This is a genomic window from Ruegeria sp. AD11(2025) (genome assembly GCF_056542405.1).
Genome location: NZ_JBQFZU010000016.1, coordinates 1 through 101,693, shown reverse-complemented (window position 1 = coordinate 101,693; position 101,693 = coordinate 1). Strand labels below are relative to the sequence as shown.

General features: G+C 59.1%; 123 protein-coding genes and 1 pseudogene. 62 read left to right on the top strand and 62 right to left on the bottom strand.

Going from position 1 to position 101,693, the window contains the following annotated elements; all coding sequences use genetic code 11:
* The 3 genes from ACR1XY_RS15925 to parC all read right to left on the bottom strand — a co-directional run.
* Positions 1 to 91: GTP-binding protein (locus ACR1XY_RS15925; protein ID WP_036223564.1), on the bottom strand; the 91-nt coding region annotated here is incomplete at its 3' end.
* Between the two features lie 113 nt (positions 92 to 204).
* Entirely contained in the window at positions 205 to 798 is a 594-nt protein-coding gene (locus ACR1XY_RS15920) for a hypothetical protein (protein WP_480594591.1), read from the bottom strand.
* Between the two features lie 96 nt (positions 799 to 894).
* Positions 895 to 3,243 carry a DNA topoisomerase IV subunit A gene (gene parC / locus ACR1XY_RS15915; RefSeq protein ID WP_480594590.1) on the bottom strand — a complete coding sequence of 783 codons (2,349 nt, stop codon included), beginning with the start codon at positions 3,241 to 3,243 and terminating at the stop codon, positions 895 to 897.
* Between the two features lie 200 nt (positions 3,244 to 3,443).
* Here parC and ACR1XY_RS15910 point away from each other — a divergent pair, with 200 nt between their 5' ends.
* The 6 genes from ACR1XY_RS15910 to ACR1XY_RS15885 all read left to right on the top strand — a co-directional run bounded on the left by ACR1XY_RS15910 (position 3,444) and on the right by ACR1XY_RS15885 (position 7,656).
* On the top strand, positions 3,444 to 4,052 hold the full coding sequence (locus ACR1XY_RS15910; RefSeq protein WP_480594589.1) for an SH3 domain-containing protein: 609 nt from the start codon (positions 3,444 to 3,446) through the stop codon (positions 4,050 to 4,052).
* A gap of 69 nt (positions 4,053 to 4,121) precedes the next feature.
* The gene (locus ACR1XY_RS15905; protein WP_480594588.1) at positions 4,122 to 4,949 is read left to right on the top strand and encodes an SDR family NAD(P)-dependent oxidoreductase; all 828 of its coding nucleotides are present in this window, start codon (positions 4,122 to 4,124) and stop codon (positions 4,947 to 4,949) included.
* Positions 4,950 to 5,029: 80 nt separating this feature from the next.
* On the top strand, positions 5,030 to 5,233 hold the full coding sequence (locus tag ACR1XY_RS15900; protein WP_170333664.1) for a twin transmembrane helix small protein: 204 nt from the start codon (positions 5,030 to 5,032) through the stop codon (positions 5,231 to 5,233).
* Positions 5,234 to 5,806, top strand: a complete 573-nt coding sequence (locus ACR1XY_RS15895; RefSeq protein WP_480594587.1) for a cob(I)yrinic acid a,c-diamide adenosyltransferase — start codon at positions 5,234 to 5,236, stop codon at positions 5,804 to 5,806.
* A 162-nt stretch (positions 5,807 to 5,968) separates the two neighbouring features.
* The gene (locus tag ACR1XY_RS15890; protein ID WP_480594586.1) at positions 5,969 to 6,727 is read left to right on the top strand and encodes an electron transfer flavoprotein subunit beta/FixA family protein; all 759 of its coding nucleotides are present in this window, start codon (positions 5,969 to 5,971) and stop codon (positions 6,725 to 6,727) included.
* The gene (locus ACR1XY_RS15885) at positions 6,727 to 7,656 is read left to right on the top strand and encodes an electron transfer flavoprotein subunit alpha/FixB family protein (protein WP_480594585.1); all 930 of its coding nucleotides are present in this window, start codon (positions 6,727 to 6,729) and stop codon (positions 7,654 to 7,656) included. The genes ACR1XY_RS15890 and ACR1XY_RS15885 overlap by 1 nt, the downstream gene beginning before the upstream one ends.
* 59 nt (positions 7,657 to 7,715) lie before the next feature.
* On the opposite strand, the gene ACR1XY_RS15880 is transcribed toward ACR1XY_RS15885, so the two are convergent.
* Positions 7,716 to 8,525 (bottom strand): DUF6473 family protein, encoded by an 810-nt coding sequence (locus ACR1XY_RS15880; protein WP_480594584.1) that lies wholly within the window; start codon positions 8,523 to 8,525, stop codon positions 7,716 to 7,718.
* 164 nt (positions 8,526 to 8,689) lie between these two features.
* On the opposite strand from ACR1XY_RS15880, the gene ACR1XY_RS15875 reads away from it, so the two are divergent.
* Positions 8,690 to 9,565, top strand: a complete 876-nt coding sequence (locus ACR1XY_RS15875) for a 3-hydroxybutyryl-CoA dehydrogenase (protein WP_170328295.1) — start codon at positions 8,690 to 8,692, stop codon at positions 9,563 to 9,565.
* Positions 9,566 to 9,640: 75 nt separating this feature from the next.
* Here the strand turns inward: ACR1XY_RS15875 and ACR1XY_RS15870 are convergent, their stop codons facing one another.
* The 7 genes from ACR1XY_RS15870 to ACR1XY_RS15840 are packed head-to-tail and all read right to left on the bottom strand — an operon-like array spanning position 9,641 to position 15,064.
* Positions 9,641 to 10,540 carry a lysophospholipid acyltransferase family protein gene (locus ACR1XY_RS15870; protein WP_480594583.1) on the bottom strand — a complete coding sequence of 300 codons (900 nt, stop codon included), beginning with the start codon at positions 10,538 to 10,540 and terminating at the stop codon, positions 9,641 to 9,643.
* A 39-nt stretch (positions 10,541 to 10,579) separates the two neighbouring features.
* On the bottom strand, positions 10,580 to 10,849 hold the full coding sequence (locus ACR1XY_RS15865; RefSeq protein ID WP_170328297.1) for an HPr family phosphocarrier protein: 270 nt from the start codon (positions 10,847 to 10,849) through the stop codon (positions 10,580 to 10,582).
* Positions 10,850 to 10,851: 2 nt separating this feature from the next.
* Entirely contained in the window at positions 10,852 to 11,259 is a 408-nt protein-coding gene (locus tag ACR1XY_RS15860; protein ID WP_480594582.1) for a PTS sugar transporter subunit IIA, read from the bottom strand.
* Positions 11,256 to 12,137, bottom strand: a complete 882-nt coding sequence (gene rapZ / locus ACR1XY_RS15855) for an RNase adapter RapZ (protein WP_480594581.1) — start codon at positions 12,135 to 12,137, stop codon at positions 11,256 to 11,258. Before rapZ ends, ACR1XY_RS15860 begins: the two co-directional genes overlap by 4 nt.
* Positions 12,134 to 12,604, bottom strand: a complete 471-nt coding sequence (locus ACR1XY_RS15850) for an HPr kinase/phosphorylase (RefSeq protein WP_480594580.1) — start codon at positions 12,602 to 12,604, stop codon at positions 12,134 to 12,136. The genes rapZ and ACR1XY_RS15850 overlap by 4 nt, the downstream gene beginning before the upstream one ends.
* 4 nt (positions 12,605 to 12,608) lie before the next feature.
* Entirely contained in the window at positions 12,609 to 14,327 is a 1,719-nt protein-coding gene (locus ACR1XY_RS15845; protein ID WP_480594579.1) for an ATP-binding protein, read from the bottom strand.
* A 32-nt stretch (positions 14,328 to 14,359) separates the two neighbouring features.
* Positions 14,360 to 15,064 carry a response regulator transcription factor gene (locus ACR1XY_RS15840; protein WP_480594578.1) on the bottom strand — a complete coding sequence of 235 codons (705 nt, stop codon included), beginning with the start codon at positions 15,062 to 15,064 and terminating at the stop codon, positions 14,360 to 14,362.
* 347 nt (positions 15,065 to 15,411) lie between these two features.
* Here ACR1XY_RS15840 and ACR1XY_RS15835 point away from each other — a divergent pair, with 347 nt between their 5' ends.
* The 3 genes from ACR1XY_RS15835 (at position 15,412) to ACR1XY_RS15825 (ending at position 18,242) form a co-directional block, all read left to right on the top strand.
* Positions 15,412 to 17,010, top strand: coding sequence for a phosphoenolpyruvate carboxykinase (locus tag ACR1XY_RS15835; RefSeq protein ID WP_480594577.1), 1,599 nt, complete (start codon positions 15,412 to 15,414; stop codon positions 17,008 to 17,010).
* A gap of 362 nt (positions 17,011 to 17,372) precedes the next feature.
* Positions 17,373 to 17,663, top strand: a complete 291-nt coding sequence (locus ACR1XY_RS15830; protein WP_170328304.1) for a hypothetical protein — start codon at positions 17,373 to 17,375, stop codon at positions 17,661 to 17,663.
* 27 nt (positions 17,664 to 17,690) lie between these two features.
* The gene (locus ACR1XY_RS15825) at positions 17,691 to 18,242 is read left to right on the top strand and encodes a hypothetical protein (protein ID WP_480594575.1); all 552 of its coding nucleotides are present in this window, start codon (positions 17,691 to 17,693) and stop codon (positions 18,240 to 18,242) included.
* On the opposite strand, the gene ACR1XY_RS15820 is transcribed toward ACR1XY_RS15825, so the two are convergent.
* Positions 18,239 to 19,003, bottom strand: coding sequence for a sulfite exporter TauE/SafE family protein (locus ACR1XY_RS15820; RefSeq protein WP_480594574.1), 765 nt, complete (start codon positions 19,001 to 19,003; stop codon positions 18,239 to 18,241). The two genes, ACR1XY_RS15825 and ACR1XY_RS15820, sit on opposite strands and share 4 nt — an antisense overlap.
* A gap of 145 nt (positions 19,004 to 19,148) precedes the next feature.
* Here ACR1XY_RS15820 and ACR1XY_RS15815 point away from each other — a divergent pair, with 145 nt between their 5' ends.
* From ACR1XY_RS15815 to ACR1XY_RS15805, 3 genes are all read left to right on the top strand, one after another.
* Positions 19,149 to 20,840, top strand: coding sequence for an acyl-CoA dehydrogenase family protein (locus ACR1XY_RS15815; protein WP_480594573.1), 1,692 nt, complete (start codon positions 19,149 to 19,151; stop codon positions 20,838 to 20,840).
* A 159-nt stretch (positions 20,841 to 20,999) separates the two neighbouring features.
* Positions 21,000 to 21,554 (top strand): hypothetical protein, encoded by a 555-nt coding sequence (locus ACR1XY_RS15810; RefSeq protein WP_480594571.1) that lies wholly within the window; start codon positions 21,000 to 21,002, stop codon positions 21,552 to 21,554.
* Positions 21,555 to 21,592: 38 nt separating this feature from the next.
* On the top strand, positions 21,593 to 21,985 hold the full coding sequence (locus ACR1XY_RS15805) for an META domain-containing protein (RefSeq protein WP_480594570.1): 393 nt from the start codon (positions 21,593 to 21,595) through the stop codon (positions 21,983 to 21,985).
* Here the strand turns inward: ACR1XY_RS15805 and recO are convergent.
* Positions 21,969 to 22,694, bottom strand: coding sequence for a DNA repair protein RecO (gene recO, locus ACR1XY_RS15800; protein ID WP_480594569.1), 726 nt, complete (start codon positions 22,692 to 22,694; stop codon positions 21,969 to 21,971). The two genes, ACR1XY_RS15805 and recO, sit on opposite strands and share 17 nt — an antisense overlap.
* A gap of 223 nt (positions 22,695 to 22,917) precedes the next feature.
* On the opposite strand from recO, the gene ACR1XY_RS15795 reads away from it, so the two are divergent.
* Positions 22,918 to 23,307, top strand: coding sequence for a VOC family protein (locus ACR1XY_RS15795; protein ID WP_480594568.1), 390 nt, complete (start codon positions 22,918 to 22,920; stop codon positions 23,305 to 23,307).
* Positions 23,308 to 23,356: 49 nt separating this feature from the next.
* On the opposite strand, the gene ACR1XY_RS15790 is transcribed toward ACR1XY_RS15795, so the two are convergent.
* Both ACR1XY_RS15790 and era read right to left on the bottom strand, forming a co-directional pair.
* Positions 23,357 to 23,686 carry a DUF1491 family protein gene (locus ACR1XY_RS15790; RefSeq protein WP_480594567.1) on the bottom strand — a complete coding sequence of 110 codons (330 nt, stop codon included), beginning with the start codon at positions 23,684 to 23,686 and terminating at the stop codon, positions 23,357 to 23,359.
* Entirely contained in the window at positions 23,683 to 24,591 is a 909-nt protein-coding gene (gene era / locus ACR1XY_RS15785; protein ID WP_480594566.1) for a GTPase Era, read from the bottom strand. The genes ACR1XY_RS15790 and era overlap by 4 nt, the downstream gene beginning before the upstream one ends.
* Positions 24,592 to 24,747: 156 nt before the next feature.
* On the opposite strand from era, the gene ACR1XY_RS15780 reads away from it, so the two are divergent.
* On the top strand, positions 24,748 to 26,124 hold the full coding sequence (locus tag ACR1XY_RS15780; protein WP_480594565.1) for a multicopper oxidase family protein: 1,377 nt from the start codon (positions 24,748 to 24,750) through the stop codon (positions 26,122 to 26,124).
* A 124-nt stretch (positions 26,125 to 26,248) separates the two neighbouring features.
* Here the strand turns inward: ACR1XY_RS15780 and rnc are convergent, their stop codons facing one another.
* From rnc to folK, 9 genes are all read right to left on the bottom strand, one after another.
* Positions 26,249 to 26,929 (bottom strand): ribonuclease III, encoded by a 681-nt coding sequence (gene rnc, locus ACR1XY_RS15775; protein ID WP_480594564.1) that lies wholly within the window; start codon positions 26,927 to 26,929, stop codon positions 26,249 to 26,251.
* Positions 26,926 to 27,765, bottom strand: coding sequence for a signal peptidase I (gene lepB, locus ACR1XY_RS15770; protein ID WP_480594563.1), 840 nt, complete (start codon positions 27,763 to 27,765; stop codon positions 26,926 to 26,928). The genes rnc and lepB overlap by 4 nt, the downstream gene beginning before the upstream one ends.
* Positions 27,766 to 27,821: 56 nt before the next feature.
* Complete coding sequence (acpS, locus tag ACR1XY_RS15765) at positions 27,822 to 28,241, bottom strand: holo-ACP synthase (RefSeq protein WP_480594562.1); 420 nt, start codon at positions 28,239 to 28,241, stop codon at positions 27,822 to 27,824.
* Positions 28,238 to 28,708: a hypothetical protein gene (locus ACR1XY_RS15760; RefSeq protein ID WP_480594561.1), complete on the bottom strand. Its 471-nt coding sequence runs from the start codon at positions 28,706 to 28,708 to the stop codon at positions 28,238 to 28,240. The genes acpS and ACR1XY_RS15760 overlap by 4 nt, the downstream gene beginning before the upstream one ends.
* Positions 28,708 to 29,454 carry a pyridoxine 5'-phosphate synthase gene (locus tag ACR1XY_RS15755; RefSeq protein ID WP_480594560.1) on the bottom strand — a complete coding sequence of 249 codons (747 nt, stop codon included), beginning with the start codon at positions 29,452 to 29,454 and terminating at the stop codon, positions 28,708 to 28,710. The genes ACR1XY_RS15760 and ACR1XY_RS15755 overlap by 1 nt, the downstream gene beginning before the upstream one ends.
* Positions 29,447 to 30,145, bottom strand: coding sequence for a DUF2062 domain-containing protein (locus tag ACR1XY_RS15750; RefSeq protein ID WP_480594559.1), 699 nt, complete (start codon positions 30,143 to 30,145; stop codon positions 29,447 to 29,449). Before ACR1XY_RS15750 ends, ACR1XY_RS15755 begins: the two co-directional genes overlap by 8 nt.
* A gap of 16 nt (positions 30,146 to 30,161) precedes the next feature.
* Positions 30,162 to 32,294, bottom strand: a complete 2,133-nt coding sequence (locus ACR1XY_RS15745) for a RelA/SpoT family protein (protein ID WP_480594558.1) — start codon at positions 32,292 to 32,294, stop codon at positions 30,162 to 30,164.
* A gap of 26 nt (positions 32,295 to 32,320) precedes the next feature.
* On the bottom strand, positions 32,321 to 32,674 hold the full coding sequence (gene rpoZ / locus ACR1XY_RS15740) for a DNA-directed RNA polymerase subunit omega (RefSeq protein WP_480594557.1): 354 nt from the start codon (positions 32,672 to 32,674) through the stop codon (positions 32,321 to 32,323).
* 94 nt (positions 32,675 to 32,768) lie between these two features.
* A complete protein-coding gene (gene folK, locus ACR1XY_RS15735) occupies positions 32,769 to 33,338 on the bottom strand; it encodes a 2-amino-4-hydroxy-6-hydroxymethyldihydropteridine diphosphokinase (protein ID WP_480594556.1) in 570 nt (189 codons plus the stop codon).
* Positions 33,339 to 33,478: 140 nt separating this feature from the next.
* Here folK and ACR1XY_RS15730 point away from each other — a divergent pair, with 140 nt between their 5' ends.
* The 7 genes from ACR1XY_RS15730 (at position 33,479) to ACR1XY_RS15700 (ending at position 37,933) form a co-directional block, all read left to right on the top strand.
* Entirely contained in the window at positions 33,479 to 34,054 is a 576-nt protein-coding gene (locus tag ACR1XY_RS15730) for a LabA-like NYN domain-containing protein (RefSeq protein ID WP_058283597.1), read from the top strand.
* 197 nt (positions 34,055 to 34,251) lie between these two features.
* Entirely contained in the window at positions 34,252 to 35,202 is a 951-nt protein-coding gene (gene ispH / locus ACR1XY_RS15725; protein WP_480594554.1) for a 4-hydroxy-3-methylbut-2-enyl diphosphate reductase, read from the top strand.
* Positions 35,199 to 35,651 (top strand): DUF3429 domain-containing protein, encoded by a 453-nt coding sequence (locus tag ACR1XY_RS15720; protein ID WP_480594553.1) that lies wholly within the window; start codon positions 35,199 to 35,201, stop codon positions 35,649 to 35,651. Before ispH ends, ACR1XY_RS15720 begins: the two co-directional genes overlap by 4 nt.
* Entirely contained in the window at positions 35,648 to 36,232 is a 585-nt protein-coding gene (locus tag ACR1XY_RS15715) for a class I SAM-dependent DNA methyltransferase (RefSeq protein ID WP_480594552.1), read from the top strand. The genes ACR1XY_RS15720 and ACR1XY_RS15715 overlap by 4 nt, the downstream gene beginning before the upstream one ends.
* The gene (gene rnhA, locus ACR1XY_RS15710) at positions 36,225 to 36,692 is read left to right on the top strand and encodes a ribonuclease HI (protein ID WP_480594551.1); all 468 of its coding nucleotides are present in this window, start codon (positions 36,225 to 36,227) and stop codon (positions 36,690 to 36,692) included. Before ACR1XY_RS15715 ends, rnhA begins: the two co-directional genes overlap by 8 nt.
* Positions 36,689 to 37,312, top strand: a complete 624-nt coding sequence (locus tag ACR1XY_RS15705) for a trimeric intracellular cation channel family protein (RefSeq protein WP_480594550.1) — start codon at positions 36,689 to 36,691, stop codon at positions 37,310 to 37,312. Before rnhA ends, ACR1XY_RS15705 begins: the two co-directional genes overlap by 4 nt.
* Positions 37,313 to 37,330: 18 nt before the next feature.
* On the top strand, positions 37,331 to 37,933 hold the full coding sequence (locus ACR1XY_RS15700) for a COG3904 family protein (RefSeq protein WP_480594549.1): 603 nt from the start codon (positions 37,331 to 37,333) through the stop codon (positions 37,931 to 37,933).
* Between the two features lie 2 nt (positions 37,934 to 37,935).
* Here ACR1XY_RS15700 and speB read toward each other — a convergent pair whose 3' ends face one another.
* The 6 genes from speB to def (ACR1XY_RS15670) form a co-directional block, all read right to left on the bottom strand.
* Entirely contained in the window at positions 37,936 to 38,757 is an 822-nt protein-coding gene (gene speB / locus ACR1XY_RS15695; RefSeq protein WP_480594548.1) for an agmatinase, read from the bottom strand.
* Between the two features lie 63 nt (positions 38,758 to 38,820).
* Positions 38,821 to 39,006 carry a hypothetical protein gene (locus ACR1XY_RS15690; protein WP_480594547.1) on the bottom strand — a complete coding sequence of 62 codons (186 nt, stop codon included), beginning with the start codon at positions 39,004 to 39,006 and terminating at the stop codon, positions 38,821 to 38,823.
* Positions 39,007 to 39,040: 34 nt separating this feature from the next.
* Positions 39,041 to 39,277, bottom strand: a complete 237-nt coding sequence (locus ACR1XY_RS15685) for a hypothetical protein (protein ID WP_170328331.1) — start codon at positions 39,275 to 39,277, stop codon at positions 39,041 to 39,043.
* 5 nt (positions 39,278 to 39,282) lie between these two features.
* On the bottom strand, positions 39,283 to 40,197 hold the full coding sequence (gene fmt / locus ACR1XY_RS15680; RefSeq protein WP_480594594.1) for a methionyl-tRNA formyltransferase: 915 nt from the start codon (positions 40,195 to 40,197) through the stop codon (positions 39,283 to 39,285).
* A gap of 2 nt (positions 40,198 to 40,199) precedes the next feature.
* Entirely contained in the window at positions 40,200 to 40,694 is a 495-nt protein-coding gene (gene def, locus ACR1XY_RS15675) for a peptide deformylase (protein WP_480594546.1), read from the bottom strand.
* Positions 40,691 to 41,209, bottom strand: a complete 519-nt coding sequence (def, locus tag ACR1XY_RS15670) for a peptide deformylase (RefSeq protein WP_480594593.1) — start codon at positions 41,207 to 41,209, stop codon at positions 40,691 to 40,693. Before def (ACR1XY_RS15670) ends, def (ACR1XY_RS15675) begins: the two co-directional genes overlap by 4 nt.
* Before the next feature lie 94 nt (positions 41,210 to 41,303).
* Here def (ACR1XY_RS15670) and ACR1XY_RS15665 point away from each other — a divergent pair, with 94 nt between their 5' ends.
* On the top strand, positions 41,304 to 42,476 hold the full coding sequence (locus ACR1XY_RS15665) for a MalY/PatB family protein (protein ID WP_480594545.1): 1,173 nt from the start codon (positions 41,304 to 41,306) through the stop codon (positions 42,474 to 42,476).
* 4 nt (positions 42,477 to 42,480) lie between these two features.
* Complete coding sequence (locus tag ACR1XY_RS15660; RefSeq protein ID WP_480594544.1) at positions 42,481 to 43,008, top strand: L,D-transpeptidase family protein; 528 nt, start codon at positions 42,481 to 42,483, stop codon at positions 43,006 to 43,008.
* Here ACR1XY_RS15660 and ACR1XY_RS15655 read toward each other — a convergent pair.
* Entirely contained in the window at positions 43,005 to 43,358 is a 354-nt protein-coding gene (locus tag ACR1XY_RS15655) for a hypothetical protein (RefSeq protein ID WP_480594543.1), read from the bottom strand. The genes ACR1XY_RS15660 and ACR1XY_RS15655 overlap by 4 nt on opposite strands.
* Before the next feature lie 213 nt (positions 43,359 to 43,571).
* Here ACR1XY_RS15655 and ACR1XY_RS15650 point away from each other — a divergent pair, with 213 nt between their 5' ends.
* On the top strand, positions 43,572 to 44,561 hold the full coding sequence (locus ACR1XY_RS15650) for a glutathione S-transferase family protein (RefSeq protein WP_480594542.1): 990 nt from the start codon (positions 43,572 to 43,574) through the stop codon (positions 44,559 to 44,561).
* Here the strand turns inward: ACR1XY_RS15650 and ACR1XY_RS15645 are convergent.
* Positions 44,543 to 44,905 carry a response regulator transcription factor gene (locus ACR1XY_RS15645; protein WP_480594541.1) on the bottom strand — a complete coding sequence of 121 codons (363 nt, stop codon included), beginning with the start codon at positions 44,903 to 44,905 and terminating at the stop codon, positions 44,543 to 44,545. The two genes, ACR1XY_RS15650 and ACR1XY_RS15645, sit on opposite strands and share 19 nt — an antisense overlap.
* Before the next feature lie 182 nt (positions 44,906 to 45,087).
* On the opposite strand from ACR1XY_RS15645, the gene ACR1XY_RS15640 reads away from it, so the two are divergent.
* From ACR1XY_RS15640 to ACR1XY_RS15625, 4 genes are all read left to right on the top strand, one after another.
* On the top strand, positions 45,088 to 46,053 hold the full coding sequence (locus tag ACR1XY_RS15640) for a threonine-phosphate decarboxylase (protein WP_480594592.1): 966 nt from the start codon (positions 45,088 to 45,090) through the stop codon (positions 46,051 to 46,053).
* Positions 46,050 to 46,970, top strand: a complete 921-nt coding sequence (gene cbiB, locus ACR1XY_RS15635) for an adenosylcobinamide-phosphate synthase CbiB (RefSeq protein WP_480594540.1) — start codon at positions 46,050 to 46,052, stop codon at positions 46,968 to 46,970. Before ACR1XY_RS15640 ends, cbiB begins: the two co-directional genes overlap by 4 nt.
* Before the next feature lie 10 nt (positions 46,971 to 46,980).
* The gene (locus ACR1XY_RS15630) at positions 46,981 to 48,144 is read left to right on the top strand and encodes a lytic murein transglycosylase (RefSeq protein WP_480594539.1); all 1,164 of its coding nucleotides are present in this window, start codon (positions 46,981 to 46,983) and stop codon (positions 48,142 to 48,144) included.
* A 145-nt stretch (positions 48,145 to 48,289) separates the two neighbouring features.
* Positions 48,290 to 49,021, top strand: a complete 732-nt coding sequence (locus ACR1XY_RS15625; RefSeq protein WP_480594538.1) for a hypothetical protein — start codon at positions 48,290 to 48,292, stop codon at positions 49,019 to 49,021.
* Between the two features lie 43 nt (positions 49,022 to 49,064).
* Here the strand turns inward: ACR1XY_RS15625 and ACR1XY_RS15620 are convergent, their stop codons facing one another.
* The 4 genes from ACR1XY_RS15620 to ACR1XY_RS15605 all read right to left on the bottom strand — a co-directional run bounded on the left by ACR1XY_RS15620 (position 49,065) and on the right by ACR1XY_RS15605 (position 54,716).
* The gene (locus ACR1XY_RS15620; protein ID WP_480594537.1) at positions 49,065 to 49,415 is read right to left on the bottom strand and encodes a hypothetical protein; all 351 of its coding nucleotides are present in this window, start codon (positions 49,413 to 49,415) and stop codon (positions 49,065 to 49,067) included.
* 54 nt (positions 49,416 to 49,469) lie between these two features.
* Positions 49,470 to 52,925: a chromosome segregation SMC family protein gene (locus ACR1XY_RS15615; protein ID WP_480594536.1), complete on the bottom strand. Its 3,456-nt coding sequence runs from the start codon at positions 52,923 to 52,925 to the stop codon at positions 49,470 to 49,472.
* Positions 52,926 to 53,064: 139 nt separating this feature from the next.
* Positions 53,065 to 53,472, bottom strand: coding sequence for a hypothetical protein (locus ACR1XY_RS15610; protein ID WP_480594535.1), 408 nt, complete (start codon positions 53,470 to 53,472; stop codon positions 53,065 to 53,067).
* A 44-nt stretch (positions 53,473 to 53,516) separates the two neighbouring features.
* Positions 53,517 to 54,716: an aminotransferase-like domain-containing protein gene (locus tag ACR1XY_RS15605; RefSeq protein ID WP_480594534.1), complete on the bottom strand. Its 1,200-nt coding sequence runs from the start codon at positions 54,714 to 54,716 to the stop codon at positions 53,517 to 53,519.
* A 139-nt stretch (positions 54,717 to 54,855) separates the two neighbouring features.
* Between ACR1XY_RS15605 and ACR1XY_RS15600 the strand changes: the two genes are divergently transcribed.
* Positions 54,856 to 55,626 carry an FCD domain-containing protein gene (locus ACR1XY_RS15600; RefSeq protein ID WP_480594533.1) on the top strand — a complete coding sequence of 257 codons (771 nt, stop codon included), beginning with the start codon at positions 54,856 to 54,858 and terminating at the stop codon, positions 55,624 to 55,626.
* Positions 55,626 to 56,114, top strand: coding sequence for a metal-dependent hydrolase (locus ACR1XY_RS15595; protein ID WP_480594532.1), 489 nt, complete (start codon positions 55,626 to 55,628; stop codon positions 56,112 to 56,114). The genes ACR1XY_RS15600 and ACR1XY_RS15595 overlap by 1 nt, the downstream gene beginning before the upstream one ends.
* Before the next feature lie 117 nt (positions 56,115 to 56,231).
* On the opposite strand, the gene ACR1XY_RS15590 is transcribed toward ACR1XY_RS15595, so the two are convergent.
* The 5 genes from ACR1XY_RS15590 to ACR1XY_RS15570 all read right to left on the bottom strand — a co-directional run bounded on the left by ACR1XY_RS15590 (position 56,232) and on the right by ACR1XY_RS15570 (position 58,802).
* Positions 56,232 to 56,792: a F0F1 ATP synthase subunit B gene (locus ACR1XY_RS15590; protein WP_480594531.1), complete on the bottom strand. Its 561-nt coding sequence runs from the start codon at positions 56,790 to 56,792 to the stop codon at positions 56,232 to 56,234.
* Between the two features lie 5 nt (positions 56,793 to 56,797).
* Entirely contained in the window at positions 56,798 to 57,349 is a 552-nt protein-coding gene (locus tag ACR1XY_RS15585; RefSeq protein ID WP_170694642.1) for a F0F1 ATP synthase subunit B', read from the bottom strand.
* An 86-nt stretch (positions 57,350 to 57,435) separates the two neighbouring features.
* Positions 57,436 to 57,660: a F0F1 ATP synthase subunit C gene (locus ACR1XY_RS15580; RefSeq protein ID WP_005981269.1), complete on the bottom strand. Its 225-nt coding sequence runs from the start codon at positions 57,658 to 57,660 to the stop codon at positions 57,436 to 57,438.
* Between the two features lie 48 nt (positions 57,661 to 57,708).
* A complete protein-coding gene (locus tag ACR1XY_RS15575) occupies positions 57,709 to 58,467 on the bottom strand; it encodes a F0F1 ATP synthase subunit A (protein WP_480594530.1) in 759 nt (252 codons plus the stop codon).
* A 2-nt stretch (positions 58,468 to 58,469) separates the two neighbouring features.
* Positions 58,470 to 58,802, bottom strand: a complete 333-nt coding sequence (locus ACR1XY_RS15570) for an AtpZ/AtpI family protein (protein WP_480594529.1) — start codon at positions 58,800 to 58,802, stop codon at positions 58,470 to 58,472.
* 231 nt (positions 58,803 to 59,033) lie between these two features.
* On the opposite strand from ACR1XY_RS15570, the gene ACR1XY_RS15565 reads away from it, so the two are divergent.
* Positions 59,034 to 59,369 (top strand): ArsR/SmtB family transcription factor, encoded by a 336-nt coding sequence (locus ACR1XY_RS15565; RefSeq protein WP_480594528.1) that lies wholly within the window; start codon positions 59,034 to 59,036, stop codon positions 59,367 to 59,369.
* A 6-nt stretch (positions 59,370 to 59,375) separates the two neighbouring features.
* Here ACR1XY_RS15565 and ACR1XY_RS15560 read toward each other — a convergent pair whose 3' ends face one another.
* The 4 genes from ACR1XY_RS15560 to ACR1XY_RS15545 form a co-directional block, all read right to left on the bottom strand.
* Positions 59,376 to 59,789, bottom strand: a complete 414-nt coding sequence (locus tag ACR1XY_RS15560; RefSeq protein ID WP_480594527.1) for a universal stress protein — start codon at positions 59,787 to 59,789, stop codon at positions 59,376 to 59,378.
* 90 nt (positions 59,790 to 59,879) lie between these two features.
* On the bottom strand, positions 59,880 to 60,164 hold the full coding sequence (locus tag ACR1XY_RS15555; protein WP_480594526.1) for a hypothetical protein: 285 nt from the start codon (positions 60,162 to 60,164) through the stop codon (positions 59,880 to 59,882).
* A 58-nt stretch (positions 60,165 to 60,222) separates the two neighbouring features.
* The gene (locus tag ACR1XY_RS15550) at positions 60,223 to 61,134 is read right to left on the bottom strand and encodes a DMT family transporter (RefSeq protein WP_480594525.1); all 912 of its coding nucleotides are present in this window, start codon (positions 61,132 to 61,134) and stop codon (positions 60,223 to 60,225) included.
* A complete protein-coding gene (locus tag ACR1XY_RS15545; protein ID WP_480594524.1) occupies positions 61,131 to 62,009 on the bottom strand; it encodes a LysR family transcriptional regulator in 879 nt (292 codons plus the stop codon). Before ACR1XY_RS15545 ends, ACR1XY_RS15550 begins: the two co-directional genes overlap by 4 nt.
* A gap of 120 nt (positions 62,010 to 62,129) precedes the next feature.
* On the opposite strand from ACR1XY_RS15545, the gene ACR1XY_RS15540 reads away from it, so the two are divergent.
* Entirely contained in the window at positions 62,130 to 62,711 is a 582-nt protein-coding gene (locus tag ACR1XY_RS15540) for an FMN-dependent NADH-azoreductase (protein ID WP_480594523.1), read from the top strand.
* Positions 62,712 to 62,782: 71 nt separating this feature from the next.
* A complete protein-coding gene (locus ACR1XY_RS15535; RefSeq protein WP_480594522.1) occupies positions 62,783 to 63,523 on the top strand; it encodes an aspartate/glutamate racemase family protein in 741 nt (246 codons plus the stop codon).
* On the opposite strand, the gene ACR1XY_RS15530 is transcribed toward ACR1XY_RS15535, so the two are convergent.
* Positions 63,524 to 64,054: a prolyl-tRNA synthetase associated domain-containing protein gene (locus ACR1XY_RS15530; protein ID WP_480594521.1), complete on the bottom strand. Its 531-nt coding sequence runs from the start codon at positions 64,052 to 64,054 to the stop codon at positions 63,524 to 63,526.
* An 88-nt stretch (positions 64,055 to 64,142) separates the two neighbouring features.
* Here ACR1XY_RS15530 and ACR1XY_RS15525 point away from each other — a divergent pair, with 88 nt between their 5' ends.
* The 9 genes from ACR1XY_RS15525 (at position 64,143) to trmD (ending at position 70,549) form a co-directional block, all read left to right on the top strand.
* Positions 64,143 to 64,661 carry a hypothetical protein gene (locus ACR1XY_RS15525; RefSeq protein ID WP_480594520.1) on the top strand — a complete coding sequence of 173 codons (519 nt, stop codon included), beginning with the start codon at positions 64,143 to 64,145 and terminating at the stop codon, positions 64,659 to 64,661.
* A 161-nt stretch (positions 64,662 to 64,822) separates the two neighbouring features.
* Positions 64,823 to 66,331, top strand: a complete 1,509-nt coding sequence (gene ffh, locus ACR1XY_RS15520) for a signal recognition particle protein (RefSeq protein WP_480594519.1) — start codon at positions 64,823 to 64,825, stop codon at positions 66,329 to 66,331.
* 2 nt (positions 66,332 to 66,333) lie between these two features.
* Positions 66,334 to 66,888 carry a GNAT family N-acetyltransferase gene (locus ACR1XY_RS15515; RefSeq protein ID WP_480594518.1) on the top strand — a complete coding sequence of 185 codons (555 nt, stop codon included), beginning with the start codon at positions 66,334 to 66,336 and terminating at the stop codon, positions 66,886 to 66,888.
* Between the two features lie 34 nt (positions 66,889 to 66,922).
* Positions 66,923 to 67,219, top strand: a complete 297-nt coding sequence (locus ACR1XY_RS15510) for a chorismate mutase (protein WP_480594517.1) — start codon at positions 66,923 to 66,925, stop codon at positions 67,217 to 67,219.
* A gap of 42 nt (positions 67,220 to 67,261) precedes the next feature.
* Positions 67,262 to 67,642, top strand: a complete 381-nt coding sequence (gene rpsP, locus ACR1XY_RS15505) for a 30S ribosomal protein S16 (protein ID WP_480594516.1) — start codon at positions 67,262 to 67,264, stop codon at positions 67,640 to 67,642.
* Between the two features lie 12 nt (positions 67,643 to 67,654).
* On the top strand, positions 67,655 to 68,290 hold the full coding sequence (bluB, locus tag ACR1XY_RS15500) for a 5,6-dimethylbenzimidazole synthase (protein ID WP_480594515.1): 636 nt from the start codon (positions 67,655 to 67,657) through the stop codon (positions 68,288 to 68,290).
* A 146-nt stretch (positions 68,291 to 68,436) separates the two neighbouring features.
* The gene (gene rimM / locus ACR1XY_RS15495) at positions 68,437 to 68,940 is read left to right on the top strand and encodes a ribosome maturation factor RimM (RefSeq protein ID WP_480594514.1); all 504 of its coding nucleotides are present in this window, start codon (positions 68,437 to 68,439) and stop codon (positions 68,938 to 68,940) included.
* A complete protein-coding gene (locus ACR1XY_RS15490) occupies positions 68,940 to 69,755 on the top strand; it encodes a hypothetical protein (protein ID WP_480594513.1) in 816 nt (271 codons plus the stop codon). The genes rimM and ACR1XY_RS15490 overlap by 1 nt, the downstream gene beginning before the upstream one ends.
* The gene (trmD, locus tag ACR1XY_RS15485) at positions 69,752 to 70,549 is read left to right on the top strand and encodes a tRNA (guanosine(37)-N1)-methyltransferase TrmD (protein ID WP_480594512.1); all 798 of its coding nucleotides are present in this window, start codon (positions 69,752 to 69,754) and stop codon (positions 70,547 to 70,549) included. Before ACR1XY_RS15490 ends, trmD begins: the two co-directional genes overlap by 4 nt.
* On the opposite strand, the gene ACR1XY_RS15480 is transcribed toward trmD, so the two are convergent.
* Positions 70,546 to 71,346, bottom strand: a complete 801-nt coding sequence (locus tag ACR1XY_RS15480; RefSeq protein ID WP_480594511.1) for a glycoside hydrolase family 25 protein — start codon at positions 71,344 to 71,346, stop codon at positions 70,546 to 70,548. The genes trmD and ACR1XY_RS15480 overlap by 4 nt on opposite strands.
* Before the next feature lie 380 nt (positions 71,347 to 71,726).
* Between ACR1XY_RS15480 and rplS the strand changes: the two genes are divergently transcribed.
* The 4 genes from rplS to ACR1XY_RS15460 all read left to right on the top strand — a co-directional run bounded on the left by rplS (position 71,727) and on the right by ACR1XY_RS15460 (position 73,530).
* The gene (rplS, locus tag ACR1XY_RS15475; protein WP_170328369.1) at positions 71,727 to 72,110 is read left to right on the top strand and encodes a 50S ribosomal protein L19; all 384 of its coding nucleotides are present in this window, start codon (positions 71,727 to 71,729) and stop codon (positions 72,108 to 72,110) included.
* Positions 72,111 to 72,121: 11 nt separating this feature from the next.
* Entirely contained in the window at positions 72,122 to 72,343 is a 222-nt protein-coding gene (rpmE, locus tag ACR1XY_RS15470) for a 50S ribosomal protein L31 (RefSeq protein WP_170428949.1), read from the top strand.
* A 122-nt stretch (positions 72,344 to 72,465) separates the two neighbouring features.
* Positions 72,466 to 73,209 (top strand): hypothetical protein, encoded by a 744-nt coding sequence (locus ACR1XY_RS15465; protein ID WP_480594510.1) that lies wholly within the window; start codon positions 72,466 to 72,468, stop codon positions 73,207 to 73,209.
* A gap of 93 nt (positions 73,210 to 73,302) precedes the next feature.
* Entirely contained in the window at positions 73,303 to 73,530 is a 228-nt protein-coding gene (locus tag ACR1XY_RS15460) for a hypothetical protein (RefSeq protein ID WP_480594509.1), read from the top strand.
* A gap of 10 nt (positions 73,531 to 73,540) precedes the next feature.
* Here ACR1XY_RS15460 and ACR1XY_RS15455 read toward each other — a convergent pair whose 3' ends face one another.
* Positions 73,541 to 75,136, bottom strand: coding sequence for an MFS transporter (locus ACR1XY_RS15455; RefSeq protein ID WP_480594508.1), 1,596 nt, complete (start codon positions 75,134 to 75,136; stop codon positions 73,541 to 73,543).
* A gap of 80 nt (positions 75,137 to 75,216) precedes the next feature.
* Positions 75,217 to 76,104: an AEC family transporter gene (locus tag ACR1XY_RS15450; RefSeq protein ID WP_480594507.1), complete on the bottom strand. Its 888-nt coding sequence runs from the start codon at positions 76,102 to 76,104 to the stop codon at positions 75,217 to 75,219.
* A gap of 207 nt (positions 76,105 to 76,311) precedes the next feature.
* Here ACR1XY_RS15450 and ACR1XY_RS15445 point away from each other — a divergent pair, with 207 nt between their 5' ends.
* Together ACR1XY_RS15445 and ACR1XY_RS15440 are read left to right on the top strand one after the other, a co-directional pair.
* The gene (locus ACR1XY_RS15445; protein ID WP_480594506.1) at positions 76,312 to 77,121 is read left to right on the top strand and encodes a division plane positioning ATPase MipZ; all 810 of its coding nucleotides are present in this window, start codon (positions 76,312 to 76,314) and stop codon (positions 77,119 to 77,121) included.
* Positions 77,122 to 77,287: 166 nt separating this feature from the next.
* Positions 77,288 to 78,106, top strand: a complete 819-nt coding sequence (locus tag ACR1XY_RS15440; RefSeq protein WP_480594505.1) for a DUF2189 domain-containing protein — start codon at positions 77,288 to 77,290, stop codon at positions 78,104 to 78,106.
* A gap of 275 nt (positions 78,107 to 78,381) precedes the next feature.
* Here the strand turns inward: ACR1XY_RS15440 and ACR1XY_RS15435 are convergent, their stop codons facing one another.
* The 3 genes from ACR1XY_RS15435 to ACR1XY_RS15425 form a co-directional block, all read right to left on the bottom strand.
* Positions 78,382 to 78,585, bottom strand: a complete 204-nt coding sequence (locus tag ACR1XY_RS15435; protein WP_480594504.1) for a hypothetical protein — start codon at positions 78,583 to 78,585, stop codon at positions 78,382 to 78,384.
* 57 nt (positions 78,586 to 78,642) lie between these two features.
* Positions 78,643 to 79,881, bottom strand: coding sequence for an adenylate/guanylate cyclase domain-containing protein (locus ACR1XY_RS15430; protein WP_480594503.1), 1,239 nt, complete (start codon positions 79,879 to 79,881; stop codon positions 78,643 to 78,645).
* Between the two features lie 61 nt (positions 79,882 to 79,942).
* Entirely contained in the window at positions 79,943 to 80,395 is a 453-nt protein-coding gene (locus ACR1XY_RS15425) for a MarR family winged helix-turn-helix transcriptional regulator (protein WP_480594502.1), read from the bottom strand.
* A gap of 57 nt (positions 80,396 to 80,452) precedes the next feature.
* Here ACR1XY_RS15425 and hmgA point away from each other — a divergent pair, with 57 nt between their 5' ends.
* The 6 genes and pseudogenes from hmgA to ACR1XY_RS15395 all read left to right on the top strand — a co-directional run bounded on the left by hmgA (position 80,453) and on the right by ACR1XY_RS15395 (position 86,341).
* Entirely contained in the window at positions 80,453 to 81,808 is a 1,356-nt protein-coding gene (gene hmgA / locus ACR1XY_RS15420) for a homogentisate 1,2-dioxygenase (protein ID WP_480594501.1), read from the top strand.
* Positions 81,809 to 82,051: 243 nt separating this feature from the next.
* A complete protein-coding gene (gene fahA, locus ACR1XY_RS15415) occupies positions 82,052 to 83,308 on the top strand; it encodes a fumarylacetoacetase (RefSeq protein ID WP_480594500.1) in 1,257 nt (418 codons plus the stop codon).
* A gap of 155 nt (positions 83,309 to 83,463) precedes the next feature.
* Complete coding sequence (locus ACR1XY_RS15410; RefSeq protein ID WP_480594499.1) at positions 83,464 to 85,074, top strand: FAD-dependent oxidoreductase; 1,611 nt, start codon at positions 83,464 to 83,466, stop codon at positions 85,072 to 85,074.
* Between the two features lie 5 nt (positions 85,075 to 85,079).
* Positions 85,080 to 85,277: a DUF2783 domain-containing protein gene (locus ACR1XY_RS15405; protein WP_480594498.1), complete on the top strand. Its 198-nt coding sequence runs from the start codon at positions 85,080 to 85,082 to the stop codon at positions 85,275 to 85,277.
* Positions 85,278 to 85,281: 4 nt separating this feature from the next.
* Positions 85,282 to 85,912 (top strand): annotated as a pseudogene (gene maiA / locus ACR1XY_RS15400) (maleylacetoacetate isomerase).
* A gap of 87 nt (positions 85,913 to 85,999) precedes the next feature.
* On the top strand, positions 86,000 to 86,341 hold the full coding sequence (locus ACR1XY_RS15395; RefSeq protein WP_480594497.1) for a DOPA 4,5-dioxygenase family protein: 342 nt from the start codon (positions 86,000 to 86,002) through the stop codon (positions 86,339 to 86,341).
* Here ACR1XY_RS15395 and ACR1XY_RS15390 read toward each other — a convergent pair.
* Positions 86,338 to 87,966, bottom strand: coding sequence for an acyl-CoA synthetase (locus ACR1XY_RS15390; protein ID WP_480594496.1), 1,629 nt, complete (start codon positions 87,964 to 87,966; stop codon positions 86,338 to 86,340). The genes ACR1XY_RS15395 and ACR1XY_RS15390 overlap by 4 nt on opposite strands.
* 223 nt (positions 87,967 to 88,189) lie before the next feature.
* On the opposite strand from ACR1XY_RS15390, the gene ACR1XY_RS15385 reads away from it, so the two are divergent.
* Both ACR1XY_RS15385 and ACR1XY_RS15380 read left to right on the top strand, forming a co-directional pair.
* Positions 88,190 to 89,581 carry an aminotransferase family protein gene (locus ACR1XY_RS15385; protein ID WP_480594495.1) on the top strand — a complete coding sequence of 464 codons (1,392 nt, stop codon included), beginning with the start codon at positions 88,190 to 88,192 and terminating at the stop codon, positions 89,579 to 89,581.
* Between the two features lie 121 nt (positions 89,582 to 89,702).
* The gene (locus ACR1XY_RS15380) at positions 89,703 to 90,164 is read left to right on the top strand and encodes a hypothetical protein (protein WP_480594494.1); all 462 of its coding nucleotides are present in this window, start codon (positions 89,703 to 89,705) and stop codon (positions 90,162 to 90,164) included.
* A 104-nt stretch (positions 90,165 to 90,268) separates the two neighbouring features.
* Here the strand turns inward: ACR1XY_RS15380 and ACR1XY_RS15375 are convergent, their stop codons facing one another.
* From ACR1XY_RS15375 to ACR1XY_RS15355, 5 genes are all read right to left on the bottom strand, one after another.
* Positions 90,269 to 90,796, bottom strand: coding sequence for an SPFH domain-containing protein (locus ACR1XY_RS15375; RefSeq protein WP_480594493.1), 528 nt, complete (start codon positions 90,794 to 90,796; stop codon positions 90,269 to 90,271).
* Between the two features lie 145 nt (positions 90,797 to 90,941).
* Positions 90,942 to 91,307 (bottom strand): 50S ribosomal protein L20, encoded by a 366-nt coding sequence (gene rplT / locus ACR1XY_RS15370; RefSeq protein WP_152457001.1) that lies wholly within the window; start codon positions 91,305 to 91,307, stop codon positions 90,942 to 90,944.
* A 14-nt stretch (positions 91,308 to 91,321) separates the two neighbouring features.
* Positions 91,322 to 91,522 (bottom strand): 50S ribosomal protein L35, encoded by a 201-nt coding sequence (gene rpmI, locus ACR1XY_RS15365; RefSeq protein WP_010443552.1) that lies wholly within the window; start codon positions 91,520 to 91,522, stop codon positions 91,322 to 91,324.
* 182 nt (positions 91,523 to 91,704) lie between these two features.
* Positions 91,705 to 93,255 (bottom strand): alanine/glycine:cation symporter family protein, encoded by a 1,551-nt coding sequence (locus ACR1XY_RS15360; protein WP_480594492.1) that lies wholly within the window; start codon positions 93,253 to 93,255, stop codon positions 91,705 to 91,707.
* A gap of 14 nt (positions 93,256 to 93,269) precedes the next feature.
* Positions 93,270 to 93,707 (bottom strand): universal stress protein, encoded by a 438-nt coding sequence (locus tag ACR1XY_RS15355; RefSeq protein ID WP_480594491.1) that lies wholly within the window; start codon positions 93,705 to 93,707, stop codon positions 93,270 to 93,272.
* A 199-nt stretch (positions 93,708 to 93,906) separates the two neighbouring features.
* On the opposite strand from ACR1XY_RS15355, the gene ACR1XY_RS15350 reads away from it, so the two are divergent.
* Entirely contained in the window at positions 93,907 to 94,350 is a 444-nt protein-coding gene (locus ACR1XY_RS15350) for an Lrp/AsnC ligand binding domain-containing protein (RefSeq protein WP_480594490.1), read from the top strand.
* A gap of 48 nt (positions 94,351 to 94,398) precedes the next feature.
* Here ACR1XY_RS15350 and pyk read toward each other — a convergent pair whose 3' ends face one another.
* Entirely contained in the window at positions 94,399 to 95,844 is a 1,446-nt protein-coding gene (gene pyk / locus ACR1XY_RS15345; RefSeq protein WP_480594489.1) for a pyruvate kinase, read from the bottom strand.
* A gap of 130 nt (positions 95,845 to 95,974) precedes the next feature.
* On the opposite strand from pyk, the gene ACR1XY_RS15340 reads away from it, so the two are divergent.
* The 3 genes from ACR1XY_RS15340 (at position 95,975) to ACR1XY_RS15330 (ending at position 97,397) form a co-directional block, all read left to right on the top strand.
* Positions 95,975 to 96,712: an N-formylglutamate amidohydrolase gene (locus ACR1XY_RS15340; RefSeq protein WP_480594488.1), complete on the top strand. Its 738-nt coding sequence runs from the start codon at positions 95,975 to 95,977 to the stop codon at positions 96,710 to 96,712.
* A 59-nt stretch (positions 96,713 to 96,771) separates the two neighbouring features.
* The gene (locus ACR1XY_RS15335; protein WP_480594487.1) at positions 96,772 to 97,011 is read left to right on the top strand and encodes a DUF6868 family protein; all 240 of its coding nucleotides are present in this window, start codon (positions 96,772 to 96,774) and stop codon (positions 97,009 to 97,011) included.
* 71 nt (positions 97,012 to 97,082) lie between these two features.
* Positions 97,083 to 97,397 (top strand): DUF1244 domain-containing protein, encoded by a 315-nt coding sequence (locus ACR1XY_RS15330; RefSeq protein ID WP_480594486.1) that lies wholly within the window; start codon positions 97,083 to 97,085, stop codon positions 97,395 to 97,397.
* A gap of 43 nt (positions 97,398 to 97,440) precedes the next feature.
* Here the strand turns inward: ACR1XY_RS15330 and ACR1XY_RS15325 are convergent, their stop codons facing one another.
* The 3 genes from ACR1XY_RS15325 to dgcN form a co-directional block, all read right to left on the bottom strand.
* Positions 97,441 to 98,301 carry a D-amino-acid transaminase gene (locus ACR1XY_RS15325; protein ID WP_480594485.1) on the bottom strand — a complete coding sequence of 287 codons (861 nt, stop codon included), beginning with the start codon at positions 98,299 to 98,301 and terminating at the stop codon, positions 97,441 to 97,443.
* A gap of 11 nt (positions 98,302 to 98,312) precedes the next feature.
* Complete coding sequence (dgcA, locus tag ACR1XY_RS15320) at positions 98,313 to 99,278, bottom strand: N-acetyl-D-Glu racemase DgcA (protein WP_480594484.1); 966 nt, start codon at positions 99,276 to 99,278, stop codon at positions 98,313 to 98,315.
* A gap of 70 nt (positions 99,279 to 99,348) precedes the next feature.
* On the bottom strand, positions 99,349 to 100,350 hold the full coding sequence (gene dgcN, locus ACR1XY_RS15315; protein WP_480594483.1) for an N-acetyltransferase DgcN: 1,002 nt from the start codon (positions 100,348 to 100,350) through the stop codon (positions 99,349 to 99,351).
* 294 nt (positions 100,351 to 100,644) lie between these two features.
* Here dgcN and ACR1XY_RS15310 point away from each other — a divergent pair, with 294 nt between their 5' ends.
* Complete coding sequence (locus tag ACR1XY_RS15310; RefSeq protein ID WP_480594482.1) at positions 100,645 to 101,607, top strand: L-malyl-CoA/beta-methylmalyl-CoA lyase; 963 nt, start codon at positions 100,645 to 100,647, stop codon at positions 101,605 to 101,607.
* Positions 101,608 to 101,693: the final 86 nt, after the last annotated feature.

The window sequence follows — 101,693 nt, the reverse complement described above, 5'->3', positions numbered from 1 at the left end:
CTGCGGTCAGCGTGGTCTTGCCGTGGTCAACGTGGCCAATCGTGCCGATGTTGACGTGCGGCTTATTACGCTCAAACTTTTCCTTTGCCATTCCTCAGGCGCCCTTTTGCGATTTGGGGGACCCTTGGTCCCGTGGTTACATCTGCGCGCGCGAGATATTTGGTTCAAAGGGGAAAATCAAGCACATCCTGCGTGAAAAGCAGGTTAAGACGCCGGATTTTGCGTCACCACGTCGGATTCGAGCGGTTGGATCAGGTCCGGACGCCGGTCGAACCAGCCGTTCTCTTCATGTTCCTCGGCCAACCACTCTTCAACCCGGTCAGCGACTTTAAGAGCCAGACCGCTCATTTGTTCCTCTTTGGTGCGCTCGTGACCCGATCCCTTCAGGGCGCTGCCGCCCGTTGTGTCTTCCAGCACCTGGAACTGCTTCCCCTTGGCCAGGAATTCTTTCTTGTTCACGTCATAGACGTTGACCAGAACAATCGCCGTGCTTTTGGGGTTATAAATCACCGGGATGCCCGGTGGCGCCAGCATATACCCTTCGAGGCTGATTCCGACATCGTATTCCTGAGCGCCCGCGTAACGGCCCAATCGAATATCGACGGCTTTCTGAATGGCCTCGGTCCATTCATCCGGTGTGGCATCGCGCGACACCGGACCCTGAACCGCCTTATCAGCAAACGCATAGTTCACGCGCAGCTTGAACTCGCCCAACGACTCAGGTTCTTCGTAAACCTGCGTTTGCGTACAAGCGCCCATCAGGGCCAGTCCGGTGATCAAGGTCAGAATGCGCAACATGTCTCGTCTCGATAGGCTTGTTTTCTTTGATCTAGCGCACCGATGCGGCCTGTGCCAAGCCATATCGGCGGAATTCTACCTGACGCCCGCGCGCGTTCACGAAAACTTATAGTCGCGCGGGAAGCCGTAGGGCGGTTTTTTCCCAACGCTGGCACGCTTGGCCAGCCACTGGGTCATATCGGCCTCGTGGCGCGTTTTGTCACCACCCATGGACCATTTCAGGCCCTCTTCCCAATTGAAGGTGGTGATGTCGGACAACCCGCCATCCAGTTCCAGTGTCCCCTGCCGTCCGCGTGCCATATTGTATTTCTGCAAACGCACGCCCTTGCCGCGAGTCATCTCGGGTAGTTCTTCGGTCGGGAACACAAGGAACTTGCCGTTCTGGGATACTACGGCCACGTGGTTGCCCGCGACCGGCTTACAGATCATCGCGGTCTCGTCGCCCTTGACGTTCAGCACCTGCTTGCCGTTGCGGGTCTGCGCCAGCACGTCATCCTCGGGCACCATGAAGCCGTTACCCGCGTCCGAGGCCACCAGCAGCTTGCGCCCCGGCTTGTGGATTAGGATGTCGATGATCTGTGCCTCGTTCGGCAGGTCGACCATCAGGCGCAGCGGTTCGCCCATGCCCCGCCCACCGGGCAAGTTCGCCGCGCTGATCGTGTAGAACCGTCCGTTCGAGGCAAACACCAGCAACCGGTCCGTCGTTTCCGCGTGGAAGATGAAACGCGGCCCATCCCCGTCCTTGAACTTGAGTTCACGCTTCAGGTCGATATGGCCGGTCATTCCGCGAATCCAGCCCATTTGAGAGCAGACGACCGTGATCGGTTCGCGGTCGATCATCGCCTCAAGCGGCACTTCTTCGACCTGCCCAGCCTCGGCAAACTGCGTGCGGCGCGCGCCGCCTTCGTAATCTTTGCCAAAGGTCTTCTTGGTCTCTTTCAGTTGCTCGGCGATCTTGGCCCATTGCAGGGCGGGATCGGCCAACAGGTCTTCGAGGTTGGCACGCTCTTCCATCAGCGCATCACGTTCGCGGACCAGTTCCATCTCTTCCAGACGACGCAGGCTGCGCAGACGCATGTTGAGGATGGCGTCGACCTGAACCTCGGACAGCTCGCCCTCGCCCGGCTTGGGTGAGATATAATCGGACTCATCGGTCGCGCGGACATGGGTCATGCCCCAATCCTCGCGCATCAGCGCGGCTTTGGGGTCGTCGTCATAGCGGATGATGTCGATTACGCGGTCGAGGTTCAGGAAGGCGACGATAAAGCCCTCCAACACCTCCAACCGGTGGTCGATCTTGCCCAGACGGTGACGCGAACGGCGGATCAGCACCTCTTGCCGGTGATCAAGGAAAGCGCGCAGCACCTCTTTCATCGAGCAGACCTTGGGCGTCACGCCGTCGATCAGCACGTTCATGTTCAGGCTGAACCGCACCTCAAGGTCCGAGTTGCGATAGAGCATGCCCATCAGCACCTCGGGGTCCACGTTCTTGGAGCGCGGCTCGAGGATCAGGCGGATATCATCGGCGGATTCGTCGCGGACATCGGCGAGGATCGGGACTTTCTTGGTCTGGATAAGTTCAGCGATCTTTTCGATCAGCTTGGATTTTTGAACCTGATAGGGAATCTCGGTGACCACGATCTGCCATTGACCACGGCCAAGATCTTCGACCTCGAATTTACAACGCAGGCGGAAAGACCCACGTCCGGTGCGATAGGCCTGCGCGATGTTCTCGGGCGGTTCAACGATCACGCCACCGGTCGGAAAGTCCGGACCTGGCACGTAGTTCAGCAGAGTGTCGTCGCGCGCGTCGGGCGTCTTGATCAGGTGCAGACAGGCGTCGCACAGCTCAGAAATATTGTGTGGCGGGATATTCGTCGCCATGCCCACCGCAATACCGCTGGCCCCATTGGCAAGCAGGTTGGGGAACTGCGCAGGCAGAACCACAGGTTCGGTCAGGGTGCCATCGTAGTTATCACGGAAATCAACAGCATCTTCGTTCAGACCTTCAAGCAGCGCCTCGGCCACAATGGTCATCCGCGCCTCGGTGTATCGCGAAGCCGCCGGGTTGTCGCCGTCGATATTGCCAAAGTTCCCCTGTCCGTCGACCAGCGGATAGCGGACATTGAAATCCTGCGCCAGACGCGCCATCGCATCGTAGATCGCGGCGTCGCCATGTGGGTGATAATTGCCCATCACGTCGCCAGAAATCTTCGCAGACTTCCTGAAACCTCCGGTTGCACTGAGTCGCAGCTCGCGCATCGCGTAGAGGATTCGCCTGTGCACAGGCTTCAAACCATCCCGTGCATCCGGCAGTGCCCGGTGCATGATGGTGCTGAGCGCATAGGTCAGATAGCGTTCACCGATCGCGCGGCGCAGCGGTTCAGCTATCTCTCCCCCATTGCCGGGGGCCTTCATGTTGGGGTCATCGATCGTATCGTTCATATATGATGTGATACGCCGCAAGAGCGTCTTGGTAAAGCAAGCAGCACATATTTTGCTGGGGACAAGTGGCGCTTTTTGCAACAAGGGGAGCCAACCCCCGGATTTCCCCCGTTTTTCGACTCAGGGTAGAATCTATGATACCCTGAACGAATTGGACTGCTGACTATTTGTTGTTTCTTACGATTGCCGGGGGATGCGCCATGACGCGCCTGATTGTTATGACTTTCGCCGCACTTGGATGGTGCTTTTATGTAATGAGTGGTGGACCGGAGTTCGAACCGCGCGGCGTGCGTGCCGAACAACCCGTTCGCATCGCCTCAGTGCCGAGCCCATCTGTAGCTCCTGCCAGGGCCGAAGAGCTTGTGACCAATGTCACGGCCCGCATTCCAACCGTGCGTATTCAGTCGGAACCGGCGGTGGAGGAAGTGGTCGAGTTCGTGGCGGATGACGCCACCCTCGAATCTTTCTCGCCCCTGTCGGTGTTCGAGGATCAGAGCGCCAACATCACGCTGGCCTCGCTTGAGGACGGCGTGGTCGGTCTGACACAGATCACCGACGAGGCGCAAGTAGACGTGGCGGCAACACCTGCCCTTCCCGAACCGGAGAAGGACATGCGCGAAATCTCGGGCACCCGGGTGAACATGCGCGACGGGCCGGGTACGATCTATCCGATCATTGGCAAGGCCACCATCGGCCAGCAGGTCGAGGTGCTGAGCGAATCCGGCACCGGCTGGCTGCGTCTGCGCGTGTTGCCGCAGCAACAGGTCGGATGGGTTTCTGCCTCGCTGGTGCGAAAAACCTCGAACTGACGTCGTGCTGACATTGTCCTGACCCGAACCTCGCAATAGCTTAAGCACAGGTTCAAAGTCAGGAAGATCATGCAAAAGACCATTCTTATCACCGGTTGCTCCTCGGGCATTGGCCTGGACGCGGCCCATGGGATGCGTGCGCGCGGGTGGCGGGTGTTTGCGTCCTGCCGCCAGCAGCGCGATTGCGACCGTCTGAGGGCGCAGGGATTCGAAAGCCCACAGATTGATTACACCGACGCAAACAGCATCACCTCGGGACTGGCTGAGGTTCTGGAGGCCACCGGCGGCACGCTGGACGCACTGTTCAACAACGGCGCGCATGGCTTGCCCGGTGCGGTCGAGGACCTGCCGACAGATGGTCTGCGCGCCATTTTCGAATCCAACTTCTTTGGCTGGCACGAGCTGACCCGGCAGGTGATTCCATTCATGCGGGCGCAGGGGCATGGGCGAATCGTTCAGAACTCTTCGGTGCTGGGTCTGGTGGCTTTTCCGTGGCGCGGGGCCTATGTGGCGACGAAATACGCGATCGAAGGTCTGACGGACACGCTGCGCCTGGAACTGGCCGACACCGACATCAAGATCATTTTGATCGAACCCGGCCCGATCACCTCGAAAATCCGCGAAAACTCGATCCCGTTTTTCGAACGGTTCATCAACTGGCAGAACTCGGCCCTGCGGGACCGGTACGAGGCATCCCTGTTGAAAAGACTGTACGAATCTTCGGGGCCAGACCGGTTCGAGCTGCCGGCCTCGGCGGTCACTGACAAACTGGCTCATGCAGTCGGATCGAAACGCCCCCGGGCGCGGTACTATGTGACAACGCCCACCTATATCGCCGGATATCTGCGTCGCATCCTGCCCACCCGCACCATCGACCGCATCCTCTCGGACGTATGAGGCAAAATTAAGCGTTCGCTTTTCGGCCCTGTGGGTCTAGATGATAGACCAACGAAACAAGAAACGCGGACGGTGCACCCATGGACCTTTTGATGGTCATTTTGCTGTTGGCCATGGCGGCAGTGGTCGTCGTGCTGGCGATTGGCATCTCAAACTTCGGTAAAAGCGGCAAAAGCGCAGCTATGAAAAGTAACAGGATGATGCAACTGCGCATCCTGTTTCAGTTCATTGCCGTGGTGCTGATCGTGCTCTACGTCTGGCTGCGTGGACAAGGAGCACAGTAAATGGTCGTTCTGAACAAGATTTACACCCGCACCGGCGATGACGGGAAGACGGCGCTTGGCAATGGTGAACGGGTTGCCAAATACTCGGGCCGCGTAGCCGCCTATGGCACCGTGGACGAGTTGAACGCCTTTGTCGGCGTGGCCCGCACCGAGGCCGAAGGCGAGGTCAACGCCGCCCTGTCGCGTATTCAGAACGACCTGTTCGATCTGGGTGCCGATTTCTGTCGCCCCGACATGGAAAAGGACGCCGAGGCCGACTATCCACCTTTGCGTGTTATTGCCTCTCAGATCGACCGGCTTGAGGCTGAAATCGACGTCATGAACGAATCACTGGAACCGCTGCGCAGCTTCATCCTGCCCGGTGGATCGCGGCTGGCGGCGCAGCTGCATGTGTGCCGGACCGTGTCACGCCGGGCCGAACGGCTGGCGGTGGAACTGACCAACATGGAGCCGGTGAACGAGGTCGCGGTGAAATACCTCAACCGCCTGAGCGACTGGTTCTTCGTGGCCGCGCGCTGCGCCAATGAAAACGGCAAGCAGGACGTGCTGTGGGTTCCGGGCGCAAACCGCTAAGTTTCGGGCCGCAACGTCAAAAAACACGAAACGCGACGTCCCAAGCCCATGACGTGACGATTTTGCTCTGTTGCGCGGCGAATTCAGACGTTATTCAAACGTCCGAGAGCATTGGTGGAGTCGCAACGCGGCTTACCGTTATTTGTGAGGAGCAAGCGCAAAATGAAGGTACTCGTGCCTGTCAAACGCGTGATTGACTATAATGTGAAGGTTCGCGTGAAAGCGGACGGGAGCGGTGTCGATCTCGCCAATGTCAAAATGTCGATGAACCCGTTCGACGAGATCGCGGTGGAAGAAGCGATCCGCCTGAAAGAAGCGGGCAAAGCTGACGAAGTTGTTGCCGTTTCGATCGGCGTCAAGCAGGCGCAGGAAACACTGCGCACCGCGCTGGCCATGGGCGCTGACCGTGCAATCCTGGTTGTTGCGGCTGATGACGTACATCAGGACATTGAGCCTCTGGCCGTTGCCAAGATCCTGGCCAAAGTGGTCGAGGAAGAGCAGCCGGGCATCGTTCTGGCGGGCAAGCAGGCGATCGACAATGACATGAACGCCACCGGCCAGATGCTGTCGGCCCTGCTGGGCTGGAGCCAGGGCACTTTTGCCTCGGAACTGGACATTGAAGGCGACAGCGCCAAGATCACCCGCGAGGTGGACGGCGGTCTGCAGACCATCAGCGTCAAAATGCCGACAATCGTCACCGTTGACCTGCGCCTGAACGAGCCGCGCTATGCGTCGCTGCCCAACATCATGAAGGCGAAGAAAAAGCCGCTGGATGAGAAAACCGCCGCCGATTACGGCGTCGACGTCACGCCGCGTTTGGAGATCGTCAAAACCGAAGAGCCGCCGGCACGCGCCGCAGGCATCATCGTGGGCTCGGTCGACGAACTGGTCGGGAAACTCAAAGAAGCGGGGGCTGTGTAATGGCTGTTCTTCTTCTCGCCGAAGTAAACAATGGTGAGCTGTCGCTGGACGCCACCGCCAAGGCCGTCAATGCCGCAAAGGCACTGGGCGACGTGACCGTTTTGGCCGCAGGTGGTTCTGCCGCCGCTGCCGGTGAGGCCGCCGCCAAGATCGACGGTGTGTCAAAGGTTCTGGTTGCCGAAGACGCTTCGCTGGGCCACCGCCTGGCGGAATCGACCGCGGCGTTGATCGTCTCGCTGGCCGATGGCTACGAACACATCGTCGCCCCCGCCACCACCGACGCCAAGAACGTGATGCCGCGCGTGGCCGCGCTGCTGGACGTGATGGTGATCTCGGATGCGTCCGGCGTGGTCGACGGCTCGACCTTCGAGCGTCCGATTTATGCGGGCAACGCGATCCAGACGGTGAAATCGAACGACGCCAAGAAGGTTGTCACCCTGCGGACCGCCAGCTTTGACGCGGCGGGCGAAGGCGGTTCGGCCCCGGTTGAGACTATCTCGGTTCCGGGCTCCGAAGGCCTGTCGTCCTGGGTCGAGGACAAGGTCGCCGAAAGCGATCGTCCGGAGTTGACCTCGGCTGGCGTTGTGGTCTCGGGCGGCCGCGGCGTTGGCTCGGAAGAGGACTTCAAACTGATCGAAACCCTGGCCGACAAGCTGGGCGCTGCGGTTGGCGCGTCGCGTGCCGCTGTTGACTCGGGCTATGCCCCGAACGACTGGCAGGTGGGTCAGACCGGCAAGGTGGTTGCCCCAGACCTCTATGTCGCCGTCGGCATCTCGGGCGCGATCCAGCACCTGGCGGGTATGAAGGACTCGAAGGTCATCGTTGCGATCAACAAGGACGAAGAAGCACCTATCTTCCAGGTCGCCGACTTCGGCTTGGTCGCAGACCTGTTCCAGGCTGTGCCGGAACTCACCGAGAAGCTCGGCTGAGCAAAGGACTGGAGTTTTCACGAAAAGTCTTGGAAGGCCCGCCTATTGGCGGGCCTTTTTCAGTTCAGGTTCCGAATCGGGCCAACTAGTGCATCAGCGATTGCCTTATGCGCCGCCGGGCCGATCATATGCTCAGCCATCGGCTGTTGCAGCGTGCCGAACAGCATATCCTCAAGCTCATCGGATTGACCGGACACATGGGCCGCAACCTCGACGCAGTCGGCGGTGTGCGATCGGACGGCCTCCAACATCTCAGCCGTAACCGTGACCGGCACCCTCTGACTGTCGTTGTCCTGCAGGACGCGAAGGCCCAGAAGAATGACCGGAATCTCAAGCCTACCCAGCAGGTCGCTGGTTTTTCGAACCCAGTTGCGGCGCAACTCCTCGGCTACAACCTCGAAACGGGCATCCTGACAGCCCTGCAGCAGGCGCATCAGGTGGCACACGAAATGGACATCGGCAAAATCCACCTCAGGGTACAGACCGATCAGATCCCGCGTTGGCGCCAGCACCCGGTCATTGCGCCGGGGGTGGACGCTGTAGAAGTGATTCGACTGGCTCAGAACGCCCGGAGCTTGCAAAATACACAGCTCTGCCCCGTTCAGCAGCGAGAACAGCCCCGCATCACCGCAGAGCGCGTCCAGCCCGCAGAACAGACTGCCCAGATTCAAACACCTACGGTCAAGCCGGTCTTCAAGAATCGCCGCAAAGGGTCGCTCGACAAACCGTCCATAGGTCTCATCCCCGCCAGCGCAAACCATATAGGCCGTGTCCAACGACCGCTGTGGCCCGCGGAACCAAAGGCGCGATTCACGGTATTGGCATACGTCATGCCCGGCCCCCGCCGAGCCTGTTTGATGATAGCTCATAACACTCACCCATTTTTCACCCGATTGCCATCTTGCGGCCCCATGTCTTTAGAAAGTGCTAATGTGCGCATTTGAAGCAAATTGTATGGGCTCGATCCCCTTGCCGCCCCTACCGATCTGCCGATACTGTCCTTCTCAATCCCGAGACACAGAGGCATCAAAAAATGGATGTAAAATCAGTCGGAGTGATCGGCGCGGGCCAGATGGGAAATGGCATCGCCCATGTCCTGGCGCTGGCGGACTATGATGTCCTGCTCACCGATGTGAACCAGGACGCGCTGAACGCCGCCGTGGCGACGATCGAAGGCAATATGGCGCGCCAGGCCTCGCGCGGGAAAATCACGGATGACGCGATGCAGGCCGCGATGGGGCGGATCAAGACGACGCTGCAACTGCCGGAACTGGGCCAAACGGATCTGGTGATCGAAGCCGCCACCGAGCGTGAGACAATCAAACAGGCGATTTTTGAAGACTTGCAGCCGCATCTACAGCCGCACACGATTCTGACCTCAAACACCTCGTCCATCTCGATCACGCGTCTGGCCAGCCGTACGGACCGGCCGGAAAAGTTCATGGGTTTCCATTTCATGAACCCCGTGCCGGTGATGCAACTGGTCGAACTGATCCGCGGCATCGCCACGGATGAAGAGACCTTTGGCACCTGCAAGGCCGTGGTGGACCGTTTGGGCAAGACTGCCGCCAGCGCCGAGGATTTCCCCGCCTTTATCGTGAATCGCATCCTGATGCCGATGATCAACGAAGCGGTCTACACCCTGTATGAAGGTGTCGGAAATGTGCAGTCGATCGACCAGTCGATGAAGCTGGGCGCGAACCATCCAATGGGGCCATTGGAGTTGGCTGATTTCATTGGCCTGGACACTTGTCTGGCTATCATGAATGTGTTGCACGACGGGTTGGCCGACACCAAGTACCGCCCTTGCCCGCTACTGACCAAATATGTCGAAGCCGGGTGGCTGGGCCGCAAGACCGAACGTGGGTTCTATGATTACCGGGGCGAGGTTCCGGTTCCGACAAGGTAAGGCCGAGGGCCAGTCCGCCCGGTTACCATCCGGGCGCACCCCCCGGGGCATTTTTTTGCCCGATAAAAAAGCGGCTCAGCGTTTGAACGACTCGCCCAGCGACAGGGTATGCTTTCTGAGCCATGCCATGAAACCGCGCGGATCGCGTTCCAATAGCTGCATATCCTCGTCCGAGATCGGTTCACCGATGACAGGGGATTGCGGTTTGTTGCAGGAACGCACGATTTCATGCAGCAAAAGCCCCTGCCGCAGGATCGCAGACAGCTTGTTCGCGATCTGATAGGCGCGCGAGTTACTGCCGGGGAAATAGATCGGTACCACGCGGGCTCCAGACCGGCGGATCATCTTGGCGGTGAACACGTTCCACTCCCGCTCTTGCGCCGGGCCGAACCAGTCATCCGATGACATCACCACACCCGATGGGAACAAGGCCACAACGCCACCCTCTTTCAGGTGGTCCATCGCCTTGCCGCGCATTTCCAGCATCTTGGTTTGCGCCTCGGGGTCATGCGGGAAGGGCACCGGGATCATGAAAGAGGTGGCGGCTTCGTCCAGGCCCGTCAGGACCGAACGGGTCAGAATACGATAGTCGCTGCGAACCCGACCGATCAGTTCAGCCAGAATCATGCCGTCGACCATACCGTGGGGATGGTTTGCCACTACGACCACAGGACCTTCTTTCGGGATACGCGCAAACTGCTCCTGCGGCGTGGTCAGGTTGATGCCCATGACCTCGAGCGCACCGCCCCAGAACCGCTGGCCGCGATAGTATTCGTTCTTTTTCTCAAACTTGTTGACCATGCGCAGGATGGTCAGCTTGCCCGTACACCATTCGATGGCGCGAATGGCTGTTGACGTCCAGGCATCATCGAACGAGTTCGCGTAGGTCAGGGTTCTACGGTCGTAGATTTCGCCCTGATCCGCTGTCCCATCCACAATCGGGCCTGTCTTGGTCTCGTGCGTCGTTTCCGCCAATTCCTGGTCTTCCCGTTCTTCGTAGCCCGGCCGATGGGATCAGAAACCTTCCCCGAACTTGTCGTTCACCAGAGTTTCCAAAGCATCAGCCAACGCCTCAGCATCCGGTCCGGACGTCTCGACGTCAATAGTCGTTCCGCGCGAGGCTGCCAACATCAAAAGGCCCATAATACTGTCGCCCGATGCAGAAAAGCCGTCCTTGGACACTTCGGCCTGTGCGTCAAAGCCCTCGACCACCTCAACCAGCTTGGCCGAGGCGCGGGCGTGCAGACCTTTTTCATTAATGATTTTCAAGCTTCGATTGGTCATTCTTAATCAATCCGGTCTTCTTCCAACGTCACATTTTGCGCATTGATATATTTGCGTCCAGCCTCCATCGCCTGCCGCACGGCATCCGCGATGGGTAGGTGGCGGGTTTTGGCCAATTTAATCAACATAGGCAGATTTGCACCGTAAAGAATTCGGCGATCCTGCGGCGCACAGGCTCGCAGACTCAAATTCGACGGGCTGCCTCCGAACAGATCTGTCACGACAACAACGCCATCTCCGGCATCAACGCTGTCGGCGGCCGCACAAATTTCGGCCTGTTTGGCCTCGCGATCATGATCGGGTTCGATCGATATGGCAACGAGGCCGGGTTGTTTTCCGACCACATGCTGCATGGCGGCCAGGTATTCCTGCGCCAGCCCACCATGTGCTACGAGTACAATCCCGATCAATCCGGCCTCACATTCAACGATCGACGTTCCATTTCGCGGTGCCTAATTGCCACTTGCTGCCCCTCCTCTGCAAGTGCCTTTGCAACTGCTTCGGCCATGGCCACCGATCTGTGTTGCCCTCCGGTACATCCAAAGGCCACGGACAGGTGCGCTTTGCCTTCGGCCCGGAAGGTCGGCAACAAGAGTTTAAGTAGGTCAACCACCCGGTCAAAAAACGGTGCGTAGTTTGTATCCGACTGAACATAGCGCGCCACATCCGGGTTTCGACCATCTTCTGCTCGCAACTCAGGTCGCCAGTAGGGATTGGCCAGAAACCGACAGTCGAACACCATGTCCAAACCCCGCGGCAGGCCGCGCTTGTACGAGAAAGACTCGATAGCCACCGCCAGATGCCGCCCGCCCTGTGGGGCGAACCAGCGCTCGACCTCTTCACGCAGTTGGTGGACGTTCAATGGGCTAGTGTCGATCAGGATATCGGCGATTTCGCGGATCGGGGCCAGCAGTTCCTTTTCCTGCCGCACACCGGTTGCCGGGCTGGCATCTGCCGCAACCGGGTGGCGGCGGCGGGTTTCCGAGAATCGCCGCAGCAGCACGTCGTCGCTGCAATCCAGGTACAGCGTCGTCAGATCAACCTGCTCCATTCGCCGCAACCTGACGGCCAGTTCGATAAAACCCGTGGTCGAGAAATCACGGTTGCGGGCGTCGATGCCCAGCGCCATCGGACGATCGCTTTGCGGGCCTTCCAGCAGGCGCATCAAAAGACCCATCGGCAAGTTGTCGATGGCCTCAAAACCCAGATCTTCAAGAACACGTATTGCTGTCGAGCGGCCCGCGCCCGAGGGGCCGGTCACCAGGACGATGCGCCGTTGCGTTGTCATGTGCTGGGCCATTCCGGGTCCACGCGCCCCATCTTCAACAATTGCATAAGTGCCGCGGCCAAATTGGGTACACCTGCCGCCCGAAGCAAGGGAACAGTTTGCCTCAGCACCACGGTTTTTACCGGTTCCGGCAGACGTGCCGGTTCGCTCTGATCAAGGTCCACTACATAGCTGACCGGCACCGCCCCTGCAGCCTGTGCGCGAAGCAAGCCAATGCCGCGCGCCTCAATCAACCCTCGCAGATTCGGGGCGGCATCAGCCATGACTCCCTCACCGACCATACGCAGGTCTATCCGGTCGTCGCCAACCAACGACGCCCCAAGCCCCAGCATTTGCAGTGCCAAGGTTGATTTCCCCACCCCCGATCGCCCCAGGATCAGCGCGCCCCGTCCTTCGACGGCAACACATGTGGCGTGGAGTATGGCGGTGTCCTGATGCTGGATACCCTCGAGGATCTGACTGCGCATACGCTTACACAGGCAGACCCACGACGAAACGCGCGCCTTGCGGATCCGACGTGATGTCCGCTTCGGTCGGGCGGATGTTCTCGGCCCAGATCACGCCGCCATGCGCCTCGACAATCTGCTTCGAGATTGCCAGCCCAAGACCCGAGTTGTTGCCGAAGTGCTCGGCCGGGCGCTGCGAATAGAACCGCTTGAAAATTTTGGTCAACGCCTGTTCCGGAATGCCAGGGCCAGTATCCTCGACTACGATCAGAACGCGATTTTCACGCCGCCGCACCCACACCCGGATTGCGTCGCTTTCTTCGCAGAAGGAAATTGCGTTGGTGATCAGGTTGACAAAAACCTGCGCAAGGCGCGCTTCAAGCCCGTTGATTGTGATCGGCTTGGACGGCAGGTCGGTGATATAGTCGATACCTTTGGCGCGGGCGTCCTCACCCAGAAACTGGCTGATATTGCCCAACAGTTTGAGCAGATCGAAAGGCTGTTCCTCTTCCTTGACAAGTTCGGCATCCAGCCGGGACGCGTTCGAGATATCACTGACCAGACGGTCCAGCCGCCGCACGTCATGTTCGATCACGCCCAGCAGCTTGTCGCGCTGATCGTCGCGCTTGACCATGCGCAGAGTACCCACCGCCGATTGCAGACTAGCCAGCGGATTCTTGATCTCGTGTGCCACATCGGCCGCGAACTGTTCGTTTGCATCAATACGATTGTAAAGCGCCGTCACCATCCCGCGCAGCGCACGGCTGAGGCGTCCGATTTCGTCCGGACGTGCGCTGAGGTCGGGGATTCGAATACGGCCCGGATTGACCCCGGCGCCCCGGTCCTTGCCCATTTCAGCAGCGGCTGCAAGATCGGCCAGAGGGTTGGCGATGGTCGAGGCCAGTACAAGGCTAAGCCCGATAGACACCAGCAGCGCTACAATAAACATCTGAAGAATGCGCTCCTGTTCTCGCCGGGCCAGCGCGTCAATCTCACCGGCGGGGCCAGCCATGGCCACTGCTCCAACCGGCTCTGCCTCCAGCAGGATTGGCGCCGCGCCAACGATGACGGTTTTACCCATGTCGTCCTGCACGGCCTGCACCTGCATCTGACCCTGCAGCGCTTGTGGAATGATTTCCTGCACCCTTTGCGCAAGGGTCGGTGCATCAGTGTCGACCCCGCCCGCAAAAACCCGGGACAAACCGGTCCAGACTGCGTTCAGCGCGTCGCTGATCAGTGTGCTGCCGGTCTGAACCTCGGATTCAGCCCTGAGAAGAACCGGCATTTGCGATAAGGTCGATGCCCCCCGGGTCCAGCCAATCAGAGTGCCACCACTATCATAGACAAAGACCTCACCTCCGTCAGGAAGGCTGAGGCCCGCAAGCGTGTCTTTCACGTTCAGCGCCGCCGTTTCCGAAGAACCCGCGGCCTGATTCTGACGCAGCTGGGCCTCGAACACGTTGCTGACCAGTTGCGCATCCCCAATCAGGTTGCGCGCGGTCTGCTGAACCTGTTCCTCACGGGAATCGTCAAGATACAGCAACCCGGTGACAAGGATCACCAGCGCGATCAGGTTCAAAGTGATAATCTTCCGTGCCAGCGGAGAGCCGCGCAACGAAAACAGGTTGCGCCGACGACGCGAGGCGCGCAGCTCGGCCGACTCCGGATCCTGCGGGATGACCCAATCATCCCCCAGAACGACATCACCGTCCCGTACTTCGATGGCTTGTTCCGTATCGCGCACCAGATCCGGTTACCCTTTTTCAGCGGCTACGCTTATTCTTCGTTATACCTGTATCCGATGCCATACAGCGTTTCGATGGCCGAAAACTCGGGATCTGCTGCCCGCATCTTTTTACGCAGCCGTTTGATATGGCTGTCAATGGTCCGGTCATCCACATAAACCTGATCGTCATAGGCAACGTCCATCAACTGATCGCGACTTTTCACGAAACCCGGGCGCTGCGCCAGCGCCTGAAGCAGCAGGAACTCGGTCACAGTCAGAGAGACTTCCGCACCCTTCCAGCTGACCGCATGGCGCAACGGGTCCATTCGCAGATCGCCCCGCTCCATCACCTTGGTGTCGCCAGTATTGGAATTGGTGACATCGCCCGAATTCGCCTCTTGTCGACGCAGCAGCGCGCGAATGCGTTCGACCAGCAAACGCTGCGAGAACGGCTTTTTCACATAGTCATCTGCGCCCATGCGCAGACCCAACACCTCGTCGATCTCATCATCTTTCGAGGTCAGAAAAATAACTGGCATCTGGGTTTTCTGCCGCAGCCGTTGCAGCAGGTCCATGCCGTCCATCCTTGGCATCTTTATATCCAGCACGGCCATATCGGGCAGTTTTTTATTGAATGCATCCAGGGCCGCTTGCCCATCATTATAGGTTTCGACCTCGAATCCTTCGGCTTCAAGTGTCATGGACACAGACGTCAGGATATTTCTGTCGTCGTCCACTAGTGCAATCTTTGACATCGGGATTACCCCTATTCCTGCTCACTCACGCAATATTTCGCTTATTAGTAGGGCATCTTTGTCGATTTTGTGGCCGCGAATCAATCCGTATCTGCGAATCGCTCGTTTCTTGTCACACAGTTGCGGCAAAAAAGCCGTTTATCCGCGCAGAAAAGCGCCTTGTCTTTAGACATAAGAATCGTGATGGCGCTAAACCTTTGCTTGGTTGCGCTAACTACGCCAAACCTACCTGTTCATGCCCCAAATGACCGTGATAAGAGGCGCCCAGCCGCCGGACTTTCCCGGCACACTGCCCCAAGAGCGCACGTGGCCCAACCGCCGCAGCGCCGCCACAGGAGAAGACACACATGACATCTGGACGGGTTAACCCGCAATTCCGCCTCGAAGATCAGGGCATCGAGGGTCTGGGAAATGTCTATTACAACTTCATGGAACCGGCGCTGATCGAAGAGGCGCTGAAGCGCGGCGAAGGCACACTTGGCAATGGCGGTGCCTTTCTGGTCACCACCGGCAAGTTCACCGGCCGCTCTCCCAAGGACAAACACGTCGTCAAAACCGACAGCGTTGCCGACACTATCTGGTGGGAAAACAACGCCGCGATGAGCCCCGGGGGCTTCGACGCGTTGTACGAAGATATGCTGGCACACATGAAAGGCCGCGACTATTTTGTGCAAGACCTCGTCGGCGGCGCCGATCCGGCTTATTCTATCAACGTGCGTATGGTCACCGAACTGGCCTGGCACAACCTGTTCATCCGCCACCTGCTGCGCCGTCCGGATCGTGAAGATCTGAACGAGTTTACCGCAGACTTCACCATCATCAACTGCCCCAGCTTCAAAGCCGACCCGGCCAAGCACAACTGCCGCAGTGAGACTGTGATTGCGCTGAACTTCGACCGCAAAATGATCCTGATCGGCGGCACCGAGTATGCTGGCGAAAACAAGAAGTCGGTCTTTACCCTGCTGAACTACATGCTGCCGGAAAAAGGCGTGATGCCGATGCACTGCTCGGCCAACCACGCCGTTGGCAACCCGGTCGACACCGCGGTGTTCTTTGGTCTTTCGGGCACCGGTAAGACCACCCTGTCGGCCGATCCCTCGCGCATCCTGATCGGCGACGACGAACATGGCTGGTCGGATCGCGGTACCTTCAACTTCGAAGGCGGCTGCTACGCCAAGACGATCAACCTGAACGCCGAGGCTGAGCCGGAAATCTACGCGACCACCAGCAAGTTCGGCACAGTGATCGAGAACATGGTTTTCGATCCCGAAACCAAGGAATTGGATTTCGACGATGACTCCCTGACCGCGAACATGCGCTGCGCCTATCCGCTGGAGTACATCTCAAACGCCTCAAGCAGCGCTCTTGGAGGTCACCCCAAGAACATCATCATGCTGACCTGTGATGCATTTGGTGTTCTGCCTCCGATCGCACGGCTGACACCGGCGCAGGCGATGTACCACTTTCTGTCGGGCTTCACTTCGAAGGTCGCCGGAACCGAGCGGGGCATCACCGAGCCACAGCCCACCTTTTCGACTTGTTTCGGCGCGCCGTTCATGCCGCGTCGGCCCGAGGCGTATGGCAACCTGTTACGCGACAAAATCGCCCAGCACGGCGCAACATGCTGGCTGGTGAACACCGGATGGACCGGTGGCGCCTATGGCGTTGGCTCGCGGATGCCGATTAAGGCAACCCGCGCCCTGCTGACCGCAGCGCTGGACGGGTCGCTGCGCGACGCCGAATTCCGCAAGGACGCCAATTTCGGCTTTGACGTGCCTGTATCGGTGCCCGGCGTGGCCGAGGTTCTGCTGGACCCGCGCCGCACCTGGGACGATCAGGCCGCGTTCGACAAACAGGCGGAGAAGCTGGTGCAGATGTTCGCCGAGAACTTCGAACAGTATCTGCCCTTCATCGACGAAGATATCAAAGCCGTCGCAATCGGCTAACAAGAAAAGGGGGGCGGTTTCGCCCCCCTTACTTTTGATACCCCGCCACGAAGAAATCTCCCCTAGGTTGCATTATGCACAACACGGTTGCAAATGCGTTGCCCGAGAACGTTTCATGGGGTAATTGATGACGTCATTATGACGAAAAAGCCCGGCGCAATTCTGCACCGGACCTAACTTGAAAAAACCTTGGGGTGGCTCGAGCAGACGATCACATCAGCAAATTGAGCAACCTAATCAAATACGTACTGTATTACAAAGGGGAAAAGTGTCAAGGTGAGACGCGCTGAAATCACTCAACTCAGCTTGTCAAACGGTGTCGCGGAACTGCGGCTGATGGCGCTTAAAACGATGGGTAGAATATGACTGAAATCTCGAAACTGACCGAATTGCGCAAGCTGATGCAAAGCATGGAGCGGACATTGGGGCTGGAGCAACTGTCTCCGGTTGAGCGCGATATTTACTACGCCGCCGAAGAGCTTTCCAAATCCGACGAAGAGGTGCGTACCTTCGGACTGATCGAGCACACTCTTGTTCAAAGCGTCTCGCGCCCGACGTTCTTTCGTGCGCTGAAATCCTTGGTGCAGAAAGGCTACCTGTCGCAAAGCGGCAGCGCCAACCGGGGCCGGTATATCGTTCATGCCCCCAAGTGATGCCTTGAACCTGCGCACAGGTAGCTGATGATCGACGTGCGCAGGTGGGCGATGGACACATTCTGTGCCTCGCTGGCATATATCGTGGCTTCGTACCTTACATTCCAGGTTCTGATGCCGCTTCAGAATGTGTTCTTTCCGGAATACCCAAGTCGGGCCAGTTTGCTTTTCCTTCCACACGGGGTGCGGGTTCTGTCGGCGTGGCTATTGGGATGGCGGGCGATCTTTGCCCTTCTGCCCGGCGTCTTTCTGGTCTTTGCCTTTCTCGGCGGCAGTGACGTGTTTCTACCAAGCCGGTTGATGGCAATCGTCATTGCCGTCACAACGGTACCAGCGGTGTTTTATCTGTTCAAATGGGTCGGGTGGGATCTGTTTCCCCGACCTAACCGCAATCCCTGCTGGTCCTGCGTCATGGGGGTCGGGATCGTAACGTCCTTCCTTGTCTCAGGCTTGACCAACCTGGCCTTTGGCAGCGCGCGCGTGGAATACGTCGCCTTTCTGATCGGAGATATCTCGGGCCTGTTTTTCCTGATGCTGGGTCTATACTTCACCTTTCGGTTTGCCGACCGCCACAACTAGCCGATCAGTCCGCGCCGCAGAAGGTTCATGCCTGCAACCAGCAGAACCAGCAGCGTCACCTTGCGAAACACCGCCTGATCGATGCGTGACTGCAACCCCAACCCGATCCACATCCCAGTTAACGCCGGGAGGATCAGCACTGCCGAAAACGGCACCGTCTCGGCCCGCAGGATGCCTGAGCCCAGATGCGCCAGCATCAGCGCCACCGCCCCTAAACCGTATATCACCCCCTGCACGCGCATCTGCATCGCTTTGGGTGTGTTCAGCGCAGTCAGATAGGCAACAGTCGGCGGCCCCCAGATGCCCGACATCCCGCCGACAAACCCTGCAACCGCGCCGATCCCAACCTCAATCCGTGCAGACGGTTTACCCAGGGACAGTTTTGCCCCCAGCACCTGAATCAACGCGAAAAACGTGACCGGAATGCCGATCATAAGCAAAAAGGTTCGGGCGGGCACGGCGCTGACCAACTGTGCGCCGAGCAGCAGGAACACAAGCCCGACCATCAGAAATATCCGGAATTGTTTGATTGCCGAGACAGCGGCAGGCACGCCCTCGCGCAGGGCCTGAACGCTGTTGGTCACCAGCGTCGGCAGGATCAGTCCGGCAATCGCCAGATCGGGCGGCAGGAACATGCTAAGTCCGGACACCAGAACCATCGGCATCGCAAAACCGACTATGCCCTTGACCCACCCCGCCACAAAGGCGACGACCAGAGCCAGCATCAGATCTTGCGGAGTGAGTAACGAAAACAGGGTCATACGCCCGTGATATCACTCTTGGCGTGTGCTGCACTGCAAAATCGTCAAAGCAATTTTCGAACTTTTTAGCCGCACTTCACGTATTTTTGTTGCGCTGCACGTGCAGCATGATATGACCGAACGACATCAGAGAAGGACCTGATTCATGGCCCATGACGGACACGATATGACCCAGATGACAACATCCGCGATTTTGCCCGAACTTCTGACGCTGACCCGTGCCGCCCTACCCGCGGTCGAAACCGTGTTCGAGCGCGCCCGCGAAACGGTTCGTGAGATGGTCACACAAGATGGCCGTGTTTCTGGCGCGCTGATCGAGGCAAACCAGACCGCCGCGCATGGCCTGGCCTGGCTGGCGACATACAACCAGTCTCTGCAACAGATGCAACGTTGGGCCGATGCGCTGGAGGCGGACGGCAAGTTGGGTGAGATGGAGCAACTGCTGCACCAGATCGCCTTTGGTGAATACCTGCATCAGGTCGCAGGCGGCATCCCAATGAACCAGGGCGAGGTTGTGCGCCTGCAGGATATGGGCCTTGGCTGGGACGCGCTGTCCGGCTTCCAATGCACCGAAGTGCAGACGCTGATGACACAGGCAAACTCCCAGGCCGCCCGTACGCGTCTGGTCGCGCTGATGGAAGATCAGGCCGGCGCGACCATGTTCGGAGCCTCGGGTCTGGATGAAGAACTGGAAATGATCCGCGACCAGTTCCGCCGTTACGCGCAGGAAAAGGTCGAGCCCAACGCGCATGACTGGCACCTCAAGGACGAACTGATCCCGATCGAAATCATCGAAGAACTGGCCGAGATGGGTGTATTCGGCCTGACCATCCCTGAGGAATTCGGCGGCTTTGGCCTGTCCAAAGCCTCGATGTGTGTGGTCTCCGAAGAGCTGTCGCGCGGTTATATCGGCGTCGGCTCGCTGGGCACCCGGTCCGAGATTGCGGCTGAGCTGATCATCGCGGGCGGTACTGACGAGCAGAAAGCCAACTGGCTGCCGAAACTGGCCAGCGCGGAAATTCTGCCGACCGCCGTGTTCACCGAACCCAACACCGGTTCAGACCTTGGCAGCCTGCGTACACGCGCGGTCAAGAACGCGGACGGGGATTATGAGATTACTGGCAACAAGACATGGATTACCCATGCGGCACGCACCCATGTGATGACCCTGCTCGCGCGCACCAACCCCGACAGCACCGACCATCGCGGCCTGTCCATGTTCCTCGCTGAAAAAACGCCGGGCACGGACGAGAACCCCTTCCCCACCCCCGGCATGACCGGCGGGGAGATCGAGGTTCTGGGCTATCGCGGCATGAAGGAATACGAGCTTGGCTTTGACGGTTTCAAGGTCAAGGGCGAGAACCTGTTGGGTGGTGAAGAAGGCAAAGGCTTCAAACAGCTTATGGAAACCTTCGAGAGCGCCCGCATTCAGACCGCAGCCCGTGCTATCGGCGTGGCGCAAAGCGCACTGGATATCGCCATGCAGTACGCGCAGGATCGTAAGCAGTTTGGCAAATCGCTGATTAACTTCCCTCGCGTGTCCGGCAAGCTGGCTATGATGGCGGTTGAGATCATGATTGCGCGCCAGCTGACCTATTTCTCGGCCTGGGAAAAGGATCATGGCCAGCGTTGCGACCTTGAGGCCGGAATGGCCAAATTGCTTGGCGCGCGGGTGGCATGGGCGGCTGCGGATAACGGTCTGCAGATCCATGGCGGCAACGGTTTTGCGCTGGAATACAAGATCAGCCGCGTCCTGTGCGATGCGCGCATTCTGAACATTTTCGAAGGGGCTGCCGAAATTCAGGCACAGGTCATCGCGCGGCGTTTGCTGGGCTGACCTTTCTCGGCATTCCTGTTTCCCCGACTGGCCCGGCCTTTGTGCCGGGTCTTTTTCAGTTAGGCGCCGGTTGTGATCCGCCGACCCGTGAACTTCCCCTTTGATCTCTGACGGCAACCCGGTTACAGCACCTTGCGCTTCAAAAGAACGGCATCCGGAATGACCAGACGACTTTTCGCACTTTGGGCGGTCCTTGCAGCCCTCACTCTGGGCGGCTGCGCCAAGACACAGCCGACCGCCACACAAAACGATATCGACGATCTTGCACAGGCCTTTCGATCCCTCGACCCGAAAGTCGACCCGACCGAGGCGCAACAGGCCGCCACAATCGCCTATACCTACTCGCAACAGTTGAAGCACGAATGGAACGTCACCGACCCGGCCATCATTCACAACGCCAAAGTCATCAACGGCTTTCGCGAAAAGGGTCTGTGCAATGACTGGGCGCAAGCCATGACCACGCGCCTGCGGCAGGCAAATTTCCGTACACTGGACGTGCACTGGGCCACATCTCCGCCGACAGAATTTCGGATCATCCACCACTCGGGTCTGATTAGCGCCAAGGGGGAGTCGATGTATGAAGGGATCATCCTTGATCCGTGGCGTGCAAGTGGCGCGCTGACATGGGCACCGGTGCGAGAGGACACCCGGTACAACTGGCGTCCTCGTCTGGACGTACGGGAGGAGTTGATCAGCGGCGAACTCCCCTACTAGCGGTTCCGTCGACCGCCCTGCTGCGCTAAGACCGACCTATGACACGCCTGATCCTGACCCTGCCCCTGCTCGCCCTGTTTCAATGCGACAAGGATGAGACGGTTGCCGCCTACGGCGCAGCGCAGCGGACATGGGCGCTGCAAGAGATCGACGGTCAACCATTCGAAGCCAGCGCCCTGCTGCGCTTTCCCGAGAAAGGCAGGATCGAAGGCAACGCGCCCTGCAATAGCTACAGCGGCACACTGAACGCGCCCTACCCCTGGTTCGAGATCGCGGATTTGGCCGCCACCCGCGCCGCCTGTTCCGGACTTGAGGACGAGGGATTCTACTTCGCCGCCCTCATGGCCATGACTCAATCTGAGGTATCAGGTGATGTGCTGATCCTGAGCAACGAAGATGGGCACGAGATGGTGTTCACAGCCGTCGAATAAACTGATCCACAAACCGAGCCCGCGCCTCGGGCAGCGGATAGTGACCCAGCGAGGGCGCAACCCTGTGTTCCAAAAAGTACCCGGTCGCCCGCATCGCCTCGGCGATCTCGGCATCCGGCGCAGCCCCTTCGCCACGCAAGCAGGGCGGTAGCGGCAACAGCTTTTCCGCCCACTCCCCCGCACCTTGAACGCTGACGGCCCGGCCGGTCTTGGGTGAGACATAGACCAAATCCTCGGTCGCCCCTGTCACCGCACAGGCAGACAGGTCCAGACCAAAGCCCAACTCCTCAAGCAGCGCCAGTTCCCAGCGCAGGTAGGCCAGCGGCCAAATATCGTCCTGACCTAGCAGATCCATCAGTTGCTCGGTCTGCTTGTAAATTGCCGGGTGCGGTTCCCGTTCCGGCAAGCAGAACGACAACAACGACACCACTGCATTTAGCCCGGCCAGCGCCAACCGCCCCGAAAACGCCGCTGCTGCCCGAGACCGCAAGGGTTCCACCTGAAACGTCCCGATATGCTCTTCAAGCCGCGCGCGCCACGACACATCCAGCTGCGCGCCGGGCTGCAGGATTGGCGCAATCTTGCGGCTGGTTCCGCCGCGCACAACACCGGCATGGCGCCCATGACCTTCGGTGAAGACCTCGATAATCGCCGCCGTTTCACCGTGGCGGCGGGAGGTCAGAAGTATGCCATGATCGCGCCAGTCCAAAATTGGCTCCGTTAAGTCCGTGGATCAGTGTGCAGAAAATCTTAAGGCAGTTGCGCGTGCAAGGTACAAACTGGCTCAGGTGCATAAACACTAACGGCAATCTGCCGAACGCCAACCACATTTGCGGTTGAAGGTCGTTTATGCAACACGGCAGAAACACATTGCATGCGACTAAGACACACATTAATGTTCCCCTTACGTTCCAGATGTCAGGATTTAAAAAATGTCACTGAACTATGTTATGCTCGGTTCAAACGATGTCGCTAATGCCCGCACCTTCTACGACGCGGTCATGGCCGGAATTGGCGGCAAAGTCATTGCTGAATACATGCCATACGCCGTCTGCTATGAACTACGCGGCGGCGGGCGCGTCTGGGTTTCTGTGCCACACGATCAAAAAACGGCAACACCCGGAAACGGCAACATGGTCGGTTTGTTGTGCCAGAGCGAAGAAGAGGTGCGCGATGTCCATGCGGCGGCGCTGGCCAACGGCGGCGCCAACGAAGGCGATCCTGGCCCGCGCCCGCAGTATGGCCCGGATTTTTTTGGCGCATATGCCCGCGATCTGGATGGCAACAAGATGAGCTTTGTCTATTTTTCTGACGCGAGTTGATCGCATTTGCGCTCAGTAAACTGAATGGGTTTTGACTCCTCTTGAAGTGTCAATCCAACCCTTCTTCGCCCAGCAAATGCCGCCCTTGACTGTCCTCGACCTCGATCACCCAGAGGTCGGGGTCAAAGCTGCGCTGGCGTTGGATGGCGGTGTCCACATCGGCCTCGGGGCCGGAGGACAGTTCGACCCATTTGCGCTCGCCGCTCATCAGGTCAAAGCTGCGCTGGAAGGCTACCGCCTGACCGTCCAGCGTGTTCAGCTTGACCATTACTGCACCCGCCGTGTCGTCGCCATGGGTCACGACAAAGGCCGGTATCTCCTGAAAGCGGAGCCGTGCCAGATAGGCATGGACCCAGAATTCGGCCGTCAGGCGGCTCATGCGTTGCCGTCTTTGAAATCCAGACCCATTTCCGAATAGCGCTCGGATTCCTCCAGCCAGTTGGGCCGGACCTTGACCTGCAGGAACAGATGGATCTTGCGGTCGAGGAACTCTTCCAGCTCGGCCCGCGCCGCTTGGCTGACGGCCTTGATCGTCTCACCACGTTTGCCCAGAACGATGCCCTTGTGGCCGTCGCGCATGACATAGATGACCTGATCGATCTTGGCCGAGCCATCCTTGCGCTCTTCCCAGCTCTCGGTCTCGACGGTCAGTTGGTAGGGCAGTTCCTGATGCAGGCGCAGGGTCAGTTTCTCGCGCGTCATCTCGGCCGCGATCATGCGCAGGGGGAGATCGGCGATCTGGTCTTCGGGGTAGAGCCAGGGACCTTCGGGCAGTTCCGAAGCGAGCCATTTGCGCAGATCGTCAACGCCATGACCCTTTTCAGCGGAAATCATGAAGGTTTCAGAAAAGGGATAGCGCCCGTTCAGGTCGCTGGTCAGCGCGAGCAGCTTCTCGGAGGGTATCTTGTCGATCTTGTTGATCGCCAAAGCGATGGTGCGGCCCTGTCCGATCTCGTCCAGACCTTCGAGGATGCGTTCCACCCCTTCGGGGGTGCCACGATGCGCTTCGACCATCAACACAACGATATCGGCATCCGCGGCGCCACCCCAGGCGGCGGCAACCATGGCGCGGTCCAGTCGGCGGCGCGGTTTGAACAGGCCGGGGGTGTCCACGAAGACCAGCTGCGCATCGCCCTCCATCGCCACGCCGCGAATGCGGGCGCGGGTGGTCTGCACCTTGTGCGTCACGATCGAGACCTTGGCCCCGACCATGCGGTTCAGAAGGGTGGATTTGCCTGCGTTGGGCTCTCCGATCAGAGCGATAAATCCGGCGCGTGTGGTCATGTGTTATGCGATCCTGTTTGCAAGTGCGCACCCCTATAGCAGAAAGGTCCTTTGGACCAGAGGGATTTGTCGCATTGCGGTCATGCAGTTATGGTGACAGGACCACATCACGCCGTGCCAGATCCAGCCAGGCATTCCTTCTTCTATGAGGCGACAATGAAACGTCGTGAGTTTCTTTTCGGCAGCGGAGCCGCTACCGGTGCGTTGGGCTTGGGTGGCTTCGGACTGGCAGCCGACGCGCAGGAGCTGGTTGTGCAACCCGCCAGCTTTGTTCTGCGTTATCACGTGACCACCGGCATGATCAGCCTGTCGCCGGACGCGCCACCTCCGGTTCTCTATGGCAAACAGGGTGAGGCGATGCGCTTGCCGGTGCGTAATTCCCTGCCCGATTACACGGCGATGCACTGGCACGGGTTACGCGTTCCCAACAGCATGGACGGGGTGCCCTATCTGACCCAGATGCCGATCGGGCCGGGTGAAGTGTTCAACTATGAATTCACGCCTCCGGACGCGGGCACCTATTGGTACCACCCCCATTGCATGACGATGGAGCAAATGGCCCATGGTCTTACCGGCGTGATGGTGATTGCCGAGGCCGATTACCCTGGGTTTGACAGCGAGCAGGTAGTCAACCTTCGCGATTTCCGTCTGGATGATGACGGCTCTTTCCTGCCGGTCTACACAGCGCGTGGAGCAGCGCGGGCCGGTACATTCGGCAACGTCCAAACGGTGAATTGGCTGAGCGGCCCGGTCTATGATCACGCGGCAGGCAGTCTGGTGCGGCTGCGGGTGGTCAACACGGACACGACCCGTATCTACAAGATGCGTCTGGACGGCGCCGAGGCCCGGATCATCGCCTGGGACGGCCACCCGGTCGAAGTTGCGGTGCAGATGCCCAACGCAGAAGCCCCTCTGCTGGTTGGGCCCGGGCAAAGAGTGGACTTTGCGGTGCAGATGCCGGTGGGTGAGGGACAGACCGTTGACCTGATAGTAAAACTCCCAGGCCAACAGCATCAGGCGATGACCCGTTTGCGCGCGATTGGCGCGTCCGCGGCACGCGATCTGAACGAGTTGCACCCCTTGCCGGTGAACCCGGTGGCCAAACCCGATCTGAACAAGGCTGAGCTGCACGAATTCGTCTTCGGCTGGACGCCCGAGGGTGGTGAACCAACCAACGGGTTCTGTGGCTCGCTAGGCTATAACTTCTGGTCGATCAACCGGAAACCATGGCCCGGTGACGCGGCGCAGGGGGTTGGCCCGCTGGCGACGCTTGAGATGGGTAAAAGCTATGTCCTGCGTCTGCGTAACGAGTCGCCGAACCTACACCCGATCCATTTGCACGGGCTGGTCTTTATGCCCATCAAGTCAAACCTGCGCAGCTTGCCGCCGCTGAAGACAGACACAATGTTGCTGCTGAAGGATGAGGTCGTGGACATCGCTCTGGTTGCGGACAACCCTGGGGATTGGGCGTTCCATTGTCATGTGATCGAGCATCAGAAAACCGGGCTAACCGGGTTCATTCGGGTGGTCTGAGTCTCGAATTGGCTGCGCCAATTCGACCGGCAGGGGGCCGGCCCGCTAGCTCTGTTTTCGCCCGACCTCACCCCCGAGGCATGTGTAGCCAGATGAAGAAAGACCCCGTGGCAAACAGGGGCGGTTACTTCGACAGGCTTTCAAGCAAGGTCTTGGCCGCGGCCTGTTCGGCCTGACGTTTTGATCCCGCGGTTGCCTGTGCCTCGGTCCCGTCCTGCAAGCGGGCGGCGATGGTAAATACGGGTGCGTGATCCGGCCCGCTGCGTTTTATCTCGACATAGCTTGGCGGTTTCTGCCCCCGCGCCTGCGCCCATTCCTGAAGCGAGGTCTTGGCATCGCGGGCGTCCGCCTCGACCATGTGAATGCGATCGCCCCAGAGCGCAAGGATCACATCCCGCGCGGCCTCAAACCCAGCGTCACGGTAGATGGCAGCGATGACGGCCTCCATCGCGTCACCCAACAGGGCCTGTTTGCGACGGCCGCCAGACAGCATCTCGGACCGACCGAGTTTCAATACGGCGCCCAGATCAATTTGACGGGCGACGTCGGCGCAGGCTTCTTTGCGGACCAGAGCGTTGAAACGGGGGGCGAGCTGGCCTTCAGACGCTTTCTTGTCTGCCTCAAGCAGCGCGGTGGCCATGACCAGGCCCAGAACCCGGTCACCCAGGAACTCCAGCCGCTGGTTGTCGGGCCGGGTGGCCGAGGAGACGGATCCATGCGTCAATGCGCGCACAAGCAATTCGGGATTGGCGAATTCATACCCCAAACGCTGCTGAAACGCTTTTATTTCGGTCGAAAGCTTCAATTGACCGCCTTGAAGAACCGGTCGCCGCGCCATGTCCAGAAGAACAGCATCGACCGGCCTGCGGACGAGAACATGATCCGGTCGGCCCGACCGATCAAGTTTTCATAAGGCACATAACCCACTCCGCCAGCGGAAAGCGGCAGGCGACTGTCGCTGGAATTGTCGCGATTGTCCCCCATGAAGAAATAGTGACTTTCGGGCACGGTGTAGATGCCGGTATTGTCGGACGCCTGATTACCGATGTTCAGCACATCATAAGTGACGCCGTTAGGGAGGGTTTCAATCGACCTGGATTTTTCGCAAGCGCCGCCAACGCCCACCGGTCCGTTTTCACAGCGCGGGCGCAGGCGTTGCGGACCTTGCGGCGCTGCGGTTTCGGTGAAAACACCATCGGGTTTTTGCGGAACCGGCGTGCCGTTCAGGATGATCTGGCCGTCGCGGATCTGGATACGGTCACCCGGCAAGCCAATCAGGCGTTTGATATAGTCGCGCCCGGTAGCAGGGTGGCGAAAAACGATGACATCACCACGCTCGGGCTCTCCGCCCAGAAAGCGGGAATTCTCGTCGCCTTGCATCCAACCACAGATATCCTCGGCGTCGATATTCAGGCCGATTCGGGGGATGATCAGACTGGGGCAGGACGCGTAGGAATACCCATAGGCCATCTTGTTGACGAACAGGAAATCCCCGATCAGCAGGGTCTGTTTCATTGACCCCGAGGGGATCCAGAACGGCTGAAAGAACAGAGTGCGGAAAACGCCTGCAATTAGCAGGGCGTAGACGATGGTTTTAATCGTCTCCCATACGGGATTTCCGGTTTTGACGTCCTCGGCCATACTGCTCTCCGGTTCTTGCGTTGTTGGGTGCTACATGCGGGGCCAAGGGGGGCAAGTCAAGGCTGCGCGCCCTGATCTTGAAGCGGCCGCGCTTCGATCACCACGAAGGCCTGCGCCCAGGGATGATCATCAGTCAAGGTAACGTGGATGATCGCTTCATGCCCTTCGGGTGTCATCTCTTTCAGACGTTCGGCGGCCCAGCCGGTGACGTGCATGACCGGCTGGCCTGTGCGCAGGTTTGTGACCGCCATATCCTTCCACGCGATGCCCATGCGCAGGCCGGTGCCCAGCGCCTTGGAACAAGCCTCTTTCGCGGCCCAGCGTTTGGCATAGGTTCCTGCCGTGTCGGCGCGACGCTCGGCCTTGCCCTGTTCGGTGTCGGTGAAAACGCGATTGCGAAATCGGTCGCCAAACCGGTCGAGTGTGCCTTGAATGCGGTCAATATTCGCAAGGTCGGTGCCGATACCCAGAATCATGTGCTTTGTTTCTTCTTCAGATACTTCGCAAAACCCTTTTTGACGCCGAGCATGAAGGCAAATCGGCACAGAACGAATGAGACAAAACCGACAACAACGATCTGGACGGCATATCGTATCAGCCCTGTTCCGTCCGCCATCAGCGTCCAAAGACCCAACGCTAAAACCTGAAACAGGAAAAGCCCCAGAACGATGCACAGGCCGGTCAGAACCATTTTTCTGGCAATGACCCAGCTTTTGAAGGACGGGTCGCAGTGCTTACCACTCCGACCGGACCACACCCCATATAAGAACGCGGCCGCTACGAGTGCGAAGCTCATTGGCATGAGCGGGAACGGCAAATCAAATTCCAACACGCGCCTGACGATGGAAAAGGCCACCAAAACAGCAAAGACGAGGCCCACGTAAGTAACGTGGTCAAGGCTTACAGTGGTTTCTGTCGTGGGAGCCGGAATCTCTCGAGCCATTATGCCCGCGCCTCATCCATCAAGCGGCGCATCTCGGCTATTGCCGGAGTGAGGCCGCGAAATATCGCCTCGCCGATTAGAAAGTGACCGATATTCAGCTCACGCACTTCGGGGAAGGCTGCAACGGGCTTTACCGTGTCATAAGTCAGGCCGTGGCCCGCGTGGACCTCAAGCCCCAGCGAGTGGGCAAAGGCAGACATTTCCCGCAGGCTTTCAAGCTCGCGGGCGGCCTCGTCCATCCGACCCTCGGCATGGGCATCGCAATAGGCACCGGTGTGCAATTCGATCACCTCAGCGCCGATACGGTTGGCGGCTTCAATCTGGCGCTGGTCAGCGGCGATGAAAATGGACACACGACACCCCGCCTTGCGCAGAGGTGCGATATAGTGTGCCAACTTGTTTTCCTCGCGTGCGACCTCAAGCCCGCCTTCAGTCGTGCGTTCCTCGCGCTTTTCAGGAACAATGCAGACGGCGTGCGGTTTATGACGCAGGGCGATCTGTTGCATCTCGGGCGTAGCGGCCATTTCAAAGTTCAGCGGTACCGACAGAACCTCCATCAGCCCATCAATATCAGCGTCCGAGATATGACGGCGGTCCTCACGCAGATGGGCGGTAATTCCGTCCGCTCCAGCTTCTTCGGCCAGTTTGGCGGCGCGCAGCGGGTCGGGATAAGCACCGCCTCGGGCGTTGCGCACTGTGGCCACGTGGTCGATATTCACACCCAGGCGCAGGTTGTTTTCAGACATCGCTTGTATCCTTTTCCGTGCTCCGGTCCGAGCCTACAGGAGTTGCAATCGGCGCGGCCAGCTCAGTTTCGGCCAGCCGTTTGATTTCATCGAATTTCGCCTTGATCCGGGCGCGGCGGCGCTGCTGGTAGGTCCGAACCACCGGCAGGCTGAGGTAATAACAGATGAACCCTGCCAGAAGCCCTGGCAAGATACCCCCGATCAGATAGGGAAAGAACACTTCGTCATAAAACACGGCAAGACCGCGCCAGTCGGCAACACGGTCCGTGAACATCGCCATGAAGTTGTTCTTAAGGTCGCTCAGCGCCTTGAAAAAGCTATCCATCAGGCCGTGGGTTTCGCCTTCGTCAAAATCGTCGCCCAGCAGGTAGTTTCCGGTCTGCAGACAAACGACCCCGATGGGCACATAGGTCAGAGGGTTGCCGAAGAATGTACCACTGAGCGAAGCCAGAAGGTTGCCGTTGATCAGGCGACTGATCAGAGCCGCGATAACGAAGTGGAACCCATAAAACGGCGTGAACGCGGTGAACACGCCCGCACCGACACCGCGCGCGATGCGTTCTGGCGAATCCGGCAGGCGCCTTATGCGGTGTTTGACGTAGTGAAAGGCCCGGGTCCACCCGCCGCGCGGATAGACGAATTCCGAGGCGATCTGAATGGGCGAGCGTCGGTCTCGGCGCTTGAAAACCACTCCTGATCACCCCTTCTCAACCAGCCGCAACCGCGGTTTTTTCCCGATCACGATGCCGTTCGACCGAGGCGACATCGCTTTCAGCCTCAAGCATCAGCATCAGCGAATGCAGTTGCTCAAGGTCGCGCAGTTCGACACTGATCAGCAGGCGATAAAAATCCGGTTTGCGATCAACGAATTCCAGGTTCGAAATATTGGCCTTTTTCTCGCCGATCAATGTGCAAATGCGTCCCAAGACCCCTGCGTCGTTGCCGATGGTCAGATCCAGCGCCACACCATAGACGGCCGGGTGCGTACCCGAATGCCAGTGCAGGTCGACCCAACGGTCAGGTTCGCCTTCGAATTCGGACAGGCGGTCGCAATCGATGGCATGCACGACCACGCCCCTGCCGCGATAGGTGATACCGACGATGCGTTCACCCGGTAGAGGCTGACAGCACGGCGCACGTTCGAATTTTTGCCCCGGCTCCAGACCAATTACCGCGCGACGCGGCGAGATTGCGTCGCCCTCGTCCTGCGTCAGTTCCGGATAGACCGCGCTGACCACATCATGTGCCGTTAGCTCGGCACTGCCGAGACGGGCCAGCAGCTCGTGCCGGTCTTTCAGGCGCAGGTGTTTGGCGGCGGTGTCCAGCGCCTTGTCCGTGGCCTTGCGACCCACGTGGTCAAAACCCGAACGCGCCAGTTCCTTGCCCAGCTTGATGAACCGTTCGCGGTCGACCTCGCGCAAGGCGCGGCGAATGGATGTGCGAGCCTTGCCTGTGACCGCGATCTCAAGCCACGTGACTTGAGGGGTCTGGCCATCTGCGGTGATGATGTCCACAGATTGCCCATTCTTGATCCGGGTCCAGAGCGGTACGCGGATGCCATCGACCTTGGCGCCCACGCAGGCGTGTCCGATCCGGGTGTGGATGGCATAGGCAAAATCAATCGGTGTCGCACCGCGTGGCAGCTTCACCACATCGCCTTTGGGTGTAAAGCAGAACACCTGGTCCGAATACATCTCGAGCTTGACGGCTTCGAGGAAATCCTCGTGATCCTCTTCGCTGTCGAACTGTTCGGTCAGATTGGCGATCCACTTCGCCGGATCTACCGCAAAAGGGTTTTCTGAGCGCACGCCATCGCGATAGGACCAATGCGCCGCAACCCCGGTTTCGGCCACGTCATGCATCTGGCGGGTGCGAATTTGAACCTCGACCCGTTTACCGTCACGGCCAGAAACCGTTGTGTGGATCGAGCGATACCCGTTGGATTTTGGCTGACTGATGTAATCCTTGAACCGCCCCGGCACCGCGCGCCAGCGCTGGTGGATCGCGCCAAGGGTGCGATAGCAGTCTTCCTCGGTCTGGGTAATGATACGGAAACCGTAGATATCGGACAGGCGCGAGAAGCCCTGATCCTTTTCCTGCATCTTGCGCCAGATCGAATAGGGTTTCTTGGCGCGGCCAAACACTTCGGCATCGATACCCGCTTTTTCCAATTCGTGGCGCATGTCACCGGTGATCCGGTGGATCACGTCTCCCGTTTCGCGCTGCAGAGTGATAAAGCGACGGATTATCGATTGGCGACCTTCGGGGTTCAGAACACGAAAGGCGAGGTCTTCCAACTCCTCACGCATCCACTGCATCCCCATCCGGCCCGCAAGCGGCGCGTAGATATCCATCGTCTCGCGCGCTTTGACGATCTGCTTTTCCGGCCGCATCGCCTTGATGGTGCGCATATTGTGCAAACGGTCTGCCAGTTTGACCAAAATGACCCGCAAGTCCTTGGACATGGCCATGAACAGCTTTCGGAAGTTCTCGGCCTGCTTGGTTTCGCGGCTGGAGAGCTGCAGATTGGTCAGCTTGGTGACGCCATCGACCAGTTTGGCGACCTCATCGCCGAACAACTCGGACACCTTGCTGTAATTGGCCTTAGTGTCCTCGATTGTGTCGTGCAACAGCGCCGTAATTATGGTCGCATCATCCAAACGCTGTTCGGTCAGGATGGCGGCAACGGCAACGGGGTGCGAAAAATAGGGCTCGCCGGAATGGCGAAACTGACCCTCGTGCATCTGCTGCCCGAACGCATAGGCTCGGGCGATGCGGTCAGCATTTGTCTTGGGGTTGTAGTTGCGGACCAGCGCAATCAGGTCGTCAGCAGAAATCATCCGGTCCGCACCTTCGTGTTTGGGAATTACCCCTGGCCTTGAGCCTCCATCAGAGCGCGCAGCAGCTTCTCCTCCGACATGTCGTCATCGGCCGGTTTGTCCGTTTCCGCACCCATCAGCAGAGCCATCTGATCTTCTTCGGGCTCGTCCACCTCGATCTGAGTCTGGTTCGCCTCGATCAGGCGCTCGCGAAGCTCATCGGCGCTCTGGGTTTCATCGGCGATCTCGCGCAGCGACACGACAGGGTTCTTGTCGTTGTCACGGTCGACGGTGATCGACGCACCGGCGGAAATCTCGCGCGCACGATGGGCGGCAAGCATCACCAGTTCAAACCGGTTCGGAACCTTGTCTACGCAATCTTCAACCGTCACGCGGGCCATGGGGCGCTCTCCGTTACTGAATCCATGTCAGGAAGACGTTTATCTAAGCGCGAATCCCTGCCTTGACAAGCAAGAAATGCCGCAAATGCATCATTCAAAGGGGCGTCACCGCCGCAATATCCTCGGCAGGCAGCTCTGCCAGCATCTCGGTGACGGTCAGCCCCAGTACCGGGTGACGCCAGTCAGGGGCCACATCCGCCATAGGAACCAACACGAAGGCGCGATCCTGCAAGCGCGGATGCGGCAGGATTAGCTGATCCGGAGTTTGCTGCGTCTGCGCCTCGGGCGGCAGCGCATGCCACCGGTCAAACACGGTGCGATCCGGCAGAATCAAATCGCCGTAGCAGACCAGATCCAAATCCAGCGTGCGCATCCCCCAACGCTGCACCCGCTCGCGGCCGAATTCATGTTCGACCTCATGCAGCACCTGCAACAGTTCGCTCGGGGTCTTGTCGGTCTCGATCAGGGCGGCGGCGTTCACGTAATCCGGCCCAGCGCCAGGCGGAAAACACGGGGTCTCAAAAAAGCGGCTGACAGTGCGAATCACCACACCATGACGCGAGATCGCGTCAATTCCCTTTTTAAGTGTCACGTTGGGTTCTAATTCTCTCAAACTGAGATTTCCACCCAGTGCAATCACCGCTTCAGTTGAAAAATTGCTCATAAGACTCCCTATATCCGGCGAATTGCGTGCTTGCGATACACATCAAATGCCCTAATTATAGGTGTATCAGCGTGCCGCATTTATTCTAGCTCACTCACCTAACACTCGGTGTCGCTGGTTTGTACCGGAAGGAACTATTTATGTTTTATAAAGACGAACGGCTAGCGCTGTTCATCGACGGCTCGAATCTTTATGCGGCCGCAAAAGCACTGGGGTTTGACATCGACTACAAGTTGCTGCGCCAAGAGTTCATGCGCCGCGGCAAGATGCTTCGTGCTTTCTATTACACAGCGCTGCTCGAAAACGACGAGTATTCGCCGATCCGTCCTCTGGTTGACTGGCTGCATTACAACGGCTTCACCATGGTGACAAAACCGGCAAAAGAATACACCGACAGCATGGGGCGTCGGAAAGTCAAGGGAAACATGGACATCGAACTGACTGTCGATGCCATGGAACTGGCGCCACGCGTCGATCATATCGTGCTGTTCTCGGGCGATGGGGATTTCCGCCCGCTGATTGCCAGCCTGCAACGTCAGGGCGTGCGTGTGTCGGTCGTCTCGACCATTCGCAGCCAGCCTCCGATGATCTCGGACGAGCTGCGCCGTCAGGCTGACAACTTCATCGAACTGGAAGACCTGCGCGACGTGATCGGGCGGCCTCCCCGTGAAATGCCGATGGAGCCGCGCAGCGTTGCGGCTGCCGGTGGGCAGTAAAACCCCGGCCACTCACCAAACCGGGGTTAAAGAAACAGGCGCGGTCAGGGTATGAAAACCTGACCGTGCCTTTTTTAACTAAGAACAGGTGCTGAAAACGCCTTATGGCTAGCACCGATTCATGTCAGGCAAATGACAAGTTGGCGTCTGGACCAGGGCCGGGAAAAGACTTACCTGTGGCCTATGGAGACCGCTACATGACCAAGCCCCCTCTGACCCTTTACCTTGCCGCCCCGCGCGGCTTTTGCGCCGGTGTGGACCGGGCCATCAAGATCGTCGAAATGGCGCTGCAGAAATGGGGCGCTCCTGTCTATGTGCGCCACGAGATCGTGCACAACAAATTCGTCGTCGACGGGCTGCGCGCGCAGGGTGCCGTGTTTGTCGAGGAGCTGGACGAATGCCCCGATGACCGGCCTGTGATCTTTTCCGCCCATGGCGTACCGAAATCCGTACCCGCCACGGCCGCCCAACGCGAGATGATCTATGTCGACGCTACCTGCCCTCTGGTCTCCAAAGTGCATGTCGAAGCCCAACGCCACGCCGATGCCGGTTTGCAGATGATCATGATTGGCCACAAGGGCCACCCTGAAACGGTCGGCACCATGGGGCAATTGCCAGATGGTGAGGTTCTGCTGGTCGAAACTGTCGAAGATGTGGCCACCGTACAGGTGCGCAATCCGGACAAGCTGGCCTATGTCACCCAGACCACCCTTTCGGTGGACGACACCAAGGATATCGTTGCCGCGCTCGAAGCGCGTTTCCCGGCCATCGTCGGCCCCCACAAGGAAGACATCTGCTACGCCACCACCAACCGGCAAGAGGCCGTGAAAGCCGTGGCCCCGAAATCGGATGCTCTGCTGGTGGTCGGCGCTCCGAACTCGTCGAACTCACGCCGTTTGGTCGAAGTCGCCTCGCGCGCCGGGTGCACCTATACGCAACTGGTGCAACGCGCGACCGATATCGACTGGCGCGCGCTTCAGGGTATCTCGTCCGTGGCCATCACCGCGGGCGCATCGGCCCCCGAAGTTCTGGTCAATGAAGTGATCGACGCATTCCGGGATCATTTCGACGTGACCGTCGAAATGGTCGAAACCGCCGTCGAGAACGTCGAGTTCAAGGTCCCTCGCGTTCTGAGGCAACCCGCATGAGGGGCATTCCAAGGGCCCCGCTATTTCTGGGGCTGGCTGGGCTGATCCCGTTCATCTGGGGCGCACTGACCTATCTGAACGATGATCTGCACGCCTGGGGAACACAGACGCTTGGATCGCGCTTTGTGGGGCCGTATGTGCAGCTGTTCTACGGTTCGGTGATCCTCAGCTTCATGTCGGGGGTCCTGTGGGGGTTCGCCACCAAGGCCTCGGGCAGCAAGGCGGCGACCTGCTATCTGCTGTCGGTTTTGCCTGCGCTGTGGGCATTCTTCAAAACCGGCGGCGGCCCGGTCAGCACTGGCACCAACCTGATGTACGGGTTTGCTGGAGTGCTGGTTCTGGACGCCCTCTTTGCCTATTGGCGCCTGACCCCAACCTGGTGGTTGCGACTGCGCGTGACGCTGACCGCCATCGTACTGGCCTGCCTTGCAGTAGGAGTTTACCTGTGACCGACGAAAGAACGATCAACGCCTATACGACCCGCGTGGCCGACTATCTTCAGATCCCGCTGCCCCCGGAACAGATCGAAGCCCGCATGGCCTTTGCCGAGGCGGTAGGTTCTGGCTACATTCTGGATCTCGGCGCAGGCCCCGGGGCGGACAGCGGTTTTTTCATGCGCGAGGGCTTGACGGTGCGGGCACTGGACGCGACCCCAGCCTTTGTCGAGCACGCTCGCGAAAACGGCGTCGATGCGCATCTGGGCACGTTTGACGATGTGACCGAAGAGGCCGAGTATGACGGCATCTATGCCAGCTTTTCCCTGCTGCACGCCCCGCGCGCGGATTTTGCCCGCCATCTGGCGGCTATCCACCGGGCACTGAAACCCCAGGGTATCTTTTTTCTCGGCCTGAAACTGGGCACGGGTGAACATCGCGACGATCTGGATCGCTACTACACTTATTTCTCGCAGACCGAGATCGAAGAAGCTCTGGAGCAGGCTGGGTTCACCATCGACCGGATCACCACCGGCATGGGCACGGGTTTGGCCGGGTCCTATGACGGGTTCATTCTGGTGCTGGCCCATGCCTGAGCTGTTTGCCTATACCGACGGCGCCTGTTCCGGCAATCCCGGCCCCGGCGGCTGGGGCGTGCTGATGCGCGCGGTCGATGGCGACAAAGTCCTGAAAGAGCGCGAACTGAAGGGCGGTGAGGCCGAGACCACCAACAACCGCATGGAATTGCTGGCCGCGATCAGCGCGCTGGAAACGCTGGAGCGCGCCTCGAAAATCACCGTCGTCACCGACAGCGCCTATGTGAAAAACGGCGTCACGGGCTGGATTTTCGGGTGGAAACGAAACGGCTGGAAAACTTCAAACAAGAAACCGGTCAAGAATGTAGATCTGTGGCAGCGGCTGGATGAGGCGCAGACCCGCCATGATGTGACCTGGGAATGGGTCAAGGGCCACGCAGGCCACCCCGAAAACGAAAAGGCGGATGAGCTGGCCCGCGCGGGCATGGCCCCGTTCAAGCCGAAAAAGGCGCAGACGTGAGCGGGCTGGCCCTGCTGGACTATGCCTCGGTTCTGGTTTTTGGCCTGACTGGTGCGCTGGTGGCCAGCCGGGCGCAGCTGGATTTGGTGGGGTTTGCCTTCATTGCCTGCCTGACGGCGGTAGGCGGCGGCACGGTGCGAGACCTGCTGCTGAACCGGCATCCGGTTTTCTGGGTCGGGCAACCCGACTATATCCTCATCGCCGTCGCTGCGGCAGTTCTGGTGTTCTTTACTGCCCATCTGGTCGAAAGCCGATACAACTGGCTGGTCTGGCTGGACAGTTTCGCCCTGTCCATCGCGGTGGCCGCCGGTACCGGTGCCGCGCTTGCGCTGGGCCAGTCTGGCGTGATTGTCGTGTTGATGGGCATTTCCACCGGTTGTCTGGGCGGGTTGATGCGCGACGTGGTCTGTAACGAGGTGCCTCTGGTTCTGAAACAGGGCGAGCTGTATGTCTCCTGCGCGTTTGCAGGGGCGCTGACCGCCGTGTTGGCAAACCGTCTTGGGTTTGAAGAGCTTGTCACCCTTGCCGCCTGTGCGCTGATTTGCTGGGCTTTGCGGGCCGGGTCACTGCTGTTTGGCTGGCAACTACCCGTCTACAAAAGCCGCCCGCCTCGTAACTGAGAAAGGTCGATCCCGAGAATGAAAAAGCCGTTGATTTTCACCGCAACAGGTTTCGTGCTTCTGACCGCATGTGCGGACCAATACGAACCGGTCCGATTTGAGGCGCTAAGGAATGAGATTGTGGTTGTCGGCACAATCGACCACACAACACTTTCCGCGTTTGAGGAGGTCACTCGACAGAACCCGCAGATCAAAACCCTTGTGCTGCAATACATCGAAGGGTCAGTGGATGACGATGCCAACGTCGTCTTCTCTCGTGCTGTGCGCGAACTGGGTTTTGATACGGTTGTTCCCTCGGACGGAATGATCGCCTCGGGCGGGACAGACCTGTTTCTGGCGGGCAACCGGCGCGTTCTGGAACCCGGGGCCTGTGTTGGCGTCCATAGCTGGGGCGGCTGGGACATCGTCGCCACCGAAATTCCAGCAGATGACCCTGAGCATGACCGTTATCTCGACTATTACGAGGATATCGGCGTTGACGACGCGTTCTACTGGTACACGCTAGACTCCGCGCCCGCCGATGGGATGCACTGGATGACCGCCGCCGAGGCTGATCGATACGATCTGACCACGGGCAGAGCCCCGCGCCTTGGATCGCCCGCTATCTGCGACGAACGCTAAGCTCAGCGCGACAGCAGCCGCGCTCCGATTTCCTTGACAAACTTCGCCGCCACCATCGCCGTCATCCCGTAGGGATCGCGGTGCGGGTTCAACTCGACAATATCTGCACCAACCAATTGGCCTTTGAACCGGTGGATCAGGTTGATCACCTCGCGCGTGCTCAGCCCGCCGGGTTCGTAATGCGAAACGCCCGGCGCGAAGGCCGGGTCCAGCGCGTCCAGATCCAGCGACAGGTAGACCGGGCCGTCAAATCTGATTTCAAGATCGGGGCGCCAGTTCTGCATGTCGATCACCTCGACCCCGAACTTGTCGGCCTGCTCCTGCTGGTGCTTGTTCATCGTGCGGATGCCGACCTGAATCAGACGTTTGATCTGGCAGGTCTCCATCACCCGCGCGAAAGGGCAGCCATGGCCCAACTTGCCGATCTGCTGACTGTCATAGAGATCGGGGTGTGAGTCGATATGCAGGATGTTCAGACCCTGATACCTCTCGGCATGTGCCTTGATCAGCGGAAAGGCCACCGAATGATCGCCGCCCAGCGACAATAGCCGCGCACCGGTTGCGATGCGGGCAGCCGCCCCGGCCTCGATCCGGTCGATCGGCTCTTGACCGGCCATCTCGAACACATCCAGATCGCCCGTGTCCTTGAACCGTTCAGTCGCGCCCAGATCGGTGCCATCCTCGGCGGTCAGGTTTGCCGCCCCGGAATGCAGCGCCTCACGAATGCGGCCCGGCGCAAAGGCTGGCCCTTGCAGGAACGAGGAATGCAGATCCAGCGGCACCCCCATCAGGGCGACGTCACCAGGGTTCAGATCGTAAGGCATGGCGCGTCTTTCGGGTCGAGTGTTTCGGCGATCTGACCGGTAACCTGCCCGATGGTCAAGAGGTTAGCGACGCAGATAGTTTTTCCGGATCCAGATCGCCAGAAACGCGCCTAGGACCGCACCGACAAAGCTGGACAGCCAGCCAACACCGGGCATCAGAAACCCCAGCAGTATCCAGCCAATCATCCCCCCGATGATGCCGACCAGCAGGGTCGTGGGGATAAGTGAGGCGACCAGAAATTCACCCACAGCTTGGATGATGACATGGGCAATGAAGGGTATGTCACTTCCTCCAATGCGTCGGCACGATGATCAGCGCCCCGATGGATGAGATCACAGCGTTCAGGCCGGGCGGGCCAAAGCTGATGCCAAACATGATGCGCACGAAATAGAACAGGAAGGCTCCACCCACGCAAATGATGATCGAGGGCAGATAACCGTTATGCGTGAACCCGGTTTTTTCGGACAAGTAGCCCACAATACCGGCAATCACGACGGTGCCCATCAGGACCATGAACATCTGGCTTACTCCGAATTCAGGCGGGTTCCGGCCGCGACCGGCCAGCCCCGCAGGAAGGTTTCCGTATCCTGTGCGCCCTTTCCTGCCCGCTGCAGGCGCAACAGGTCAATCGCCCCTTCGCCACAAGCCACGCGGAGCGTGTCGTTCAGAACCTCTCCAGGCGCGCCCTGCCCGTCGGCCAGTGCCGAGGCCAGCAGTTTGACCCGGTCACCCGCAATCTCGGTCCATGCCCCGGGAAAGGGCGAAAGACCGCGGATCTGGCGGTCGACCTCGACCGCCGGGCGGGACCAATCCACCCGTGCCTCGGCCTTGTCTATTTTCGAGGCATAGGTGACGCCGTCCTCGGGTTGAGGGTCCAGCGTCAATTCAGGTAGACGGGCCAACGCCTCGACGATCAGATCAGCCCCCATAGGCGCAAGCCGGTCGTGCAGTTGCGCCGTAGTTTCCTGTGACCCGATATCGGTGGCCTGCCGCAGCAGAACGGGGCCGGTGTCCAGCCCGGCCTCCATCTGCATGATGCAGATACCGGTTTGCGCGTCGCCCGCCATGATTGCGCGATGGATCGGCGCGGCCCCGCGCCAGCGCGGCAACAGGCTGGCATGGATATTCAGGCAGCCATGAGCGGGCGCATCCAGAATGGGTTGCGGCAGCAACAGCCCGTAAGCCACAACCACCGCCACATCAGCGTTCAGATCGGCAAAAGCTGCCTGTTCTTCGGGGGATTTCAGCGAGACAGGGTGGTGTACGGTCAGACCCAACGCCTCGGCCCGTGCGTGAACCGGTGTCGGGCGATCTTTCTTCCCCCGCCCCGCCGGGCGCGGAGGCTGGCAATAGACGGCGGCGATCTCATTCCCGGCCTCAAACAGCGCGTCCAGCACCGGAACCGAAAACTCGGGTGTTCCCATGAAGACAACGCGCATGTTCACCCCTGTTTCCTGGCTTTACGCAGCAGCATGTCACGTTTGACCTTGCTGAGCCGGTCGAAATACATCCGGCCGTTCAAATGGTCGATCTGATGCTGCACGCTGGTGGCCTCGATCCCCACGAAATCGCGGCGGTCGATCATGCCCTGTTCGTTCAGGAATTTAACCGTCACCGCGCGGGGGCGTTTCACAGTGGCCGACACGCCGGGCAGGTTCGGGCTGGCCTCTTCATGCTCGCGCAACTCAATCGAGCTGTGCAGGATTTCGGGGTTCGCCAACCGCACCGCCTTGCCACGCTCGGTCGAACCATCCACAACCGCCAGCCGCAGCATCACCCCGATCTGCGGGCCTGCGAGGCCAACACCGGGCATCGCTTCCATCGTGTCGATCATGTCATCCCAGATGGCGCGGATTTCATCGGTGATCTCGGCCACTTCCTCGGCCTTGGTCCGCAGACGATTGTCCGGCCACGGCAGGCAGGTGCGCACGGTCATGCGCGGGCCTGTTCGCGTTTCAGTTTCTGCATCTTGCGCGTGATCATCTGGCGCTTCAACGGCTTGAGATAGTCAATGAACAGCTTGCCGTTCAGGTGGTCGATCTCATGCTGCACGCAGGTCGCCCAAAGCCCATCAAAGGTTTCCTGCTGCAAATTGCCATCGCGATCCATCCAGGTCACGTCGACCACTTTGGGCCGGGTCACTTCTGCGAATTGCTCGGGGATGGACAGGCAGCCTTCCTCATAGACGTTGGTTTCCTCCGAGGCCGCAATGACCTCGGGATTGAACATGATCAGCGGGCGCGGCGCCTCGCCTTCTTCCTTGATGCAGTCCATCACGATTAGACGGTCCAGCACGCCAACTTGCGGCGCCGCCAGCCCGATACCGGGGGCGTCATACATCGTCTCAAGCATGTCGTCGGCCAGTTTGCGCAGCTCGTCCGACAGGTCGGCAACAGGGGCGCAGACCTTTTTCAGACGGGGGTCGGGATGGATCAGGATATTGCGTTTCATGGGGTTGATGTAGGCCATCCCGCCCCCCGCCGCAACGCCCCCCTTGCGCCCGCTGGAATTGTGGCTAGCTTTCCCCCCAACAGACGGAGCAGACATGACTTTCAACGACCTGATCGACCGCCGGGGAACGAACAGTTCCAAATGGGACAAGATGGAAGACCTGTACGGCGTGCCGCTACAGGACGGGCTGGCCATGTGGACGGCCGATTCCGACTATGCCACCGCACCCTGTGTGATCAAAGCGGTTCGCGAAGCGGCCGATCACGGTATCTTTGGCTATTCCTGGACACATCCAGACTATCTGGCCTCGGTCCAATGGTGGATGAAGAACCGCCACGACTGGGAAATCGACACCGACTGGGCGTTGACTTCGCAGGGGCTGGGCAACGCAATTGCACTGTGTCTGGACGTTTGGACCGACCCGGGTGACGGGGTGGTGATCTTCACGCCTGTCTACCATGAGTTTGCCTACAAGGTGAACAAATCCGGCCGCCGCTTGGTGGAGTGTCCACTGGTCCGTGAAGGCGACAGCTATGGCGTCGATCTGGAAGACGCACAGTCGCGGCTGGACGGGTCGGAAAAGATGCTGCTGTGGTGCTCGCCGCAGAACCCCTCGGGGCGCGTCTGGGCGTCGGACGAACTGCGCGCCGTAGCCGCGTTTGCCGAGCGGAACGGGTTGGTCCTGGTCTCGGACGAGATTCACCACGATCTGGTCTACCCCGGCCACAAATTTGTGCCGATGGATGTGGCCGCACCCGATGCAAGACCATGGACGGTGACGCTGACGGCGGCGTCCAAAACGTTCAATATCGCGGGTCAGCGCACTGGCAACATGATCATCCCCGACCCCGAGCTGCGCGCGGCCATGCGCTATCGGCTGCACACGCTGGACTATGCCCCCAGTGCGCTGGGTGTCGCCATGATCGCCGCCGCCTATTCCCCAGAAGGTGCGGCTTGGGTCGATGAGCAGATCGCCCATCTGGACAGTAACCGCAAACTGTTCGACGCGACCATCGCCGACATCCCCGGCCTGTGGTCGATGCCCCTGCAGGCGACCTATCTGGCCTGGGTCGATTTCTCGGGCACTGGGATGTCGCATGATGATTTCGTTCGCCGCCTGCGCGAAGACGCCAGAATCGCCACCTCCTCCGGCCCAGGGTTTGGCGCAGGTGGTGAAAATTTCGAACGGTTCAACCTCGCCACGCAACGCACGCGGGTGGAAGAGGCCTGCGCCCGCCTGAAAAACGCGTTTGCCGATTTGCAATAAGGTCATGCGGCGGGTAGCGCGTATCGTCCTGTTGATCTGCCTGATGGGCGCGGTGTGGATTGGTTGGCATCGGTTCGGGCCACGTCCACCCACGCCGCCAATGGCCCCCGAGGCCACGCAAATCGACTATATCCTGATCGAAAAATCCAACCGCAAACTGATCGCATCATTGAACGGTGCGATTGTCATGCAGGCGGATATCGCACTGGGGTTTGAGCCCGACGGCGACAAACAGCAAGAAGGTGACGGCAAGACCCCGATTGGAATCTTTCGGATCGACCGACGCAACCCGCAGAGCGCTTTCCACCTATCACTCGGGATCAACTATCCGTTGCCAGAAGATATCGACCGCGCGCAAAACCAGGGCATTGATCCGGGCGGAGACATTTTCATCCACGGGCAGCCGAACGGCGTCACTGGCCTGACCCTGCCCGGTGATTGGACTGCGGGCTGCATCGCCCTGTCGAATACCGAAATGACGCGGCTTTGGAGCATGACGCCCACCGGCACCGTTGTGGAAATCCGCCCCTAGTCCTCGTACCCCAACAACGCAATCGGTGCGTCCGGCGCGCGGTAGAAATCCAGCGGAGCCTTGTCGGCCGCGGCAGTGCTGCGCTTGAATTCATAACGCATCTCGCCCGCTTCCTCGTCATCTGCGATGATCAGGCATTGGTACAGGTGACGCGAACCATCGTAAATATCGACCAGCCCGCGCAATTGCGGCGTGGTTTCGGCCTCGACCGTGAAGCCATCTTTCCACAATCTGAGGATTTTGAAGGTATTGTCGCCAAATTCCACACGAAGGCGGCTGGTTTTCTTCAATCCTGCGATTCGCGCCGCATCCAATTCGGCACTCATCTCCTTAGAAACATAGGTTGTCATAATAAGTTCCCCCCGGAAAACGGACTCCATTGTGCGGCATTGACTGTAAAAATCCAGTGAAGGCGGTCACATAGCGAGGTACAAATTCAACCTGTTGCGCGGAAATCTCAATCAGGGTTGTGCGTCCACGCAGACCCAATGCGCGGCTTCTGACGTGGGATGGCCCCGCACAAAGCCCTATCTTTGCTGAAATCGAAAAGCGGAGGATGCGCAATGGGCCTGTTGGTTGACGGCAAATGGCACGACACATGGTATGACACCAAATCTACCGGCGGCGCGTTCAAACGCAGCGCCGCGCAGTTTCGCAACTGGCTGACTGCGGATGGCAGTGCAGGCCCATCCGGCAAAGGTGGTTTCAAGGTAGAACCCGATCGCTATCACCTCTATGTCAGCCACGCCTGCCCCTGGGCGCACCGCACGTTGATATTCCGCGAGTTGAAGGGGCTGAGCGACCTGATCTCGGTTTCAGTTGTGCATCCGGACATGCTGGACAAGGGCTGGACATTCGAAACAGATGACCACGGCGCGACGGGCGATACGCTCTATGATTTCGATTTCGCGCACCAGATTTATACCAAGGCCGACCCCAGCTATACGGGTCGTGTCACCGTTCCAATCCTGTGGGACAAGCTGCAGGAGACCATCGTTTCCAACGAAAGCTCGGAAATCATCCGAATGTTCAATGCGGCCTTTGACGGCATCACTGGCAATACTGACGACTACTGGCCCGAAGCGATACGGGATGAAATCGAAGAAATCAACGCGCGCGTCTATTCCGACGTCAATAACGGCGTCTACAAGGCAGGCTTTGCCACTACCCAACAGGCTTATGACGCGGCCGTAGCCCCGCTGTTCGACACGCTGGACTGGCTCGACGACCGCCTGTCCCGGAACCGCTACCTGATGGGTGACCACGTGACCGAGGCCGACTGGCGCCTGTTCACCACCCTGATCCGGTTTGACCCGGTCTACCACCTGCATTTCAAATGCAACCGTCGTCGGCTGGCTGATTACCCGAATCTATGGGCCTATACTCGCGAACTGTATCAGTGGCCGGGCGTCGCCGACACAGTGAACATGGCCCATATCGTGCGCCACTACCACTTCAGCCACGACACGATTAACCCGCACCGGATCATCCCGGTGAACCCCGTTCTGGACTATCTGGAGCCTCATGGACGGGATCAGCGACCTGCCGCGTAGTGTTCGACCATCGCCGCCAGATCCTCTGGCGGCGTCGCGCTTTGCACATAGGCGCAAGCGTTGGGGCTGTGGGCAAAAATCGACCCGTCCGAGAAAAAAGTGGTGTTGGTGACAAAGATCACCCGCGCCTCGGGTCGGCGGTAGCTGGCGAAATCGGCCACTGCCAACGCACTGCCGGTTTCCAGCACCAAGTCCAGCACAATGATATCGAAGTTCTGACCGTAGAGCGCAAGAATCGCTGCCTCTTGCCCCGGCACCAGCGTTACTTCGGCGCCGTGCCGTTCAAGATGCCTTTTCCACACCCGACCAAGATCGGGATTACTCTCAACTATCAAAACATTCATTCGCAACAACCTCGGCACATGATAGAGTGTCTGGTGCCGTCCCCCGTAAATCGTGATCACGCTTATTCCTTAACAAAGTGTTAACGACGCCGGTTGGCAGCACTGAACGGGCGGATTTGCTTGTGTAAATGGCAAAAATCCGCTTGAAGCAGGCCGAAACTAGCGATTCCGGCGAGAAATCCATGGCAAGCGATACCGATAATTTGAACCCACGCGCCGCGCGTGACCATGGCGGAGGGCTGGATGGGGCCATCGCCCACTATGGTGGAACCCGCGCGGATTGGATGGACTTGTCCACCGGAATAAACCCTCACCCATACGAGGTTTCAGGCCTGACCCCCTCGGACTGGGCCGAATTGCCCGATCACGGCGCGTTTGAACGTCTGACAGAGGCCGCGCGCCAATTCTGGTTCGTCCCAGAGGGTGCCGCGATTCTGCCTGCACCCGGTGCCTCGGCCGTGATTGCACGCATTCCTGCGCTGGCGCCACAAGGCCGGGTTCAGATCACGACACCCACCTACAATGAACACGCCGCCGCCTTCACCGCGCAGGGATGGTCTGTGCGGCCCGACGGCCCGGCTCAGGCCCGCGTCATCGTGCATCCGAACAACCCTGACGGGCGGGCCTGGACCGAGGCGGACGCAAGCGCCCCTTTGACCGTGATCGACGAGAGCTTTTGCGATGTCTGCCCCGAGGCATCGTTGATCCACCTGGCCACGCGGCCCGGCGTAGTCGTACTGAAGAGTTTCGGCAAATTCTGGGGCTTGGCCGGGTTGCGGCTGGGTTTCGCCATCGGCCAGCCCGACCTGATCGCCCGGCTGAACGATTTGACCGGCCCGTGGGCCGTCTCTGGACCCGCCCTGCGGATCGGAACGCGCGCTTTGCAGGACATTGAATGGGCCAACGCCACACGCCAACGGTTGACCACCGAGACCACCCGGCTGGACGATCTGATGACCGCCAGAGGTGCAGCCCTTGTGGGCGGCACCACCCTGTTCCGTCTGTATGAAGTTGACAGCGCCACCGACTGGCAGGACCGCCTTGCCCTCTCCCATATCTGGAGCCGCGTCTTTCCGTATTCCAAAACCTACCTGCGGCTTGGCCTGCCCCCTGCGGACAGTTGGAGCAGATTGGAGGCCGCGTTGTGAGCACGGCCTTCCTGCTGGTCTGCGCCATGTGTATGGACGCCGCCCTGGGTGAGCCGGAGTGGTTGTGGTCACGGGTGAAACACCCGGCAGTGATGATGGGAAACATTATCGGCTGGTTGGACGAGCGCCTGAATCACGGGGCACAACGGCGGTTGAAAGGGGTTGCCGTGGTGGCCTTGCTGCTTTGCGGCTCGCTGGTCTTGGGGCAATTGCTGGCCCTGCTGGGTCCGGTAGTCGAGATTGTCATTTGCGCCATCCTGCTGGCCCAGAAATCGCTGGTGACCCATGTGCGCGACGTGGGAGACGGGCTGCAAACGTCGCTTTCCGAAGGTCGCGCAAAGGTCGCGATGATCGTTTCGCGCGACACGCGCGACATGACCGAGGCGCAGGTGGCCCGGTCAGCAATTGAAAGCGCTGCGGAAAACCTCAGTGACGGGATCATTGCGCCCGCATTCTGGTTTCTGGTCGCCGGTTTGCCGGGCCTGCTGATCTACAAGGCGATCAATACCGCCGACAGCATGATTGGCTACCGCACCGAAAAATACCGCGACTTCGGCTGGGCCGCTGCCCGTCTGGATGACGTGCTGAACCTGATCCCTGCCCGTTTGACCTGCTTGATGATCGTGGCGCTGTCCGACCAACGGACGCGCTGGCCCGAGATGGTGACGGATGCGCGCCGCCACATCTCACCCAATGCCGGTTGGCCCGAGGCCGCGATGGCGCGCGCCCTGAACGTCGCCCTCGCCGGCCCGCGCAGCTATGACGGGCAGGTCCGCGATCTGGCCTGGGTTAACGGCAATGCTCCGCGCGAAATCGGCGCGCCGGAGGTTTTCCGCGCATGTAACATGCTGTGGAAGGTCTGGGGGCTTGCGCTTGGCCTCATGTCGGTGTGGGTTGGGCTCAACTTTATTTTCTGACGGAGCCACCATGCGCATTCTCACTGGCCTTGTTGCCGCCGCCCTGCTCGCCTCGCCTGCTCTGGCCGAATGCGGTGGCGGTTTCAATTCCTTCATCAAGGGTTTGAAGGGCGAGGCCGTTCAACAAGGTTTCAACAAATCCACCGTCAACGCATTTTTCAAAGGCGTGCAGCAGGACGGCGCGGTATTGAAAGCCGATCGCGCGCAGGGCGTGTTCCAGAAACCGTTCATTGACTTTTCCCGCCACCTGATCTCGCAAAACCGGATTGAACGCGGTCAGTCCATGTCACGCAAATACGACGCTGTGTTCGACCGGATCGAGGCGGAATATGGCGTCTCGCGCGGGGTGCTTCTGGCCTTCTGGGCGTTCGAGACCGATTACGGCGCGTTTCAGGGCGATTTCAACACCCGCAACGCGCTGGTGACGCTGGCTCATGACTGCCGCCGCCCCGAGTTGTTCCGCCCGCAGGTGTTCGCCGCGATTGAGCTGTACCAACAGGGCAATTTCGACCCCGCCCGCACCACTGGCGCCTGGGCCGGAGAGATCGGCATGGTACAGATGCTGCCGCGTGACATCATCGAAAACGGTGTGGACGGGGATGGCGATGGTAAGGTCTCGCTGAAAACCTCGGCCCCGGATGCCCTGATGTCGGGCGCCAAGATGCTGTCGCATCTGGGCTGGCAACCGGGTCAGCCCTGGTTGCAAGAGGTCACGGTGCCCGCGCAGATGGACTGGTCGCTGTCCGGCCCCGGCAAACCGCGCTCGATCTCTGAATGGCAGGCAATGGGGGTCAAGGCGCGCAGCGGATCGCTGGCCAACCTGCCCGCCTCGCTGATCCTACCGCAGGGGCACAACGGACCCGCCTTTCTGGCCTACCCCAATTTCGACGTCTATTTCGAATGGAACCAGAGCTTTGTCTACGTCCTGACCGCTGCCTATTTCGGTACTCGGCTTGAGGGTGCGCAAGTCTACGACGCGGGCAACGCGACACCAAGCCTGTCTGGTGCGCAGATGAAGCAGTTGCAGAGTAAACTGCAGGCACGTGGCCATGATGTTGGCAAGATCGACGGCATTCTGGGGGCTGGCACCCGGGCAGCCGTTCAGGCGGAGCAGGCGCGGTTAGGGCTTCCGGCGGATGCCTGGCCTACAGCGGACCTACTTGGGCGTCTTTGAGATCCAGCCGTGTTCTCCGGAGGTCATCAGAGACTCTATTGATCCGTAAGTTCGGGATTTGGCCATTCGAGCCATCAATCGTTTGCGGAGAAATCGACAATTCTCTAGGATGATCCAAGCACATGCGAAGCCCTGAGACCTATTCATGACAATTGATGACCGCCGGAAATTGCTCGCTGATGTTTTGCGCCCTTATGATGTGGGGCATCCCTTGATCCGGATTGGGGCTTTCGGCGACGGAGGCTATCTGGTTCCCAATGATCTTGCTGGTATCAAGGCGTGTTTTTCACCCGGCGTTTCGCAACAGTCGAGCTTTGAGCTTGATCTGGCCAAATGGGGTATTCCGTCGATCATGGCCGACGCTTCGGTGGATGGGCCTGCAGAACAAATTCCCGGTGCGATTTTCTCAAAGCAGTATTTGGGTGCACAAACTGAAGGCGATGTGATTTCACTTGCGGACTGGATGGTGCAGCACGCTCCGGAAACCGGGGATCTGATGCTTCAAATGGATATCGAAGCGGCCGAGTACCCGGTCTTTGAAAGCGTTCCCGAGGCTTGCATTGATCGGTTCCGGATCATTGTGATCGAGCTTCACCGGATTCCATCCATCCTGACCAAACCGAACTTTTTTGAAAAAGCGAAACCGCTGTACACGGCAATTGGGGCAAAATTCACCTGCACCCATCTGCATACCAACAATGCGTCTGGATCGGTGACGATCGAAGGCGTTGAATTCCCCCGCGTCGTCGAAGCCACGTTTATCCGCAATGATCGCATTAAAGAAAAACGACCGATTTCAAAGCTGCCGCACCCTCTGGATGTGGCGCATCACGCCGTACGACCAGAGATCGCAGTGCCGGGGGAGTGGTTGACCTGACCGGCCGAGCAGGTTGGACAGCAGGTTGCGGAGATCGTCCGCCTCACTCCGAACGTACTGGGTAGCGATCTCCTTTCTCATCGATCAGGATCAACCGCTCGCCGCTGCGCACATACAGGTCACACCGGCTAAACCCGTTGCGATAGGCGATACAGACGCTGCCGTCCTCAGCGATGGAGTAAGTGCCAAAGGCCGCGTCTCCGCTGGCGTAGGTATAGGAATAGGAGCCTCCGGCCGAAAAAGCGGCCTGTCCGTCATCGTAGAAGGTGAACGTCTGGCCCGCCAAGGCGCTTAGTTCCTCGGGGGACAGGGGCACATCTCCGGGCTTGGTGGGCCACTCGGCGGCGATGGTCGGGCTGGCTGTCAGCAGGGCAAGGATCAGATATCGGGTCATGCGGCCAGCTTACCCTGTGGTGCCACCAGATGGTCATAACGTTGCAGTGAACTGTCAGGCCACCATCTGCTCGGCCTTCTTCAGGTCGACCGAGACCAGTTGGCTGACGCCCTGTTCCTGCATGGTCACGCCGAACAGCCGGTCCATCCGCGCCATCGTCACTGCGTGGTGGGTGATGATCAGGAACCGCGTGTCGGTCTGGCGGCACATCTCGTCCAGCAGGTCGCAGAACCTGGTCACGTTGGCATCGTCCAAAGGCGCATCGACCTCGTCCAGAACGCAAATCGGGGCGGGGTTGGCAAGGAAGACGCCAAAGATCAGCGCGGTGGCGGTCAGGGTCTGTTCCCCGCCCGACAACAGGCTGAGGGTCGAGAGTTTCTTGCCCGGCGGCTGGCACATGATTTCAAGGCCCGCGTCCAGCGGGTCGTCACTTTCAACCATTACCAGATTGGCCTCACCACCGCCGAACAGGTGCTTGAACAGCATGGCAAAGTTCGAGTTCACCTGTTCGAATGCGGTCAGCAGACGTTCGCGCCCTTCCCGGTTGAGACTGGCAATACCGCTGCGTAGGGCCTTGATCGCCTCTTCCAGGTCCGCCTTTTCCGTATTCAGCGTGTCAAACTCTTCCTGAACTTCCTTACTGTCCTCTTCGGCCCGCAGGTTTACAGCCCCCATCGCATCGCGCTGACGCTTGTGGCGGTTAACTTCGGCCTCCAAGGCATCGGCCGCAGGCATCTGGTCGGGGTTTGCATCCAGCTGGTTCAGCAACTGGTTCGGCGTCAGTTGCTGATCCTCGGCAATCCGTTCTGCAGCAGCCGTCACGCTTTCCTTGGCCGCATCGCATCGCGCCTCAGCCGCAGCACGGGACTCACGCGCTTCCGAAGCCAGACGTTCTGCATCCCGCTCCGCTATCACGGCTTCACGCTGCTGTGTCTCGGCTTTGGCCAGCTTGTCGCCGGCCTCGGCACGACGGGCTTCCGCGGCTTCGATCAACTCGTTCAGTTCTTCCCGCGCCTCGGCGATCTCAGAGGGGGCGGCCATGGCATCGGACAGCTCCTCTTCCGAGCCCTCCTTGCGTTCCGCCAATTCTGAGATTCGTTTTTCGGCCGTCTCCAGACGGTGCTTCCAGCCGCTGAGGTCCTTGGTCACTTCCTGTGTGCGGCGCGTGCGGGCCTCGCCCTCGCGGCGCAGCTCGTCATGGGAAGAGCGATGGGTCAGCATGGTGATCCGCGCCGCCTCGACCGTCTGTTTGATGTCCTCAACCTGAGCACGGGCGCTGTCGAGGTTACCCAGACCGGCCAGCGCGCCCTCGGCCTCGCGCAATTGCGCGCGAGCGGACATGGCGTCTTCCTTGTGGCGGTCGACGGCAAGGGTCAGGGTCTCCAGCTTGCCCTGAGCCAGATTGCGGTCCGCTTCGGCCCGGCTGAGCTGACGCGCGGTTTCGGCCATGCGCTGATCGGCGGCGCGGCGGGCTTCTCGTGCGCGACGGTCGGCTTCTGTCACGTCCGCCAGTCGCAGCGACAACGCCTCATGCGCGGCGCGAGCTCCATCGGCCTGCGCCTCGGTCCTGGCAAGTTCCTGTTTCAGCGCTTCCAGCTTGTTGAGTTGTTCCAAACGCAGAGCCGCCGCACTGGGTGCATCCTCGGCCCAAGCGCGAAACCCGTCCCAGCGCCACAGGTCACCCGAGCGCGACACCAACCGCTGACCCGGTTTCAACGAGGTCTGCAAACGCGCGCCCTGATCCGCATCAACCAATCCGATCTGCGCGATCCGGCGGCTCAGCCGATCCGGGCCAGACACATGCAGCGCCAGCGGTTCAACCCCATCCGGCAAAGTCTGGTCAGCATCGTAACCCGCAACCTGCACCCAGCCGGAGGGACCATCCCCTTCGACCAGGGGCGCGCGCAAATCATCAGCCAATGCCGCGCCCAAAGCCTTCTCGTAACCAGGTTCCACACGCAGCAGGTCAAGCACCTGCCCGCCCTCAGCCGTGTCGCGTTCGACCAACTTGGCCAAAGCGGTGGTCTCGGCCCGGATCGCACCCAGTTCACCCTCGGCCTCGGAACGTTGCGCGCGGGCTTCGGCCTCACGCGCCTGTGTGTCGTTGCGCAACTCGTCGGCTGCAGCCAGCGCCTCTTCGGCGGCTTCGGCGGCTTCGCGGGCCTCTTCCTCACCCTCTTGCGCCGACTCGAACGCTTCGCTGGCGCGGGTCAGAGCGGTACGAGCATCCTCCACCGCCGCGCGCGCCTTTTCTTCTTCACCCTCGGACCGGGCCAGCGTCTTGCGGCTGTCTTCAACCAAACGCTGCGCCGACTGGTGGCGGGCAACCAGCCGCGCCATGTCCTCGGTTTCCTGCGACAGGTGATCTTCCCGGTTCTGCAACACCGCAGCCGCCTCTTGGGCGATCTCGGCAGCCTCGGCGACCTTGTCTTCGTGTCCCTCCGCAGCCTTGGCCAGCTCACGGGCTTCCCATTCCAAACGCTCGATCATCTGACCTGCGTCACGGTTCAGGCCGGTCTCGCGTTCGATATCATGGGCCAATTGCTGGATACGGTTGGTCAGCGTTTCAATCGTCTGGCGGGCGCGGGTTTCCTGATCCGACAGTTGATCGCGCTGCACCTGTTGGCGTTGCAGAACAGCAGCGGCAATGGCCTCTTCCTCGCGCAGCGGTGGCAGGGTCTCTTCGATCTCGGCACGATTTGTGGCGGCAGCGCGGGCCTCGGCCTCGGCGCGCGAGGCCTCGGTGATCCGATCGCGTAGTTTTTCCTCGGCCTGCTGGCGGGCCATGTCAGCCTCTTTCCAACGGCGATAGAGCAGCATGCCTTCAGCTTGGCGCAACTGTTCGCCAATCTCGCGATAACGCGCGGCCTGCCGAGCCTGACGCGCGAGTTGCGCCAGTTGGGTGCCCAGCTGTTCCAGCACGTCATCCACGCGGGTCAGGTTGGCCTCGGTACCCTTCAACTTCAGCTCGGCCTCGTGACGGCGCTGATACAGGCCCGAGATCCCGGCAGCCTCTTCCAGAATGCGGCGACGGGCGCGGGGCTTGGCGTTGATCAGTTCGGCAATGCGGTTCTGCCCCACCAACGCGGGCGAATGCGCACCAGTCGAAGCATCCGCAAACAGCATCTGCACATCGCGCGCCCGTACATCCTTGCCGTTGGTCTTATAGGCACTGCCGACATCCCGCGTGATGCGACGCACGATTTCCAACTGATCCGCGTCGTTGAACCCAGACGGCGCCAGCCGTTCCGAGTTGTCCATGGTCAGGACAACCTCGGCAAAGTTTCGGGCGGGGCGCGTCGCCGCCCCAGCGAAAATCACATCCTCCATCGCGCCACCGCGCATGGACTTAGGGCGGTTTTCGCCCATCACCCAACGCAACGCTTCCAGAAGGTTTGACTTGCCGCAGCCGTTCGGACCCACCACACCAGTCAACCCATCCGCGATGATCAGATCGGTCGGATCAACAAAGCTTTTAAAGCCGGTGAGTTTGAGTTTGCTAAAGCGCAAAGGCAATGGGTCCTGTGATTCCTATAACTGGAAGTGTGCGCAACCGATTGGGGGTGAGTCAACGGAGATGCGCAGGATGTGGGATATCAGGTCGACTTATCCACAATATCTTGGCAAAATACGCAGAAATACGCGTATCTCAGTAGGGCGTGCACTCAAAAACCTGATAGCCGCTCCCGCTGCCGATGTTTTCATAGATACCGTAATCAATGCATTCGTAATTGGGGGTCGACACAGCCGTCAGCAGCAACCGTTCCCCTGCCTCACGGTCGCATCCCAGCACGCCAACGGTCACCGCCGCATCACCCAATACATCCAGAATCGGACAGCCCGAGACCTGCGCCATGGCCAAAACGGCCCGGTCACGGATCGGCCCAAGACGCGGCGCGTATTGGGTGTTGACCCGAACTGCCTCGGCCAGCTCTCCGCGCACACGCACATCGAAGATACTGCCATTCACCGCGATCCGGGTGGCAGGCACGTCGCGAAAGTAAGGCGTGCCGGCCGAACAAGCGGCCAGCACGAAGAGGGGAAGATACCGGATCATACCACCAGCTTTGCCGCAATACAGTTAACAGAACCTTTCCCGGTTCATGCGCGCAGCACTTCGCCCAAGCGGCGAACACCCTCGCGGACTGTTTCCTCATCCGAGTTCGAAAAACTCAGCCGGATCGTATTGGCACCGGACCCGTCCGGAAAAAACGCTTGACCGGGGACAAATGCCACTTTGACCGTTTCCAGCGCCCGCGCCAGCAGTTCGGACCCAACCGTGCCCTTAGGGAGCGTCACCCAGATGAACATACCGCCTTCGGGTTTGGTCCACTCAACCCCGTCCGGCATGTGTTCCCGCAACGCAGCCAACATTGCGTCACGACGCGCACCGTAAACGCGGCGCAGCATCGGGATATGGGTGTCAAAGCAGACCCGTGCCACGTCGTTGATGGCCATCTGATTGATCGTCGCTGAATGCAGATCGGCGGCCTGTTTCATCAGCACAAGTTGCGAGATCACTTGCTTGGCCGCCACGACCCACCCGACCCGCAATCCCGGAGACAAGGTCTTCGAGAAACTACCGCAATAGACCGTCCGACAGTTTTCAATAGAGCCCTTGCGCGCCAGTTCCAGCGCCAGAACCGGCGGGATCGCCTCTCCGTCATAGCGCAGCGCCTGATAAGCGCCGTCTTCGATGACGGCACAGTTCAGGTCTTCGGCCAGGTCCAGCAAGGTTTCGCGTCCACGAAGATCCACGGTCTCTCCGGTCGGGTTGGCGAAGTCCGGCGAGAGATAAGCGAACTTCACCACTCCCTCACCCGCTGCTGCCCTATATTCTGCGGCGCCGCGATTACCGTTGATGCTGAGCCGATCAAAACGCGGCTCGTAGGCGTTGAACGCCGCCAATGCCCCCAGATAGGTGGGCCATCCGACCAGTGCGGTATCACCCGGCGACAGGTAGAGCTTGCCTAAGTAGTCCAGCGCCTGCTGCGAGCCCGAGGTGATCAGGATGTTGTCCAGTCCGCAATCGATACCGATCTGACGCATGTGATCGACCAGCCATTCGCGCAGCGGCACATACCCTTCACTGATGGAGTATTGCAACGCCTGCGCCTGGCTATCGGATCCCAACGCGTTCTGGAATGCCAAGGCAAAGCCATCCGCAGGGAACAGCGCTGGATCGGGAATACCACCGGCAAAGGAAATGATCCCCGGCTGGTCCAGCAGCTTGAGCAACTCGCGAATTTCGGACGCCTTCATCCGCGACGCCCGCGTGGCAAACAGGTCTTTCGTCGACATCAATCTCCTCCGCTTTGACGACAGGCAGATTAGGCGTCGCGCTCTTAATGTCAATAGTTCTGACCTATTGTAATAAACGGGCGTTCTTGAACCCACTCGGAATACGTGGTCATATGATTTGACCAATTTCGGAACGCCCATGCCTTTTCAGAAAATCCAGCCCGCAAAACTGTCCATCGCGGTGGTCAAACAGATCGAGATGCTGATCCTGCGAGGTATCCTGCGCCCGGGTGAACGGCTTCCGGCAGAACGTGAACTGGCGGACCGGTTGGGCGTTTCCCGGCCTTCGCTGCGCGAGGCAATCTCGGACTTGCAGGATCAGGGTCTGCTGACCGCCAAGGCAGGCTCTGGCATCTACGTGGCCGAGGTTCTGGGCTCGGCCTTTTCCCCGGCGCTGGTCCGGTTGTTCGGCAGCCATGAAGAGGCGGTGTTCGATTACCTCTCGTTCCGCAAGGATCTTGAGGGCCTCGCCGCCGAACGCGCCGCGCGACTGGGATCGGACAGCGATCTGAAAGTCGTGCAGGCGATCTTTGACAAGATGCAAGCCGCCCACGGGCGCAACGCCTCCGAAGATGAGGCGCAGTTGGACGCCCAGTTCCACATGGCCATCATAGAAGCGAGCCATAACGTGGTGATGCTGCACATGATGCGTTCGATGTACGAGTTGCTGCAACAGGGCGTGTTCTACAACCGCCAGATCATGTTCCAGCAGCAAACCACGCGCGGGGCTATTCTGGACCAGCACCGAGCCATCAACACCGCCCTGCAAGCCCGAGACCCTCAGGGCGCACGCGATGCGGTTCATAGGCATCTCAGCTTTGTCCAGAGATGCATGGACGACCACCAGAAAGCCCAGCGCAACGAAGCCATCGCGCAGCAACGGCTGCAGCACGAGACAGGTCAGACCTGATGTTCATCGGGCATTTACCAGGGGCCTATCTGGTCTTTCGGGCGACCACGCCAAATGTCGGTAAAACGGTCTTCGCCGCGGCGATGCTCGGTGCGATCGCACCGGATCTGGACATGCTATGGTTCTATCTGGTCGACGACCAGGCACATCACCACCACGCATACCTCACGCATCGCCCGGTTTTGTGGGCGGGTATCGTATTGTTGGGGTTTGTCACCGGATTGCGCCGGCCGCAGGCGGGGCGTGTCGTGGCCTATTTTGGGGCCGGTGGGCTGGTCCATATGGCGCTGGATTCCATCGTCGGTGAAATCACCTGGCTATGGCCGCTTTCGGACTTCTCCCACCCAATCGTAACTGTTGAGGCCACGCACTCGCATTGGATTCTCTCATTTCTCAACCACTGGACGTTTTTGGTTGAGATCGGGATAACCGTGCTGGCTGTAGTCGTGTTTTTCTCTGGCAGCGACAGGTCGGCGCGCGCAGACTAAGGCCAGCTTTGCTATGGCGGCGCAACCCGAGTGTCGCTCCGGACCAGAAGGCTGTTCCAAAAATGGCAAACCCGGCAGAAAACTACCGGGTCGCACAAAGTTCGTACTGGGCAAAGCTTAGTGCAGCTTTTCGCCTACATCGGCAATCGCCGCGTCGATCAGCTTGTTCGCCTGTGTTGCCGTCATCTGCTTGGCCAGAACCGCGTTTGCTGCAGAAACAGCAACGGTGATGGCCTGATCGCGGACTTCCTTCACAGCCGACGCTTCCGCCGATGCGATCTGGTCCTGCGCAGCGGCCAGACGACGTGCGATGGATTTTTCCAGATCGGCCTTGGCCTGTTCCGCAGCCAGAGCGGCGTCGTCTTTCGCAGCCGCCACGATGGCATCCGCCTGCGTCTGCACTTCGCGCTGCTTGCGCTCGTACGAGGCCAGCAGGCTGCGCGCTTCTTCGTGCAGGGCGCGAGCTTCCTCCAGTTCGGACTTGATGCCCGCGGCGCGGTTGTCCAGCGCACCACCGATCAGGCCCGGTACCTTGAAATAGAACAGGACCGCGATGAAAACGATGAAGCCCAGAAGGACCACAAAGTCAGTGTTGCCAAGCGAGAAGAACGGGCCGCTTGCGGCAAATGCCGGGCTGGCGGCACCAACGGTCAGGATAAGGGCAAGAGTGTTCCGCATGTCACTTATCCTTTCGTCTGCGCGTCAACGGCACTGTTGATGGCTTTGGCATCCGCCTCGCCGCCCAGTGCGGTGACCAGTTCAGCCGCCGTATCCTTGGCAACCACTTGAATGCTTTCCAGCGCACCGGCACGGATGTCGGCAATTGCCTTTTCCGATTCAGCCGCCTTTGCAGCGATTTCCGCGTCCGCTTTGGCAATCGCGTCATCCAGACCAGACTGGATTTCGGCGCGGGCTTCCGCTGCGATACGCTGTGCCTCAGAACGGGCATCGGCCAGCGCTTTGTTATAGGCTTCTTCGGCCTCGACCGCCTTGGCCTTCAGATCTTCGGCCGCAGCCAGGTCATTTGTAATGGTCCCCTGACGCTCAGCCAGGATTGCCGCGATGCGAGGCAGAGCCACGCGGGACAGGACCAGAAAGATGACGACCAGCGTAATGACCAGCCAGAAAATCTGGTTGGGGAACCAATCGAAGCAAAGCTGTGGCATCCCGATGGCAGAGCCATGCGAGTCGACGCACGAGCCAACTACTTCTTCGCTAATGGGTTCAGTCGCCATGATGTCCTCCGTCGGAACGTTGTCTTTACAACAGGTGGGCCGCTATGGCTTGGACCCACCTGCGCGTAAGGATCAGGTTCCGCAGATTAGACGGCGAACATCAGCAGCAGCGAGACCAGGAATGCAAAGATCCCCAGCGCTTCTGCGAATGCGATACCGATGAACAGGGTTGCGGTCTGCGAAGCAGCCGCCGAAGGGTTGCGCAGGGCGCCGGCCAGGAAGTTGCCTGCAACGTTGCCCACCCCGATTGCGGCTGCGCCGGAACCGATTGCTGCCAGGCCTGCGCCGATGTGTGCGAGATCGCCTTCCATGATGTATCTCCTTACGAATTGGAAGTTTCGATGTTGGGGTATCGGACCTTAGTGCGAAGGATGCAGCGCATCTTTCAGATAAACACAGGTCAGAATGGTGAATACGTAGGCCTGGATAAAGGCCACCAGGACCTCGAGGCCGTACATTGCGGTGATTGCCAGAACGGACACGGGCGAGATCACGGCGACCGCGGCGAAGCCTGCGAAAACCTTGATAACCGCGTGGCCAGCCATGACGTTACCAGCAAGACGAATGGAGTGGCTGACCGGACGTACGAAGTACGAGATCAGCTCGATGATCGCCAGGATCGGGCGCAGCGCCAGCGGCGCGCTGGAGACCCAGAACAGGCCCAGGAATGCAGCACCGTTCTTGACGAAACCCAGAATGGTCACGGTCAGGAACACAGCCAGCGCCAGCGGAATGGTGACCGCGAAGTGCGACGTGGTGGTGAATGAGGTCGGGATCAGGCCCAGGAAGTTCGCGCTGACTATGAACATGAACAGGGTCATGACATAGGGGAAGAACTTGACGCCTTCCTTGCCGCAGATGTCTTCCAGCATCTTGTAGATGAAGCCGTAGGTCAGTTCCGCGATCGACTGCATCCGGCTAGGCACAATCGCGCGCTTGGACGTGGGCAGAACCAGCAGAGCAGCGACAGCCAATACTGCCAAGAACAGCCACAGGGTCACGTTGGTGACCGTGAACATGCCGACCGCTCCGTCGCCAAACAGCGGCTTAACGATGAACTGGTCCATCGGGTGGAATACCAGGCTGCTGCCTTCTGCTGCGGTGGTCTCAGTTGCCACGTTTAGTCCCTCTCGTCCTTCTCGGCCGCGTTTGCAGCCGTTTGTTTCTCTTGGACCTCTTTCGCGCTGCGGAGCATAACCTTCACGCCCGCGACAAGGCCCAGCAATGTGAACAGCACCAGAAAGATCGGGATTGTCCCGAGCAGGCTGTCCAGCCCGTATCCGATGCCAAATCCGATCCCCAGACCGGATACCATTTCGATGACCATCCGCCAGGCAAGCTCGCCGCCCGAGACGTCAGCGTCCGCGCGAGGTTTGGGCTCTTTCGCCTTTTTCGCCGCCTCGATCTTGGCCTCCAGCTGCGCCATACGCTGCTTTTGGTCGTCGTCGGTCACGGGCGTTTTCCTCGCTCAGTCTTGGGCACGGTGCTAAGGGGCGAAGGGCGCAGAGTCAACGACGTTGAGCGCCCCAATTGCCGCAGCTTAGCGTATTGTTTTAAATTGATTTTTCATCTGGCGCCGCGCAAGTCAAAACCGCCTGACCCTTTCTGTCCCGTTCAAATGCATTGAATCCGCATATTCAACCAAATGGTTGACCAAACCCGGGCACTGTGGTTCAGCGGAGGCATGTCCAAAGATCTCGACACTGTATTCGCGGCCCTTGCCGACCCCACGCGCCGCGCCATTCTGGCGATGCTGCTTGAGGATGACATGGCCGTCACCGATGTGGCTGAACCGTTCGAGATGTCGCTTGCGGCGATCTCAAAACATCTGGTCATCCTGACCAAGGCAGGGCTGATCAGTCAGGAAAAGCGCGGACGGGTGAAATGGTGCAAGCTGGAACCCGACGCCCTGCGTGCGGCGTCTGTCTGGATGCAAGGGTTCGGGCAGTTCGAACCGGTCAATCTGGATGCATTCGAGCGGTTTCTGGAAACCGAGCTGCCCGCAGTCGAAGAGCCCTAGCAGGACCTAACGCACCACAAAGACTGAAACCTTGGCGTGATTGGCCAGATATCCGGCATGACTTGAAAAGATATAGTCCGTGATCCGCGGCGCATGGGTGCCCGCGACAATCAGGTCGGCACCGATTTCCTCGGCAGCGCGAGCCAAATCACCATCGACCTCAGCCGCGACATCGACGGAATGGATATTTCGACATGCGACTTCCGTTCCACTGTTCTTGGCAAGCTGGTCAGCGAAAGCGCGCAGGTCTTCGTTGATCTTTGCGTCCGTCTGAACCGGATCACCAGGCTGAGTTCCCGTTACGCTGACAACTGTAATCTTGGCGCCCTGCCATTTGGCAACCTCAGCTGCAACATCGGCAGCTTTGCGGACCTCTGGCGGAAGATGCAGGTCAACAGGGAACATGATGTGAGTATACATGGCGAATTCCTCCTCAGCCCAAAGCATAAGGATATTCGCATGTATCGGCCTTGATCTGCCTCAACGGCACGGCGGAGCACCTGATTCGGCCTACCCTTCCTGACTGTATTCCACGCCGGTAATAACTCCGAACGGGTCCGCCCGACAGAGCCACGGTGCCTGGGCGCCGACCACGGACACCGTCGTTACGGAGCCTGTAGGATCGTTATGGGTTGAAACCGCAGAAACGCCTTCGGGTCTCACTCCGGTTTCAGCCGAGACAAGCGCCTCGCAACTGCCGCGCAGATCGGCCTCTGAATCCGTGTTGCCGGGTCCGGGCGGAGTACAGGCAGCCAATCCTGCCACCGCGATCAAGAAGAATGCTGATTTCGTCATCTTGTGCCTGCGTAACACCTGTGTCCGACGCTGGCATAATTTTGCGGGAAAGCAAGCTTCATTCGGACACCGGGTTCGTTATGCGGCGCTGTTCTTCGGTTTTCAGCAGCAGCACAAGCGCGACGATGGTCAGGATTGCCCCGACAACAACCAGCAGCGGAGGCGGCTGCTGACCCAACGCGATTTCCCACAGGATCACCCAGCTGGGCGTCAGATAAGTATAAGCCATCACTTTGGCCGAGGGCAGCCGCAATGTAGCGAACTGGACCAGGACAAAGCTGGCCGCGGTGGCAAATATCGAGACATAAAGCAGACCAAGCCAGACGATCAACGGCAGGTTGGTCCAATCGGTCGCCCGAATGTCAGACCAACCATAGAGCGTCAGCAAAACGCAGCCCGCCACGAGGGTGCCAAAGGTGAACACCACCGCCGGTTCTCCCCGGTTCAACTTGCGCACCATCGGCGTGTAAACCGCATGCGCCGCGCAGCCCCAGAAATAGATAATCTCGCCGCCTCCGATTTGGAATGCGGTGAAAGCCTGCCAATCCGCCCGGAAAATAACCCAAAGCGCACCCATCGCGCCCACCGTAAGGGCTAAGGCCATCCGGGGCGTCGTGACCTGCCGCAATAACACCCACCCTGCCATGGCCGACATCACCGGGGTCAGCGTGAACACGGCTGCGGCACTGACCGGGGGCGCTGTCTTTAGACCGTAGAACATCAGGACAAAGTAAGTGGCAAACAACCCGCCCAGCACCAGATAGCGCCACGGAGACTGTGTTGCACTACGCGGCAAGCCGGTGGTCATCATTGCCGCAACACCAATCACGACGGAGGCGATCAGAAACCGCGCCGCCGTGATCGCCTCGGGTGCGATCTGATTGGCGATCAGCGCGCCCAGTGAAAAGCTACCCGCCACCAAGGTTGAAAACACAAGCATGGCCAGATGGCCCTGCGCCTGAGGGCTCACGCCAGCCAGCCTTTGGATTGCTCTTTCAAATATGTCAGAAAACTCTGAACCTTGGTTGTGCGGTGCAGGTCCACATGAGTGACCAGCCACAGGTTCCCGAACCATTCCGAAAGCGGGTCGACCACTTCGATCAGATTGGGGTCACGGGCCGCTTCCCAGCGAGCCATGAAGCCGATCCCGGCACCGGACAAAACCGCCTCGCGGATGCAGAAGTTGTTGGTACAGCGAAAGGTGATGTTCTCTGCAGGTACTGTCGCGCGCAACCACCGGGAAAACGGCGCGCGGCTGTTTTCGTCGTCGGTACTGACGAATTGATGGTTGCTGAAATCCTCGACGCTCGAGGGTGTCCCATGGCGATCCACATAATCCTTGCTGGCGAACAGGCCGATCTCTTGCGTGATGAACGGTTGCACCACATTGTCCGGTTGATCCGGGGCCGAACCCGCGCGAATAGCCACATGAGCTTCACCGTATTCCAGACGGAACAGGCGATCTCCGGTCAGGTAGCGCACGATCAGACCCGGATGCAGGCGTTGGAACTCGCTGAGCACCGGCACTACGAGGGGCGCCAATGACGACAGAGATGTCACGACCAATTCACCCGAGACGTCATCGCCACGCCCCTTCATCCGCCCGACCAGTTGGTTGAACTGGTCTTCGGTCGCCTGTGCCACGCGCAACAGGTCTTCTCCGGCCTCGGTCGGGGTGTAGCCACGCGCGTGACGCTGGAACAGCTTGGTGCCCAACCGCGCCTCAATCGCATCAATATGTCGGATCACCGTCGCATGGTGCACGCCCAGCACCTCGGCCGCGCCGCTGACGGTACCCATGCGGGCTACCTGATAGGCGGTTCTTACTTCGTCCCAATTGTCCACGGCATCACCACCACTGTGCAATTTCCAACATCAACTGTTGATGTATCCGAGTTTTGTTCATGTACGCAATATCCATATTGGGGTCAGACGCGAAATCCCTATCCACAAGGACCAAGTGAAATGCCCAATACCATCCTGCATATCGACGCCTCGGCCCGCCGCGCGGGGTCTGCAACCCGAGATCTGTCCGACCGCATCGTCAAACATCTGGGCGCCGCCCGCATCATCCGCCGTGATCTGGCAAGCCCCCTGCCCTTGCTGACCGAAGACTGGATCAACGCCAACTTCACACCGGCAGATCAACGGGATGAGACCCAGCGCGACCAACTGGTGCTGTCGGACACGCTGGTGAACGAATTGCGAGAGGCCGATACAATTGTCGTCGGCCTGCCGATCTACAATTTCTCTGTACCGGCTGCGTTCAAAGCCTGGATCGATCTGGTTGCGCGCGTTGGGTTGACCTTTTCCTACACGGAAAACGGCCCTAAAGGCCTGCTGGAAGGCAAACGCGCGGTTTTGGCCATTGCCTCGGGCGGTACCGCCGTCGGGTCCGAGATAGATTTTGCCACCAACTACGCCAAACACGTGCTGGGCTTTATCGGCATTCATGATGTTGATGTTGTTGCCGCCGACCAGATGGCCCTCGACGCCGAGACCACACTGGCCAACGCCCATAAAGCCGTGACCGAGTTGGCGGCATAAACCCTCTGGCTTTTACACTCTCAAACGTCCAGTCTGCGCCCGAAGGGGATTTGTCAGGCTGGGCGCTTAACATGAAGAAAATCGGTATTCTGGGCGGTGTGGGCTGGGCTTCGACCGTAGACTATTACCGGGCAATTGCCGAAGGTGCAGGCAAGCATTTCGCCGAACGGGGTCACGGCTCCCCACTTCCCATTCCACCCATGACAATTGAATCTGTCACACAGGCCAAAACCCGGGCTCTGCGCGGGGTGGCCGGAGACGAAAACAGTTGGGCTGGTTTCGACGCAGTCTTCCGCGAGGCCCTTTTGACGCTGGAACGTGCAGGCTGCGACTTTGGAATCATTGCGTCAAACACACCCCACACACGTTTTCACGCGATCCGGCAAGGCGTTTCGATGCCAATTCTCAGCATATTCGATGCAACGGCCGAGGCCACTGCCTCATCCGGTGCCTCCAAGGCGTTGGTTCTGGGAACGGCTGTGACCATGCAGGCGACTGACTACGCTGACCGCCTCGCCAAAGAGGGTATCACCGCCATTGAACGCCTGCCCGAACCTGAAATTGCCGAGATGCAAGCCATGATCGACAGTGAATTTTATGGCGGTGCCTCTGAGACCGCCCGCGCTCGGTTGCTAGCTTTCTGCAACGACCACGCTGCGCCGGGAACCGCTATCCTACTGGCTTGCACCGAGCTTCCTTTGGCCTTCCCCGACCATCTGGACGACCCGGTGTTTATGGCAGACGGGCATCTGTTCATCAATCCTTCTGCCGCGCACGTTACCGCCGCACTTAAAGAAGCGCTGCAGGACTGATCAGGACAGCCAAGTCACCTCACAGCCAACCCGGTCAAAAAACGCGATCAGATCGGCCCGTGCCATCGCAACGGTGCGGTCATTGACCAGCGGATGCATGTAGATGACATCCACCTGCCGCGCCGCGCTGTCCATGAAGAACCGCACATCGTTCTTCACCCCGTTGATCATCGCCAGCGGACTGACCGCACCGGGCCGGATACCGAGGTTCTGCAGCAATCGGTCCGCCGAACCGAAGGACAGGTTGCCCACGCCCAGTTCCGCCCCCAGCGACTTGAGGTCAATCTCGCGGCTTTGCTCCAGCGTCACGAGATAGTTCCGCTTTTTCTTGTCCCGCAGGTACAGGTTCTTCAACCGCAGAGCGTTTTCGCCCGGCACCATGAACTGATCTTCTACTGCCTTGGAGTCTTCGACTGTGCGCAACGGGACATGAGTATGCAGCAGATAAGCCAATCCCCATTCATCTAATCGCGCCAACAGCGCGTCAGAGCTGAGCGGCAAAGTATCCTGAAAAGCAGATGATGCGTCCATGGGAACCTCCTGTTTAGCGCGCTCATCGCGCAACACGAGGATGAATTCAAGCCACGACAGCGCCAGAATTCAGTGTTAGCGTGCCGTCATGAAAGTGACGCGCAACACCCCAAACCAATTGATCTTGTCCAACACTCCCTGGCTGATCGGCATCATGTTGGTCACCTTTATCCTATGCTTTGTCGGCGCAGGCTTCTTCATGGCCAACGAAGGGGGTGAGGGCGTGTTTTTCGGCATTGTCTTTGCTCTGTTTGGTGGTGGGTTGGGCTTTGGTGCGTTCTGCGTCTTTGTGCGCCGCGTTCAGGTCATAATGAACCGCAACAGCAATAGCGTTTTGATCCGTCGCCAATCAATCTTTGGATATGACACTGTAGAACATGAGCTGTCGAACCTGTCCCATGCCGAGGTGGAAACCACCACCTCGACTCGCGACAGGACCACGTCCAAGATGCATCGTCCCGTTTTGATCCTGGAAAAGGGCATGAGCGCCGGACGCCACCCGATTGTCGAAGCCTATGTCAGCGGGCGCGGCGCGCAGCGGATGGTCGATGCGGTCAATGCATGGCTTCCGGCGCGCGAGGTTGACTCCGACAGCCAATCCGCCTAAATCCCCTCCAAACATCCGGAAGCGTGTGATCTTCCGGTCCCTTGAGTCGTTCAGGGATCGCCCCCCACCAGCGAGTTTCGCCCGTGGGGGCGTTTGTGTATTTAACCGGCGCATCCTATCTAGGGCACGCCATCAGAAAACCGGCATAGGAGGCCGAAGGCATGTTTGAAAATCTATCCGAACGCCTTTCCGGCGTCTTTGACCGGCTGACTAAACAGGGTGCCCTGTCCGAGGAAGACGTCAAAACCGCCCTGCGCGAAGTTCGCGTTGCACTACTTGAGGCTGACGTTTCGCTGCCGGTTGCCCGTGAATTCGTCAAGAAGGTTCAGGAACAGGCGACCGGTCAGGCCGTTACCAAGTCGATCACTCCCGGTCAGCAGGTCGTCAAGATCGTGCACGACGCGCTGGTTGATACCCTGCGTGGCGAAGAAGACCCCGGCAAGCTGAAGATCGACAATCCACCTGCCCCGATCCTGATGGTCGGTCTGCAGGGCTCGGGTAAGACGACCACAACCGGTAAGCTGGCAAAGCGCCTGAAAGAGAAAGAAGGCAAGAAGGTCCTGATGGCCTCGCTCGACGTCTATCGCCCAGCGGCGATGGATCAGCTGGCGGTTCTGGGCACGCAGGTCGGCGTTGATACTCTGCCGATCGTTCCCGGCCAGAAGCCGGTCGACATCGCTAAGCGTGCCAAACAACAGGCGACGCTGGGCGGCTACGACGTCTACATGCTCGACACCGCGGGCCGTCTGCATATTGACGAAGTTCTGATGGACGAAGTCGAGCAGGTCCGTAACGCGGTTGATCCGCGCGAGACGCTGCTGGTCGTCGACGGCCTGACCGGTCAGGTAGCCGTTGAGGTTGCCGAAGAGTTCGACGCCAAAGTTGGCATCTCGGGTGTGGTTTTGACCCGGATGGACGGTGACGGGCGCGGCGGTGCGGCCCTGTCGATGCGCGCAGTCACCGGCAAACCGATCCGCTTTGTCGGTCTGGGCGAGAAGATGGACGCGCTTGAAACCTTCGAGCCGGACCGAATCGCCGGTCGTATTCTGGGCATGGGTGACATCGTTGCCCTGGTCGAAAAAGCCCAGGAAACGATGGAGATGGAACAGACCGAGCGCATGATGAAGCGCATGGTCAAAGGTCAGTTCAACATGAACGACCTCAAGATGCAGCTGGAACAGATGATCCAGATGGGCGGCATGCAGGGCATGATGGGCATGATGCCGGGCATGAACAAGATGGCCAAGCAGATGGATCAGGCAGGTCTGGATGACAAGATCTTGCGCCAGCAGATCGCCATGATCCAGTCCATGACCAAACGCGAACGCGCCAACCCGCAACTGCTGCAGGCGAGCCGTAAGAAACGCATCGCAGCCGGTTCTGGAATGGAGGTCAGCGACCTCAACAAGCTGCTCAAGATGCACCGGCAGATGTCGGACATGATGAAAAAGATGGGCAAGATGGGTAAAGGCAAAATGCTGAAACAGGCCATGAAGGGCATGTTCGGCAAAGGCGGCCCCAGCCCTGAAGAAATGGCCGCGGGCATGGACCCCAAGGCGCTGGAACAGGCAGCCAAGGCCATGGGTGGCAAGATGCCCGGTGGCCTGCCCGGTATGGGTGGCGGCATGGGACTACCCCCGGGGCTCAGCGGTTTCGGTAAGAAGAAGTAATCATGTCAGCCCTTGAACCTCATATCCCCCGGCTTGAGACCGAGCGTCTGATCATGCGTGCACCGTCTGTGGCTGATCTTGACGCTGAGGCAGAGTTTTTCGCCTCGGACGCCGCTAAATATGTTGGCGGCCCGCTGCGTCGGGATGAAACATGGCGATCCATCGCAATGCTGCTTGGCCATTGGGCCATTCGGGGTTTTGGCTTTTGGGGTGTCGAGGAAAAAGATACCGGCATTTATGTCGGCCGTGTCGGACTGTGGTTCCCCGACGGCTGGCCCGAGCCCGAGGTTGGCTGGACGCTGATGAATTTTGCCACTGGCAAAGGTTACGCGACCGAGGCCGCGTTAGCCGCACGCGCGCACGCCTATGACGTGCTGGGTTGGGAAACCGCAATCTCGCTGATCGACCCGAAAAACCACGCAAGCAAAGCCGTTGCCGAGCGGTTGGGCGCCAAGCTCGATTATCACTATGAACACCCCAAATTCGGCACCACTGAAATCTGGCGTCACCCCGCCCCCGCCGATCTGGTGAATGGTGGCATGGAGGCTTACGCATGACCCATACCGCTTTGACCGCTGAGAGGACCGGCCAATGACCAACCCCGTGACGCGGGCCGCCGCGCTGTTGAAGGAGCACCGCGAAAGCATCGATCGACTGGACGCGATCCTTGTCTACACGTTGGGCGAGCGGTTCAAGCACACGCAGGCCGTTGGCAAGCTCAAGGCCGAACACGACCTTCCCCCGTCCGATCCCTCGCGCGAGGCTGCGCAGATCGCACGGTTAGAAGACCTGGCGAAACAGGCCAATCTGGACCCTGACTTTGCCAAGGCTTTCCTGAATTTCATCATTCAGGAAGTCATCCGACACCATAAGAAACACCAGAACTAACCGGGCAATTCCCGGTAAACGCCATCCAAAGGAGATACCACCATGGCAATGAAAATTCGTCTCGCCCGCGGCGGCTCGAAAAAACGTCCCTTCTACCGCATCGTGGCTGCTGACAGCCGCATGCCCCGCGACGGCCGTTTCATCGAGAAACTGGGCACCTACAACCCGCTGCTGCCGAAAGACAGCGAAGAGCGCGTGAAGATGGACATGGAACGCGTTCAATACTGGCTGGACCAGGGCGCCCAGCCCACCGACCGTATCGCACGTATGCTGGAAGCTGCCGGCAGCCGTGAAAAAGCCGAGCGCAACAACCCCAACAAGGGCACCCCGGGCAAGAAAGCTCAGGAACGCGCGGAAGAAAAAGCTGCAAAGGCCGCTGAAGCTGCCGCTGCACCGGCTGAAGAAGCAACCGCAGAAGAATAAGCGGGCGAGCGCGTGCAGGATCAAACTTTCAGCGACGATTTTCGCACGCAGTTCGATCTGCTGATGCGGCTCCGGCGTGATGTGCGCCGGTTCCGCACCGATCCCGTGGACGAGGCAGTGCTGACGCGCTGCCTCGACGCATTTCGCCTGGCCCCTTCGGTGGGGCTAAGTGAGCCCTGGCGTGTTATCCGCGTCGAAAGCGCGGTCGCGCGGGCAGCGGCGCTGAAGAATTTCCAAGCTGCAAATGCCGAATCCCTGGCCGGGTATTCCGGCGAGAAAGCACAAATCTACAGTAGTCTGAAGCTGTCCGGGATGCAGGAAGCCCCCGTGCAATTGGCCGTGTTTTGCGACGACACCACCGGCAAGGGGCAAGGTCTTGGTGCAGGTACGATGCCAGAGGCGCGGCGCTATTCCGTCGTTTCTGCTATCACGCTGTTCTGGTTGGCCCTGCGCACCCAAGGGCTGGGCCTGGGCTGGGTATCCATTCTGGACCCCGTTAAGATGACCCGTGACCTGAACGTTCCGGATGGCTGGCGCCTGATCGGCTATTTCTGCGTCGGCTGGCCGGAAGAGATGTCAGACACGCCCGAGCTGGAAACTGTAGGCTGGGAATCCCGTTACCACACCCTGCCCATCGAGGTGCGATAGGCAGATGTTCGGATTGATACGGCTTCCTATCCTGTTGTTGATCGCATTTATTGTGGGCGTGTTCTTTGAACGCAATAACCAACGCGAGGCCTGTGCCACGCGGGGGAACTGGCTGGATGGGCTTTGTGTGACAGTGGACAAGCCAAATGAGTGATCTGATCTGCGTAGGCAGCATTGCGGGCTCTTATGGTGTGCGCGGCGAAGTGCGCCTGAAAAGCTATTGCGCGATTCCGGAAGATATCGAGGCTTACTCGCCCCTGACGGATGAAACCGGCGTGAAGCGCTATCCGCTGGTTCTGACCCGCACGATCAAGAACGGATTTGCAGCAAATCTTGGCGGAGTTGAAACCAAGGAAGAGGCCGACGCCCTGAAAGGCCTGCGTCTGTTTGCCCGTCGCGATCAACTGCCTTCTCTTCCGGATGACGAGTTCTACCACACTGATCTGATCGGCCTTGAGGTTTACGATACCGGCGGCACGCTGCTGGGTCGGGTCAAATCGGTGCAGAACCACGGTGCGGCCGACCTGTTGGAACTGCACGGGCCAGGCCTGAAGGCCACCGTTCTGCTGCCTTTCACCCTGGAGGCGGTTCCAACCGTCGATCTGGACAAGGGGCGCATCATCGCCGATCCGCCCGAAGGGCTGATCTAATGCGCCGCGTCCTGCTGCATCTGGGTCTGCACAAAACCGGAACCACGGCAGCACAGTCCTTTCTCTATGGCAATCGCGAATTGATCTGGCCGCATTTTGCACTGGTGCTACCCTATCGCACCCGCAAGTCCGGTCTGTCGCGGGCGGCAACCAATCACTCGATTTACGGCACCGTCGGCACCTTGTCCGAGTACGGAATCCTATTGCGAGAGTTTCTGGAGACGTTGGATTTCGGCGACAAACGCGGGCTGATCCTCAGCGAGGAGAACTTCGCCGGTCGACGCCCCAGCCGCAATACCGAAAACGGTTACGCAGCCGCACCAGAGCTTGCAGCTTGTCTGGTGGATGAAATCCGCCATCGCTTTTCCGGGCAAGAGCTCGAGATCACGATCTATCTGTCCTTACGCCAACGAGGCGGCTGGTTGCGCAGCCTTTGGGCACATGATCTGGAACGCATTCGCCAGGTCCACGACTTTGAAACTTTTCGATCGAATCTGGATCATCTGCCGCCCTTGCAGGACACGGTAGATCAGATCCGGGACCGGCTACCGTCGGTTACTGTTGTTGACGAATGGCTTGAAGAACTGCAGCTGCGGCGTTATGGCCCCGGCACTCCGTTTGCCGAGTATCTGAACCTGCCCAGCGACAAGGCCAAGCTGCTGGTGCCGCCCACAAAGGTCAACAGTCGCCTGCCGGAAGATGCTCTGGCAGAACTGCTGGATCTGAACCGCTCGCGTCTGGACGAGGCTGCTCTGATCGAACAGAAGAAAGCGACAATTGAACGCGCCAAAGGCGCGCTGATCGACACGACATGACAGACAAGCCTAGTAAATCCCACGGCCGCAAAGCGATCCGCCCGACACTGAAACCGCGCGAGCTGCTGACCCCTACGCCGGACCTGCATGGCGTGTGGAAGGCAAAAATCATCACGCTGTTCCCCTCGGCCTTTCCCGGGGTGCTGGGGGAAAGCCTCACTGGCAAGGCCCTGCAGGAAGGTCTTTGGCAATTGGAAACCGTCGACCTCCGCCAATTCGGTGTCGGCAAGCACCGCAATGTGGATGACACGCCCGCAGGCGGTGGCGCGGGCATGGTGCTGCGTGCCGATGTGCTGGGGGAAGCGATCGAACACACGATGGCGGATATTCGCGGCAACTGGCCGTTGATCTATCTGAGCCCCCGCGGTCGCCGGATGGACCAGCGCATGATGCAGAACCTGGCGCGTTGTGATGGTATGACCTTGCTGTGCGGCCGTTTCGAAGGCGTCGATGAGAGGGTGCTGGAACATTACGGCGTGCAAGAAGTCTCCTTGGGTGATTTCGTCATGACCGGCGGCGAGATCGCGGCGCAGGCGCTGATCGACGCGACGGTGCGTCTGATCCCCGGTGTGCTGGGCAATCAGGCCTCAGCCGAGGAAGAGAGCTTTTCCTCGGGCCTCCTGGAACATCCGCAATACACCCGCCCCGCCGAGTGGGAGGGTCGGCCGATCCCCGATATCCTGATGTCCGGCCACCATGGGCGCATTGCCGAGTGGCGGCACGAGATGTCCGAAAAGATCACCCAGGAACGACGCCCTGATCTGTGGGAAGCTTATCGAAAGTCCCGCGACTAACCCCCCGCTTTCCAACGCGCCCATGTCTCGGGGTGGCCGTTGAACGTGTTGATATCCACCTTGCCCTGAACACCTGGCACCAAACCTGTTCCGGTATACTGCCAGAACCGCCAAGAGGCTCTGGGGTAGACTTTGTGTGGATGCCCGGCAACGGACCGCAGCCAGAATTCGGTTCCTGGCAAGCGGCCAATATCGGTGTCGTCGTAAAAATCCACCGTTGTGTAGACGATAGGCCGCCGCCCGTAGTGGCGTTCGAGAATATCGAGGAAACGTTCGGCTTCGGCGCGAACCGTGGCGCCATCGGGGCGCAGCCTGCAGGTTCTGGAATGTGGAGTCCACTCCATGTCCAGCACATGCGGAAGGTCAGCGCCCCTGGGCACGTTCCGGATGAACCACCGAGCCTGCTCGTGCGCCGGACGGCAGAAATAGTAGTAGTGGTAGGCGCCCCACGGCACCCCCGCCGACTGTGCGCCCCGCCGGTGGTCGTCAAACATGGGGTCGGCCACGTCGCCGCCCTCAGTCGCTTTGATGAACACGAAACTGACGCCCGATGCCCTGGCCCGGTGCCAGTCGATCGCACCCTGCCAGCGCGACACGTCCAGCCCATGCACCGGGTAATGGCCGGGATGTCGCCCATCCCAATCGTGCGGGTCGGCATCGCCGAAGGCCGGGTATATGACCGAAGGCGACGTGGTATCCAGAAAAGCCTTGGCCTCGATCTGTTGGGGCGGAGGAGTGCTGCGACCGCAGGACAGAGTCGCCATGGCCATGACGGCCAGCATCAACGCTATGCGCATGATGTGTTCCTGTTTTTAAAAACTGCTCATATAATTCCCTCCAGAATGCCTGATTGGTCTCACAAGGCAACGGTGTATTTTTCGGATGGCGAAAACCCACCGTCTAGCTTTGAAAATATGGCGATTTTGGCTTGATCCCTGTTTGCAAACCTCGTAAAGCAGCGCAATCCGGTGCCGCAACTGCGCGACTCCGGTGTTTTGGTTTGCACCATGGCGCAACGCTTAGCTTTCTTCAGCCAAGGCGTGTCAGGGCGGATCAGACCAAAGGAACATTCGATCTGACCTCTGGCGGGCTGTGCGCAGGACCCGATGAAGACCAAGAGCTCTCAGGCCGTGCCCAAACTTCGTGGACCAACCACGAGCAGATAGGAGAACCTGCGATGGACCTGATCGCACAGCTTGAGGCGGAACAGATTGCCGCCCTGGGGAAAGACATCCCCGATTTCAAAGCCGGAGACACCATCCGTGTCGGCTTTAAAGTGACCGAAGGGTCGCGTACCCGTGTGCAGAACTATGAAGGTGTCTGCATCGCGCGCAAAGGTGGCAGCGGCATCGCCGGTTCGTTCACCGTTCGCAAGATTTCGTTTGGCGAAGGCGTGGAGCGTGTGTTCCCGCTGCATTCGACCAACATTGACAGCATCACCGTTGTCCGCCGTGGCCGCGTCCGTCGCGCCAAACTGTACTATCTGCGCTCGCGCCGTGGTAAGTCCGCGCGTATCGCAGAAGTCACTAACTACAAGCCCAAGGCTGGCGCCGAGGCGTAAGGAGCGGAAAGATGAAAAAAGACATCCATCCCGATTATCACGTCATCAACGTCAAAATGACCGATGGCACCGTGGTACAGATGAAATCCACCTGGGGCGCCGAAGGCGACCAGCTGGCTCTGGAAATCGACCCCTCCTCGCACCCCGCGTGGACTGGTGGCTCGTCGCGCCTGATGGACGCCGGTGGCCGTGTGTCGAAGTTCAAGAAGAAATACGAAGGTCTGGGCTTCTAAGCCTGACTTGTTTGAGATGCGAAAGGCCGTCCCTTGGGGCGGCCTTTTTTTCTGCTGTTCAATAACTTGAACTGTAGGTCAATTCGATTGCAGCGCACCAGGAACAGTGACAGCTTGCGTGCATGTTTCGTATTTTCGTCAACACATTGATCATTCTTATTCTGACAGCGCTGACGCAGATTGGCGGGCTTGCCTGGGGAATTGCACTGTTTTTCAAAAGACGATTGATTTCATTTTTGGTTGCCTATGTCGCTCTATCACTCGCCACGATCTGGATCGCCCCGCAATTCGGGCGCGTAGCGTTAAGCTGTTCAGAAAGCGGCCCGCTGCAAGTTCAAAGCTGGATGTACTGCGCCCTGAACAGAAACTATGTCTCTCCAGAACTCGCCGATGTTTTGCAGGATGTTGCTGAAGAAATGGATCGCCAATACCCGGGGACTAAAACTCTTGTTCTGGACGCAAACTTTCCATTTCTGAACGGATTTCCCCTGCTGCCACATCTGTCACATGATGACGGAGAAAAGGCTGACCTCGCATTCTATTACGCCGAAGACGGCAGTTACCTGAGTGGCGCTACGCGATCTCCAATCGGATACTTCGCCTTTGAGCAAGGCGGCACCAACTGCCCAAAGCGTTGGCCGGCTCTGAGATGGGATTTCGATTTCCTGCAGCCCCTTTGGCACAGCTACAGCTTAGATCCTCAACGCATGCGTTCGGTGATAACTGTGCTGTCTGAAGACGACCGCGTGGGCAAGATTTTCGTTGAGCCTCATCTGGCCCAGAACCTAAATGTGTCCGGTCCCAAGATCCGCTTTCAGGGATGCCGCGCCGCACGCCATGATGACCACATTCATTTTCAGCTTTAACGGCATTCATCAGGCACAGGCCAATTTCGCCAATAGTCAGCAGGTGCTATACTGGTCCGCAACGCAGGTATTAAATCCACGGAGACCCAGAATATGCCCCAGTACAATGATATGATCGAGCTGTCGGTCGAGGATATGGACCTGATCGAAACGGCGTTGCGCGGCTCGGTCGCCTCGTTGTCGCAGGCTGCGTTGGATGGGGCAGAAAACGGCCAGACGGATCGCGAAGACACCCTGCGGCGCATTCACGATCTTCTGGGCAAGCTGCACGACCAGAAGGTGTTTTACCGCCCAAAAGGCGGGGTATATTTGGGGGGGTAGGCAGACACGCCTAGCGTGGTTTGCGCGTCAATTCTGCCGCGCTGTGCACCGGCGGCACTGGTCCACGCAGCAGCATGAGCGCCAAGGCCATTCCGACAAGCGCTGCAATCGCGGCAACCAGCATTGCGCTGTTGAATGCGTTGTCCTGCAAGTCCCGCAGCGCCTTGGCCAGGGCAGTTCCGGCCGATGGATCCATCCCCGCGATCTGCTGCTGTATCTGGCTGGGCGTGCCGTGGGTCAGCGCATGGGCCAAATCCTCGCGCTGAGTCGATCCGGTGGGCAGCGCATCGATCACTTCGGACAGGCCACGGCGTTTGGTGATGGATTCGGCAAGGCCTCCGACCACGGCCCCCAAGGTGGCCCCGAAATAGAGGCAGGCGTTGATCACGCCCGATCCCTGCCCCACATGCTCTTCCGGCAGCAGGCGCAGACCGAGGCGCGGCAGCAGCGAAAAGCAGATACCCATGCCGATACCTACAATCAAAAGTTTCCACCAGATCTCGGCATATTGCGTGGCGTTCGTGGTCGTCATCAGCAGCAGGAACCCAATCCCCATTGCCCCAAGGCCAATCGCAACCGGCCATTGAAAGCTGTAGGGCGCCAGAAATCGCGGCGCAGTGACCGAGATGACAAACATGCTGAGGCTGAGCGGCATGATCGCCAGCCCGGCGCCGATAGACGAATACCCGAAGGCATCCGGTGACTGCACGAAAGTGTTGAAATAGACAAAGAAGCAGAACAGCGTGAAGCCGGTAAAGAACATCCCCGCCGCAGCCATGAAGTAACGCGGATGACGGAAGTATCGCAGTTCGATCAGCGGGTCTTCGGCGCGGCGTGAGACGATCACCAGAACAACGGTCGCCACCGCCGCAATCGCCAGCGGAACCAGTGTGAGCGGCGTCGCCCATCCGCCGCTTTCTCCGTTGCTGAGCGCAAAAGACAGCGGCCCGAGGAACAAGAGGATCGCAACCGCCCCCGGGTAATCAAATTTTGCCCCCGCAAGGCGTGTGTCGGGGACGTATTTGCGCCGACTGACATGCAGCCCAATAGCAAAGGCCACGGCCAGCAGCAGCAAATCGGTCGCAAAAACCGCCCGCCAACTTACATAGTGGCCAAAGGCCCCGCCGACGATTGGACCGACGCCGATCGCCAAACCAACGATTGCACCCCAAGCCCCGGTGACGCTGGCGCGCTGCTCTTCCGGCGTGGCGGCGGTCAGCAGTGACAAAGATGTCCCGAACAGCGCCGCCGCCCCCGCCCCCTGCGCACCGCGCCCAAACAGCAGCATCGCCCCATCCTGCGCAAACAGAACCGAGGCGGATCCGATGGCAAAAACGATCATGCCAAAGAAAAACACGCCCATCTTGCCGGTGATGTCACCCAACCGGCTGACGATGGTGACAAGCGTGGCACTGGCCACCGTATAGATCGCCATTACCCATTGCAGTCCAGACGGGGTCAGATCGAACTCGGCCTTGAGGTTGGGCAGTATGGTGGCGACAGCGGTGGTGTTAAACCCCACGACCATCATACAGATTGCCGTCATCGCCAACACCACACGGGCGCGGGCCTGTGGGGTCACGTCTTCAGGGGACTTGTCACGCATCAAATTGCCCTCAAACTATGGTTGTTTAACGCAATTATTCAGCAGTTTAGCGATTTTTACCTCTGCGCATAGGGTGCACGTCAGATCCAAAATGACAACGCAACCGGCAGCACGACAATCGTGCTCAGAGTCGACACCAGAATAAAACCGGCCACATCCGGCCCGTATTCAGGCACGTGCTGGTCGATGAACAGATAGGTCGCCACCGAAGACGGCATCAGGCAACACAGGATCACTGCGCCGCGTTCGGCCCCGGTGAAGCCGAACGCCCAGACCAGACCGCTGGCGATCACAACCGCCATCGCAAGATGCATTACAGTCAGTATCAAAGCCCGGCCAAGGCTTTTGATCTGCAAAGTCGCCAGTGTGTGGCCCAGTGTCAGCAGCATCAACGGGATCGACAGCCCTCCGAGGATATCAAAGGACTTGGCCACCGGCTGAGGCAGGGTGTACCCTGTCACCATCAGGATCAGAGAGACCACCACCGCATAGATGATCGGCGACGTCGCGATTTTCTTTGGCGAAAACTCTCCGGCCGGTATCCACATGCCGATAGTGAAGATGCTGATCAGCACGACAACCACGAAGCCCATCGTATAGGCCATCCCCGCATCACCCAATGCCAACAGGGTAATCGGCAAGCCGATATTGCCGACGTTGCCATGCATCAGTGGTGTCAGAAACGCCCGTACCGGCAGATGCATCGCCTTCAACGCGGCAAATCCCAACACTCCAAACCCGGCAATCGCCAGCGCGGCAGCAGCCATCACATCCAGAAACGTATCCACGGCTATATTGGTGGTGGACAGGTGCGAGATGATCAGCGTCGGATACCCCACGCGCGAGACAAGCCCGCCAATCACTTTGTTGTCGAAGGGCGCCTTGATCAGGGCCAGACTATAGCCGATCCCGGCACAAATCAGCACGGGCAGGACCACATTCAGAACGTTCAGAAACAGATCGTCCAAGCTCGGTCCCTATCCTAATTCACCGCTCTAAACTGTGAATCAGGGCAGCTTGTTTGACAAGCGCGCAGTCTAACCCGCGCCCACGCCTTGGTTTTCCAAATTAGAGCCTGTTATCACCGATTGGGGTTCTTCCCTTCCCGCTTTCCACAACATATAGTAGCTGGCAACAACGTGTGGGCAAGCACGGCGGGACGTGGGAATACAAGCATGGCACATATTATCGTAGTGGGGAACGAGAAGGGCGGCGCAGGCAAATCGACCGTGTCGATGCATGTGGCAACCGCATTGGCGCGCCTGGGTCACAAGGTCAGCACACTGGACCTGGACCTGCGGCAACGCAGCCTTGGGCGCTATTTCGAGAACCGCGGCAATTTCATGAACGGCTCGGAAACACAGCTGCCCAGCCCGCGCCACCATGACCTGCCCGAGATCGATGCCAGCAAGCTGAAACCCGGCGAGAATATTTATGACCACCGCCTGTCCGCCGCAGTGGCCCAGTTGGAAAGCGACAGCGATTTCATCCTGATCGACTGCCCCGGCTCGCATACCCGCCTCAGCCAGGTGGCGCATTCGCTGGCCGACACACTGATCACGCCATTGAACGACAGTTTCATTGATTTCGACCTGCTGGCGCGTATCGATTCTAAGGGTGAGAAAATCCTCGGGCCGTCGGTCTATTCCGAGATGGTCTGGAACGCCCGGCAGTTGCGAGCACAGGCCGGGCTTAAACCCATCGACTGGGTCGTCGTGCGCAACCGTGTCGGCACGCAGCGCATGGTCAACAAGGAAAAGATGCAGCGCGCGATTGAAATGCTGTCTCAGCGCATCGGCTTCCGCGTCGCGTCGGGCTTTTCCGAGCGGGTGATCTTCCGCGAACTGTTCCCCCGCGGCCTGACCCTGCTGGATCTCAAGGATATCGGGGTCAAACAGCTGAACATCTCGAACATCGCCGCGCGGCAAGAGCTGCGTGACATGATGAAAGAACTAAACCTTCCGGGCGTAGAGATTGATTTCTAGAAAGCCCCGGTAAGTCTGCCACACGCAATTCAGCTACCATTCTCCCCCACCTTGCCCTTGCGCCTCACGTGATGCAGACTTGTTCGCGGAGGAAATGCGCCTGTTTCACAGCTGGGTCCGTCGGCAAACGGACCGGCGAAGCCCTGTGCTTTAGGAGGAGTGTGTCATGGCATCCAAAACCGAAGATTCCACACCACCGGACAATCTGACGCCGCAACAGCATTCCGTGCCCGAAGTCAACACGGTGACTTCGAGTGACATCACCGCGTCGCTGAAGGCCGGGTTTTCAGATTTTCTCGCGCGTCCCTTCATGAGCGGCTTTTTCGGCCTGTTCTATGCGGTGTTCGGCATCCTGTTTGTCTGGAGTCTGGTCTGGCTTGGCAAAATCTGGATGATCATTCCCGCGATTGTGGGTTTTCCGCTGGTCGCGCCTTTCGCCGCTGCCGGGCTTTATGAGATGTCCCGACGTTTGCAGAAGGGAGAGAATTTCGGCTGGTCTGAAATCCTTGGTGTCATGGCCAATCAGCGCAAGCGCGAAATGGGCTGGATGGCCTTTGTCACCCTGTTCATTTTCTGGGTTTGGATTTACCAGATTCGGCTTTGGCTGGCGATCACCCTGCAGAACGCATCCTTCTCTGACTTTAACGGTTTTCTGAACACCGTTATCTTCACGCCGCAGGGCTGGACTTTCCTTGCTATTGGCACCTGCGTCGGCGCATTTCTGTCTGCAGTCCTGTTCACGGTGACCGTCATTGCCATGCCCATGCTGCTCGACCGGGAAACCAATTTCGTTTCCGCCATGTTGACGTCCATCCGGGCCGTCTCGGAAAACCCGGTGGTCATGCTGACCTGGGCGGCGATAATCTCGGTCACCATGCTGCTGTCGATGGTTCCGGCGTTTCTGGGCCTGATCTTCACCCTGCCGATCCTTGGCCATGCCACGTGGCATCTGTATCAGCGGGTCGTACCTCCAGCCGAAGGGTGATTTTTCGCGCAGCTTCGCCGCCCATCCCGCCCGCTGGACCCAATGGATGCAGTGCCGCACCGCATGACATGGCGATCACTGAAGGTGCTCAACGACCCGGTAAAACTCTGCCCATGCTACAATGTGTTCAGGGGCAATTGTGTCTTCACCGCCATTGGCCAGTTGCTCAGGCGTTACCCATACAAGGCTTAGAGTCCGCGCGGCAGGGCATAGTTGCTCTGTCTGTTTGCTGGTTAATTCGGCACCAAGCACTTCAGCCAAGTCCGCTTCGCGCTCTACCGCCTGCTATCAACGATACCCTGCAAATCGGCGCGTTCTGCATCTTCAGGAAACGCCGTTATAAGCGCCTCAATAGCGGCCAAATCCTCACTTTGCGGACCTCCGCAAGCCCACTTGATCGCAATCGGATACAAAACATGATCGAAGCCAAAGAAGACATTGATCGCAGGATTGGTCTGCGCGGATACGGCAGATGCCATTACACTTAACGAGAGAACAAATGGCCTTATTGCTCCTAATATCGCACAAACACCCAACTACGGCGCCGCCTCATTATACACCGTGAACAACTCCTTCGGTTCGGAGACCCCGCGCAGCATGTATCGCCCGACAGACACAAGGTCCTGACCACAAGGTTGGGCAGCGCGTGCCACGTCATCCGAGATCAGAATACGCTGCCCCAGCGACCGGTGCATTCCGGCGATCCGGGCGGTCTGGTTTACGGCCGGGCCAATCACGGTGAAGTCCAACCGGGTCTCGGATCCGATATTGCCATACAGAATCTCACCCGCGTGCAGGGCAAGGGTAAAACTGGCCACCGGCAGGCCGTCGACCTTGCGACGGGTGTTCAAGACTTCCATCCGTTGCTGCAGCATCGGTACGGCCTTCAGCGCCGCACGCGCGTCTTCATCGATTTCACCGACGTCGAACATCGCCATCAGGCCGTCGCCCATGAATTTCAGGATATTGCCGCGGTTATCGTGCACTACACCTACGGCCACGGCCAGGTAATCGTTCAGCATGTCGATGATCTCGTTGCCCGGCAGTTCCTCGGAGAGGCTGGTGAAGCCTTCAAGGTCAAAGTTCCAGATCACTGCATCGATCTGCTGCAACGAGCCACGCCGGATTTCGCCCGACAACACGCGGCGCCCCGCATCGCGTCCCAGATAGACCCGCATCAGGTCCTTTGAAATCCGGGCGCTCGACGCGGATTTCAGCGCCAGCCCCAGATGCGGCAACGCCGTGTTGATCAGATCCAGGTCACAGTCCTGGAATCCTTCCGGAGCGTTCGAGGTCCAGGACATCAGAACTCCGTCCACGGCTTCTTTGGTGTCTCCTGTCACGCTCTGGGTCGGCACGTCAAAACTGACCCCGGTTGCAAAATAATCGGTGGCTCCGATCTGGCGCAGATCATTCAGCAGGGGAAACCGGCTTTCCTCATTCTGATCGACCAGACGCTCGCGGATTTCATCCACCTCATTGTTCAGAATGGCGTAGAGAGGACTTTGCCTCCACTGTTCGCTGGGCTCTTCGGTGTATTCAAAGGTCTCGGACTCACCGCCCTGCCCCTCATACCAGCTGAACCCGGTGCCGCCATAGACAGGGTGCAGCGCCGACTGCGCCGCATGAAAGCGCATCAGGGGTACGCCCAGTTCCAACAACTTGTTGCAGTAGCCGTCCAACAGCTCTTCTTTCGCGGCCCCTTCGAGACCGCGGGTCACAATCCATTGAATAAGGTCAGTTGATTTCGCCGCATAGGCGTTCAGGGTCGTCATATTTTTTTCCAGTGTCCGCTCTGGATGTCATCTGGGGGCCTGAGGTTGGAATTACCAGAGTTCAACCCATATGCGCCAACTGGCGTAGCATTTTGCGTAACAGGGCCACCTCGTCCGCATTGAACTCTGCAGCCAGCTTTGCGTCATACTGCCCGGCGATACCACAAAGCTCGCGATAGACAGATTGGCCCAAAGCCGTAAGCGTCAGGTGTTCCACCCTGCGATCCGTTTCGCTGCGGCAGCGCACCAGATACCGGCTTTCCTCAAGCCTGTGCACGGCCCGGCTGATCTTGGTTTTGTGAAGCCGGGCGCGTTCGCCGATCTCTTTCGCGGTCATTTCTCCGTAATTGCCCAGATGGAACAAGACCCGCCATTCATTGCGCAGCATCCCGAATCGGTCCTTGTAGACCCTCTGAAATTCCAGTGAACTTTCTTCGGCTGCCCGGTTTAGCAGGTAGGGCAGGAAATCCTGCAAATAAAAGTCATCATTTTTAGGGGAATCGTTCTGAGTCATGCTTGTTAGTTACAAAATCAACTACTATCCCTCAAGCAATAAGCGGAGGAACTCAGGATGAACCATCCGACTGATCCACATGAAATGACACAGGCCAGTACGCCGGTCGGCACCCATTCCGGCTATATGCCCGGCTTTGGTAATGACTTTGAAACCGAGGCTCTGCCCGGAGCCTTGCCGCAGGGGATGAACAGCCCACAGCGCTGTAACTATGGTCTCTATGGTGAGCAGCTCAGCGGTACGGCTTTCACCGCCAACCCGCCTGAACGGACGTGGTGTTATCGCATCCGACCGTCGGTCAAGCACTCGCATCGCTACGAAAAACTCGATCTGCCCTATTGGAACTCCGCGCCTTTTGTCGATCCGGACGTGATCAGCCTGGGCCAGTATCGTTGGGATGCGGTGCCCCATTCAGGTCAGGGGCTGACCTGGCTTACGGGCATGCGCACGATGACCACGGCCGGGGATGTGAACACGCAGGTGGGCATGGCCAGCCACATCTATCTGGTCACCGAATCCATGGTGGACGCCTATTTCTACTCGGCCGATTCCGAATTGCTGGTGGTACCGCAGGAAGGTCGCCTGCGCTTTGCAACCGAGCTGGGGATTATCGACCTTGAACCTAAGGAAATCGCAATTATCCCGCGTGGGTTGGTTTACAGGGTTGAAGTGCTGGAGGGCCCCGCGCGCGGCTTTGTCTGCGAAAACTACGGTCAGAAATTCGAGCTGCCGGGCCGCGGCCCGATCGGCGCCAATTGCATGGCCAACCCGCGCGATTTCAAGGCGCCGGTGGCCGCGTTTGAGGATCGCGAGGTGCCCTCGACCGTCACTGTCAAATGGTGCGGGCAGTTTCACACCACCAAGATCAATCAAAGCCCGCTGGATGTGGTGGCGTGGCACGGCAATTACGCGCCCTACAAATACGACCTGCGCACCTATTGCCCGGTCGGCGCGATCCTGTTCGACCATCCCGATCCGTCGATCTTTACCGTGTTGACCGCGCCTTCGGGGCAGCCGGGCACCGCGAATATCGACTTTGTCCTATTCCGCGAACGCTGGATGGTGGCCGAAGATACGTTCCGCCCGCCGTGGTACCACAAGAACATCATGTCCGAGCTGATGGGAAACATCTACGGCCAGTATGACGCGAAACCGCAGGGCTTTGTCCCCGGCGGCATGAGCCTGCACAACATGATGCTGCCGCACGGTCCGGACCGCGAGGCGTTCGAAAAGGCGTCGAACGCGAACCTCGGGCCCGACAAGCTGGACAACACCATGTCCTTCATGTTCGAAACCCGGTTCCCGCAGCATCTGACACCTTTTGCCGCCAACGAGGCCCCCTTGCAGGACGATTACATTGACTGCTGGACCTCACTTGAGAAAAAGTTCGACGGAACCCCAGGCAAAAAGTGATGGATTCTGGCTACCTAGTCATTGCCGTGTTCTTAGGCATCATCGGCATGTCTATATGGGCGCGGCGCAGACGCTGGAATGGCAAGCGCGACCATTACAAGCACAATCCAATGCCCGGCCATCGCCAGGAGGGTTCTTCCGGTGGGGTCGATCCCGGCGACTGAAAGACGGAAACAGGACCATGCGACACACCCTTTCGCGGTGCCACTTTCGCAACGACGACAAAGGCGACAAGGAACACAAATGACACTTTCGAAATCCTGGGTGGCCTCGGCCAATTCCGCCGAACACCCGTTTCCGCTGAACAACCTGCCTTATGGTGTCTTTTCGGTCGGCGGGGCTGCCCCACATTGCGGCGTGGCGATTGGAGACATGATTCTGGACGTCACCGCGGCTGAGGCCGAAGGGGTGATCAATCTGGACGACGAGCCGCTGTTCGACCTGCCCTTCTGGAACCCGTTGATGGAGCAAGGCCCCGCCGTCTGGGCCGCATTGCGCGCGCGACTGACCTATCTGCTGGCCGAAGGGTCGGAGGAACAGGACAAGATGGAACCTTTGCTGGTTCCGCAGGACGACGCCGAACTGCACATGCCCTTCGCCGTCAGCGAATACACCGACTTCTACGCCGGTCGCCATCACGCGCAAAACGTCGGCACCATGTTTCGCGGGCCTGAGAACGCCCTGCCGCCAAACTGGCTGCATATTCCCATCGGGTATAACGGCCGGGCATCCTCGGTTGTCGTCTCGGGCACCGATATCCGCCGCCCCTGGGGTCAGTTGAAATCACCGGACCAAGAGAAACCCGTTTTCCTGCCCAGCCGCCGCTTTGACATCGAGCTTGAAATGGGCGCCATCGTCGGCATGCCCTCGGAGGGGCCGATCACAGTGCAGGAAGCGGATGACCACATCTTCGGATACGTGCTGCTGAACGATTGGTCCGCACGCGACATTCAGGCGTGGGAATACCAGCCTCTCGGCCCGTTTCAGGCCAAGGCTACCGCGACATCCATCAGCCCGTGGATCGTGACCAAGGCCGCTTTGGAGCCCTTCCGTTGTGACACCCCCGCGCGCGAACACGAATTGTTGGACCACCTGAAGGACTGCGGCCCGATGCTGTATGATATCGACCTTTCCGTGACAATGGCGCCCGCGGGCAAACCGGCCACTACGATTGCCCGGACGAATTACAAGGAGATGTACTATTCCGCCGCGCAGCAGCTGGCGCATCATACCACCTCGGGCTGCCCGATGAATACCGGCGATCTTCTGGGTTCCGGCACAATCTCAGGGCCGACGAAATCCGAACGCGGCTCGCTGCTGGAACTCAGCTGGGGCGGGAAGGAACCGCTGACGCTGGACAGCGGCGAGACGCGCAGTTTCATCCAAGATGGCGACACCCTGTCCCTGACGGGCGCAGCCAAAGGCAAGGGCTACACAATCGGGTTCGGCGACTGCACCGGCACAGTATTGCCCGCTCACTCATCCCCGTACGCACGGTAAGAACAATACCCCGACTGACGACATTCCGTCGCATTTGATCCAGATCGTTTTACGGCGGAATTTATGATGAAACCATTGGCTCAAGCCTTCGGCACCTCAGCGCCGGGGAATTAAATCTTGCGCGTAACCCGCGCCAGACCATCGGGGGAGAGCCCATGAACAAGATTTTCGAAGTCCCGCTTTATGCCTATGAACGCAGCCCGGATCAGGATGCACCCACGCCTACCCGGCACAAGGTAATCGTGATCGGCGCGGGACCGATCGGGCTGGCCACAGCCATTGATCTGGCCCAGCAAGGGGTCGAGGTCGTGGTGCTGGACGACAATGATAAGGTCAGTTTCGGCAGCCGCGCCATCTGCTTTTCGCAGCGCACGATTGATATTGCCGACCGTCTGGGCGCGGGGCGTCCGATGATGGAAAAAGGGGTGCTGTGGAACGCGGGAAAGGTCTATTTCGATGAACGTCAGGTTTACGAGTTCAACCTGCAGCCCGACACAGGATACGCGAACCCGGCCTTCATCAACCTGCAGCAGTACTATTTCGAAAACGCCCTTGTTGACCGGGTGCGCGAATTGCAGGCCGAAGGTGCCCCCATCGAAATCCGCGGCCGCAACAAGGTCGAGGCCATCGGAACTCATGAAACCCACGTCACGCTTGAGGTCGAAACTCCTGAAGGTCCCTACAACATCGAGGCCGAGTGGCTGATCGCCTGTGACGGGGCGCACTCACCAACGCGGCGGATGCTGGGGCTGGATTTCGAAGGTCGTGTTTTCGAAGACAACTTCCTGATCGCCGATGTGGTGATGGAAGCAGATTTCCCGACCGAGCGCTGGTTCTGGTTCGATCCCCCCTTCAATCGCGGACAATCTGCGCTGCTGCACAAGCAGCCCGACAATGTCTGGCGCATCGACCTGCAACTGGGCTGGGATATCGACAAGGAGCGTGAACAAAAGCCCGAGAACGTCATTCCCCGGCTCAAGGCGATGCTGGGCGAGGATATTAAGTTCGATCTGGAATGGGTATCGATCTATACCTTCCAATGCCGTCGCATGGACCGGTTCCGTCATGGCCGCGTGTTGTTCGCCGGAGACAGTGCGCATCAGGTCAGCCCGTTTGGGGCCCGCGGCGCAAACTCCGGAATGCAGGATGCGGACAACCTGTGCTGGAAACTGAAGCTGGTCATCGACGGCAAAGCGCCCGAGATTCTGCTGGACAGCTACAACCGCGAGCGGGTTCAGGCCGCCGATGAGAATATCCGCATGTCCACGCGCTCGACCGATTTCATCACGCCGAAATCCGACATGTCTCGACAGTTTCGGGATGCGGTTCTGGACCTCAGCGAACACTTTGAGTTTGCCCGACCGCTGGTGAATTCCGGCCGGTTGAGCACACCCTGCACCTATGAGGGGTCCTCGCTCAGCTCGGCAGATGCCCTGAACGGGCCGGACATCACGCGCCCGGGCGCGGCCTGCCCTGATGCGCCGTTGGGCGATGACTTCCTGTTGCCGAAACTGGCGGGCAAGTTCACTCTGCTGACCATCGACGCCGACGCCCCTGACCGGATCGAGGAAGACGGTATCGAAGCCACCCGGCTGGCTTTGTCCGTCAAGGATGACCTGACGCTGGAACTCAAGCGCCGGTATCTGGGCGACGCGGACAGCGCGGTCTACCTGATCCGTCCGGATCAGCACGTGGCCGCACGGCGCGACACGTTCGAAGAAAACGCATTCCGGCAGGCGATCCGCCGGGCCACCGGTAAGGAGTAAGCAAGATGGCCGATCTGATCCTCACCCCGAACCTCGACAATGGCGACAATTTCTATGCCGAGTTGCTGACCGCCCATGACGGGCTGGATAAATCAGAAAGCGAAGCACTGAACGCACGGCTCATTCTTGTGCTGGCCAACCATATCGGAAACGCGGATGTGCTGGCGCAAGCCCTGAAAGCTGCCGCATTGAAAAACGACTGACAGAATGGCCGAGGTGATCCTGTTTGACTATGGGCAGTCATCGGCCAGCTATCGGGTGCGCGTCGCTGAATCTGGCCGGGATCGCCTATCGCGCTGTCTCTGTCGAACTCAGGGACGGGGCACAGAAATCGCAACCCCATCTGGCGCGCAATCCGCAGGGGCTGGTTCCGGTGCTTGAGATTGACGGGCTTCGGCTAACGCAATCTCTGGCAATCATCGACTATCTGGATCAGACTAGGGGTTTGGGGTTGCTACCGGCTGAACCCGCGCACCACGCAAAAGTAGCGGCTTTGGCGCAGTCCATTGCAGTGGATATCCACCCGGTCTGCAACCTGTCAGTTACTCAGTACACCACCACGCTCAGCGGCGGGGCCGAAGGGATGCTGGGCGATTGGATGCGCCACTTTATCCGCCCGGGCCTGTTGGCTTTCGAGGCGCTTTTGGCCGAATTTGAACAGGCCCCCTATTGCGCAGGGTCTCAGCCCGGTATGGCCGATTTGTGCCTGATCCCGCAGTTGTACAACGCGCGCCGCTGGAGGGTGGACCTGTCCGACCTACCGCGCGCTCTGGCGGTCGAGGCCGCCTGTGCCAACCACCCCGCCTTCACGGCCGCTTTCCCTGAAGCTGTCGCCTGACCTGACGCACAGGTTCTGTGTGCTGACATCGGTGGGAAGGACAACCTGCATCGTGTATCCAGATACAAGCGAACGTAGGAGGCCCCAATGCCGGAGATCACTGGCTATCACGCCCATGTCTATTTTGACGCTGATACGCAGGACATTGCGCAACAGATCTGCCAACAGGCCGCGCGCCTGTTCCCGGTTGAGATGGGCCGAGTGCATACCAAGAATGTCGGCCCGCATCCGCGTTGGAGCTGCCAACTGGGATTTGCGCCGGACGCGTTCGACCAGGTTGTTCCATGGCTGATGCTGAACCGGCAGGGCCTGACCATCTTCACCCATCCGGAAACCGGTGACCATCTGACAGATCACCGGGACCGCGCGGCGTGGATGGGTGAAATACTGGAGCTTGACCTGTCAATCTTTGACAAGATGGGCGCTTAGGTCAGCGCCCGCGCCTGATCCCGCAGTTTGAACTTCTGTATCTTGCCGGTCGAGGTCTTCGGCAATGCCCCGAACACCACCGTCTTGGGCGCCTTGAAATGGGCCATGTTGTCCCGGCAGAAGGCAATGATATCCGCCTCGCTCGCCTGCGCATCCGGCTTGAGTTCGACAAAGGCGCACGGTGTTTCCCCCCATTTCTCATCCGGGCGGGCGACCACGGCGGCCTCCATCACGGCGGGGTGTTTGTACAGGATATCTTCCACCTCAACCGATGAGATATTCTCCCCGCCCGATATGATGATGTCCTTGGACCGATCCTTCAACGCGATGTAGCCGTCCAGGTGCATGACCCCCAGATCGCCCGAGGCAAACCAGCCGCCACGAAACGCCTTGTCCGAAGCCTCGGCGTTTTTCAGGTAGCCTTTCATGACGACGTTGCCCCGCATGAAAATCTCACCCATCGTCTCGCCATCTGCAGGCACAGGTTCCAAGGTCTCCGGGTCGGCTACCATCAGCCCCGACAGGGCCGTATAGGGAACCCCCTGACGGACCTTGAGCGCGGCGCGCTCTTCGGCCCCTTTGCTGTTCCACTCGTCCTTCCAAGCGCACACCACAGATGGCCCATAGGTTTCGGTCAGGCCGTAGACATGGGTCACCTCGACACCCATGCTTTCCATCTTTTCGATCACGGCGGCCGGTGGCGGGGCACCTGCGGTCATCACCTTGATCTCATGACCGAAATCTTTCAGGTGATCCGGTGCGTTGGCCAGCATGTTCAACACAATTGGCGCGCCGCAGAAATGAGTAACCTTTTCATCGCGGAAGGCGGCATAGATCGGCTCGTCCCGCACCGCCCGCAAACAGACCGAGACCCCCGCATTGGCTGCCATTGCCCAAGGGAAACACCAGCCGTTGCAATGGAACATCGGCAGCGTCCACAGGTAGACCGAATGCTTCGGCATGTCCCAGTCCAACAGGTCCGACTGTGCGTTCAGCGTCGCGCCCCGGTGGTGATACACGACCCCTTTCGGGTTGCCTGTGGTGCCCGAGGTATAGTTCAGCGTAATCGCATCCCATTCATCATCGGGCAAAGACCACACGAATTCCGGATCGCCCTCGGCCAGCAGCGCGTCATAGGTCAGGCTGCCCAGCTTTTCACCGCCAGCAAAACTGGGGTCTTCGATGTCGATGACCAGCAGGTCATGATCCACCTGTTTCAGGGCCTCTTTCACCACGCCCGAAAACTCGGGATCGACCAGTAGCACTTTGGTTTCGGCGTGGTTCAGGATGAAGGCGATGATCGGCGCGTCCAGCCGCGTGTTGATTGTGTTCAACACCCCACCTGCCATGGGCACGCCGAAATGGGCCTCATACATCTCGGGAATGTTGGCGGCGATGATCGAGACCGTGTCGCCCTTGCCGATCCCCCGCGCCGCCAATGCGCCCGCCAGACGGCGGCACCGGGCATAGGTTTCAGCCCAGCTAAAACGGCGCTCGCCATAGACCACCGAGGGGTAATCCGGGTAGATCTTCGCGGTGCGTTCGATGAAACTCAGCGGCGACAAGGGCGTGTAGTTCGCGCGGTTCTTGTCCAAATGACGCTCGTAGATATTGTCCCCTGCCATGTGCTGACCCTCCCAGTTCAATTCCTGCGCGACTTGATCACAAAGTAAGGAACCTGGCAAACCCGTAGAAATACGCCGAGGGCATGGACTGGCAATACGGGATGGTGCAATCTGGCCCTATCTACAGATGGCCATTCGCGGTGATCTGGGCCATCAAGAATTCCAAGCCGGGGCGGCATCGTTCCCGCAACCTGCACACCCAATACTTCTGAAAGGACATGTCATGGACGGCACGTTCAACGAAAACGATCTTTCCCGCGTGGTCGAGGCCGACCGCGCCCATATCTGGCACCACCTGATCCAGCATAAGCCCTTTGAAACCAATGATCCCCGCATCATTGTCGAAGGCAAGGGAATGCGCGTCTGGGATCAGAACGGCAAAGAGCATCTGGATGCCGTTTCGGGCGGTGTATGGACCGTCAACGTGGGCTATGGCCGCGAATCGATCTGCAAGGCGGTGTACGACCAGCTGATGAAGCTGTGCTACTTTGCCAACTCCGCCGGCTCGATCCCCGGGGCAATCTTCGCCGAAAAGCTGATCGAGAAGATGCCGGGCATGAGCCGTGTCTACTACACCAACTCGGGCTCTGAGGCGAACGAGAAGGCGTTCAAGATGATCCGCCAGATCGCGCACAAGAAATATGGCGGCAAGAAAACCAAGATCCTGTACCGCGAGCGCGACTATCACGGCTCGACCCTGGCGACCATGTCCGCAGGTGGTCAGGACGAGCGCAACGCGCAATACGGCCCCTTCGCGCCCGATTTCGTGCGTGTCCCGCACTGCATGGAGTACCGCAAGCACGAGCTGGACGGCGCACCGGTTGAAAACTTCGGCGAATGGGCAGCGGATCAGATTGAAGAGGTCATCCTGCGTGAAGGTCCAGACACCGTTGGAGCGCTGTGCCTCGAGCCGGTGACCGCAGGTGGTGGCGTGATCGAAGCGCCCGAGGGCTACTGGCAGCGCGTGCAGGAGATCTGCAAGAAATACGACGTGCTGCTGCATATTGACGAGGTCGTCTGTGGCGTTGGCCGCACTGGAACTTGGTTCGGCTACCAGCAATACGGCGTCAAACCGGACTTTGTGACGATGGCCAAAGGCGTTGCCTCGGGCTATGCGGCGATTGCCTGCATGGTTACCACCGAGGAAGTCTTTGAGATGTTCAAGGACGACGCGGCCGACCCGCTGAACTATTTCCGCGACATCTCGACCTTTGGCGGCTGCACCGCCGGTCCTGCGGCAGCGATCGAGAACATGCGTATCATCGAAGACGAGAACCTGCTGGGCAATTGCTCGGCCATGGGGGATCGCATGATGGGCAACCTGCAGGCGCTGATGGAAAAGCACAAAGTCATCGGCGACGTACGCGGCAAGGGCCTGTTCCTGGGCGCCGAACTGGTCTCTGACCGCGGCAGCAAAGAGCCGGTGGACGAGAAACTGGCGCAAGCGGTTGTGGCCGATTGTATGGCGCAAGGCGTGATCATCGGCGTCACCAACCGCTCGGTCCCCGGCCGCAATAACACGCTGTGCTTCTCGCCCGCGCTGATCGCAACGGCGGACGACATCGATCAGATCACCGGCGCGGTCGACGGCGCGCTGGGTCGCGTGTTCGGGTAAGTCCCTGCACTATCCCAAAGAAAACCGGCGCCAACCGCGCCGGTTTTTTCGTTTCTGCGTTGCGTTTTGCCAAATTCCTGAACTCGGGTAGCCTGTGACCATTCAATTCAGGAGATACCCCATGGCATTCAATTTCCTTCGCAGCTTGGTCGCAGTTCTTGCGCTTTCCATCGCTGCTCCGACCAGTGCCGAACAGGGCAGCGGTTTCCCTCAGATCGTCGGCACGTGGCATGGCACCTATCTGGTGGGCTTCGCCAAATCGAACCCAAACCACGCAAAAGGTCTGCTGAAGACCGAAATGGAGTTGGAGATCACCAAGCTGGACGGCAACCTGATCACCGCGACGAACCGTTGGCGGCGCATCGGTGACACCGAATGGATCGTCGAAGAGGCGATGGGCACCTTCAGCCTGGACAACCCCACCCGCTTTGTTCTGGCAGAGGCTGGGATATCCGGTGATGACGTGTCGTCCGGAGTTTTCAACGGCGTCTATCTGGATGACGTGATCATGGTGACTTACGCCGGACCGGGCACAGGAGTGGCCTTTGCGGCGCAGTTGGTGAAGAAGGAAGGAAACAAATAACGAACCCGACACAGAAAACGTGGCCTCTGGGGCAACTTGCGCTTCCCGTCTACGACTTCTTTTTCAGCAATCAGTTTTTGACCGCCGGTCCACCCTGATCCGATCTACTGAATGGCGCAATCGGGCGAACGTACGAATGAGCGCGAGAGCCTCGCTCCATACTCTTCAAGCGACTGCGCATTTGCCTTCATTTCAGACCAAAAAAATGCAGAGAGCTCATCTCTCTTAATACGGGAAACGTGCGCCAAATCCATAGCCTCCATCACCATCTTCTGCATCACGGTCGCAACTTTGTCGCGACCTTTAAAATGGTAAGACTCTAGGTCGGAAACCGTCCAAACAACAAAGACTGAGAAGTGGCAATCATCAACAGGCGAACCACTGTCCAAACTTTCGGTTCTTTCCCTTGTAGTTACTTCGATCACGACTTTCTCAAATTTGGGGATGCAGAAATGGCGCCCAGGAAACAGTTTACGCTTAAAGATTCCATCCGCGTCGAGAACCAATGCCTCACTTTCCGGCGGCACTGAAATAAGCCCACAGCCGGATATTACAGCCTGAGCGACGGCGCTAGCTGGCTGTATCGACAGGATCAAATAAAGCACGGCCATCCGAAGCAAAGTGTTCATCATTGATACTCATCCAAATGACTTTTCGGTTGCGTACCAACTTTCGGAACGGCAAACAACAACCCGCTTGCTTTGGTTTTAGTAAGCGCTAACGAAAAAAGCCGCCCCCTTCGGGACGGCCCTTCATTCACTGTCTCTCGAAAGAGGATCAGGCAGTCAGAGCGGCCTGAGCTTTGGCGACGATCGCGCCGAACGCTTCCGGTTCGTGCACGGCCAGGTCGGCCAGAACTTTGCGGTCCACTTCGATACCGGCCAGGTTCAGGCCGTTGATGAAGCGGGAATATGTCAGTGCTTCGTCATGCGAACGGACAGCAGCGTTGATACGCTGGATCCACAGCGCGCGGAAGTTGCGCTTGCGGTTCTTACGGTCGCGGGTTGCGTACTGATTGGCCTTGTCGACGGCCTGACGGGCAACCTTGAAGGTGCTCTTGCGGCGGCCATAGTAACCTTTGGCGGCCTTGATGACCTTCTTGTGACGGGCGTGAGTTACGGTTCCACCTTTAACGCGGGACATCTCTTAATCTCCTCTTAGCGGTCGTAGGGCATGTAGCCCTTGACGATCTTGGCGTCGGGGGCGGACAGGGTGGTGTTGCCACGGGCGTCGCGGATGAACTTCTTGGTCCGCTTGATCATGCCGTGCCGTTTGCCGGCCTGGCCAGCAAGGACCTTACCGGTCGCAGTCACCTTAAAGCGCTTCTTGGCGCTCGACTTGGTCTTCATCTTAGGCATTTCCGTCTCCTTTCAGGGTTCGGTACTAAACGCGACTCGGCATGCCATCTCGGCCGGTCACGCGATCAGAAGCGCCGTTTACGCAAGTTCAGTCATAGTGGCAAGGGGGTTTGGACCAGAAACTGCGATTTTCGCAGGGTGGTCAGGCACCGGGGCGACAGGCGCCGCCCCGGTGGATTGGGTTAATGTTCGAATTTGCGGATTTCACCGGTTTTCAAGCGGCTCGCATAGCTCGCCAGCTCTTCCCGCACCACTTTCATCAGGAAGTAGAGCGCAAAGACGTTCACAACCGCCATCGCAAAGATCGCCGCATCCGAGAAGTCAATGACCGGGCCAAGGTTGGCCGCCGCGCCGATGACGACGAAGATGCAGAAGATGATCTTAAACACCAGTTCCTTGGTGTGGCCCTCGCCGAACAGATAGGTCCAGGCCTTAAGACCATAATAGGACCAGCTGATCATGGTCGAGAAGGCAAATAGTACCACTGCGATGGCCAGTACATATGGGAACCAGCCAAAGGCGCTTGCAAAGGCGGCTGAGGTCAGGCTGACGCCCGAGTTGCCGTCAACAGTGGCAATCGCATTACCCGCTTCGTTCAGCAAGTATTTGCCGGTATCCGGATCGATGATCAGCTGCTGGGTGATGATGATCACCAACGCGGTCATCGTACAGATCACGACAGTATCGATGAACGGCTCCAGCAGGGATACAAAACCTTCCGTGATCGGCTCGCTCGTCCGCACTGCCGAGTGCGCAATCGCCGCCGAGCCCACGCCCGCTTCGTTCGAGAACGCCGCACGGCGGAAGCCCTGGATCAGGGCGCCAACCATGCCGCCCGCCACACCGAGGCCGGTGAAGGCACCCGCGAAGATCTGGCCAAAGGCCCAACCGATCTGGTCTGCGTGCATGATGATGATGACCAGAGCTGCCAACACATACATGATCCCCATGAACGGCACGACCTTTTCGGTCACGCGTGCAATGGATTTCAGGCCGCCCACGATTACCGCGAAAACGATGCCGGCAAAGACCAGACCGGTGATCCAGCCAGGATAGTCGCCCACGATACCTGCGATCTGCTGGTGTGCCTGGTTGGCCTGGAACATATTGCCCCCGCCCAGCGCGCCAAGAATACAGAAGATCGAGAACAAAATGGCCAGGATCTTACCGCCCGGCAGACCCAGTTCGCTGAATCCTTTGGACATGTAATACATCGGGCCACCAGATACGGTGCCGTCTTCGTATTCGTTGCGGTATTTCACACCCAGAGTACATTCGGTGAATTTCGAGGCCATGCCCAGCAGGCCCGCCGTGATCATCCAGAACGTCGCGCCCGGCCCGCCGATACCTACGGCAACCGCCACACCAGCGATGTTACCAAGGCCGACTGTACCCGATAGCGCGGTAGCCAGCGCCTGAAAGTGGCTGACCTCACCCGCGTCGTTGGGATCGGAATAGTCACCTTTGACCAAGCTGATGGCGTGCCCGAAGAAGCGGAACTGCACAAAGGCAAAATACAGCGAGAAAACCGTCGCCGCGATCACCAGCCATCCGACGATCCAAGGGAAGCCCGTGCCCGGAAACGGGGCGAAGATAAAGCTGACGAATGGTCCGGTGAAATCGGCAAACGCCTGATTGATCTTGTCATCCAAGCCCGGTGCGTCTTGCGCCCAAGCGGGGCTGGCGATCAAAGCTGCTGATGCACCAAGACTCAGTTTTTGAAGCATATTCATACTCTCCACTCCCCTCAGTTCACAACCGTGACCGGCACATCGGCATGCATGACCAGATTCTGGGTCGAGCTGCCGAACAGGCGTTTTTTGAACCCGTCCGCCGAGGCGCGCCCGACGATGATCTGGGTGCCGCCGTTTTCAACCGTGATCACGTTCAGCGTTTCGGCCACGTCGCCATGGCGAACAATGCCATGCGCTGTGAAGCCCTCTGCATTCAGCGCGTCTACCGCAGGGGTGACGATCCGTGTCGTGGCCAGTTCGACCTCTTCCTCGCGCCGTTTGTGCCGCAGCGCGTTTTCTTCAGGTGTCTGGAAAGTGAATGGGGACCATTCGATCACGTAGACCACCAGCAACTCACATGAGCCGATGCGCCCTGCCAAATCCTTGGCAAAGGCGATCGCGCGCTCCCCGGTCTCTGTCCCGTCCAGTCCTATGACAATTTTTGTTGTCATGTCGGTTCTCCAATTTTTTTTCGTTGGGTCGAGGCCCGTGCCCTCGACAAGGCAGCCGAACTTGGAACACATTTACGCAGCTGCCTTCAGACAAGTATTAGGAAAAATCACTAGGAATTGGTGATTATTTTAGTCTATATTCAGTGAAAAATGTCGTCTTACGCTAAGATTTCAGGGATTTTTACTGATCGATAGAGATTTGGACAAAATCGACCAACGTATTCTGCAAGAGTTGGAGATCAACGGAAGGTTGTCGATTGTCGATCTTGCGGCACGCGTCAATCTGACCAATACTCCCTGTTCCGAGCGGGTCAAGCGCTTAGAAAAAAGCGGGTACATCAAGGGCTATTGCGCCATCGTCGATAAAGAACGAATGGGGCTGGCCTTGCTGACGGTGGTGCAGGTTTCACTCGCCGCTACAGCTGAGCAATCTCTCAGCAGATTCAATGACGCTGTCCGCAACATTCCAGAGATTGAAAGCTGCCTGATGGTTGCGGGTTCGTTTGATTATCTGCTGACCGTCCGCACTCGAGATATCTCACACTTCCGCGATATCCTCGGCGAGAAAATAAACAAGCTGCCTGGAATTCACCAGACCAGCTCATTTACAGTAATGGAGATCGTGAAAATCCCTGTCTCCTGACTGGTTGTATTTCGGCCACGCGAGGGATTGAACGTTGAGACAAGTACATCAACCGGGATCTGTATTGTAAATCAGACGTTCGTCACAGGGTGCGATACGCAGGATATTGGTGGTTCCGGGCACGTTGAACGGCACACCGGCCGTTACCACAATCTGATCGGACTCGGTCGCAAACCCGCCGGCACGAGCAGCGCGGGCAGCATTGACAACGGCCCCCTTGAAACGCTCAAGCTCGGGCGTCATCACGCAATGGCAACCCCAACTCAGGCACAGGCGCCGCGCGGTTCCGGTGGCGGGGGTCATGGCGATGATCGGCACACCGGGACGCTCCCGCGCGGTCAAAAGTGCCGTTGTGCCGCTTTGGGTAAAGCAGCAGATGGCCTTGATATCGGTCTTTTCGGCAATCTCGCGCGCGGCGGCCACGATCCCGTCGGCAATTGTCGTGCCTTTGGCTGTGCGCGACGCCGAGATGATCTGCGTATAGGTCGGGTCGGCCTCGACCTCGATGGCGACCTTGTTCATGGTTTGCACAGCTTCGATCGGGTATGAGCCCGCCGCGGATTCAGCACTTAGCATGATGGCGTCGGTGCCCTCGTAGATGGCAGTCGCCACATCTGAAACCTCGGCCCTCGTGGGCATCGGGCTTTCGATCATACTCTCCAGCATCTGGGTCGCTACGATCACCGGCTTGGCCGCACTCCGGCATTTCCGCACCAATCGTTTCTGAATTGGTGGAACTGCGGAAACCGGCAGTTCCACCCCAAGATCACCGCGTGCCACCATGATCCCGTCCGAGGCATCAAGGATATCGTCAAACGCCTCAACAGCCGCAGGCTTTTCGATCTTGGACAGGATCGAGGCACGGCCATCGGCCAGCGCGCGGGCTTCGAACACGTCCTTGGCGCGCTGCACAAAGCTGAGAGCCAGCCAGTCCACACCCAGTTGGCAGACAAACTCCAGATCGTCACGATCTTTGGCCGACAGCGCGGCCAGCGGCAGCACCACATCAGGAACGTTTACACCTTTGCGGTTCGAGATCGTGCCGCCGACTTCGACCGTGCAATTTGCAAAATCCTGGCCGCACTCCTGTACGGTCAGGCGAATTTTGCCATCGTTGACCAAAAGGCGCGCGCCTGGCTCCAACGCGGCAAAAATCTCGGGATGTGGCAGACACACGCGGGTGATATCACCGGGTTCGGGATTCAGATCCAGACGGAAGGCAGCGCCTTCATCCAATTCTTCTGCGTCATTGGCAAAAACTCCGACACGCAGTTTGGGACCCTGGAGGTCAGCCAGAATTGCGATCGGACTGTCGAGATCCTTTTCAACCTGCCGAATGATCCTGTGGCGTTCACGAATTTCATCATGACTGCCATGACTCATGTTCAGGCGAAACACATCTGCGCCAGCCTCATGCAGGGCGCGGATCATATCATAGTCGTTTGACGCCGGTCCCAGCGTCGCCACAATTTTCACATTTCTCAGGCGTCGCATTGGTTTTGTCTCCTAACGTCTTCTCTTGGATTTCGCATCATGTTACCGCAAACATCACATGTCAGCTTATTGCGCAATTCCCTTTTCAAAGCAACTGCCCTAAACCTGCGACAAACTAGATGACAGGCTTATGACGTATTCCCCGTTTTTTATCCACGGTGCCGATCGCCCCTCGCGCTGGCTGATCACATGCGACCACGCAACCAACACGGTTCCCCCCGAAATCAATGGAGGCGAGCTTGGCCTGCCGCGTGAGGATATGGAACGGCATATTGCCTATGATGTCGGCGCCTATGAAGTATCCAAGCACTTGGGCGAGATCCTGAACGCTCCGGTGATCGCCGCCAATTTCTCGCGTCTTGTGATCGATCCGAACCGGGGCGAAGATGACCCAACCCTGCTGATGAAGCTCTATGACGGTTCGATTATCCCCGGTAACCGCCACGCCGACGCGACCGAACGCGAACGGCGCCTGAACATGTGCTACCGCCCCTATCACGAGGCACTGGAGCGTATGTCGGGCCTGCCGCACGCGGTGATCGTGTCAATGCATTCCTTCACCCGCCAGTTGCGCGGTCGCGCGCCGCGTCCGTGGCATGTGGGGGTTCTGCACACGCCGGACGAACGGTTCTCACGACCCCTGATCAACCGGCTCGAGGCCGAGGACGACCTGTGCGTCGGCGTCAACGAACCCTATACTGGCGTCTTGCCCGGTGATGCGATCGACCGGCACTGCACCGCCCATGGCCGTCCGAACGCCCTGATCGAGCTGCGCAACGACCTGATCGCCGATCATGCCGGACAACGCATCTGGGCCGAGCGCATGGCCGTGGTGCTACAGGATGCTCTGGCAAACAGCGGCCTTTGATCACACCTCATTGTGAGGTCAGCTGCTGATCCCCATATATTATGGGAAAGGGGGCGACCATGACTCAGGAGTTTCTGACCTCTGTCTTTGGCTGGATGGCGGCACTCAACATTGCGGTCCTGCTGTTCACGACACTTATGATCGTGTTGTTGCAGGATTGGATCGCAGGTGTGCATGGCCGGATGTTCCAGATGGAGCGCCCGGACGTGAAGCGGGCGTATTTCCGGTATCTGGCGAATTACAAAATCCTGACCCTGATCTTCTGCATCATTCCCTGGCTGGCTTTGAAACTGGCCTGAGACACCGTGTTGAAACATCGCCATCGGACCGCTAGGTCAGAGACAACGGTACAGTCATCCGGAGCCAGACCATGGACAAGAAAACCGAAACCGAACTTCAGGCCGCCGCGTTCCGCCGGTTGCAAAAGCACCTGATGGAAGATCGCACCGACGTTCAGAACATCGACATGATGAATCTGGCCGGGTTCTGCCGCAACTGCCTGGCCCGCTGGTATCAGGAAGCCGCCAACGAAAAGGGGATCGAGATGGGCAAGGACAAAGCCCGCGAGGTTTTCTATGGCATGACCATGGATGAGTGGAAGGCCAACTACCAGACCGAGGCCAGCCCTGAGAAGCAGGCAGCTTTCAAGGTCGCCTTTGACGAGAACGTAACGAAAAAGGGCTGACGCCAGATACGAAAAAGGCCCGCCGATTCGGCGGGCCTTTGCTTTAGATTGCGGCCTTGCGGCTTTCGTCCAGATAAATCTCGCGCAGGCGTTTGGAAATCGGGCCCGGTGTGCCTTCGCTCAGCGTCACCCCGTCAATCTCAACCACCGGCATGACAAATGCGCTGGCCGAAGTGGTGAAGGCCTCATCCGCCTCTTTCGCCTCATCAATGGTGAACAGACGCTCTTCGATTTCCATCTGAGCCTCTGCCGCCATGCGCAGCACCGCCTTGCGGGTGATGCCGTGCAGAATGTCGTTGGACAGCGGGCGGGTGACAATCTTGCCGTTCTTGACGAAATAGGCGTTGTTGCTGGTGCCCTCGGTCACATAGCCGTCTTCCACCAGCCACGCATCGTCGCAACCCGCTTTTTTGGCCATCATCTTGCCCATCGACGGGTAGAGCAACTGCACGGTCTTGATGTCGCGGCGACCCCAGCGGATATCCTCGATCGAGATGATCTTGGCGCCTTTCTTGGCCGCGGGGCTGTCGGCCAGACCCGGTTTGTTCTGGGTGAACAGCACGAGGCTGGGTTTGGTATTGGCGGACGGGAACACGAAATCCCGGTCGCCATCCGAACCCCGGCTGACTTGCAAATAAACAAGACCTTCTTCGATGCCGTTCAACTCCACCAATTTGCGGTGAATTTCCAGCAGCTCTTCCTTGGTGCAGGGCTCGGCCATCTCCAGCTCGTCCAGCGACCGCTTGAGGCGCACCGCGTGGCCTTCGAAATCGATCAGCTTGCCATCCAGAACGCTGGTCACTTCGTAAACGGCGTCCGCAAACAGGAAACCACGGTCAAAGATGGACACCTTGGCCTCGGTCTCGGGCAGGTATTCGCCATTTACGTAAACGGTGCGGGTCATGTCTTGTCTCCTCAGCCCCAGAGTTCCGCTTTGGGCGGGTGCACTCCGGCATCATCAAAAATCAGCGGGTTGTCGCGGTCTTCGGCTAACAGAAGCGGGCCGTCAAGGTCCGTTACCATCGCACCCTGCGCCAGCAGGGTCGCGGGTGCCATGGCCAGAGAACTGCCGACCATGCAGCCGACCATCACACGATAGCCCTCTGCCAACGCGGCTTCACGCAATGCCAGCGCCTCAGTCAGGCCGCCGGTTTTATCAAGCTTGATATTCACCACGTCGTACTTGCCCTTCAACGCAGGCAGGCTTGCACGGTCGTGGCAGGATTCGTCTGCGCAGACCGGCACCGGGCGCTCCATTCCGATCAAGGCCTCGTCGTCCGCTGCGGGCAGAGGCTGCTCGACCAGTTCGACACCAAGTCGCACCAGATGCGGAGCCAGATCGGCATAAACTTCGGGCGACCAACCTTCGTTTGCATCCACTATGATCTTTGACTTTGGCGCACCGGCACGCACAGCCTCCAGCCGAGGCATGTCATCCGGGGTGCCCAGTTTTATCTTCAACAACGGACGATGCGCGTTTTCGGCGGCTTGCGCCTGCATCGCTCCGGGTGTCGCCAGAGACAATGTGTATGCAGTTATCTCCGGAACCGGAACCGGCAGACCGGCCAATTCCCAAGCCCGCTTGTCCGCGCGTTTGCAATCCAGATCCCACAACGCACAATCCACGGCATTCCGAGCGGCACCCGCAGGCAACAAATCCATCAGCGACTGACGGGTGAACTCGGCAGGCAGGCCCGCGATTTCAGCCTCAACCGACTCGAGCGTTTCATCATAGCGCGCATAGGGAACACATTCGCCCCAGCCCTGATGGGTTCCGTCTGAAATCCGGACGGTCAGCACCTTTGCCTCGGTCCGCGACCCGCGCGAGATGGTGAACACCTGCGCCAATCGAAACACATCACGAGAGACCTCTACCTGCACGCAAACGCTCCTTCGTCTTTTCAAAAAAGTACGCCGGGGCGAGGAACCTCGCCCCGGCGCGTCGTTCAGATCACATTGCGGCCAGCGCGTCCACCAGCTTGCCCGAGCCGAAACGGAACGGATCGGTCGCAGGCAGACCCATATCGTCTTCGATCTTGACCAGATAGGCGGAGGCGTCTTCCTCGGACATGTGCTGCGTGTTGACCGAAACGCCAACGACCTGACAATCCGGGTTTGCAACCTTGGCCAGTGCCAGCGCGGTGTCGCGCAGGGTCTCCAGTGTCGGCAGTTGATAGGTCGGCAGGCCGCGCATGTGCTCGCGGGTCGGTTCGTGACACAGGATCAGCGCGTCAGGTTGACCGCCATGGACCAGCGCCATGGTGACACCTGAATAGGACACATGGAACAGCGACCCCTGCCCTTCGATCAGGTCCCAGTGGTCGTCGTCATTGTCGGGTGTCAGCCACTCAACCGAACCGGCCATGAAATCGGCAATCACCGCGTCCAGCGGCACACCGTCACCGGTAATGAGGATGCCGGTCTGACCGGTGGCGCGGAAGGTGCATTTCATGCCGCGCTCACGCATTTCTGCGTCCATTGCCAGCGCCGTGTACATCTTGCCAACCGAGCAGTCGGTGCCCACAGCCAGACACCGCTTGCCCTTGCGTTTGATACCATTGGCGATCGGATAGTCGACTTCGGGCACGCGCACATCGTGCAGTTTCTGGCCGGTCGCTTCGGCAACGGCAACCAGATCAGGTTCGTTGCGCAGCAGGTTGTGCAGGCCCGAGGCGAGATCGAAGCCTTCCTCCAGCGCCATGACCAGAACCTTTTTCCACTCCTGACTGATAACGCCACCGCGGTTGGCCACACCGATGACAAGGGTCTTGGCCCCGGCTTCTTTCGCCTCGGTCAGGGTCATGTCTGTCAGTCCCAGATCGGCCTTGCAGCCCTCCATCCGGTACTGGCCCACGGCGTTTTCGGGACGCCAGTCCTTAATTCCAACTGCCACTTTGGCCGCCAATTGGTCGGGCGCATCGCCCAAAAACAGCAGGTACGGTGTCTCGATCATTGCGGTCACTCCTTTGATTCCGACGCAGGCTAAGGGACGTGCCTTACGAGTGTTTCGCGTTTTCATTCGGGTTCGGCTGCGTGAAAGGGAATTTCTTGCACGTTTTAAACTTAACGCGCAAAAATCTCTCAAGTTTTCACAGTGATTAATCTTTAATCACCACGCAGACCCCAACACACGGCAGATGCTGCGATTGCATTGCCGCAGCTGCACAAAGAAGCTTGCGAAGCCTTGCGCAATTTAATACCCCATACAGCAAGAAAATCGTAATTTCCTTTCTTGCACGAGGTCCAGATGAGCTTTCGCATTCAACCCGCCGCCCCCGCGCGCCCCAACCGTTGTCAACTGTTCGGGCCGGGATCGAACACAAAGCTTTTCCCGAAAATGGCGGCGTCTGCAGCGGATGTGATCAACCTCGACCTTGAGGACTCGGTCGCCCCTTCTGACAAGGACGTCGCGCGCGCCAATGTGATCGAGGCGCTGAACACGGTCGATTGGGGCAACAAGTACATGTCCGTGCGGATCAACGGGCTGGACACGCCCTATTGGTATCGCGATGTGGTCGATCTGATGGAACAGGCAGGTGACCGTCTGGACCAGATCATGATTCCCAAGGTCGGCTGCGCAGCGGATGTCTATGCTGTAGACGCGCTGGTCACAGCTATCGAGCGCGCCAAGGGCCGCACCAAACCGGTAAGCTTTGAGGTCATCATCGAGTCCGCCGCAGGTATTGCCCATGTCGAAGAGATCGCGGCCTCATCGCCCCGTATGCAGGCGATGAGCCTGGGCGCTGCGGACTTTGCGGCCTCGATGGGAATGCAGACCACCGGCATCGGCGGCACGCAGGAAAACTACTATATGCTGCGTGAGGGCGAAAAACACTGGTCCGATCCGTGGCACTGGGCGCAGGCCGCCATCGTCGCTGCCTGCCGCACCCACGGCGTGCTGCCGGTGGACGGGCCATTTGGTGATTTCTCGGATGATGAGGGTTACATTGCGCAGGCCAAACGCTCGGCCACGCTGGGTATGGTCGGCAAATGGGCGATCCACCCGAAACAGATCGCGCTGGCCAATCAGGTCTTCACCCCGTCAGACGAGGCCGTATCCGAAGCACGCGAGATCCTGGCCGCGATGGAGCAAGCCAAGGCCAATGGCGAAGGTGCCACTGTCTACAAAGGGCGTCTGGTTGATATCGCTTCGATCAAACAAGCTGAAGTTATTGTGGCACAGGCGGAGCTGATCGCCGCAAATGGCTAGGCTCAGGACCCATTGATTTCCGTATAGCGGCGTGATTCACGGTTCGAAAACGAGCGGTGAACATGTCTGATCTTTTCTGGCTTACA

What these genes read in the sequence shown, in the direction of transcription:
- ACR1XY_RS15850 (WP_480594580.1), bottom strand. Translation starts at nt 12,604, where the DNA reads ATGCGCAGTCAGATCCTCGAGGGTATCCAGCATCAGGACACCGCCATA.
- trmD (WP_480594512.1), top strand. Translation starts at nt 69,752, where the DNA reads ATGACAGACAAGCCTAGTAAATCCCACGGCCGCAAAGCGATCCGCCCG.
- ACR1XY_RS15565 (WP_480594528.1), top strand. Translation starts at nt 59,034, where the DNA reads ATGTCCAAAGATCTCGACACTGTATTCGCGGCCCTTGCCGACCCCACG.
- def (WP_480594546.1), bottom strand. Translation starts at nt 40,694, where the DNA reads ATGACCGTGCGCACCTGCCTGCCGTGGCCGGACAATCGTCTGCGGACC.
- ACR1XY_RS15595 (WP_480594532.1), top strand. Translation starts at nt 55,626, where the DNA reads ATGTTCATCGGGCATTTACCAGGGGCCTATCTGGTCTTTCGGGCGACC.
- fahA (WP_480594500.1), top strand. Translation starts at nt 82,052, where the DNA reads ATGACACTTTCGAAATCCTGGGTGGCCTCGGCCAATTCCGCCGAACAC.
- ACR1XY_RS15665 (WP_480594545.1), top strand. Translation starts at nt 41,304, where the DNA reads ATGACTTTCAACGACCTGATCGACCGCCGGGGAACGAACAGTTCCAAA.
- ACR1XY_RS15590 (WP_480594531.1), bottom strand. Translation starts at nt 56,792, where the DNA reads ATGCGGAACACTCTTGCCCTTATCCTGACCGTTGGTGCCGCCAGCCCG.
- ACR1XY_RS15920 (WP_480594591.1), bottom strand. Translation starts at nt 798, where the DNA reads ATGTTGCGCATTCTGACCTTGATCACCGGACTGGCCCTGATGGGCGCT.
- ACR1XY_RS15650 (WP_480594542.1), top strand. Translation starts at nt 43,572, where the DNA reads ATGGGCCTGTTGGTTGACGGCAAATGGCACGACACATGGTATGACACC.
- ACR1XY_RS15390 (WP_480594496.1), bottom strand. Translation starts at nt 87,966, where the DNA reads ATGGCAGGGGACAATATCTACGAGCGTCATTTGGACAAGAACCGCGCG.
- dgcN (WP_480594483.1), bottom strand. Translation starts at nt 100,350, where the DNA reads ATGATCGAGACACCGTACCTGCTGTTTTTGGGCGATGCGCCCGACCAA.
- ACR1XY_RS15660 (WP_480594544.1), top strand. Translation starts at nt 42,481, where the DNA reads ATGCGGCGGGTAGCGCGTATCGTCCTGTTGATCTGCCTGATGGGCGCG.
- ACR1XY_RS15780 (WP_480594565.1), top strand. Translation starts at nt 24,748, where the DNA reads ATGAAACGTCGTGAGTTTCTTTTCGGCAGCGGAGCCGCTACCGGTGCG.
- speB (WP_480594548.1), bottom strand. Translation starts at nt 38,757, where the DNA reads ATGCCTTACGATCTGAACCCTGGTGACGTCGCCCTGATGGGGGTGCCG.
- rpsP (WP_480594516.1), top strand. Translation starts at nt 67,262, where the DNA reads ATGGCAATGAAAATTCGTCTCGCCCGCGGCGGCTCGAAAAAACGTCCC.
- parC (WP_480594590.1), bottom strand. Translation starts at nt 3,243, where the DNA reads ATGAACGATACGATCGATGACCCCAACATGAAGGCCCCCGGCAATGGG.
- ACR1XY_RS15865 (WP_170328297.1), bottom strand. Translation starts at nt 10,849, where the DNA reads ATGACCAATCGAAGCTTGAAAATCATTAATGAAAAAGGTCTGCACGCC.
- fmt (WP_480594594.1), bottom strand. Translation starts at nt 40,197, where the DNA reads ATGCGCGTTGTCTTCATGGGAACACCCGAGTTTTCGGTTCCGGTGCTG.
- rpmE (WP_170428949.1), top strand. Translation starts at nt 72,122, where the DNA reads ATGAAAAAAGACATCCATCCCGATTATCACGTCATCAACGTCAAAATG.
- ACR1XY_RS15820 (WP_480594574.1), bottom strand. Translation starts at nt 19,003, where the DNA reads ATGACCCTGTTTTCGTTACTCACTCCGCAAGATCTGATGCTGGCTCTG.
- ACR1XY_RS15625 (WP_480594538.1), top strand. Translation starts at nt 48,290, where the DNA reads ATGACAATTGATGACCGCCGGAAATTGCTCGCTGATGTTTTGCGCCCT.
- ACR1XY_RS15445 (WP_480594506.1), top strand. Translation starts at nt 76,312, where the DNA reads ATGGCACATATTATCGTAGTGGGGAACGAGAAGGGCGGCGCAGGCAAA.
- ACR1XY_RS15525 (WP_480594520.1), top strand. Translation starts at nt 64,143, where the DNA reads ATGAAAGTGACGCGCAACACCCCAAACCAATTGATCTTGTCCAACACT.
- ACR1XY_RS15580 (WP_005981269.1), bottom strand. Translation starts at nt 57,660, where the DNA reads ATGGAAGGCGATCTCGCACACATCGGCGCAGGCCTGGCAGCAATCGGT.
- rplS (WP_170328369.1), top strand. Translation starts at nt 71,727, where the DNA reads ATGGACCTGATCGCACAGCTTGAGGCGGAACAGATTGCCGCCCTGGGG.
- ACR1XY_RS15530 (WP_480594521.1), bottom strand. Translation starts at nt 64,054, where the DNA reads ATGGACGCATCATCTGCTTTTCAGGATACTTTGCCGCTCAGCTCTGAC.
- def (WP_480594593.1), bottom strand. Translation starts at nt 41,209, where the DNA reads ATGAAACGCAATATCCTGATCCATCCCGACCCCCGTCTGAAAAAGGTC.
- ACR1XY_RS15555 (WP_480594526.1), bottom strand. Translation starts at nt 60,164, where the DNA reads ATGACGAAATCAGCATTCTTCTTGATCGCGGTGGCAGGATTGGCTGCC.
- ACR1XY_RS15840 (WP_480594578.1), bottom strand. Translation starts at nt 15,064, where the DNA reads ATGTCAAAGATTGCACTAGTGGACGACGACAGAAATATCCTGACGTCT.
- ACR1XY_RS15585 (WP_170694642.1), bottom strand. Translation starts at nt 57,349, where the DNA reads ATGGCGACTGAACCCATTAGCGAAGAAGTAGTTGGCTCGTGCGTCGAC.
- ffh (WP_480594519.1), top strand. Translation starts at nt 64,823, where the DNA reads ATGTTTGAAAATCTATCCGAACGCCTTTCCGGCGTCTTTGACCGGCTG.
- ACR1XY_RS15325 (WP_480594485.1), bottom strand. Translation starts at nt 98,301, where the DNA reads ATGACCCGCACCGTTTACGTAAATGGCGAATACCTGCCCGAGACCGAG.
- ACR1XY_RS15375 (WP_480594493.1), bottom strand. Translation starts at nt 90,796, where the DNA reads ATGATGAACACTTTGCTTCGGATGGCCGTGCTTTATTTGATCCTGTCG.
- rimM (WP_480594514.1), top strand. Translation starts at nt 68,437, where the DNA reads ATGAGTGATCTGATCTGCGTAGGCAGCATTGCGGGCTCTTATGGTGTG.
- ACR1XY_RS15340 (WP_480594488.1), top strand. Translation starts at nt 95,975, where the DNA reads ATGACGTATTCCCCGTTTTTTATCCACGGTGCCGATCGCCCCTCGCGC.
- ACR1XY_RS15890 (WP_480594586.1), top strand. Translation starts at nt 5,969, where the DNA reads ATGAAGGTACTCGTGCCTGTCAAACGCGTGATTGACTATAATGTGAAG.
- ACR1XY_RS15835 (WP_480594577.1), top strand. Translation starts at nt 15,412, where the DNA reads ATGACATCTGGACGGGTTAACCCGCAATTCCGCCTCGAAGATCAGGGC.
- acpS (WP_480594562.1), bottom strand. Translation starts at nt 28,241, where the DNA reads ATGATTCTGGGTATCGGCACCGACCTTGCGAATATTGACCGCATTCAA.
- ACR1XY_RS15760 (WP_480594561.1), bottom strand. Translation starts at nt 28,708, where the DNA reads ATGGCTCGAGAGATTCCGGCTCCCACGACAGAAACCACTGTAAGCCTT.
- pyk (WP_480594489.1), bottom strand. Translation starts at nt 95,844, where the DNA reads ATGCGACGCCTGAGAAATGTGAAAATTGTGGCGACGCTGGGACCGGCG.
- ACR1XY_RS15330 (WP_480594486.1), top strand. Translation starts at nt 97,083, where the DNA reads ATGGACAAGAAAACCGAAACCGAACTTCAGGCCGCCGCGTTCCGCCGG.
- ACR1XY_RS15440 (WP_480594505.1), top strand. Translation starts at nt 77,288, where the DNA reads ATGGCATCCAAAACCGAAGATTCCACACCACCGGACAATCTGACGCCG.
- ACR1XY_RS15360 (WP_480594492.1), bottom strand. Translation starts at nt 93,255, where the DNA reads ATGAATATGCTTCAAAAACTGAGTCTTGGTGCATCAGCAGCTTTGATC.
- rplT (WP_152457001.1), bottom strand. Translation starts at nt 91,307, where the DNA reads ATGTCCCGCGTTAAAGGTGGAACCGTAACTCACGCCCGTCACAAGAAG.
- ispH (WP_480594554.1), top strand. Translation starts at nt 34,252, where the DNA reads ATGACCAAGCCCCCTCTGACCCTTTACCTTGCCGCCCCGCGCGGCTTT.
- ACR1XY_RS15630 (WP_480594539.1), top strand. Translation starts at nt 46,981, where the DNA reads ATGCGCATTCTCACTGGCCTTGTTGCCGCCGCCCTGCTCGCCTCGCCT.
- lepB (WP_480594563.1), bottom strand. Translation starts at nt 27,765, where the DNA reads ATGGCCGAGGACGTCAAAACCGGAAATCCCGTATGGGAGACGATTAAA.
- ACR1XY_RS15825 (WP_480594575.1), top strand. Translation starts at nt 17,691, where the DNA reads ATGATCGACGTGCGCAGGTGGGCGATGGACACATTCTGTGCCTCGCTG.
- ACR1XY_RS15510 (WP_480594517.1), top strand. Translation starts at nt 66,923, where the DNA reads ATGACCAACCCCGTGACGCGGGCCGCCGCGCTGTTGAAGGAGCACCGC.
- ACR1XY_RS15815 (WP_480594573.1), top strand. Translation starts at nt 19,149, where the DNA reads ATGGCCCATGACGGACACGATATGACCCAGATGACAACATCCGCGATT.
- ACR1XY_RS15385 (WP_480594495.1), top strand. Translation starts at nt 88,190, where the DNA reads ATGGACGGCACGTTCAACGAAAACGATCTTTCCCGCGTGGTCGAGGCC.
- ACR1XY_RS15515 (WP_480594518.1), top strand. Translation starts at nt 66,334, where the DNA reads ATGTCAGCCCTTGAACCTCATATCCCCCGGCTTGAGACCGAGCGTCTG.
- folK (WP_480594556.1), bottom strand. Translation starts at nt 33,338, where the DNA reads ATGAGCAATTTTTCAACTGAAGCGGTGATTGCACTGGGTGGAAATCTC.
- rpoZ (WP_480594557.1), bottom strand. Translation starts at nt 32,674, where the DNA reads ATGGCCCGCGTGACGGTTGAAGATTGCGTAGACAAGGTTCCGAACCGG.
- ACR1XY_RS15380 (WP_480594494.1), top strand. Translation starts at nt 89,703, where the DNA reads ATGGCATTCAATTTCCTTCGCAGCTTGGTCGCAGTTCTTGCGCTTTCC.
- ACR1XY_RS15905 (WP_480594588.1), top strand. Translation starts at nt 4,122, where the DNA reads ATGCAAAAGACCATTCTTATCACCGGTTGCTCCTCGGGCATTGGCCTG.
- ACR1XY_RS15810 (WP_480594571.1), top strand. Translation starts at nt 21,000, where the DNA reads ATGACCAGACGACTTTTCGCACTTTGGGCGGTCCTTGCAGCCCTCACT.
- ACR1XY_RS15730 (WP_058283597.1), top strand. Translation starts at nt 33,479, where the DNA reads ATGTTTTATAAAGACGAACGGCTAGCGCTGTTCATCGACGGCTCGAAT.
- ACR1XY_RS15700 (WP_480594549.1), top strand. Translation starts at nt 37,331, where the DNA reads ATGAAAAAGCCGTTGATTTTCACCGCAACAGGTTTCGTGCTTCTGACC.
- ACR1XY_RS15895 (WP_480594587.1), top strand. Translation starts at nt 5,234, where the DNA reads ATGGTCGTTCTGAACAAGATTTACACCCGCACCGGCGATGACGGGAAG.
- ACR1XY_RS15355 (WP_480594491.1), bottom strand. Translation starts at nt 93,707, where the DNA reads ATGACAACAAAAATTGTCATAGGACTGGACGGGACAGAGACCGGGGAG.
- ACR1XY_RS15830 (WP_170328304.1), top strand. Translation starts at nt 17,373, where the DNA reads ATGACTGAAATCTCGAAACTGACCGAATTGCGCAAGCTGATGCAAAGC.
- hmgA (WP_480594501.1), top strand. Translation starts at nt 80,453, where the DNA reads ATGAACCATCCGACTGATCCACATGAAATGACACAGGCCAGTACGCCG.
- ACR1XY_RS15875 (WP_170328295.1), top strand. Translation starts at nt 8,690, where the DNA reads ATGGATGTAAAATCAGTCGGAGTGATCGGCGCGGGCCAGATGGGAAAT.
- ACR1XY_RS15805 (WP_480594570.1), top strand. Translation starts at nt 21,593, where the DNA reads ATGACACGCCTGATCCTGACCCTGCCCCTGCTCGCCCTGTTTCAATGC.
- ACR1XY_RS15885 (WP_480594585.1), top strand. Translation starts at nt 6,727, where the DNA reads ATGGCTGTTCTTCTTCTCGCCGAAGTAAACAATGGTGAGCTGTCGCTG.
- ACR1XY_RS15655 (WP_480594543.1), bottom strand. Translation starts at nt 43,358, where the DNA reads ATGACAACCTATGTTTCTAAGGAGATGAGTGCCGAATTGGATGCGGCG.
- era (WP_480594566.1), bottom strand. Translation starts at nt 24,591, where the DNA reads ATGACCACACGCGCCGGATTTATCGCTCTGATCGGAGAGCCCAACGCA.
- ACR1XY_RS15335 (WP_480594487.1), top strand. Translation starts at nt 96,772, where the DNA reads ATGACTCAGGAGTTTCTGACCTCTGTCTTTGGCTGGATGGCGGCACTC.
- ACR1XY_RS15910 (WP_480594589.1), top strand. Translation starts at nt 3,444, where the DNA reads ATGACGCGCCTGATTGTTATGACTTTCGCCGCACTTGGATGGTGCTTT.
- ACR1XY_RS15490 (WP_480594513.1), top strand. Translation starts at nt 68,940, where the DNA reads ATGCGCCGCGTCCTGCTGCATCTGGGTCTGCACAAAACCGGAACCACG.
- ACR1XY_RS15405 (WP_480594498.1), top strand. Translation starts at nt 85,080, where the DNA reads ATGGCCGATCTGATCCTCACCCCGAACCTCGACAATGGCGACAATTTC.
- ACR1XY_RS15605 (WP_480594534.1), bottom strand. Translation starts at nt 54,716, where the DNA reads ATGTCGACGAAAGACCTGTTTGCCACGCGGGCGTCGCGGATGAAGGCG.
- ACR1XY_RS15535 (WP_480594522.1), top strand. Translation starts at nt 62,783, where the DNA reads ATGAAGAAAATCGGTATTCTGGGCGGTGTGGGCTGGGCTTCGACCGTA.
- ACR1XY_RS15795 (WP_480594568.1), top strand. Translation starts at nt 22,918, where the DNA reads ATGTCACTGAACTATGTTATGCTCGGTTCAAACGATGTCGCTAATGCC.
- ACR1XY_RS15755 (WP_480594560.1), bottom strand. Translation starts at nt 29,454, where the DNA reads ATGTCTGAAAACAACCTGCGCCTGGGTGTGAATATCGACCACGTGGCC.
- ACR1XY_RS15720 (WP_480594553.1), top strand. Translation starts at nt 35,199, where the DNA reads ATGAGGGGCATTCCAAGGGCCCCGCTATTTCTGGGGCTGGCTGGGCTG.
- ACR1XY_RS15540 (WP_480594523.1), top strand. Translation starts at nt 62,130, where the DNA reads ATGCCCAATACCATCCTGCATATCGACGCCTCGGCCCGCCGCGCGGGG.
- ACR1XY_RS15685 (WP_170328331.1), bottom strand. Translation starts at nt 39,277, where the DNA reads ATGTTCATGGTCCTGATGGGCACCGTCGTGATTGCCGGTATTGTGGGC.
- ACR1XY_RS15455 (WP_480594508.1), bottom strand. Translation starts at nt 75,136, where the DNA reads ATGCGTGACAAGTCCCCTGAAGACGTGACCCCACAGGCCCGCGCCCGT.
- ACR1XY_RS15460 (WP_480594509.1), top strand. Translation starts at nt 73,303, where the DNA reads ATGCCCCAGTACAATGATATGATCGAGCTGTCGGTCGAGGATATGGAC.
- ACR1XY_RS15620 (WP_480594537.1), bottom strand. Translation starts at nt 49,415, where the DNA reads ATGACCCGATATCTGATCCTTGCCCTGCTGACAGCCAGCCCGACCATC.
- ACR1XY_RS15435 (WP_480594504.1), bottom strand. Translation starts at nt 78,585, where the DNA reads ATGGCATCTGCCGTATCCGCGCAGACCAATCCTGCGATCAATGTCTTC.
- ACR1XY_RS15465 (WP_480594510.1), top strand. Translation starts at nt 72,466, where the DNA reads ATGTTTCGTATTTTCGTCAACACATTGATCATTCTTATTCTGACAGCG.
- rapZ (WP_480594581.1), bottom strand. Translation starts at nt 12,137, where the DNA reads ATGACAACGCAACGGCGCATCGTCCTGGTGACCGGCCCCTCGGGCGCG.
- ACR1XY_RS15480 (WP_480594511.1), bottom strand. Translation starts at nt 71,346, where the DNA reads ATGCGCATAGCGTTGATGCTGGCCGTCATGGCCATGGCGACTCTGTCC.
- ACR1XY_RS15640 (WP_480594592.1), top strand. Translation starts at nt 45,088, where the DNA reads ATGGCAAGCGATACCGATAATTTGAACCCACGCGCCGCGCGTGACCAT.
- ACR1XY_RS15645 (WP_480594541.1), bottom strand. Translation starts at nt 44,905, where the DNA reads ATGAATGTTTTGATAGTTGAGAGTAATCCCGATCTTGGTCGGGTGTGG.
- ACR1XY_RS15900 (WP_170333664.1), top strand. Translation starts at nt 5,030, where the DNA reads ATGGACCTTTTGATGGTCATTTTGCTGTTGGCCATGGCGGCAGTGGTC.
- ACR1XY_RS15310 (WP_480594482.1), top strand. Translation starts at nt 100,645, where the DNA reads ATGAGCTTTCGCATTCAACCCGCCGCCCCCGCGCGCCCCAACCGTTGT.
- ACR1XY_RS15790 (WP_480594567.1), bottom strand. Translation starts at nt 23,686, where the DNA reads ATGAGCCGCCTGACGGCCGAATTCTGGGTCCATGCCTATCTGGCACGG.
- ACR1XY_RS15430 (WP_480594503.1), bottom strand. Translation starts at nt 79,881, where the DNA reads ATGACGACCCTGAACGCCTATGCGGCGAAATCAACTGACCTTATTCAA.
- ACR1XY_RS15880 (WP_480594584.1), bottom strand. Translation starts at nt 8,525, where the DNA reads ATGAGCTATCATCAAACAGGCTCGGCGGGGGCCGGGCATGACGTATGC.
- rnhA (WP_480594551.1), top strand. Translation starts at nt 36,225, where the DNA reads ATGCCTGAGCTGTTTGCCTATACCGACGGCGCCTGTTCCGGCAATCCC.
- ACR1XY_RS15410 (WP_480594499.1), top strand. Translation starts at nt 83,464, where the DNA reads ATGAACAAGATTTTCGAAGTCCCGCTTTATGCCTATGAACGCAGCCCG.
- ACR1XY_RS15610 (WP_480594535.1), bottom strand. Translation starts at nt 53,472, where the DNA reads ATGATCCGGTATCTTCCCCTCTTCGTGCTGGCCGCTTGTTCGGCCGGC.
- rpmI (WP_010443552.1), bottom strand. Translation starts at nt 91,522, where the DNA reads ATGCCTAAGATGAAGACCAAGTCGAGCGCCAAGAAGCGCTTTAAGGTG.
- ACR1XY_RS15425 (WP_480594502.1), bottom strand. Translation starts at nt 80,395, where the DNA reads ATGACTCAGAACGATTCCCCTAAAAATGATGACTTTTATTTGCAGGAT.
- ACR1XY_RS15560 (WP_480594527.1), bottom strand. Translation starts at nt 59,789, where the DNA reads ATGTATACTCACATCATGTTCCCTGTTGACCTGCATCTTCCGCCAGAG.
- ACR1XY_RS15395 (WP_480594497.1), top strand. Translation starts at nt 86,000, where the DNA reads ATGCCGGAGATCACTGGCTATCACGCCCATGTCTATTTTGACGCTGAT.
- ACR1XY_RS15745 (WP_480594558.1), bottom strand. Translation starts at nt 32,294, where the DNA reads ATGATTTCTGCTGACGACCTGATTGCGCTGGTCCGCAACTACAACCCC.
- ACR1XY_RS15600 (WP_480594533.1), top strand. Translation starts at nt 54,856, where the DNA reads ATGCCTTTTCAGAAAATCCAGCCCGCAAAACTGTCCATCGCGGTGGTC.